This is a genomic window from Salmonella sp. SSDFZ69 (genome assembly GCF_004010755.1).
GTDB lineage: Bacteria > Pseudomonadota > Gammaproteobacteria > Enterobacterales > Enterobacteriaceae > Salmonella > Salmonella enterica.
In genome coordinates this window covers 976,729-1,089,793 of the sequence record NZ_CP034831.1, presented here as the reverse complement: position 1 = coordinate 1,089,793, position 113,065 = coordinate 976,729, and the positions used below count along the sequence as shown (strand labels likewise).

Annotated in this window: 119 protein-coding genes, 5 tRNA genes, 2 pseudogenes and 1 CRISPR repeat array (2 of these 127 running past the window's edge); of the genes and pseudogenes, 38 read left to right on the top strand and 88 right to left on the bottom strand. The window is 51.3% G+C overall.

Annotated elements, in window-relative coordinates; all coding sequences use genetic code 11:
- The 14 genes from luxS to pncC form a co-directional block, all read right to left on the bottom strand.
- Window positions 1-285, bottom strand: partial view of an S-ribosylhomocysteine lyase gene (luxS, locus tag EOS98_RS05430; RefSeq protein ID WP_001130193.1) — the 5' portion only. It extends 231 nt beyond the left edge of the window; 285 of the gene's 516 nt are visible here — the first part of the coding sequence; its start codon is at window positions 283-285; its stop codon lies off the left edge, out of view.
- Window positions 286-434: 149 nt separating this feature from the next.
- Entirely contained in the window at window positions 435-1,991 is a 1,557-nt protein-coding gene (gene gshA, locus EOS98_RS05425) for a glutamate--cysteine ligase (RefSeq protein WP_126523888.1), read from the bottom strand.
- 76 nt (window positions 1,992-2,067) lie between these two features.
- Window positions 2,068-2,493 carry a YqaA family protein gene (locus EOS98_RS05420; protein WP_001279499.1) on the bottom strand — a complete coding sequence of 142 codons (426 nt, stop codon included), beginning with the start codon at window positions 2,491-2,493 and terminating at the stop codon, window positions 2,068-2,070.
- Window positions 2,490-3,056: a fructose-1-phosphate/6-phosphogluconate phosphatase gene (yqaB, locus tag EOS98_RS05415; protein ID WP_000271296.1), complete on the bottom strand. Its 567-nt coding sequence runs from the start codon at window positions 3,054-3,056 to the stop codon at window positions 2,490-2,492. The genes EOS98_RS05420 and yqaB overlap by 4 nt, the downstream gene beginning before the upstream one ends.
- A 229-nt stretch (window positions 3,057-3,285) precedes the next feature.
- A tRNA-Arg gene (locus tag EOS98_RS05410) sits at window positions 3,286-3,362 on the bottom strand.
- A 193-nt stretch (window positions 3,363-3,555) separates the two neighbouring features.
- A tRNA-Arg gene (locus tag EOS98_RS05405) sits at window positions 3,556-3,632 on the bottom strand.
- A gap of 62 nt (window positions 3,633-3,694) precedes the next feature.
- Window positions 3,695-3,771: transfer RNA gene (locus tag EOS98_RS05400), tRNA-Arg, on the bottom strand.
- 61 nt (window positions 3,772-3,832) lie between these two features.
- Window positions 3,833-3,909: transfer RNA gene (locus tag EOS98_RS05395), tRNA-Arg, on the bottom strand.
- 3 nt (window positions 3,910-3,912) lie between these two features.
- Window positions 3,913-4,005: transfer RNA gene (locus EOS98_RS05390), tRNA-Ser, on the bottom strand.
- Window positions 4,006-4,308: 303 nt separating this feature from the next.
- Window positions 4,309-4,494 carry a carbon storage regulator CsrA gene (csrA, locus tag EOS98_RS05385; RefSeq protein WP_000906486.1) on the bottom strand — a complete coding sequence of 62 codons (186 nt, stop codon included), beginning with the start codon at window positions 4,492-4,494 and terminating at the stop codon, window positions 4,309-4,311.
- A 234-nt stretch (window positions 4,495-4,728) separates the two neighbouring features.
- Window positions 4,729-7,359: an alanine--tRNA ligase gene (alaS, locus tag EOS98_RS05380; protein WP_126523887.1), complete on the bottom strand. Its 2,631-nt coding sequence runs from the start codon at window positions 7,357-7,359 to the stop codon at window positions 4,729-4,731.
- A gap of 235 nt (window positions 7,360-7,594) precedes the next feature.
- Window positions 7,595-8,095, bottom strand: coding sequence for a recombination regulator RecX (gene recX / locus EOS98_RS05370; RefSeq protein WP_001294863.1), 501 nt, complete (start codon window positions 8,093-8,095; stop codon window positions 7,595-7,597).
- Window positions 8,096-8,211: 116 nt separating this feature from the next.
- A complete protein-coding gene (gene recA / locus EOS98_RS05365) occupies window positions 8,212-9,273 on the bottom strand; it encodes a recombinase RecA (protein ID WP_000963150.1) in 1,062 nt (353 codons plus the stop codon).
- 84 nt (window positions 9,274-9,357) lie between these two features.
- A complete protein-coding gene (gene pncC, locus EOS98_RS05360; RefSeq protein WP_010835022.1) occupies window positions 9,358-9,855 on the bottom strand; it encodes a nicotinamide-nucleotide amidase in 498 nt (165 codons plus the stop codon).
- A 195-nt stretch (window positions 9,856-10,050) separates the two neighbouring features.
- Here pncC and EOS98_RS24780 point away from each other — a divergent pair, with 195 nt between their 5' ends.
- Window positions 10,051-10,296 carry a hypothetical protein gene (locus EOS98_RS24780; RefSeq protein WP_126523886.1) on the top strand — a complete coding sequence of 82 codons (246 nt, stop codon included), beginning with the start codon at window positions 10,051-10,053 and terminating at the stop codon, window positions 10,294-10,296.
- A 37-nt stretch (window positions 10,297-10,333) separates the two neighbouring features.
- On the opposite strand, the gene mltB is transcribed toward EOS98_RS24780, so the two are convergent.
- The gene (gene mltB, locus EOS98_RS05350; RefSeq protein WP_000476831.1) at window positions 10,334-11,413 is read right to left on the bottom strand and encodes a lytic murein transglycosylase B; all 1,080 of its coding nucleotides are present in this window, start codon (window positions 11,411-11,413) and stop codon (window positions 10,334-10,336) included.
- Window positions 11,414-11,665: 252 nt separating this feature from the next.
- On the opposite strand from mltB, the gene srlA reads away from it, so the two are divergent.
- The 7 genes from srlA (at window position 11,666) to gutQ (ending at window position 16,727) form a co-directional block, all read left to right on the top strand.
- Window positions 11,666-12,229, top strand: coding sequence for a PTS glucitol/sorbitol transporter subunit IIC (srlA, locus tag EOS98_RS05345; RefSeq protein ID WP_000573335.1), 564 nt, complete (start codon window positions 11,666-11,668; stop codon window positions 12,227-12,229).
- Window positions 12,226-13,197 carry a PTS glucitol/sorbitol transporter subunit IIB gene (locus EOS98_RS05340; protein WP_000199039.1) on the top strand — a complete coding sequence of 324 codons (972 nt, stop codon included), beginning with the start codon at window positions 12,226-12,228 and terminating at the stop codon, window positions 13,195-13,197. The genes srlA and EOS98_RS05340 overlap by 4 nt, the downstream gene beginning before the upstream one ends.
- Before the next feature lie 11 nt (window positions 13,198-13,208).
- Window positions 13,209-13,571, top strand: coding sequence for a PTS glucitol/sorbitol transporter subunit IIA (srlB, locus tag EOS98_RS05335; RefSeq protein ID WP_001645799.1), 363 nt, complete (start codon window positions 13,209-13,211; stop codon window positions 13,569-13,571).
- A gap of 11 nt (window positions 13,572-13,582) precedes the next feature.
- Window positions 13,583-14,362 carry a sorbitol-6-phosphate dehydrogenase gene (gene srlD / locus EOS98_RS05330; protein ID WP_010835023.1) on the top strand — a complete coding sequence of 260 codons (780 nt, stop codon included), beginning with the start codon at window positions 13,583-13,585 and terminating at the stop codon, window positions 14,360-14,362.
- A gap of 76 nt (window positions 14,363-14,438) precedes the next feature.
- On the top strand, window positions 14,439-14,798 hold the full coding sequence (gene gutM, locus EOS98_RS05325; RefSeq protein WP_000255198.1) for a transcriptional regulator GutM: 360 nt from the start codon (window positions 14,439-14,441) through the stop codon (window positions 14,796-14,798).
- A 197-nt stretch (window positions 14,799-14,995) separates the two neighbouring features.
- Complete coding sequence (gene srlR, locus EOS98_RS05320) at window positions 14,996-15,769, top strand: glucitol operon DNA-binding transcriptional repressor SrlR (RefSeq protein ID WP_000804536.1); 774 nt, start codon at window positions 14,996-14,998, stop codon at window positions 15,767-15,769.
- Window positions 15,762-16,727 (top strand): arabinose-5-phosphate isomerase GutQ, encoded by a 966-nt coding sequence (gutQ, locus tag EOS98_RS05315; protein WP_001278201.1) that lies wholly within the window; start codon window positions 15,762-15,764, stop codon window positions 16,725-16,727. Before srlR ends, gutQ begins: the two co-directional genes overlap by 8 nt.
- On the opposite strand, the gene norR is transcribed toward gutQ, so the two are convergent.
- Window positions 16,724-18,244 carry a nitric oxide reductase transcriptional regulator NorR gene (norR, locus tag EOS98_RS05310; RefSeq protein ID WP_126523885.1) on the bottom strand — a complete coding sequence of 507 codons (1,521 nt, stop codon included), beginning with the start codon at window positions 18,242-18,244 and terminating at the stop codon, window positions 16,724-16,726. The two genes, gutQ and norR, sit on opposite strands and share 4 nt — an antisense overlap.
- A gap of 185 nt (window positions 18,245-18,429) precedes the next feature.
- Between norR and norV the strand changes: the two genes are divergently transcribed.
- Entirely contained in the window at window positions 18,430-19,869 is a 1,440-nt protein-coding gene (gene norV / locus EOS98_RS05305) for an anaerobic nitric oxide reductase flavorubredoxin (protein ID WP_000026011.1), read from the top strand.
- Window positions 19,866-20,999, top strand: a complete 1,134-nt coding sequence (gene norW / locus EOS98_RS05300) for an NADH:flavorubredoxin reductase NorW (RefSeq protein ID WP_127821145.1) — start codon at window positions 19,866-19,868, stop codon at window positions 20,997-20,999. The genes norV and norW overlap by 4 nt, the downstream gene beginning before the upstream one ends.
- 96 nt (window positions 21,000-21,095) lie before the next feature.
- On the opposite strand, the gene hypF is transcribed toward norW, so the two are convergent.
- The 12 genes from hypF to hycA all read right to left on the bottom strand — a co-directional run bounded on the left by hypF (window position 21,096) and on the right by hycA (window position 32,947).
- Window positions 21,096-23,336, bottom strand: a complete 2,241-nt coding sequence (hypF, locus tag EOS98_RS05295) for a carbamoyltransferase HypF (protein ID WP_127821144.1) — start codon at window positions 23,334-23,336, stop codon at window positions 21,096-21,098.
- Window positions 23,337-23,481: 145 nt separating this feature from the next.
- Window positions 23,482-24,027, bottom strand: a complete 546-nt coding sequence (gene hydN / locus EOS98_RS05290) for an electron transport protein HydN (RefSeq protein ID WP_001078791.1) — start codon at window positions 24,025-24,027, stop codon at window positions 23,482-23,484.
- 200 nt (window positions 24,028-24,227) lie between these two features.
- Window positions 24,228-25,037 (bottom strand): hypothetical protein, encoded by an 810-nt coding sequence (locus tag EOS98_RS05285; RefSeq protein ID WP_000936681.1) that lies wholly within the window; start codon window positions 25,035-25,037, stop codon window positions 24,228-24,230.
- Between the two features lie 26 nt (window positions 25,038-25,063).
- On the bottom strand, window positions 25,064-25,534 hold the full coding sequence (gene hycI / locus EOS98_RS05280; protein ID WP_023181870.1) for a hydrogenase maturation peptidase HycI: 471 nt from the start codon (window positions 25,532-25,534) through the stop codon (window positions 25,064-25,066).
- Window positions 25,527-25,937: a formate hydrogenlyase maturation HycH family protein gene (locus tag EOS98_RS05275; protein WP_000003725.1), complete on the bottom strand. Its 411-nt coding sequence runs from the start codon at window positions 25,935-25,937 to the stop codon at window positions 25,527-25,529. Before EOS98_RS05275 ends, hycI begins: the two co-directional genes overlap by 8 nt.
- Window positions 25,934-26,701 carry a formate hydrogenlyase subunit HycG gene (gene hycG / locus EOS98_RS05270; protein WP_000067419.1) on the bottom strand — a complete coding sequence of 256 codons (768 nt, stop codon included), beginning with the start codon at window positions 26,699-26,701 and terminating at the stop codon, window positions 25,934-25,936. Before hycG ends, EOS98_RS05275 begins: the two co-directional genes overlap by 4 nt.
- Window positions 26,701-27,243 (bottom strand): formate hydrogenlyase subunit HycF, encoded by a 543-nt coding sequence (hycF, locus tag EOS98_RS05265; RefSeq protein WP_000493773.1) that lies wholly within the window; start codon window positions 27,241-27,243, stop codon window positions 26,701-26,703. Before hycF ends, hycG begins: the two co-directional genes overlap by 1 nt.
- 9 nt (window positions 27,244-27,252) lie before the next feature.
- Window positions 27,253-28,962 carry a formate hydrogenlyase subunit HycE gene (gene hycE / locus EOS98_RS05260; RefSeq protein WP_001288155.1) on the bottom strand — a complete coding sequence of 570 codons (1,710 nt, stop codon included), beginning with the start codon at window positions 28,960-28,962 and terminating at the stop codon, window positions 27,253-27,255.
- 17 nt (window positions 28,963-28,979) lie between these two features.
- Window positions 28,980-29,903 (bottom strand): respiratory chain complex I subunit 1 family protein, encoded by a 924-nt coding sequence (locus EOS98_RS05255; RefSeq protein WP_000110563.1) that lies wholly within the window; start codon window positions 29,901-29,903, stop codon window positions 28,980-28,982.
- A gap of 2 nt (window positions 29,904-29,905) precedes the next feature.
- On the bottom strand, window positions 29,906-31,732 hold the full coding sequence (hycC, locus tag EOS98_RS05250) for a formate hydrogenlyase subunit 3 (protein ID WP_126523884.1): 1,827 nt from the start codon (window positions 31,730-31,732) through the stop codon (window positions 29,906-29,908).
- Window positions 31,732-32,340, bottom strand: coding sequence for a formate hydrogenlyase subunit HycB (hycB, locus tag EOS98_RS05245; protein WP_001079164.1), 609 nt, complete (start codon window positions 32,338-32,340; stop codon window positions 31,732-31,734). The genes hycC and hycB overlap by 1 nt, the downstream gene beginning before the upstream one ends.
- Before the next feature lie 145 nt (window positions 32,341-32,485).
- Window positions 32,486-32,947, bottom strand: coding sequence for a formate hydrogenlyase regulator HycA (hycA, locus tag EOS98_RS05240; RefSeq protein WP_061372486.1), 462 nt, complete (start codon window positions 32,945-32,947; stop codon window positions 32,486-32,488).
- Window positions 32,948-33,156: 209 nt separating this feature from the next.
- Here hycA and hypA point away from each other — a divergent pair, with 209 nt between their 5' ends.
- The 6 genes from hypA to flhA all read left to right on the top strand — a co-directional run bounded on the left by hypA (window position 33,157) and on the right by flhA (window position 39,142).
- The gene (gene hypA, locus EOS98_RS05230) at window positions 33,157-33,513 is read left to right on the top strand and encodes a hydrogenase maturation nickel metallochaperone HypA (protein WP_000544461.1); all 357 of its coding nucleotides are present in this window, start codon (window positions 33,157-33,159) and stop codon (window positions 33,511-33,513) included.
- A 68-nt stretch (window positions 33,514-33,581) separates the two neighbouring features.
- Window positions 33,582-34,454 carry a hydrogenase nickel incorporation protein HypB gene (gene hypB / locus EOS98_RS05225; protein ID WP_080110651.1) on the top strand — a complete coding sequence of 291 codons (873 nt, stop codon included), beginning with the start codon at window positions 33,582-33,584 and terminating at the stop codon, window positions 34,452-34,454.
- Entirely contained in the window at window positions 34,445-34,717 is a 273-nt protein-coding gene (gene hypC, locus EOS98_RS05220; RefSeq protein ID WP_000334871.1) for a hydrogenase 3 maturation protein HypC, read from the top strand. Before hypB ends, hypC begins: the two co-directional genes overlap by 10 nt.
- Window positions 34,717-35,838: a hydrogenase formation protein HypD gene (gene hypD / locus EOS98_RS05215; RefSeq protein WP_001212962.1), complete on the top strand. Its 1,122-nt coding sequence runs from the start codon at window positions 34,717-34,719 to the stop codon at window positions 35,836-35,838. The genes hypC and hypD overlap by 1 nt, the downstream gene beginning before the upstream one ends.
- Complete coding sequence (gene hypE / locus EOS98_RS05210; RefSeq protein WP_042948888.1) at window positions 35,835-36,845, top strand: hydrogenase expression/formation protein HypE; 1,011 nt, start codon at window positions 35,835-35,837, stop codon at window positions 36,843-36,845. The genes hypD and hypE overlap by 4 nt, the downstream gene beginning before the upstream one ends.
- Window positions 36,846-37,063: 218 nt before the next feature.
- The gene (flhA, locus tag EOS98_RS05205) at window positions 37,064-39,142 is read left to right on the top strand and encodes a formate hydrogenlyase transcriptional activator FlhA (RefSeq protein ID WP_000122694.1); all 2,079 of its coding nucleotides are present in this window, start codon (window positions 37,064-37,066) and stop codon (window positions 39,140-39,142) included.
- Between the two features lie 61 nt (window positions 39,143-39,203).
- Here flhA and EOS98_RS05200 read toward each other — a convergent pair whose 3' ends face one another.
- Window positions 39,204-39,548, bottom strand: a complete 345-nt coding sequence (locus tag EOS98_RS05200; protein WP_001117945.1) for a nitrous oxide-stimulated promoter family protein — start codon at window positions 39,546-39,548, stop codon at window positions 39,204-39,206.
- A gap of 181 nt (window positions 39,549-39,729) precedes the next feature.
- On the opposite strand from EOS98_RS05200, the gene sitA reads away from it, so the two are divergent.
- From sitA to sitD, 4 genes are read left to right on the top strand one after another with little or no spacing between them, the layout of a single operon-like run.
- Window positions 39,730-40,647 (top strand): iron/manganese ABC transporter substrate-binding protein SitA, encoded by a 918-nt coding sequence (gene sitA, locus EOS98_RS05195; protein WP_000182931.1) that lies wholly within the window; start codon window positions 39,730-39,732, stop codon window positions 40,645-40,647.
- The gene (sitB, locus tag EOS98_RS05190; protein ID WP_000083153.1) at window positions 40,644-41,465 is read left to right on the top strand and encodes an iron/manganese ABC transporter ATP-binding protein SitB; all 822 of its coding nucleotides are present in this window, start codon (window positions 40,644-40,646) and stop codon (window positions 41,463-41,465) included. The genes sitA and sitB overlap by 4 nt, the downstream gene beginning before the upstream one ends.
- A complete protein-coding gene (sitC, locus tag EOS98_RS05185; protein ID WP_001104333.1) occupies window positions 41,462-42,322 on the top strand; it encodes an iron/manganese ABC transporter permease subunit SitC in 861 nt (286 codons plus the stop codon). The genes sitB and sitC overlap by 4 nt, the downstream gene beginning before the upstream one ends.
- A complete protein-coding gene (sitD, locus tag EOS98_RS05180) occupies window positions 42,313-43,161 on the top strand; it encodes an iron/manganese ABC transporter permease subunit SitD (protein WP_000480209.1) in 849 nt (282 codons plus the stop codon). Before sitC ends, sitD begins: the two co-directional genes overlap by 10 nt.
- Window positions 43,162-43,259: 98 nt before the next feature.
- Here sitD and avrA read toward each other — a convergent pair whose 3' ends face one another.
- The 10 genes from avrA to prgH all read right to left on the bottom strand — a co-directional run bounded on the left by avrA (window position 43,260) and on the right by prgH (window position 50,893).
- The gene (gene avrA / locus EOS98_RS05175) at window positions 43,260-44,168 is read right to left on the bottom strand and encodes a type III secretion system YopJ family effector AvrA (protein ID WP_077684052.1); all 909 of its coding nucleotides are present in this window, start codon (window positions 44,166-44,168) and stop codon (window positions 43,260-43,262) included.
- A 160-nt stretch (window positions 44,169-44,328) separates the two neighbouring features.
- On the bottom strand, window positions 44,329-45,084 hold the full coding sequence (sprB, locus tag EOS98_RS05170; protein ID WP_126523881.1) for a transcriptional regulator SprB: 756 nt from the start codon (window positions 45,082-45,084) through the stop codon (window positions 44,329-44,331).
- A gap of 384 nt (window positions 45,085-45,468) precedes the next feature.
- The gene (gene hilC, locus EOS98_RS05165; RefSeq protein WP_000243998.1) at window positions 45,469-46,356 is read right to left on the bottom strand and encodes an invasion transcriptional regulator HilC; all 888 of its coding nucleotides are present in this window, start codon (window positions 46,354-46,356) and stop codon (window positions 45,469-45,471) included.
- A gap of 345 nt (window positions 46,357-46,701) precedes the next feature.
- Complete coding sequence (locus EOS98_RS05160; RefSeq protein WP_000612177.1) at window positions 46,702-47,154, bottom strand: type III secretion system effector protein OrgC; 453 nt, start codon at window positions 47,152-47,154, stop codon at window positions 46,702-46,704.
- A gap of 15 nt (window positions 47,155-47,169) precedes the next feature.
- Window positions 47,170-47,841 (bottom strand): type III secretion system linker protein OrgB, encoded by a 672-nt coding sequence (orgB, locus tag EOS98_RS05155; protein ID WP_000916655.1) that lies wholly within the window; start codon window positions 47,839-47,841, stop codon window positions 47,170-47,172.
- Complete coding sequence (gene orgA, locus EOS98_RS05150) at window positions 47,798-48,397, bottom strand: oxygen-regulated invasion protein OrgA (protein ID WP_001591231.1); 600 nt, start codon at window positions 48,395-48,397, stop codon at window positions 47,798-47,800. Before orgA ends, orgB begins: the two co-directional genes overlap by 44 nt.
- Window positions 48,369-49,127: a type III secretion system inner membrane ring lipoprotein PrgK gene (gene prgK / locus EOS98_RS05145; RefSeq protein ID WP_000621238.1), complete on the bottom strand. Its 759-nt coding sequence runs from the start codon at window positions 49,125-49,127 to the stop codon at window positions 48,369-48,371. The genes orgA and prgK overlap by 29 nt, the downstream gene beginning before the upstream one ends.
- The gene (gene prgJ, locus EOS98_RS05140) at window positions 49,124-49,429 is read right to left on the bottom strand and encodes a type III secretion system inner rod protein PrgJ (RefSeq protein WP_000020431.1); all 306 of its coding nucleotides are present in this window, start codon (window positions 49,427-49,429) and stop codon (window positions 49,124-49,126) included. The genes prgK and prgJ overlap by 4 nt, the downstream gene beginning before the upstream one ends.
- 18 nt (window positions 49,430-49,447) lie before the next feature.
- Window positions 49,448-49,690 (bottom strand): type III secretion system needle filament protein PrgI, encoded by a 243-nt coding sequence (gene prgI / locus EOS98_RS05135; protein ID WP_001143113.1) that lies wholly within the window; start codon window positions 49,688-49,690, stop codon window positions 49,448-49,450.
- Between the two features lie 24 nt (window positions 49,691-49,714).
- Window positions 49,715-50,893: a type III secretion system inner membrane ring protein PrgH gene (gene prgH / locus EOS98_RS05130; protein WP_000450196.1), complete on the bottom strand. Its 1,179-nt coding sequence runs from the start codon at window positions 50,891-50,893 to the stop codon at window positions 49,715-49,717.
- A gap of 315 nt (window positions 50,894-51,208) precedes the next feature.
- Between prgH and hilD the strand changes: the two genes are divergently transcribed.
- The 3 genes from hilD to iagB all read left to right on the top strand — a co-directional run bounded on the left by hilD (window position 51,209) and on the right by iagB (window position 55,380).
- Window positions 51,209-52,138, top strand: coding sequence for a transcriptional regulator HilD (gene hilD / locus EOS98_RS05125; protein WP_000432699.1), 930 nt, complete (start codon window positions 51,209-51,211; stop codon window positions 52,136-52,138).
- Between the two features lie 1,080 nt (window positions 52,139-53,218).
- Window positions 53,219-54,880 (top strand): transcriptional regulator HilA, encoded by a 1,662-nt coding sequence (gene hilA, locus EOS98_RS05120; protein WP_001728894.1) that lies wholly within the window; start codon window positions 53,219-53,221, stop codon window positions 54,878-54,880.
- A 17-nt stretch (window positions 54,881-54,897) separates the two neighbouring features.
- Window positions 54,898-55,380, top strand: coding sequence for an SPI-1 type III secretion system invasion protein IagB (gene iagB, locus EOS98_RS05115; protein WP_000558928.1), 483 nt, complete (start codon window positions 54,898-54,900; stop codon window positions 55,378-55,380).
- Between the two features lie 53 nt (window positions 55,381-55,433).
- On the opposite strand, the gene sptP is transcribed toward iagB, so the two are convergent.
- The 22 genes from sptP to invF all read right to left on the bottom strand — a co-directional run bounded on the left by sptP (window position 55,434) and on the right by invF (window position 77,295).
- Window positions 55,434-57,065 carry an SPI-1 type III secretion system effector GTPase-activating protein SptP gene (gene sptP / locus EOS98_RS05110; RefSeq protein ID WP_079841195.1) on the bottom strand — a complete coding sequence of 544 codons (1,632 nt, stop codon included), beginning with the start codon at window positions 57,063-57,065 and terminating at the stop codon, window positions 55,434-55,436.
- The gene (gene sicP / locus EOS98_RS05105) at window positions 57,052-57,444 is read right to left on the bottom strand and encodes a chaperone SicP (RefSeq protein ID WP_001147852.1); all 393 of its coding nucleotides are present in this window, start codon (window positions 57,442-57,444) and stop codon (window positions 57,052-57,054) included. The genes sptP and sicP overlap by 14 nt, the downstream gene beginning before the upstream one ends.
- Window positions 57,445-57,470: 26 nt before the next feature.
- A complete protein-coding gene (locus tag EOS98_RS05100; RefSeq protein ID WP_000692251.1) occupies window positions 57,471-57,731 on the bottom strand; it encodes a hypothetical protein in 261 nt (86 codons plus the stop codon).
- A gap of 43 nt (window positions 57,732-57,774) precedes the next feature.
- Window positions 57,775-58,023, bottom strand: a complete 249-nt coding sequence (locus tag EOS98_RS05095; RefSeq protein ID WP_001055579.1) for an acyl carrier protein — start codon at window positions 58,021-58,023, stop codon at window positions 57,775-57,777.
- A gap of 18 nt (window positions 58,024-58,041) precedes the next feature.
- Window positions 58,042-60,099 carry an SPI-1 type III secretion system effector SipA gene (sipA, locus tag EOS98_RS05090; RefSeq protein WP_126523880.1) on the bottom strand — a complete coding sequence of 686 codons (2,058 nt, stop codon included), beginning with the start codon at window positions 60,097-60,099 and terminating at the stop codon, window positions 58,042-58,044.
- 18 nt (window positions 60,100-60,117) lie between these two features.
- Window positions 60,118-61,149 carry an SPI-1 type III secretion system needle tip complex protein SipD gene (gene sipD, locus EOS98_RS05085; protein WP_023231968.1) on the bottom strand — a complete coding sequence of 344 codons (1,032 nt, stop codon included), beginning with the start codon at window positions 61,147-61,149 and terminating at the stop codon, window positions 60,118-60,120.
- Window positions 61,150-61,219: 70 nt separating this feature from the next.
- Entirely contained in the window at window positions 61,220-62,449 is a 1,230-nt protein-coding gene (sipC, locus tag EOS98_RS05080) for an SPI-1 type III secretion system needle tip complex protein SipC (protein ID WP_000909028.1), read from the bottom strand.
- Between the two features lie 27 nt (window positions 62,450-62,476).
- Window positions 62,477-64,258 (bottom strand): SPI-1 type III secretion system needle tip complex protein SipB, encoded by a 1,782-nt coding sequence (gene sipB, locus EOS98_RS05075; RefSeq protein WP_000245782.1) that lies wholly within the window; start codon window positions 64,256-64,258, stop codon window positions 62,477-62,479.
- 2 nt (window positions 64,259-64,260) lie between these two features.
- Entirely contained in the window at window positions 64,261-64,758 is a 498-nt protein-coding gene (gene sicA / locus EOS98_RS05070) for a SycD/LcrH family type III secretion system chaperone SicA (protein ID WP_000386309.1), read from the bottom strand.
- Window positions 64,759-64,895: 137 nt separating this feature from the next.
- Complete coding sequence (spaS, locus tag EOS98_RS05065) at window positions 64,896-65,966, bottom strand: SPI-1 type III secretion system export apparatus protein SpaS (protein ID WP_000097721.1); 1,071 nt, start codon at window positions 65,964-65,966, stop codon at window positions 64,896-64,898.
- A complete protein-coding gene (gene spaR / locus EOS98_RS05060) occupies window positions 65,953-66,744 on the bottom strand; it encodes an SPI-1 type III secretion system export apparatus protein SpaR (protein WP_000498965.1) in 792 nt (263 codons plus the stop codon). The genes spaS and spaR overlap by 14 nt, the downstream gene beginning before the upstream one ends.
- A gap of 3 nt (window positions 66,745-66,747) precedes the next feature.
- Complete coding sequence (spaQ, locus tag EOS98_RS05055; RefSeq protein ID WP_000342503.1) at window positions 66,748-67,008, bottom strand: SPI-1 type III secretion system export apparatus protein SpaQ; 261 nt, start codon at window positions 67,006-67,008, stop codon at window positions 66,748-66,750.
- Window positions 67,009-67,033: 25 nt separating this feature from the next.
- Complete coding sequence (gene spaP, locus EOS98_RS05050) at window positions 67,034-67,708, bottom strand: SPI-1 type III secretion system export apparatus protein SpaP (protein WP_000526016.1); 675 nt, start codon at window positions 67,706-67,708, stop codon at window positions 67,034-67,036.
- Entirely contained in the window at window positions 67,698-68,609 is a 912-nt protein-coding gene (gene spaO / locus EOS98_RS05045) for an SPI-1 type III secretion system protein SpaO (RefSeq protein ID WP_000058734.1), read from the bottom strand. Before spaO ends, spaP begins: the two co-directional genes overlap by 11 nt.
- Complete coding sequence (gene spaN / locus EOS98_RS05040; RefSeq protein ID WP_023137851.1) at window positions 68,609-69,619, bottom strand: SPI-1 type III secretion system protein SpaN; 1,011 nt, start codon at window positions 69,617-69,619, stop codon at window positions 68,609-68,611. The genes spaO and spaN overlap by 1 nt, the downstream gene beginning before the upstream one ends.
- Window positions 69,619-70,062, bottom strand: a complete 444-nt coding sequence (gene spaM / locus EOS98_RS05035; protein WP_000555884.1) for an SPI-1 type III secretion system protein SpaM — start codon at window positions 70,060-70,062, stop codon at window positions 69,619-69,621. Before spaM ends, spaN begins: the two co-directional genes overlap by 1 nt.
- A complete protein-coding gene (invC, locus tag EOS98_RS05030; RefSeq protein ID WP_000856766.1) occupies window positions 70,040-71,335 on the bottom strand; it encodes a SctN family type III secretion system ATPase InvC in 1,296 nt (431 codons plus the stop codon). Before invC ends, spaM begins: the two co-directional genes overlap by 23 nt.
- The gene (gene spaK / locus EOS98_RS05025) at window positions 71,332-71,739 is read right to left on the bottom strand and encodes an SPI-1 type III secretion system chaperone SpaK (RefSeq protein WP_001164066.1); all 408 of its coding nucleotides are present in this window, start codon (window positions 71,737-71,739) and stop codon (window positions 71,332-71,334) included. Before spaK ends, invC begins: the two co-directional genes overlap by 4 nt.
- A 23-nt stretch (window positions 71,740-71,762) precedes the next feature.
- Window positions 71,763-73,820, bottom strand: coding sequence for a type III secretion system export apparatus protein InvA (invA, locus tag EOS98_RS05020; RefSeq protein WP_126523879.1), 2,058 nt, complete (start codon window positions 73,818-73,820; stop codon window positions 71,763-71,765).
- 24 nt (window positions 73,821-73,844) lie between these two features.
- On the bottom strand, window positions 73,845-74,963 hold the full coding sequence (gene invE / locus EOS98_RS05015) for a type III secretion system gatekeeper InvE (protein ID WP_000612166.1): 1,119 nt from the start codon (window positions 74,961-74,963) through the stop codon (window positions 73,845-73,847).
- Window positions 74,960-76,648, bottom strand: coding sequence for a type III secretion system outer membrane ring protein InvG (invG, locus tag EOS98_RS05010; protein WP_000848102.1), 1,689 nt, complete (start codon window positions 76,646-76,648; stop codon window positions 74,960-74,962). The genes invE and invG overlap by 4 nt, the downstream gene beginning before the upstream one ends.
- Complete coding sequence (invF, locus tag EOS98_RS05005) at window positions 76,645-77,295, bottom strand: type III secretion system transcriptional activator InvF (RefSeq protein WP_001674874.1); 651 nt, start codon at window positions 77,293-77,295, stop codon at window positions 76,645-76,647. Before invF ends, invG begins: the two co-directional genes overlap by 4 nt.
- Window positions 77,296-77,751: 456 nt before the next feature.
- On the opposite strand from invF, the gene invH reads away from it, so the two are divergent.
- From invH to EOS98_RS04990, 3 genes are all read left to right on the top strand, one after another.
- Window positions 77,752-78,195, top strand: coding sequence for an SPI-1 type III secretion system invasion lipoprotein InvH (invH, locus tag EOS98_RS05000; protein WP_126523878.1), 444 nt, complete (start codon window positions 77,752-77,754; stop codon window positions 78,193-78,195).
- A gap of 430 nt (window positions 78,196-78,625) precedes the next feature.
- Window positions 78,626-79,075, top strand: coding sequence for an STM2901 family protein (locus tag EOS98_RS04995; protein WP_023261375.1), 450 nt, complete (start codon window positions 78,626-78,628; stop codon window positions 79,073-79,075).
- Window positions 79,060-79,407, top strand: coding sequence for a DUF1493 family protein (locus EOS98_RS04990; RefSeq protein ID WP_001669174.1), 348 nt, complete (start codon window positions 79,060-79,062; stop codon window positions 79,405-79,407). Before EOS98_RS04995 ends, EOS98_RS04990 begins: the two co-directional genes overlap by 16 nt.
- 272 nt (window positions 79,408-79,679) lie before the next feature.
- On the opposite strand, the gene EOS98_RS04985 is transcribed toward EOS98_RS04990, so the two are convergent.
- Window positions 79,680-80,006 carry a hypothetical protein gene (locus EOS98_RS04985; RefSeq protein ID WP_000393302.1) on the bottom strand — a complete coding sequence of 109 codons (327 nt, stop codon included), beginning with the start codon at window positions 80,004-80,006 and terminating at the stop codon, window positions 79,680-79,682.
- A gap of 245 nt (window positions 80,007-80,251) precedes the next feature.
- Here EOS98_RS04985 and EOS98_RS04980 point away from each other — a divergent pair.
- The 3 genes and pseudogenes from EOS98_RS04980 to EOS98_RS04970 form a co-directional block, all read left to right on the top strand.
- Window positions 80,252-80,449: pseudogene (locus EOS98_RS04980) on the top strand (transposase); the annotation flags it as partial.
- Window positions 80,450-80,715: 266 nt separating this feature from the next.
- Window positions 80,716-81,006, top strand: coding sequence for a DUF1778 domain-containing protein (locus EOS98_RS04975; protein ID WP_000855694.1), 291 nt, complete (start codon window positions 80,716-80,718; stop codon window positions 81,004-81,006).
- Window positions 81,003-81,530, top strand: coding sequence for a GNAT family N-acetyltransferase (locus EOS98_RS04970; RefSeq protein WP_126523877.1), 528 nt, complete (start codon window positions 81,003-81,005; stop codon window positions 81,528-81,530). Before EOS98_RS04975 ends, EOS98_RS04970 begins: the two co-directional genes overlap by 4 nt.
- Before the next feature lie 72 nt (window positions 81,531-81,602).
- Here the strand turns inward: EOS98_RS04970 and EOS98_RS04965 are convergent.
- A pseudogene (locus EOS98_RS04965) lies at window positions 81,603-81,820 on the bottom strand (IS5/IS1182 family transposase); the annotation flags it as partial.
- A 334-nt stretch (window positions 81,821-82,154) separates the two neighbouring features.
- Here EOS98_RS04965 and pphB point away from each other — a divergent pair.
- On the top strand, window positions 82,155-82,811 hold the full coding sequence (gene pphB, locus EOS98_RS04960; protein WP_058821376.1) for a protein-serine/threonine phosphatase: 657 nt from the start codon (window positions 82,155-82,157) through the stop codon (window positions 82,809-82,811).
- A gap of 171 nt (window positions 82,812-82,982) precedes the next feature.
- Here the strand turns inward: pphB and EOS98_RS04955 are convergent, their stop codons facing one another.
- A complete protein-coding gene (locus tag EOS98_RS04955) occupies window positions 82,983-83,504 on the bottom strand; it encodes a hypothetical protein (RefSeq protein ID WP_061383865.1) in 522 nt (173 codons plus the stop codon).
- Window positions 83,505-83,662: 158 nt separating this feature from the next.
- Here EOS98_RS04955 and mutS point away from each other — a divergent pair, with 158 nt between their 5' ends.
- Window positions 83,663-86,230 (top strand): DNA mismatch repair protein MutS, encoded by a 2,568-nt coding sequence (mutS, locus tag EOS98_RS04950; protein WP_001005802.1) that lies wholly within the window; start codon window positions 83,663-83,665, stop codon window positions 86,228-86,230.
- Window positions 86,231-86,285: 55 nt separating this feature from the next.
- Here mutS and EOS98_RS04945 read toward each other — a convergent pair whose 3' ends face one another.
- Both EOS98_RS04945 and EOS98_RS04940 read right to left on the bottom strand, forming a co-directional pair.
- On the bottom strand, window positions 86,286-86,666 hold the full coding sequence (locus EOS98_RS04945; RefSeq protein WP_126523876.1) for a DUF4440 domain-containing protein: 381 nt from the start codon (window positions 86,664-86,666) through the stop codon (window positions 86,286-86,288).
- Window positions 86,663-87,871, bottom strand: coding sequence for an MFS transporter (locus EOS98_RS04940; RefSeq protein WP_001660827.1), 1,209 nt, complete (start codon window positions 87,869-87,871; stop codon window positions 86,663-86,665). The genes EOS98_RS04945 and EOS98_RS04940 overlap by 4 nt, the downstream gene beginning before the upstream one ends.
- An 87-nt stretch (window positions 87,872-87,958) precedes the next feature.
- Between EOS98_RS04940 and EOS98_RS04935 the strand changes: the two genes are divergently transcribed.
- On the top strand, window positions 87,959-88,891 hold the full coding sequence (locus EOS98_RS04935) for a LysR family transcriptional regulator (RefSeq protein WP_072103492.1): 933 nt from the start codon (window positions 87,959-87,961) through the stop codon (window positions 88,889-88,891).
- A gap of 41 nt (window positions 88,892-88,932) precedes the next feature.
- Here EOS98_RS04935 and EOS98_RS04930 read toward each other — a convergent pair whose 3' ends face one another.
- Genes EOS98_RS04930 through ltnD form a run of 6 tightly spaced genes read right to left on the bottom strand, consistent with a single transcriptional unit; the run spans window position 88,933 to window position 95,011 of the window.
- Window positions 88,933-90,429 carry a GntP family permease gene (locus tag EOS98_RS04930; RefSeq protein ID WP_000202725.1) on the bottom strand — a complete coding sequence of 499 codons (1,497 nt, stop codon included), beginning with the start codon at window positions 90,427-90,429 and terminating at the stop codon, window positions 88,933-88,935.
- Window positions 90,426-91,376 (bottom strand): D-erythronate dehydrogenase, encoded by a 951-nt coding sequence (denD, locus tag EOS98_RS04925; RefSeq protein ID WP_126523875.1) that lies wholly within the window; start codon window positions 91,374-91,376, stop codon window positions 90,426-90,428. Before denD ends, EOS98_RS04930 begins: the two co-directional genes overlap by 4 nt.
- A 39-nt stretch (window positions 91,377-91,415) precedes the next feature.
- Window positions 91,416-92,192, bottom strand: a complete 777-nt coding sequence (locus EOS98_RS04920; protein ID WP_001136888.1) for an HPr family phosphocarrier protein — start codon at window positions 92,190-92,192, stop codon at window positions 91,416-91,418.
- A gap of 4 nt (window positions 92,193-92,196) precedes the next feature.
- A complete protein-coding gene (locus EOS98_RS04915) occupies window positions 92,197-92,835 on the bottom strand; it encodes an aldolase (RefSeq protein WP_000153636.1) in 639 nt (212 codons plus the stop codon).
- Entirely contained in the window at window positions 92,832-94,094 is a 1,263-nt protein-coding gene (gene otnK, locus EOS98_RS04910; protein WP_126523874.1) for a 3-oxo-tetronate kinase, read from the bottom strand. The genes EOS98_RS04915 and otnK overlap by 4 nt, the downstream gene beginning before the upstream one ends.
- Window positions 94,088-95,011 (bottom strand): L-threonate dehydrogenase, encoded by a 924-nt coding sequence (ltnD, locus tag EOS98_RS04905; RefSeq protein ID WP_000206958.1) that lies wholly within the window; start codon window positions 95,009-95,011, stop codon window positions 94,088-94,090. The genes otnK and ltnD overlap by 7 nt, the downstream gene beginning before the upstream one ends.
- Window positions 95,012-95,207: 196 nt before the next feature.
- Here ltnD and ygbI point away from each other — a divergent pair, with 196 nt between their 5' ends.
- Window positions 95,208-95,972 carry a DNA-binding transcriptional repressor YgbI gene (gene ygbI, locus EOS98_RS04900; protein WP_000613178.1) on the top strand — a complete coding sequence of 255 codons (765 nt, stop codon included), beginning with the start codon at window positions 95,208-95,210 and terminating at the stop codon, window positions 95,970-95,972.
- An 18-nt stretch (window positions 95,973-95,990) separates the two neighbouring features.
- Here the strand turns inward: ygbI and EOS98_RS04895 are convergent, their stop codons facing one another.
- The gene (locus EOS98_RS04895) at window positions 95,991-96,395 is read right to left on the bottom strand and encodes a MarR family winged helix-turn-helix transcriptional regulator (protein ID WP_000423338.1); all 405 of its coding nucleotides are present in this window, start codon (window positions 96,393-96,395) and stop codon (window positions 95,991-95,993) included.
- A 170-nt stretch (window positions 96,396-96,565) separates the two neighbouring features.
- Here EOS98_RS04895 and EOS98_RS04890 point away from each other — a divergent pair, with 170 nt between their 5' ends.
- The 3 genes from EOS98_RS04890 to EOS98_RS04880 are packed head-to-tail and all read left to right on the top strand — an operon-like array spanning window position 96,566 to window position 98,833.
- Window positions 96,566-97,159, top strand: coding sequence for a non-oxidative hydroxyarylic acid decarboxylases subunit B (locus EOS98_RS04890; protein ID WP_001237180.1), 594 nt, complete (start codon window positions 96,566-96,568; stop codon window positions 97,157-97,159).
- Window positions 97,159-98,586: a non-oxidative hydroxyarylic acid decarboxylases subunit C gene (locus EOS98_RS04885; RefSeq protein ID WP_000863168.1), complete on the top strand. Its 1,428-nt coding sequence runs from the start codon at window positions 97,159-97,161 to the stop codon at window positions 98,584-98,586. Before EOS98_RS04890 ends, EOS98_RS04885 begins: the two co-directional genes overlap by 1 nt.
- A 10-nt stretch (window positions 98,587-98,596) precedes the next feature.
- A complete protein-coding gene (locus EOS98_RS04880; protein ID WP_126523873.1) occupies window positions 98,597-98,833 on the top strand; it encodes a non-oxidative hydroxyarylic acid decarboxylases subunit D in 237 nt (78 codons plus the stop codon).
- A 44-nt stretch (window positions 98,834-98,877) separates the two neighbouring features.
- Here EOS98_RS04880 and rpoS read toward each other — a convergent pair whose 3' ends face one another.
- Together rpoS and nlpD are read right to left on the bottom strand one after the other, a co-directional pair.
- Window positions 98,878-99,870: an RNA polymerase sigma factor RpoS gene (gene rpoS, locus EOS98_RS04875; protein ID WP_000081498.1), complete on the bottom strand. Its 993-nt coding sequence runs from the start codon at window positions 99,868-99,870 to the stop codon at window positions 98,878-98,880.
- Window positions 99,871-99,932: 62 nt separating this feature from the next.
- A complete protein-coding gene (nlpD, locus tag EOS98_RS04870; protein ID WP_223151197.1) occupies window positions 99,933-101,015 on the bottom strand; it encodes a murein hydrolase activator NlpD in 1,083 nt (360 codons plus the stop codon).
- Here nlpD and EOS98_RS24775 point away from each other — a divergent pair.
- Complete coding sequence (locus EOS98_RS24775) at window positions 100,945-101,103, top strand: peptidase (RefSeq protein ID WP_223148970.1); 159 nt, start codon at window positions 100,945-100,947, stop codon at window positions 101,101-101,103. The two genes, nlpD and EOS98_RS24775, sit on opposite strands and share 71 nt — an antisense overlap.
- A gap of 138 nt (window positions 101,104-101,241) precedes the next feature.
- Here the strand turns inward: EOS98_RS24775 and EOS98_RS04865 are convergent, their stop codons facing one another.
- The 10 genes from EOS98_RS04865 to cysD all read right to left on the bottom strand — a co-directional run bounded on the left by EOS98_RS04865 (window position 101,242) and on the right by cysD (window position 108,683).
- Entirely contained in the window at window positions 101,242-101,868 is a 627-nt protein-coding gene (locus EOS98_RS04865; protein ID WP_000253545.1) for a protein-L-isoaspartate(D-aspartate) O-methyltransferase, read from the bottom strand.
- Window positions 101,862-102,623, bottom strand: coding sequence for a 5'/3'-nucleotidase SurE (gene surE / locus EOS98_RS04860; protein WP_001221538.1), 762 nt, complete (start codon window positions 102,621-102,623; stop codon window positions 101,862-101,864). Before surE ends, EOS98_RS04865 begins: the two co-directional genes overlap by 7 nt.
- Window positions 102,604-103,653 carry a tRNA pseudouridine(13) synthase TruD gene (gene truD, locus EOS98_RS04855; RefSeq protein WP_000134246.1) on the bottom strand — a complete coding sequence of 350 codons (1,050 nt, stop codon included), beginning with the start codon at window positions 103,651-103,653 and terminating at the stop codon, window positions 102,604-102,606. The genes surE and truD overlap by 20 nt, the downstream gene beginning before the upstream one ends.
- Complete coding sequence (ispF, locus tag EOS98_RS04850; RefSeq protein ID WP_001219244.1) at window positions 103,650-104,129, bottom strand: 2-C-methyl-D-erythritol 2,4-cyclodiphosphate synthase; 480 nt, start codon at window positions 104,127-104,129, stop codon at window positions 103,650-103,652. The genes truD and ispF overlap by 4 nt, the downstream gene beginning before the upstream one ends.
- Complete coding sequence (gene ispD / locus EOS98_RS04845; protein WP_000741649.1) at window positions 104,129-104,839, bottom strand: 2-C-methyl-D-erythritol 4-phosphate cytidylyltransferase; 711 nt, start codon at window positions 104,837-104,839, stop codon at window positions 104,129-104,131. Before ispD ends, ispF begins: the two co-directional genes overlap by 1 nt.
- A gap of 18 nt (window positions 104,840-104,857) precedes the next feature.
- Entirely contained in the window at window positions 104,858-105,169 is a 312-nt protein-coding gene (ftsB, locus tag EOS98_RS04840; protein ID WP_000517480.1) for a cell division protein FtsB, read from the bottom strand.
- A 190-nt stretch (window positions 105,170-105,359) separates the two neighbouring features.
- On the bottom strand, window positions 105,360-105,683 hold the full coding sequence (locus tag EOS98_RS04835) for a DUF3561 family protein (RefSeq protein WP_001537530.1): 324 nt from the start codon (window positions 105,681-105,683) through the stop codon (window positions 105,360-105,362).
- Window positions 105,684-105,733: 50 nt separating this feature from the next.
- Entirely contained in the window at window positions 105,734-106,339 is a 606-nt protein-coding gene (cysC, locus tag EOS98_RS04830; protein WP_001173659.1) for an adenylyl-sulfate kinase, read from the bottom strand.
- Entirely contained in the window at window positions 106,326-107,765 is a 1,440-nt protein-coding gene (cysN, locus tag EOS98_RS04825) for a sulfate adenylyltransferase subunit CysN (protein WP_001092256.1), read from the bottom strand. Before cysN ends, cysC begins: the two co-directional genes overlap by 14 nt.
- A 9-nt stretch (window positions 107,766-107,774) precedes the next feature.
- Complete coding sequence (gene cysD, locus EOS98_RS04820) at window positions 107,775-108,683, bottom strand: sulfate adenylyltransferase subunit CysD (RefSeq protein ID WP_000372384.1); 909 nt, start codon at window positions 108,681-108,683, stop codon at window positions 107,775-107,777.
- Window positions 108,684-108,933: 250 nt separating this feature from the next.
- Between cysD and EOS98_RS04815 the strand changes: the two genes are divergently transcribed.
- A complete protein-coding gene (locus EOS98_RS04815; protein WP_000490481.1) occupies window positions 108,934-109,980 on the top strand; it encodes an aminopeptidase in 1,047 nt (348 codons plus the stop codon).
- A 14-nt stretch (window positions 109,981-109,994) separates the two neighbouring features.
- Window positions 109,995-111,548: a CRISPR direct-repeat array (repeat unit 29 nt; unit sequence CGGTTTATCCCCGCTGGCGCGGGGAACAC).
- An 84-nt stretch (window positions 111,549-111,632) separates the two neighbouring features.
- Here EOS98_RS04815 and cas2e read toward each other — a convergent pair.
- The 3 genes in view from cas2e to cas6e are tightly spaced (at most 2 nt apart) and all read right to left on the bottom strand, a layout consistent with a single transcriptional unit that may run on beyond the window.
- Window positions 111,633-111,926 carry a type I-E CRISPR-associated endoribonuclease Cas2e gene (gene cas2e / locus EOS98_RS04810; protein WP_079942321.1) on the bottom strand — a complete coding sequence of 98 codons (294 nt, stop codon included), beginning with the start codon at window positions 111,924-111,926 and terminating at the stop codon, window positions 111,633-111,635.
- Window positions 111,927-111,928: 2 nt separating this feature from the next.
- Window positions 111,929-112,846, bottom strand: coding sequence for a type I-E CRISPR-associated endonuclease Cas1e (cas1e, locus tag EOS98_RS04805; RefSeq protein ID WP_000118674.1), 918 nt, complete (start codon window positions 112,844-112,846; stop codon window positions 111,929-111,931).
- On the bottom strand, window positions 112,846-113,065 hold the final stretch of the coding sequence (gene cas6e / locus EOS98_RS04800; protein WP_000281412.1) for a type I-E CRISPR-associated protein Cas6/Cse3/CasE. The gene runs 485 nt beyond the window's last position; 220 of the gene's 705 nt are visible here — the last part of the coding sequence; the start codon falls outside the window, past its right edge; the stop codon is at window positions 112,846-112,848. The genes cas1e and cas6e overlap by 1 nt, the downstream gene beginning before the upstream one ends.

Here is a 113,065-nt window from a genome sequence, read left to right as displayed (position 1 = left end):
CGGCGTGCCAATCAGGCTCATGTAAAAGCCGGTGCGGCAGCCCATCGGCGAGATATCGATAATCTCAACGCCGTTACCGTTGAGGTGGTCGCGCATAAAGCCAGCAAACAGATGCTCAAGCGTATGAATCCCTTTTTCCGGCATCACTTCTTTGTTCGGAATGCAAAAACGCAGATCAAACACGGTGATTGCGTCGCCATGCGGGGTGTTCATCGTTTTTGCAACCCGGACCGCCGGCGCTTGCATCCGGGTATGATCGACTGCGAAGCTATCTAATAATGGCATTTAGTCACCTCCGATAATTTTTTAAAAATAAACTGAACTCTTTGTTCCGGGGCGAGTCTGAGTATATGAAAGACGCGCATTTGTTATCATCATCCCTGTTTTCAGCGATGAAATTTTGGCCACTCCGTGAGTGGCCTTTTTCTTTTGGGTCAGGCGTGTTTTGCAAGCCATGCGGCAAACGGCTCGGTATCCGCCGCCTCAATCTCCTGCTGACGACGTACTGAAGCGTCACGTTCAGCAATAAACTCTTCTTCCTGTAAAATCTCCAGCGGCTCTTCGCGTAACAGATTACGGTAAGCCTCACCGAACGCTTTCCCGGTGCCGCCAATGCCTTCATCAATCATAGACCGTAGGATCCGGGCGGAGAATGTCAGTTCAGGATTATCAAAGCAGGCGACCAACTCGTCACACACCTTTTGATACTCCTCTCCCCCGTGGATACTGTCCAGCGTTTGCGCCACGCGTTTCAGATCGCGGAAAAGATCTTTCCCGACTTTGGGCAGCGGGAACTGCGCAGTTTCACAGCCAATGCCTAACGTCAGGCCCGGCTTACGCCCTTCCAGAATAACGCGATTCCAGTTAGTACGCGTACATAACAGCTCATCGCTACTCATTTCCGGCGCATCGGCCAATACGCACCAGACCATAAACAGATCGAGGAAGCGCACCTGTTGCTCGTCTACGCCGATCGGTGAGAACGGATTAATATCGAGAGAACGAACTTCAATATACTCAATACCACCACGCAGAAGCGCGTCAGAAGGCGATTCGCCGCTGCGCGTCACGCGCTTGGGACGAATGGGCGCGTACAGCTCATTTTCAATTTGCAGAACGTTGCTGTTAATCTGTAGCCGCTTACCGTCTTTTTCCACACCAATCCGCGCGTACTCCTCGGAAGGGGTTTTAATCGCGCGCTTCAGACCTGCCACATACTCATGCAAATCGTTAAACGTAATACCCAGATTGCTTTGCGACTTATTGGTATAGCCCAAATCACTCAAACGCAGCGACGTCGCATACGGCAGGTAGTACATGCCGCAGTCCGTTTTTTCAAACGGTAATGTGGTTGGCTTTCCTTGCAGGAAAGAGGAACAAATGGCCGGAGACGCGCCAAACAGATAGGGGATGACCCAGCCAAAACGGTAATAGTTGCGAATCAGACGAAAATAGCCGGCAGAAATTTTTTCTTTTGCCGCTTCGCCTTCCGTAACGCCGCATTTCGCCTGCCAGAACGCCATCGGTAATGAAAAATTGTAATGCACGCCGGAGATGGTTTGCATCAAAGCGCCATAACGATTTTTCAGCCCTTCGCGATAGAGCGTCTTAAAACGCCCGGTATTGGATGTGCCGTACTGCGCCAGCTCTATGTCCTGCCCTTCCGCAATATAGCAGGGCATACTTAATGGCCACATCCGCTCATCGCCCAGTTTCCTGGCCGTATACCGATGGAGATCGCGCATAAAGGTGAGCATATGCTGGATATCGCCATCGACTGGCGTAATAAACTCCAGTAGGACTTCCGCAAAATCCGTGGTAATCCATTTATGGGTCAGCGCTGAACCTAACGCTTCAGGATGACCTGTTGTCGCCAGCGTGCCATCAGCATTGACACGCAGCGTTTCGCGCTCTAACCCGCGCTGTATCCCCTTTAACGCCTGAGGATGTTTTTCCAGCCAGGCCAGAGCCTGTGATACGTCCGGGATCAAATTGACCTCCCGCCTGTCCAAATCGTTTTAATAAGCATAACTGTAATGGCGGCCATACATGCCAAACCTACAATTATTACCACCACATCATGCCCTGAACCGTCGCCGCTGCGAGCGCAACATAGCGCAGCGCCTTACCAAGACACAAAAAAAAGATCGTCCGCCCCCACGGGATGCGCATCCATCCCGCTAACAGGCACAACAAATCACCGATGACCGGCATCCAGCTTAATAATAGTGTGGCTGCGCCATAACGCTTTAGCCAGCCAGTCGCTTTTTCCTGCCAGCGCGACGTTTTGCGCAGCGGAAAGAAACGCCCAAGAATAACGTTAGTTACCCCTCCAAGGCTATTACCCATTGTTGCTGTTAAGACTAAGACCCAGGGATGGCTGACGCCGGAGACCAGCATAGCAACCAAAACCACCTCAGAATTACCGGGTAACAGCGTCGCGCTGAGAAAACTACTGGCAAACAGAGACAGGAGCGACAGTCCGTCACTCACAATAGTCGAACATCCACGGCATCCATTCCCGCCGCCCGCGCCGCCTGTAAACCAAAATCGGCATCTTCAAATACCACGCACTGCGTCGGCATGACGCCCATCCGCTGGGCGCACAGTAGGAAGGTGTCAGGCGCAGGTTTGTGATGCTGTACGTGATCTGCCGCCACAACCGCATCAAAATAACGACGCAGCCCCAGATGCGCTAACAAGGCTTCCGCGATAGCGCTTTCGCTACCGGTACCGACCGACATGGGACGCCGCCCATGCCACGCTTTGACCACCTCAACCAGCGGCAGCGGTTCTACGCAGTCCAGCAGGATGCTTTTTACCGCGTCGGTTTTCTCACGCGCCAGTGACAGGGGATCAAGATCGGCATGGTTAAGCTCAATGATTGACTGGGCGATAAGCCAGGTTGGCGAACCGTTAAGCGCGACCATTGCCTGTTCATCAAAACGAAGACCATAGCGCCCCAAAACCTCACGCCACGCTTTGCGATGCGTGGGTTCGGTATCCAGGAGAGTACCGTCCATATCAAAAATCAAACCAGCATAACGTGCGTACATCGTGTTCTCGCAAACCGAATAACCAGACAGTACTTTATCGCAATTGGTTGATTTTGTCGCTAATAGAGATGAAGAGGTATATTCAGGATAAGGGGAAAAGCGATTGCAGGGCAGTGACGTATCCGGGAGGATCATTCACCTTATGGGCCGTTGCTGACGCAACGTTATCCTTCTGATGCCAGCGGTGATTACCGCTATCTTATCTGCATTGCTGAAAGTACGGAGAATATGGTGCATCCGGGAGGATTCGAACCTCCGACCGCTCGGTTCGTAGCCGAGTACTCTATCCAGCTGAGCTACGGATGCATTGGAAATGATGTTTACTACAAGATTTGATGTCGCATTTACTGCCACACTAAATAAGATGGTGCATCCGGGAGGATTACTCGCCTTAAGGCTCGCCCTTCGGGCCGTTGCTGATGCAACGTTATCCTTCCTGGTGCCAGCGGTGATTACCGCTATCTTATCCGTATCTTCATCACTGAAAGTACGGAGAATATGGTGCATCCGGGAGGATTCGAACCTCCGACCGCTCGGTTCGTAGCCGAGTACTCTATCCAGCTGAGCTACGGATGCATCGGAAAACTTGCTTTACTGCCGATATTGATACCGCGGTGAAAGCCGTATCAAGTAAGAGATGGTGCATCCGGGAGGATTCGAACCTCCGACCGCTCGGTTCGTAGCCGAGTACTCTATCCAGCTGAGCTACGGATGCATCGGGAAACTTACTTTACTGCAGATTTTGATACCGCGGGAAAGCCGTATCAAGTAAGAGATGGTGCATCCGGGAGGATTCGAACCTCCGACCGCTCGGTTCGTAGCCGAGTACTCTATCCAGCTGAGCTACGGATGCAAATGGCGGTGAGGCGGGGATTCGAACCCCGGATGCAGCTTTTGACCGCATACTCCCTTAGCAGGGGAGCGCCTTCAGCCTCTCGGCCACCTCACCACACGCCTCTTACGAGTGCTTCGAAGAACTTGTTCTGCTCATCGTCGCTGCGTGGCGCACATATTACTTTCTGGGACTTATAAGTCAAACAATTTTTCCAGAGCTTTTATCGTTTGCACACTTCACGCTCAATTAGTCTGTAAAAAAGCCAAAAAGAGTGTTTTATCAACAGATAATTTGATGACACGCTGGCCGCCAAAAGCGCACCATATCAACAGTGAGGTTGAAAAAAGTCATGAAGGGACAACGCGGGCGAGCGAGAAGAGAGGCTGCGTCTCACCCGAAAAGTGAGACGCGAAAACCTTAGTAACTGGACTGCTGGGATTTTTCAGCCTGGATACGCTGGTAGATCTCTTCACGATGGACAGAAACTTCTTTCGGGGCGTTCACGCCAATACGCACCTGGTTGCCCTTCACCCCTAAAACTGTCACGGTGACCTCATCGCCAATCATGAGGGTCTCACCAACTCGACGAGTCAGAATCAGCATTCTTTGCTCCTTGAAAGATTAAAAGAGTCGGGTCTCTCTGTATCCCGGCATTATCCATCATATAACGCCAAAAAGTAAGCGATGACAAACACCTTAGGTGTAAGCAGTCATGGCATTACATTCTGTTAAACCTAAGTTTAGCCGATATACAAAACTTCAACCTGACTTTATCGTTGTCGATAGCGTTGACGTAAACGCCGCAGCACGAGCTGCGGCGCCAACGAACGCTTATAATTATTGCAATTTTGCGCTGACCCAGCCTTGTACACTGGCTAACGCTGCAGGCAGAGCTGCCGCATCCGTACCACCGGCTTGCGCCATGTCCGGACGACCGCCACCCTTACCGCCCACCTGCTGAGCGACCATACCAATCAATTCCCCTGCTTTAACCCGGTCGGTCACATCCTTCGACACGCCCGCAATCAGAGAAACCTTACCTTCAACAACCGTTGCCAGTACGATAACGGTAGACCCCAGTTGATTTTTCAGATCATCAACCATGGTTCGCAGCATTTTCGGCTCAATACCAGCAAGCTCGCTGACCAGGAGCTTCACGCCGTTGAGATCGACCGCTTTACTGGAAAGATTTACACTCTCCTGCGCTGCGGCCTGGTCCTTCAACTGCTGCAACTCTTTTTCCAGCTGACGTGTACGTTCCAGCACGGCACGCACTTTGTCGCCCAGATTCTGGCTGTCGCCCTTCAGCAGATGCGCAATATCGTTTAAGCGATCGCTTTGCGCATGAACGGTGGCCATAGCGCCTTCACCGGTTACCGCCTCAATACGACGAATGCCCGCTGCGGTGCCGGACTCAGAGATAATACGGAATAGACCGATATCACCGGTACGACTGGCGTGAGTACCGCCGCACAGTTCGGTAGAAAAATCGCCCATGCTCAGAACGCGTACACGTTCGTCGTATTTCTCGCCAAACAGCGCCATGGCCCCTTTCGCCTTCGCCGCGTCGAGATCCATGATGTTCGTTTCAATCGGCAGGTTGCGGCGAATTTGCGCATTCACCAAATCTTCAACCTCACGAATCTCCGACGGCTTCATCGCTTCATTGTGCGAGAAGTCGAAGCGCAGCACTTTATCGCTAACCAGCGAACCTTTCTGCGCAACGTGTGTCCCAAGCACCTGGCGCAACGCCGCGTGCATCAGGTGCGTGGCGGAGTGGTTCAGACGGATACGTGCGCGGCGCGCTTCATCTACGTCAGCCTGTACCGCATCGCCCACTTTCAGAGCGCCCGCAGACAATTTGCCGAGGTGACCAATCGCCTGACCATATTTTTGCGTGTCGTCCACAGCGAAAGTAAATCCAGCGCCTTTCAGCTCGCCTTTATCGCCAACCTGACCGCCTGATTCCGCATAGAATGGGGTCTGATCCAGCACGACAACCGCTTCCTGTCCCGCGTTAATCGCTTCAACCGCTTTACCATCGACAAACAGCGCAGTCACTTTGCCGTTCAGTTCCAGATGGTCATAACCTTTAAATTCAGAAGCGCTATCAACGCGGATCATCGCGTTGTAGTCCGCGCCAAAACCGCTAGCTTCGCGCGCGCGACGGCGTTGCTCTTCCATGGCGGCTTCAAAACCGGCTTCGTCGACTTTGATGTTGCGCTCACGGCAGACGTCCGCCGTTAGATCGACCGGGAAACCATAAGTATCATACAGACGGAAAGCGGTTTCGCCGTCCAGGGTGTCGCCCTGCAATTTCGCCAGTTCTTCATCCAGCAGCGCCAGACCGCGCTCCAGCGTACGAGCGAACTGCTCTTCTTCCGTTTTCAGAACCTGCTCGACCTGCGCCTGCTGACGTTTCAACTCTTCGCCTGCGGAGCCCATTACCTCAATCAGCGGCCCAACCAGCTTGTAGAAGAAGGTCTCTTTCGCGCCCAGCATGTTGCCGTGACGAACCGCGCGACGAATAATGCGACGCAGCACATAACCACGGTTTTCATTCGACGGCAGCACGCCATCGGCAACCAGGAATGCGCAAGAACGGATGTGGTCGGCGATAACGCGCAGCGATTTATTACCCAGATCGGTAGCGCCGGTGACTTTCGCTACCGCTTCAATCAACGTGCGGAACAGGTCGATGTCATAGTTAGAGTTAACGTGCTGCAGTACCGCGGCAATACGCTCCAGCCCCATACCGGTATCTACAGACGGTTTCGGCAATGGTTCCATAGCCCCGTCAGCCTGACGGTTGAACTGCATAAAGACGATGTTCCAGATCTCAATATAGCGATCGCCGTCTTCTTCCGGGCTTCCCGGAGGGCCGCCCCAGATGTGGTCGCCATGATCGTAGAAGATTTCGGTGCACGGACCGCAGGGACCGGTATCGCCCATCTGCCAGAAGTTATCCGATGCGTATGGCGCGCCTTTATTGTCGCCGATACGGATGATACGCTCGCGCGGGATGCCGACTTCTTTTTCCCAGATCTCATAGGCTTCGTCGTCGGTTTCATAAACGGTGACCCATAAACGCTCTTTTGGCAGAGCAAACCAGTTTTCACCGGTCAGTAATTCCCATGCGAACTGAATGGCGTCGTGTTTGAAGTAATCGCCGAAGCTGAAGTTGCCCAGCATTTCGAAGAAAGTATGGTGACGTGCAGTGTATCCGACGTTTTCCAGATCGTTGTGTTTACCCCCCGCGCGTACGCAACGCTGGGAAGTGGTTGCACGGGAATAATTACGTTTATCGAGCCCAAGGAAAACATCCTTGAACTGGTTCATCCCGGCATTGGTAAACAAAAGAGTGGGGTCATTGTTAGGCACCAGGGAACTGCTGGCAACTACCTGATGCCCTTTACTATGGAAAAAGTCGAGAAACGCCTGACGGATCTCAGCGGTGCTCTTGCTCATAATTATCCTGAAATCAAGCTACACTTCATCCTTCAGGCCGCCTCTGCGTTGGCTGCGAGTTTCCCGGTCACGCGTTCCCGAGGCTCACTTGCCGCTTTGATGCGGCTTGAATGATTTTGTGTATTTAAGGAATATTCGTCGCAGACGCTGTTCGCCGTTAAGCAACCCGCGTCCAGACGGAAAAAGTGGGAATAAGATAAGTTTTCTTTACCGGGAAGTAAAATCCCGTATGCGCTCAATCTGCAAAATTTCGCCATATTTGCTGGATATCGTCCATCAGATACCCGCGATAGAGCAAAAAGCGCTGTACCTTAACCTTTTCTGAAAAGTTTGAAGGGAGCGGCTCGCCATATTTGCGAACGGCCTGTTCACGTGCCATTTCACTCCAGTCAATTTCACATTCTCGCATCGCTTTTTCAGTCGATTCACGGGAAATGCCTTTCTGATTCAACTCCTGGCGAATACGCGCCGGGCCATAGCCTTTGCGGCTACGACTGGCGATAAAGCGCATCACGAAGCGCTCGTCATCAAGATAGTGATGTTCGTGGCACCAGGCGATCACGCGTTCATAATCGTCTGCCGTCGCATCAATCTCTTCCGGCCCATTTTTGCCCATCACCGGCGCGGAGAGTTTACGCCGTAATTCCTGCTCGCTGTGATCGCGGACAGCAAGAATACGTACCGCACGATCAAGGAGACGAGCATAAGCGGGACGGCGCGATGTGGGTTCACTCATAAAAAACCTTAACAGGGAGAAATGCCAAAAGGGCCGCATAAATGCAGCCCTTGATGGTAATTTAACGTTTTGCTGAATGGCGGCTTCGTTTTGTCCGACCCACCATCACCTGATGATTAAAAATCTTCGTTGGTTTCTGCAACGCCTTCGCTATCGTCAACGGCGAAATCGGGCGTGGCATTCTGATTACTCAACAGTAATTCACGAACCCTTTTCTCGATCTCTTTCGCTGTCGCCGGGTTCTCTTTCAGCCAGGTAGTCGCGTTCGCTTTGCCCTGGCCAATCTTCTCGCCGTTGTAGCTGTACCATGCGCCCGCTTTCTCGATCAGCTTCTCTTTCACGCCCAGGTCAACCAGTTCGCCATAGAAGTTGATGCCTTCACCGTAGAGGATCTGGAACTCGGCCTGCTTAAACGGCGCGGCGATTTTGTTTTTCACCACTTTCACACGCGTTTCGCTACCCACGACATTATCGCCCTCTTTCACCGCGCCAATACGACGGATATCAAGACGAACAGAGGCGTAGAATTTCAGCGCGTTACCGCCGGTGGTGGTTTCCGGGTTACCGAACATCACGCCAATCTTCATACGGATCTGGTTGATGAAAATCAACAGCGTGTTGGACTGTTTCAGGTTCCCCGCCAGCTTACGCATCGCCTGGCTCATCATACGCGCCGCGAGGCCCATGTGAGAGTCGCCGATTTCGCCTTCGATTTCCGCTTTCGGCGTTAGCGCCGCTACGGAGTCGACCACAATGACGTCCACCGCGCCTGAACGCGCCAGCGCGTCACAGATTTCCAGCGCCTGCTCGCCGGTATCCGGCTGAGAGCAGAGCAGGTTATCGATATCGACGCCCAGCTTGCGTGCGTAAACAGGGTCAAGCGCGTGTTCCGCATCGATAAACGCACAGGTTTTACCTTCACGCTGCGCAGCGGCAATCACCTGCAGCGTCAGGGTCGTTTTACCGGAAGATTCCGGCCCGTAAATTTCGACGATACGCCCCATCGGCAGACCGCCCGCACCGAGTGCGATGTCCAGTGAAAGCGAACCGGTGGAGATAGTTTCCACATCCATAGAACGGTCTTCACCCAGACGCATGATGGAGCCTTTACCAAATTGCTTTTCAATTTGGCCCAGTGCTGCCGCCAACGCTTTCTGTTTATTTTCGTCGATAGCCATTATTACTCCTGTCATGCAACTTGGTATTGAACCGGATAGTGAATTCGTACTGTTGAAGCAATTATACTGTATGCTCATACAGTATCAAGTGTTTTGTAGAAATTGTTGCCACAGGGTTTGTAGCGCGTACGTCGTCGCCTGTCGACGCACCGATTCACGGTCGCCGCTGAAGCATTCCCGACGCGTAATCCCTTCTCCGCTGACGCTGGCGAAAGCAAACCACACCGTACCAACCGGCTTTTCTTCACTGCCGCCATCCGGCCCGGCAATCCCGCTAATAGCGACAGCAAAATCGGCGCGAGCGGCCTTCAGCGCCCCGATCGCCATTTCGACCACTACGGGTTCGCTGACCGCGCCATGCTGCGCCAGAGTCTCTTCACGCACGCCAATCATCTGCGCTTTGGCTTCATTACTATAGGTGACAAAGCCGCGTTCAAACCAGGCGGAGCTTCCGGCGGTGTCGGTAATGGCTTTCGCCAGCCAGCCGCCGGTACAGGACTCTGCTGTCGTTACGGTCGCCCCGCGCGCTTTTAACGCCAGCCCGACCTGCTCGCTAAGCCGCATCAGTTCACTGTCAGTCATCATGACCTCTGTCAGTTAGAAATCCTGCCGCACAAGATAGCACTTTCTCACCAGAGATGGGGACGAGCAGTCGATTTTACGAGTCGGATTCCGAAAAAATGCCAGCAGGTTATTTATGCAGAATGAAATGAGGTAGCACATGACTAAATAGCAGTACCATGTCGCTAAATTTACACGCACGGAGAGAAAGCAAGGATGTCACTCAAAAAAACGGAAAGCACACAGCACAAACTGAAACAAACCTGTCAACTACGGCTGTGGTTAATTGTGGGTGGAGTATGTTCATTAGGAATGGGAGTACTGAATATATTGTCGTCAGGCTATTTTGAACCGTATGATGGCGGTCAAATTATCTTAGGCCTGGGATGTCTGGGATATAGTCTGGCACTATCAAAGACGATATCCCACTTGCAGGCAGAGAATCAGCCCAAAAAGCCATAATAATAGCGGAGGGGGGGCTCCCCTCCCTAAGCGTAAATTAGCGCACCCGCGCCAGCGCTACCGCCTGGCCCAGTTGCCAAACCGCCATCGCATAATGCGTGCTGTGGTTATATCGGGTAATGGTGTAGAAGTTCGGCAGGCCGTACCAGTACTGGTAGCCCGTACCGATATCCAGACGCAGCAGGCTGGCTTCCTGATGATTGCCCAACGATTGCTGCGGCGTTAAGCCTGCGGCGGCAAGCTGAGAGAGGCTGTATTTTGTTTTGAAACCATTCGCCAGTCCCGGCGCCTGACCATTCGCTGGCACCGCAACCGTATCGCCTTTCACCCAACCATGCGCCTTGAAGTAGTTCGCCACACTGCCGATGGCATCTACCGGATCCCACAAGTTAATGTGCCCATCGCCATTGAAATCGACCGCATATTCTTTATAGGAAGACGGCATAAACTGGCCGTAGCCCATCGCGCCCGCAAAGGAACCTTTCAGATTGAGCGGATCGTCTTGCTCATCGCGCGCCATGAGCAGGAAGGTTTCCAGCTCGCCGGAGAAATATTCCGCCCGGCGCGGATAGTTAAATGACAGCGTCGCCAGCGCGTCCAGAATCCGCGTTTTCCCCATGATACGTCCCCAGCGGGTTTCCACGCCGATGATGCCCACGATGATCTCCGGCGGTACGCCGTATACCTGCCAGGCGCGGTTCAGCGCGTCTTCATACTGATTCCAGAACGCGACGCCGTTTTGCACGTTATCCGGCGTAATAAATTGTTTGCGGTAGCGCAGCCAGGCGCCATTTGGTCCGGCGGGCGGCTGAGTGGTCGGCGCTTGTCTGTCCATCAGACGCAGGACGTAATCCAGTCTTTTAGACTGCGAGAGGATCTCCTGCAGCTGCTGACGGTCGAAACCGTGTTTACTGACCATTTTATCAATGAACTGCTGCGCATTAGGGTTGTTGGCGAAGTCGCCGCCCATTTGCATGACGTTATGCTGCGGCTCAAGCAGGAAGCCGCCGGAAGACGTGCCCGTCGTCGCTTGAGTCCCGGAAGATTTTGGCGTGCTGCTACAGGCAGCAAGCAATACGCAAAGTGGAAGTAACGCTACATAACGACGCTTGAACATGAGACATCCATTAAACAAATTCAGCCAGGGAGAAGTATGGTAAAGCATCCCCCGCCGCACAAGGAAGCGGCACAAGAGAATAAATCACCTTTCTCCTCTTTTCAGTTTGTATCCGCTCCCCCACCCCGCAATCTTTCAACTTAAAATATTTTTCTTTTATTTTGCGATCACAATAACACTTTTGAATCTTTCAACATGATTACAATGAACAGGAAATTAGCAAGAAAACTAAAAACCCTACAGGAGAGAACAATGATCGAAACCATTACACATGGTGCGGAGTGGTTCATCGGGTTATTCCAGAAAGGCGGAGAGGTGTTTACCGGTATGGTGACAGGTATTCTTCCGCTACTGATAAGCCTGCTGGTTATCATGAATGCGCTCATCAATTTTATCGGCCAGCAGCGTATTGAGCGTTTTGCCCAACGTTGTGCCGGAAATCCGCTATCCCGTTACCTGCTTTTACCGTTTATCGGGACATTTGTCTTTTGTAATCCGATGACCCTGAGCCTGGGACGCTTTATGCCGGAGAAGTACAAGCCGAGCTATTACGCGGCGGCCTCCTATAGCTGTCACTCCATGAACGGTCTGTTTCCGCATATCAATCCCGGCGAACTGTTTGTTTATCTGGGTATCGCCAGCGGACTCACCACGTTAGGGCTTCCTCTCGGCCCGCTCGCGGTGAGCTATCTGCTGGTAGGTCTGGTGACGAACTTCTTCCGCGGTTGGGTAACCGATCTCACCACCGCTATTTTTGAGAAAAAAATGGGGATTCAACTTGAGCAGAAAGTTCATCTGACAGGAGCGGTATCATGACACGGGTTCGTATTGAGAAAGGCGCCGGCGGCTGGGGCGGCCCGCTTGAACTGGACGTTACGCCAGGCAAAAAGATCGTCTATATCACAGCCGGTACGCGCCCGGCGATCGTCGACAAACTGGCGCAACTAACAGGCTGGCAAGCGGTGGACGGCTTTAAAGAAGGCGAACCGCCGGAAGCGGAAATCGGCGCGGCCATTATCGACTGCGGCGGTACGCTGCGCTGCGGTATCTATCCGAAACGCCGGATTCCAACCATTAATATTCACTCGACGGGTAAGTCCGGCCCACTGGCGCAGTATATTGTTGAGGATATTTATGTCTCCGGCGTAAAAGAAGAAAACATTACTCTTGTCGGCGAAACGCCTGCCAGTCCCCAGCCTGCCAAAACGACATTAGGACGTGACTACGACACCAGCAAAAAAATCACCGAGCAGAGCGACGGGCTGCTGGCAAAAGTCGGTATGGGAATGGGCTCCGCCGTGGCGGTACTGTTCCAGTCCGGTCGCGACACCATTGATACGGTCCTGAAAACAATCCTGCCGTTTATGGCGTTCGTTTCGGCGCTGATCGGCATCATTATGGCCTCAGGTCTTGGCGACTGGATCGCCCACGGCCTGGCGCCATTAGCCAGCCATCCACTGGGGCTGGTGACGCTGGCATTGATCTGCTCTTTCCCGCTGCTGTCGCCCTTTCTCGGCCCTGGCGCGGTTATCGCTCAGGTCATTGGCGTCCTGATCGGCGTTCAGATAGGCCTGGGCAATATCCCCCCGCATCTGGCGCTTCCCGCCCTGTTCGCGATTAACGCGCAGGCGGCCTGCGACTTTATCCCGGTCGGCCTGTCACTGGCGGAAGCGAAACAAGACACCGTTCGCGTCGGCGTACCTTCTGTGCTGGTCGGACGCTTCCTGACTGGCGCGCCCACGGTACTTATCGCCTGGTTTGTTTCCGGCTTTATCTATCAATAAGAGGTTCAGACATGAGCGTGATTTATCAAACCACCATCACCCGTATCGGCCAGAACGCGAAGGAGGCGCTCGGCGAACAGATGCTGATTACGTTTCGGGAAGGCGCGCCGGCGGATATCGAAGAATTTTGCTTCATCCATTGTCATGGCGAACTGACCGGCGCGCTGCAGCCTGGCGCGCGGTGTGAATTGGGCCAACATTGCTATCCGGTCACGGCGGTCGGCAGCGTAGCCGAGCAAAACCTGCGTGAACTGGGGCATATCACTTTGCGCTTCGATGGTCTGCGTGAAGCGGAATTTCCCGGCACCGTACACGTTGCGGGGCCTGTACCGGACGATATCGCGCCGGGCTGTATTTTGACGTTTGTCGCTTAAGGAGAAAAAACATGAATCAAGTTGCCGTTGTCATTGGCGGAGGCCAGACCCTGGGGGCATTCCTTTGCCGTGGGCTTGCAGAAGAAGGATACCGCGTGGCGGTCGTTGATATTCAAAGCGATAAAGCCGCGAATGTCGCCCAGGAAATTAACGCCGATTTTGGCGAAGGTATGGCGTACGGTTTTGGCGCCGACGCTACCAGCGAGCAGAGCGTGCTGGCGCTGTCCCGCGGCGTAGACGAGATTTTCGGGCGCGTCGATCTGCTGGTTTACAGCGCGGGTATCGCCAAAGCGGCGTTTATCAGCGATTTCCAGTTGGGCGATTTTGACCGCTCGCTACAGGTGAATCTGGTGGGCTATTTCCTCTGCGCCCGTGAGTTTTCCCGCCTGATGATCCGCGACAGCATTCAGGGGCGCATTATTCAGATTAACTCTAAATCCGGCAAAGTGGGCAGTAAACACAACTCCGGCTACAGCGCGGCGAAATTCGGCGGCGTGGGGTTAACCCAGTCTCTGGCGCTGGATCTGGCGGAATACGGCATTACCGTACACTCGTTGATGCTCGGCAACCTGTTGAAATCGCCAATGTTCCAGTCACTGCTGCCGCAATACGCCACTAAACTGGGCATTAAGCCCGACGAGGTGGAACAGTATTACATTGATAAGGTACCGCTCAAACGCGGGTGTGATTATCAGGATGTGCTGAACATGCTGCTATTTTATGCCAGCCCGAAAGCGTCTTATTGCACCGGGCAGTCGATCAACGTAACCGGCGGTCAAGTGATGTTCTGACCGTGAATTGTCGGATGGCGCCGTAGGCCGGATAAGACGGTTACGCCGCCATCAGGCAAACCAACAGGAGCACATTATGGTTTCCACTCTGATTACCGTCGCCGTTATCGCCTGGTGTGCGCAGCTGGCGCTGGGCGGCTGGCAGATTTCCCGCTTTAATCGGGCTTTCGATAAACTTAGCCAACAGGGGCGGGTCGGCGTCGGGCGCTCCGGCGGGCGTTTTAAGCCCCGGGTGGTGGTTGCCGTGGCGCTGGACGAACAGCAGCGGGTGACGGACACTTTATTGATGAAAGGCCTTACGGTATTCGCCAGACCGGTTAAAATTGCCGCAATGCAAGGAAAACATTTGCATGAATTACAGCCTGATGTGATCTTTCCCCATGATTCGCTCGCGCAGAATGCACTATCATTGGCGCTTAAACTGAAACATGGGTAATTTCGTTGTGAATGCGTATAGCTTGCGAAATTATCATTTTGCAACCAATACCCTAAATAATTCGAGTTGCAGGAAGGCGGCGACGCAGTGAATCCCAGGAGCGTACATCAGTACGTGACCGGGGTAAGCGAGGAAAGCCAACGCACATGCAGCGTGAAGTATGACGGGTAAATACATAAGTCAGGGTAATCACGCCTATGAAACCTCGTCAGCGTCAGGCCGCGATTCTGGAGCACCTGCAAAAACAGGGAAAATGCTCGGTTGAAGAACTGGCCCAGTACTTTGACACGACAGGCACCACTATCCGTAAAGATCTGGTCATTCTGGAAAATGCCGGAACCGTCATCCGCACCTATGGCGGCGTGGTGTTGAATAAAGAAGAGTCCGATCCGCCTATTGATCACAAAACGCTTATCAACACCCACAAAAAAGCGCTGATAGCCGCAGCCGCTGTGAAATATATCCATGATGGCGATTCCATTATTCTGGACGCCGGAAGTACCGTGTTACAGATGGTGCCGTTGCTTTCGCGTTTTAGCAACATCACGGTGATGACCAACAGCCTCCATATTGTTAACGCGCTATCGGAACTGGACAACGAACAAACTATCCTGATGCCCGGCGGCACCTTCCGTAAAAAATCGGCGTCGTTTCACGGTCAACTGGCGGAAAACGCCTTTGAGCAATTCAGCTTTGATAAACTTTTCATGGGAACTGACGGTATTGACCTGAATGTCGGTGTGACCACGTTCAATGAGGTTTACACCGTCAGTAACGCAATGTGCAATGCAGCACGCGAGGTGATTCTGATGGCGGACTCCTCAAAATTTGGTCGTAAAAGCCCCAATGTGGTGTGCAGTCTGGAAACCGTCGACAAACTGATCACGGACGCGGGGATCGATCCGGCATTTCGTCAGGCGCTGGAAGCAAAAGGGATTGAAGTAATCATAACCGGAGAAAGCAATGAGTGATGCACTACTAAACGCGGGCCGTCAGACCTTAATGCTGGAGCTACAGGAAGCCAGCCGTCTGCCGGAGCGTCTGGGCGATGATTTTGTCCGCGCCGCCAATATCATTATTCACTGTGAAGGCAAAGTGATCGTTTCCGGTATTGGTAAATCAGGTCATATTGGTAAAAAAATCGCCGCGACGCTTGCCAGTACCGGTACTCCCGCTTTTTTTGTTCATCCGGCGGAAGCACTGCATGGCGATCTGGGGATGATTGAAAGCCGCGACGTGATGTTATTTATCTCCTATTCCGGCGGCGCAAAAGAACTCGACCTCATCATCCCGCGTCTGGAAGATAAATCCGTCGCGCTGCTGGCGATGACCGGTAAACTTCACTCTCCGCTGGGGCGAGCGGCAAAAGCCGTTCTGGATATTTCCGTCGAGCGTGAAGCCTGCCCGATGCATCTGGCACCAACGTCCAGTACCGTCAATACGCTGATGATGGGCGATGCGCTGGCGATGGCGGTCATGCAGGCGCGCGGTTTTAACGAAGAAGATTTCGCCCGTTCGCATCCGGCTGGCGCACTGGGCGCGCGTTTGCTCAATAATGTGCATCACCTGATGCGCCAGGGCGATGCAATACCGCAGGTGATGCTTGCCACCAGCGTGATGGATGCCATGCTGGAACTTAGCCGTACCGGGCTGGGGCTGGTGGCGGTTTGCGATGAGCAACATGTTGTGAAAGGCGTCTTTACCGACGGCGACCTGCGTCGCTGGCTGGTGGGCGGCGGCGCGCTCACCACGCCGGTAAGCGAAGCCATGACGCCCAACGGTATTACGCTCCAGGCGCAAAGCCGCGCCATTGACGCCAAAGAGCTCCTGATGAAACGCAAAATTACCGCCGCGCCAGTGGTCGATGAAAACGGCAAACTCACCGGCGCCATTAACCTACAGGATTTCTACCAGGCGGGGATTATCTAATCCTTCAGTCCCAGACGCTTCGCCAGCCGATGCAGGTTGGCGACGTCGGTTTCCAGCGCCCGCGCGCTGGCCGCCCAGTTATGATTATTTTGCGCCAGCGCCTGGCGAATCATCTCTCGCTGGAAGTTCTCCGTCGATTCGCGCAAATTGCGGCAAGTCGGCAGCGCCAGAAAGCTTTCCGCAGGCGGCGCGGGTAAAACGTCCTCTGGCAAAGCAAAATGCTGCGCCTCCAGTATCACCTCATCCCCTGCCCGGGTCGCTCTCGCCAGTACAACCGCACGGTGAATGGCATGTTCCAGCTCCCGGACGTTGCCCGGCCAGCCATAGTTGAGCAAATGGCGGCGCGCGTCGGGACTCAGCACCACGCGGGACAGCCCCAGCCGCAGTCGGCACTGCTCGCAAAAATAGCCCGCCAGCAGCACCACATCATCGCCGCGCTCGCGCAGCGGCGGCACAAAGAGCGGGAAAACGCTCAGGCGATGGAACAGATCGGCGCGAAAACGCCCTGCCAGCACCTCTTCACGCAGGTCACGGTTGGTCGCCGCCAACACCCGCACATCCACGCGCAGGCTACGATCGTCGCCGACGCGCTGAATATCGCCATACTGCAACACGCGAAGTAGCTTGGCCTGTAGCGCCAGCGACAGTTCGCCAATCTCATCCAGAAACAGCGTACCGTTATCTGCCATTTCGAACTTACCGCTACGATTACTGATAGCCCCGGTAAAAGCCCCTTTTACATGACCAAACAACTCGCTCTCCGCCACGCTTTCCGGCAGCGCGGCGCAGTTGAGATAGACCAGCGGATTGACCGCTCTGGGGGAGCCCTGGTGAATAGCTTTCGCCACCAGCTCTTTACCGGTCCCCGTTTCACCGCCGATCAGCACGTTAAGATCGGAGCCCGCCACAATCTCGATCTCTTTTTTCAACTGCGTCATCGCCGGCGACAGGCCGATCATGTGCGTCTCTTTTACCGGTTCAAACACGCCTGACGACCCCGGCAGTATGTTCTGGCTTTCCAGTTGTTCAATTAACAGCGCATTACTCAATGCCCCGGCGGCCAGCGCGGCGACAAGCCGTAGCTCTTCATCGCTAAATACCTCGAACTGCTCCGGCGTCATAGCATCAAGGGTCAGCGCACCGATGAGGTTCTGCCCGGCAAACAGCGGCAGACCAACACAAGCGTGGACTTTCAGGCTTTCCTGTCCGGGAATTAATCCGTCATACGGATCGGGTAAATCGCTATCAGCCGGAAAACGCACCACGTCCCCCGCGCGGGCGATGGCTTCCAGGCGCGGATGCCCTTCCAGGGTAAAACGTCTGCCGAGAACGTCCTGCGCCAGGCCATCAATCGCCAGTGGAATAAATTGTCGTGATTCATAGCGCAGCAGCGCCGAGGCGTCGCACGCCAGCACCTGACGCAGCGTAGTAATCAGCCGCTGAAAACGATCCTGATGCCCAATGCCGCGTTGTAACTCAATGGCGATGCCCGCCAATACCTCCACGGAAAAACTCATGGTTACCTCATTGTCATTTTGACAACCTATAGTGTCATATTGACAACATCATTTATAGTCTTTTTGACTACACCAAAAATAAAAAACCAATATAACTTCATACAAATCAACAAGATGAAAAGTTGGCACACTACCTGCAATAAGCAAAACAACTTTTTGTAAACGTTGAATGAATTGAGGTGGTTATGTCTATTCTGGTTAAAAATAATATTCATTGGGTTGGTCAACGCGACTGGGAAGTACGTGATTTTCACGGCACTGAATACAAAACGCTGCGTGGCAGCAGCTATAACAGCTATCTCATTCGTGAAGAAAAGAATGTGCTGATCGATACCGTCGATCATAAGTTTAGCCGTGAGTTTGTGCAAAATCTGCGCAGTGAAATCGACCTCGCGGACATCGACTACATCATCATTAACCATGCCGAAGAAGACCATGCAGGCGCGCTGACCGAACTGATGGCGCAGATCCCGGACACGCCTATCTACTGTACCGCCAACGCCATTGACTCTATCAACGGCCATCACCATCACCCGGAATGGAATTTTAAGGTGGTGAAAACCGGCGATACGCTGGATATCGGCAACGGCAAGCAGTTGATCTTCGTGGAAACGCCGATGCTGCACTGGCCGGACAGCATGATGACCTATATGACCGGCGACGCGGTGTTATTCAGCAACGACGCCTTTGGTCAGCACTACTGCGACGAGCGCCTGTTCAATGATGAAGTGGACCAAACTGAACTGTTTGAACAATGCCAGCGCTACTACGCCAATATCCTGACGCCGTTCAGCCGTCTGGTAACGCCAAAAATTACCGAAATCCTCGGCTTCAACCTGCCGGTGGATATGATTGCCACCTCACACGGCGTGGTATGGCGCGACAACCCAACGCAAATCGTGGAACTGTATCTGAAATGGGCGGCAGATTATCAGGAAGATCGTATCACTATTTTCTACGATACCATGTCGAACAATACTCGCATGATGGCGGATGCCATCGCGCAGGGTATCAACGAAGTGGACCCCAACGTGGCGGTCAAAATCTTTAACGTCGCCCGCAGCGATAAAAATGAAATATTGACCAACGTCTTCCGTTCGAAAGGCGTGCTGGTCGGCACTTCTACCATGAACAACGTGATGATGCCGAAAATCGCTGGTCTGGTGGAAGAGATGACCGGCCTGCGCTTTCGCAACAAACGCGCCAGCGCCTTCGGTTCTCATGGCTGGAGCGGCGGCGCGGTGGATCGACTGTCCACGCGCTTACAGGATGCCGGTTTTGAAATGTCCCTGAGTCTGAAAGCGAAATGGCGTCCGGATCTGGATGCGCTGGAGTTGTGCCGTCAGCACGGTCGCGACATCGCGCGTCAGTGGGCGCTTGCTCCGCTGCCGGAAACCACACAGAAAACCGCGCCAGTCGAAGAAACCACAACCTGCGCCGCCGCAGACCTCGGCCCCAAAATGCAATGCAGCGTATGCCAGTGGATTTACGACCCTGCGCTGGGCGAGCCGTTGCAGGATGTCGCGCCGGGTACGCCGTGGAACGACGTGCCGGATAACTTCCTGTGCCCGGAATGTTCATTAGGTAAAGACGTGTTCGACGTACTGGCGACGGAGGCAAAATGAGTCGGGGAATCATCATTATTGGGTCGGGCTTCGCCGCCCGCCAGCTCGTCAAAAATATCCGTAAACAAGATGCGCATGTGCCGTTAACCCTGATTGCGGCGGACAGCATGGATGAGTATAACAAGCCCGATCTCAGCCACGTTATCAGCCAGTCGCAGCGCGCCGATGATCTCACCCGCCAGTTAGCGGGGGAATTTGCTGAACAGTTTAATCTGCGACTGTTCCCGCATACCAGGGTTGCTGACATTGATGCCGATGCCCATGTGGTGAAAAGTCAGGATAAGCAGTGGCAGTACGACAAGCTGGTACTGGCGACCGGGGCGACAGCCTTTGTGCCGCCGATTGCAGGACGTGAGTTAATGCTTACTTTGAATAGCCAGCAAGAGTACCGCGCCTGTGAGACACAACTGCGCGACGCGCAGCGAGTGCTGATTGTCGGCGGCGGTCTCATTGGCAGTGAATTAGCGATGGATTTCTGCCGCGCCGGGAAAACGGTAACGCTGATGGATAACGCCGCCAGCCTTCTCGCCTCACTGATGCCACCGGAAGTGAGCAGTCGCTTACAGCATCACCTGACCGATATGGGGGTGCATCTGCTGCTGAAATCGCAGTTGCAAAAACTGGAGAAAACCGAAGCCGGTATCCGCGCTACGCTGGTAAGCCAGCATAGTATTGAGGTCGATGCGGTGATTGCCGCCACCGGCTTACGCCCGGAAACCGCTCTGGCGCGCCGCGCCGGAGTAGCCGTCAACCGCGGCGTCTGCGTGGATAGCTATCTACAGACCAGTCACCCGGATATTTATGCGATCGGCGACTGCGCGGAGATCAACGGTCAGGTGCTGCCCTTCCTGCAACCGATCCAGTTAAGCGCGATGTACCTGGCGAAAAATCTGCTCGGCGGCAACGCGCCGCTGAAGCTACCGGCGATGCTGGTCAAAGTCAAAACGCCGGAACTGCCGCTGCATCTGGCGGGAGAAACTCAGCGCCGCGATTTGAGCTGGCAGATTACCGCAGAATCTGACGGTATGATTGCCAAAGGCATGAGTGGAGAAGGCCAGCTACGCGCCTTTGTGGTGAGTGAAGACCGCATGAAAGAGGCCTTTGCACTGCTGAAAACGTTGTCCGTATAAGCCTGTGATGCCGGATAGCGCCGCTTCGCGTCTTATCCGGCCTAAGAATGAGCATCTGTTTACACGCCGGATAAGGCGCAGCCGCCATCCGGTGCCCTACACTTCCCTTAATGCTCGCGCTGCGGCAATCACGCCCTGTCCAAACGACAGCCCGCCGTCGCCCGCTGGTAACCGCTGCGGAAATAACAATTTAAAATCAGAAAGATAAAAGGCAAGACGCGCGCGCAGTAAGCGGTTGTGTATCACCCCGCCGCTGAAGACCAGAGTGGTTATCCCCCGCGCCATAGCCTGTTGGCGCATTAGCGTGGCAAACCCGCACGCCAGCGCATCATGAAAAGCCCAGGCGCGTTGCGCGGGCGTGGCCTGCCAGTTCAACCATTGCCGCCAGAAAACAGCGACGTCCAGTTGAGCGCCGTTAAGCGGCATCGTTACCGGATGCTCAACGTTAGCGCATTGAGAGGCCAGCGCCTCCAGCGCGCAGGCGGCCTCGCCCTCATAGCTAAGCGATGCTGGCGCGCAGGGAAGCGCGGCGGCCACCGCGTCAAACAACCGCCCGCAGGAAGAGGCCAATGGGGCATTGACGCCGCGCTCAATGGCGCGCGCCAGGACATTCCAGTTTTGCTGTTGCAGCCCCGCTGTCTCCGGGTAATCCTGCCAGTCCGGCACAAAGCGCAAGCACTGCGCTAACAGATTACGCCACGGCTGTTTGGCAGCCAGATCGCCTCCCGGCAGCGCCACGGCGGGTAAACCGCCTAAATGTTCGCATTCGCGATAATTGACCCGCAAACATTCTCCGCCCCATAGCGCGCCATTCTCACCCATGCCGATACCGTCTACCGTCAGGGCAATCACCTCTCCGCCGTCCAGCGGCCAACCATGCTCGGCCAGGCAAGCCGCCGCATGGGCATGATGGTGTAACACCGTCTCTGTCGGCAGACGCATCTCACTGGCCCACTGACTGGAAACATAGCCCGGATGCGCATCACAGACGATACGCTCTGGCGTAAAATCGTAGATTGACTGGATCAAACGCAATGCCTCGCGCCACTGCGCCTGGATACCGTCATCGCTGAGATCGCCTAAATGTTGGCTGACAACCGCCTGTTCGCCGCGTACCAGACAGAACGTGTTTTTCAGATCCGCGCCCAGACAAAGTATCGGCGGCACATCGCGAAATCCGGGCGGCAACGCAATCGCGTCCGGCACGTATCCCCGCGAACGACGCAGCATTTCGCCGCTGTCGCGTACGACAGAGTCGTCCATGCGCTGTACAATGTCGCGATTGTGCAACAGAAAACCATCGGCAATATCGTGTAAATCGTCCAGCGCCTGTTCGTTGGTGATGGCGGGCGGTTTGCCGCTCAGGTTGCCGGATGTCATCACCAGCGGGTAATTGAGCTCCTGCAACAAGAGGTGTTGCAATGGGTTGGCTGGCAGCATCACACCCACCTCCGTAAGTCCTGGCGCGATGCCCTCACTCAGCGAAGGTACATACTGCTTATCCACCAGTACAATCGGGGCCGCTGGCGTGGTCAGCAGCGAACGCGCCGCGGTCGGCAGCGTTTGCGCCGTGGGCAACATCACCGCCAATGGTTTCGCCGGACGATGTTTACGCGCCCGCAGCATCGCCACTGCGTTAGCGTTGCGCGCATCGCAGGCCAGATGAAAACCACCCAGCCCTTTAACGGCAATAATGCCTCCGGCGTTCAGTTGGGCGACCGCCGCCTGCAAAGCCGCCTCTTTTTCCGCTCGTTCATGTTGGCTCCGCCACTCAAGATGCGGCCCGCATGACGGACAGGCAACGGGCTGGGCATGAAAACGGCGATCGTACGGATCGCGGTATTCGCTGTCGCATTCCGGACACAAGGGAAACGCCGCCATCACCGTAAATGGCCGGTCATAGGGCATAGCGCGAATAATGGTGAAGCGTGGTCCGCAGTGGGTGCAATTGATGAAAGGATAACGGTAGCGCCGCTCGCCTGGGGTATTCATCTCGGCAAGACATGCCGGGCAGGTCGCCGCATCCGGCACGATTTGCGTGTTCATCGAACCGCCTGCGCTCTGACGAATGGTGAAATCCGTCGGTGCGCGCTCCCATACCAACGACGCGTGTTCAACGCTGTCAATGCGCGCCAGCGGCGGGCAATCCTGATAGAGCGCGGCAATAAATTGCGACGGATCTTCCAGCAGCCGAACGACGACGCCGTCGCCGTCATTACACACGTCGCCGTGTAATTGCAACTGCTGCGCCAGCTGCCAGACAAAAGGACGAAAACCGACGCCCTGTACTTTGCCCCGAATGCGTAGCTGTACGCCGGAAGGTGTGTCTATCGCCATCTTATTTTCCCGCCATCATCGAACCCGGATGCCTGATGGCGCGACGCTTATCAGGCCTACAACCGCACGGACCGTAGACCGGATAAAGCATTGATGCCGCCATCCGGCAATGCTTTGTGGCGTATTCTACGCGCAATCGCAGAAATCAGAAAAGCAGCGATGCCGTTGAATCCAGCGCCGCACGACGGCGTTTTTCCGCGCTTAGCTGTTCAAGCTTATTGCGGTCCACGCAGATGAGGGCGTGCGTTGGGCAAGCGGCCATACAGGCCGGACCGGCTTCACGGTGGTGACACAGATCGCACTTGTTGGCTTCGGCTTTTTCGGCACGCACGTTCAGCCCCGCGCCGCTATTGCGAACCACCGGACGTACCACCACTTCCATGGCGCCGTAAGGACATGCCACTACGCAAGTTTTACAGCCAATGCAGCGTTCCTGCATCACATGAACAAAGCCTTTGTCACGGCTGATGGCGCCATTCGGGCAAACGTTGGCGCACGGCGCGTCTTCACACTGGCGACACAGCGTTGCCGTGGAAACATTCACGCCTTTGATGACATGGATACGAGGTAAAAAGGTTTCAGGGGTAAGCGATGCGCAATCCTGATTTTCCTGATGGGATACGACGCAAGCCACTTCACAGGTACGGCAACCAATGCACTTACTCGCGTCTGCAATGATGAAACGGTTCATCAAATTCTCCAGCAATAACAGATGATGTGCCGATATATACACGAATCGTGCCAATTTTTATTTCATTGTTATTTAAGAATATTATTTCTATTTTCGTGAGCATTTACGTGTCATCGTCACAAGTGTCGATGACACGTAATGTCGCCAGTGGTGGTCAAGATTTGCAGTGATAGCCAGCCAACTCTGCACCGCAACTGGCATCAATCCTGATTAACGCCTGGCAATACGTTACCGCGTATTAAACAGCGCTGCGTAAGGGAAAGATCGTCCGTTTGCGGATTCCTTCCGGCAATAGGTTTGATAATTAATTTACGGCCAGGATAGTGATTAAAACGGGTCAGCGCCGGATAACTCAACCGGCCAAACCAGCCGTGTACGCGCTGCCAGCGGGCGTCCTTCACCTGATATAAATTGGTTATCCAGTAGCCTGAGTCAAACTGCATATCCAACAGTTGCGTGCGCCCATTGCCCTGTAAATCAAGCAAATCATCGACGCCAGTATCGGTGGCGGTATAAAACCCCCACGGTTCAAAGACGCAGGGGCGGCCATTCTTGAGAAAGGTGAAAATGATGTATTGCGCGCTCGGCGCCAGGCCCAACCCAGGATTGCCCAACCAGATAACCAGGTCCTGAATGCCGTTACGATCGAGGTCAGCGCGATAAAATTGCGCATTACCCGCCAAATTAATCAGCATTCCCACCGGGACAACCCACGAATTACCGGCTCTGTCTTTTCCGCTAATCCGCCATTCGTTATCTTTTTTCGGCTCCGGCAGTAGCGTCACCCCACTGACTCCGACCTGGCGAAAATGCCAGGTCTGGTCGGGCGATACAGAATAAGGCAGGGTCAACAGCGGCTTCAGCGCACGCTTTTGCGCATATTCACCGTCGCTCATCGGCAGGTAACCGACAAAACCGGTGGCCAGTGCGCGCGCGGCGATGCAGAAAAATAGCAGTCCGCTCCATACGATAATCTTCACGTCCTTCTTACCGCCTATGCCGGGTAACACAAATTCTCCCTAAATATGTGCGCATTTTACGCCTCCGGCGCTTCCAGCGCGGCAAATCCGCCGTTTCCCTGCCAGCCTTCCAGGCGCTGGTAGACGATATTTACCGCGTCCTTAATCGGTTGAGTCATCGGATAATAAAACCCGACGATATCCGGCTGGATACCAACAAAAATCACCTCGCCGACATCCTCTTTGAGCTGATCGACCAGGTAGTTGAGCGGCATATTGTGGGTGGTCATCATAAACATTTCGGCGATATCATCCGGATCGATAATGCGGATCTCGCCCGGATTAAGTCCCATGTCGGTGGCGTCGACAATCAACAGACGCTGCGGGCGCAGTTCGCGAATCGCCACAATGTCGTTTTCCGGCGCGCTGCCGCCATCAATCACCACCCAATTACCCTTCGGCTGCGCCGCACACATTTCTGCCAGTAACGGGCCTGCGCCGTCGTCGCCCATCATGCTGTTGCCGACACAGAGTAAAACGTCAGTCACGAAGCCTCCTCACCATCAGGTAGATGGCGCTTTCCTGATGAATGTCATGCAGCATACTGAGCATCAGTTTGCTCCATTCTTGCTGCTGCGGGGTCTGCGCGGCGCGCGCCTCATCAAACGCGCGCGCCAGCATTTGCACATGGTTGAAATCGATGACGATCTCGCCATACTTCGGCACGCCTTCCATTTTACGCCGGGCATCGCTACCGGCTTCCAGGGTGGCGATCCACGCCAGATACTCATCCCATGGGCAGGTGAGCGCGGCCTCCAGACAATCGATAACCCCCAGGTGGTGACCAATCGCCAGGCTGTAATAGACAACCTGCTGCGCCTCGGCAGGCGTCGCATCGTTCTCATCAATAAACTTACGGCTCAGTTGACTGAACACCACCTGTTCGCTCATCGGATACGCGCCTCTTCAACAACATGATTGAGATGGGTGACAATTTCGGTTAAACGCGGATCGTTTTCCGCTTCCAGCCAACGCGCCACTTGCTGCTCGCCCTGCCCCAACTGTGTCAGGTAATCATCGGCGATCTGACGACCATAGCGATAACCCGCCAGCCGGCGCGCCGCGCGATCCACCTTCACGCGCAGCGGCTGCACCATATCCGGATGCAGGATCTCTGCGGGCTGATCGTCCAGCTCACCCGGCGCGCGGGCGTGGATTTTCTGCTCCAGCAGGCCAAGCGCCATCGCAAAGCCATACAGCGTCGCCGCAGGCGTTGGCGGGCAGCCTGGAATATACACATCCACCGGGACGATTTTGTCGGTACCGCCCCACACGCAGTAGAGATCGTGGAAGATGCCGCCGCTGTTGCCGCAGGCGCCGTAAGAGATACAAATTTTCGGATCCGGCGCCGACTGCCAGGCGCGCAGCGCCGGAGAGCGCATGGCGCGGGTCACCGCGCCGGTAAACAGCAGAATATCGGCATGACGCGGCGACGGTACTACTTTGATGCCGAAACGCTCGGCATCAAACAGCGGCGACAGCGTCGCAAAGATTTCGATTTCACAGCCGTTACAGCCGCCGCAGTCCACGCGGTAAACGTATGCCGAACGCTTAATATTTTTCAGTAGAGACGCCTTCATGCTGGCGATGGATTCATCCACCGTCATCGGTACCGGAATGCCGTTGGCGTCACGCGGGCCTAATAAATTGCTCATTAGCTGACCTCTTTCATATGGCGAGTCAGTTCAATACGGTCGGACGGCACCAGGCATTTCTGACGCTTACAGTCCGGGCAGGTCTCAAAGCTTTCGCGGTGGTTTTCCGCGCGGCTGTCGCCGTTGTGCGCAAGCAGCGCAATGGCGTAGTCAATCTCTTTCTGTACGGCGAAAGGACGATTACACACGCGGCAGTTGCACAGCGCAAAGCGGGACTGTTGCAGGAAGTCTTCTTTCTTCCACACTGCCAGTTCGTACTCTTGCGACAGTTTGATCGCCGCCGTCGGGCAAACTTCTTCGCAGCGACCGCAGAAGATGCAGCGGCCAAGATTGAACTGCCACGCCAGCTCATTGGTTGCCAGTAAGGTTTCCACCGTCAGCGCGTTCGACGGGCAGGCATTAACGCAGGCGGCGCAGCCGATACACTGCTGCGGATTATGTTCCGGCTTGCCGCGGAAGTTTTTATCAACCGCAATCGGCTCCAGCGGATAAGACGAGGTCGCCGTGCCGGTTTTGATAACTTTTTTGATAAAGGTAAACATGGCGATTCCTTATTTCAGCGGCGAGTTTTTACGCTCAATGCTGTAGCGCTCAAGTTCTTTGTACGGCACGACTTTGCTCTTCTTCTTACGCACATCGACCACGGTCATCCGGTCGGTACAGGAGTAGCACGGGTCGAGGCTGCCGATAATCAGCGGCGCGTCGGAGACGGTGTTGCCGCGCAGCATATAGCGCAGCGTCGGCCAGTTGGCGTAGGTCGCCGCACGGCAGCGCCAGCGGTACAGCTTCTGGTTGTCGCCGGTCATGCTCCAGTGGATATCGTCACCACGCGGCGCTTCAGCGAAGCCGAGCGCAAAACGGTGCGGAATATAGGTGAACCCTTCCACCATCAGCGGGCCGCCCGGCAGATTATCCAGACCGAAATCGATCATATTCAGAGAGGTGTAGACTTCGTTGATACGGACTTTCAGACGAGAAATCACATCGCAGCCCTGCTCGCTATGTACTTCCATCGGCAGCAGACCGTAACCGACAAACGGGTGATCGGCGCGGGTGTCGCGGGCGTGGCCACTGGCGCGCACCATCGGGCCGACATTACTGAAGTCGCGGGCAATTTCCGGGTCCAGACGGCCGATACCCACGGTACGCTGTTCCATATTCGGCGTGCTCAGCAGCATGTCCACCAGCTCCTGCACGTCACGACGCATCTGCTGCGCCAGTTGACGGGTCTGGATCATGTCCTCTTTGAGCAGATCGCGGCGAATCCCGCCGATCAGGTTCAGACCGTAAGTTTTGCGCGCCCCGGTCAGTATCTCCGCCATCTTCATGGAGGTTTCACGCACGCGGAAGAACTGCATAAAGCCGGAGTCAAAGCCGGTAAAGTGGCAGGCCAGGCCGAGGTTGAGCAGATGCGAGTGCAGGCGTTCCACTTCCAGCAGAATAGCGCGGATCATCTGCGCACGTTCCGGCACCTGAATGCCCATCGCGTTTTCCACGGAAGTGGTGTAGGCGGTGCTGTGGGCGAAGCCGCAGATACCACACACGCGATCCGACAGGAAGGTGACTTCGTTATAACCCATGCGGGTTTCCGCCAGTTTTTCCATACCACGGTGGACGTAGAACAGGCGGTAGTCGGCGTCGATAATGTTTTCGCCATCGACGAACAGACGGAAGTGGCCCGGTTCATCGGAGGTGACATGCAGCGGGCCAATCGGCACCACGTTATTTTTCTTGTCACCCAGCTCGTTAATGAACTCGTAGGTTTCCGCATCGGTGGTCGGCGCCGGGCGCTGACGATAATCCATGCTGTCTTTACGCAGCGGATAGAGTTCATCCGGCCAGTCGTCCGGCAGCACCAGACGGCGCTCGTCCGGCAGACCGACCGGGATTAAACCGTACATGTCGCGTACTTCGCGCTCACCCCACACGGCAGCCGGCACGCGCGGCGTAACGGATGGGAATTCCAGCTTATTGGCATCTACTTCAACGCGAACGGTAATCCAGCACTTCGTGCCCTGCTCCATCGACAGCACGTAATAAACGGCATAGTGGCCGCACAACTGGCGTTCGTCATTACCGAACAGCACCGACAACCACCCACCCTGCTGGTAGTAAAGAAACTCCACCACTTCCGGCAGATAGTTCACTTTTACCGTAATAGTCAGCTGATCTTTGGTCTGCCAGGCTTCGTCCAGCACGACGCCCGGAAACGCCTGGTGCAGCGCCGCAAGGTATTGTTGACCTAATTTTTCTTCAGACATGCTCAAACTCTCTTAAATCACGCCGCCAGCAAGGAGACGAAGGCTAAAAACGCAAACCCAAAACCGGCCCAGGTCACGCGTGAAGTGGCGCAAAAACGCAGTCGCGCCATGCTGTTTTCAAACAGGGCGATCACCAGTACGCCGACAATCAGCTTGACGACGGCAATCACCAGCGCCAGCAACAGTCCGCCTGCGCTGAAGGTTTCCATCTGTCCCCACGGCAGAAACACGCCGACGAACATTTGCAGCACCACCAGTTGCTTAAGGCTGATGCCCCATTTCAGCACCGCAAAGCCGCTACCGCTGTATTCGGTCAACGGCCCTTCCTGCAACTCCTGCTCCGCTTCCGCCAGGTCGAACGGCAGCTTGCCCATTTCGATAAAGGTGGCGAAGGCGCAGGCGCACAGCGCCAGAATCAGCGGAATACTGCGCGCGACAGGCCAGTGATAAATGGTATCGGCGATATTGCTGATATGAGTTGAACCCGCCACCTGCGCGGCGACCCACAGACCCAGCAGCAGAATCGGCTCCACCAGCACGCCGAGCATCGCTTCACGGCTGGCGCCGATCGCGGTGAACGGACTGCCGGTATCCAGGCCTGCAATAGAGAAGAAGAAGCGCGCAATCGCGAACAGGTAAATCAGAGTGATTAAATCACCCAGTTGCGGCAACGGAGATCCAACGGTGACAACCGGCAGCGCGGTGGCGATAGTCAGCATCACGCCGACCATCACAAACGGCGTCAGGCGAAAAACCCAGCCGGAATCAGCGGGCGCAATACTCTGGCGACCGAGCAGTTTGATAATGTCGCGGTACTCCTGCAACACGCCCGGCCCTCGGCGATTGTGTAGACGGGCGCGCGCCACGCGAGTAATACCGGACAGCAATGGCGCAACGGCAAATAGCACCAGCGCCTGAATTAACGGATAAAACACACTCATTTTCAGGCTCCTCGTGAAACCACAATCACCACCAGCACCGCCAGCTCAATCAGCGCCAGACGACGGAACAGCACCGCGGCCGCCGCGTTCTGCCAGCCCGGCACCAGCGATACCGGGTTCAGCCATTTACGCAGTTTAAGTACCGGGGCAAAGACCTCTTTCACCGGCATGGCGAAACCGTGCGCGGTAATCACCATCGACTGCTCATGGTCGTAGCCGCACACCCAGGCCGCGCCGCGAGAACGCGACGGCAGACGGTTGCCTTTGAATATCGCCATAATGATGAACGGCAGTAGCGGACAGGCGACCAACAGCAGCGTAATCATCGGCTGCGATACGGTGGTGTGCGCGGTTTCCAGCGGCAACGGTACCGCAGTGGAAATCATCGGCAGCAGCCACGGCGCGGCAACCCCGCCCAGTACGCAGCAAATCGCCAATGCCACCACGCTGACGCCCATCAGGATCGGCGCGCAGCTGGCATTTTCAGCTTCCTTCGTGCGCGGCGCGCCAAGGAACGTAACGCCATACACTTTCGCCATACACATCACCGCCAACGCGCCGGTAATCGCCAGGCCAACCGCCAGCAGCGGTCCTAACAGACGACCAACAAACGCGCCGCTGTTGCCCAGTTTGAAGAAGGACTGGTAAATCACCCACTCGCCGGCAAAGCCGTTCAGCGGCGGCAACGCCGCCATCGCCATCAGACCGACCAGCATGGCGATAGAAATAACCGGCATCCGTTTACCAATACCGCCCAGTTTTTCGATATCGCGATGACCGGTACGGAACCAGATGCTGCCCGCGCCCAGAAACAGCACGCTTTTGAACAGGCTATGGTTCAGCAGGTGATAGAGCCCGCCGGTCAGACCCAGCGCGATCAGTACCGGCTGATTGAGAGCAATCCCGGTAACGCCTGCGCCCAGACCGAGCAAAATGATGCCGATATTTTCCAGCGTGTGATAGGCCAGCAGGCGCTGAATGTTATGCTCCATCAGCGCGTACAAACCACCGACAAAGGCGGTGATCATCCCAAGCACCAACAGCGCCACGCCCCACCACAGCGGCGCATTGCCGCCAAGCAGAGATAGCGTGAGAATGCCCAGCAGCCCGATTTTCATCACCACGGTCGAGAACAGCGCGGCGGCGGGAGCGCTGGCGTTGGCGTGCGCCTGCGGCACCCAACCGTGTAGCGGGATAATCCCGGCCAGCAGACCAAAGCCGATAACGCCGAGCAGCCAGATATCGGAGCCCAGCGGCAGTTGCTGAGCACGTTGATCCAGCAGCCCCAGATCCAGCGTGCCGTAGCGCTGCCACACCAACCAGCAGGCGATTGCCAGCAGCAGCGTACCGAGACGGCCCAGCGCAAACCACAGTTTGCCCTCTTTGCTACCGCCGGTGAGGAACACGGCGCAGAGCGCCATGATTTCCGCCATCACCACCATCGTCCCCAGATTACTGGCGACCACGGCGCAGACGGCTGCCGCCATCAGCAGGTTGATCAATAGTCCGTTGGCTTTTACCTGTGGATGGCGATGCCAGTCGATATTGAACAGGCTGACGAACAGACCGCACAGCCCCAGCGTAATCAGCCAGATAGCATTCAGCGGCGTTATTTGCAGCATGTGACCGGTAAACGGCATCACGCCGCTCACCGTAACGGCGCTGGTCAGTGCGGTGAACCCCGCGCCAGCCGTACACAGGCTGCCGACCGCGCCGCCGATACCGGCAATCCAGCCGCTCAGCGCTTTATGAAACGAAAACAGAAACGCCAGAACGGCGGCGGCGGCAAACCACGCGACGCCGCTAGTAATCAGTGAAAGTGAACTCATTATGCATCCCCACTCTGAGCCTGCTGAAACAAGGTGAGATCGCCAAAATCGGTATTAAACGTCAGCTCACGTTTACGTTTGCTGGCGCGGGCGATATCCGTGTTCTCCACCAGGTGTAGCGCTTTAGTCGGGCACATCCGCACACAGGCCGGGCCTTGCTCGTCAAAGCTGCACAGGTCACATTTCACCGCGATAGCGCGTACGCCCGGCACCCAGTCGAGCAACGTACTGACGCGCGCAGGCGCTGGCGGCGCGGGCGGCGCTTTCGGCGTATTGGCGTTCGCTGGAATATGCAGCGGACGGCTGCCGGAAAACTCAATAGCGCCAAACGGACAGGCAATACCACACAGTTTGCAGCTCACGCACAGGCTTTCATTAAGCTGGACAGCGCCGTCAACGCGATTAATCGCGTTAACCGGGCATACCGTGGCGCATGGCGCATCTTCACAGTGGTGACAAAGCTGCGGCGCAGATTCTTTTTCATTCAGCATCACTTTCAGGCGCGGCATTGACTGCAGGCCATGCTGGCGATGCGTCTCTGAACAGGCGGCCTCACAGGTGTGGCAGCCGATACAGAGAGTGGAGTCAGCAATTACAAAACGATTCACCAGGCATTCCTCAGGTGATTGTCATTTTTGACGAAAACATGCCGTTGAAATGTCATTTTCGACACTTATCGACACGCCCATCCCCAAAACATTCATGACATGGCGCAACGCCACATCGCGAATCAAAGCGGGCAACGCCTCAGGCTTATACCGCCGGGCTGTTTCCCTTTACCAATTGACGCAAATTAACCGGCGAGTTGGTTTCTACAGCGGTATAGAGGCTGTCGTAAACGCTGGCGATTTTTTCCAGATAGTGCTCCAGCACCTGCTCGCGATCGCGGTTGTTAACCTGTTCATCAACCTTGCCGTCGATATCGAGCTGCGCCTGTGCAATCAATTGCTTATCTTCGCCATCTTTGGTTTCAACGTAGTACTCAATGGTGTGGCTGTTAAAACCATCCGCCAACGCGACGTAAATACGAAAGTGCTCAAACAGGACAAAGCAAAGATCCCTTTCCGGCGCGCAGCTCATTGCGTGATGCAGGCGCGCTTTCGAGAGGGTGATCCCCTGAACCAGCGAGTTGCAGTAAATATGCCACTGGTCCTGTAGGCGACGATGCCGTTGCGCGATGTAATCGGCCTTTTCGCTTATTTCCCAAATAGTCATGTCAGGTTACCCGTTTAACAGAGATGCCTGCGTTAAGCATTTTCCATGCCAATTTTTAACTTATTGTTTTTAATAGCAGACGAGCGCAGTTACTGCCGTTTCGACGCGGTGACGACATGTCATTTCGTCATCGTCGACATTAACCTGCCAGGGGATAAAAATATTGGCATAAATATTGCTTTACAGGGGCAACCACTACAGGAGGCGATATGCACGAAATCACCCTCTGCCAACGGGCACTGGAATTGATTGAACAACAGGCTTCAGCATACGGTGCAAAACGTGTGACAGCCGTCTGGATCAAAATTGGCGCATTTTCTTGCGTGGAAACCAGCGCTCTTTCCTTTTGTTTTGATCTGGTATGCCGCGGCACGATAGCAGAAGGTTGTAAACTGCACCTCGAAGAACAGGAAGCCGAATGCTGGTGTGAGCATTGTCAACAATATGTCACGTTGTTAACCCACCGTGTACGTCGTTGTCCGCAATGTCATAGCGATACGCTGCGAATTGTGGCCGATGACGGCTTACAAATTCGGCGCATAGAGATTGATGAAACTGAAGATTAATGCCGGATAGACGCTCGCGTCGCCATTCGGCAGAAAGCCTGTAACAAGAAAAAGATCAGGAGTAAGCGATGTGTACGACTTGCGGTTGCGCTGAAGGCAACCTTTATATAGAAGGCGATGAACATAATCCGCACTCAGCGTTTCGTAGCGCGCCCTTTGCCCCAGCGGCTCGCCCGGCGCTGAATATTACCGGCATTAAAAAGCCTGACTTTACCCCAAGTCAGACCGCAGAAGGCGATCTGCATTACGGCCACGGCGAAGCCGGAACCCACGCGCCTGGTATGAGTCAGCGGCGGATGCTGGAGGTTGAAATCGACGTGCTGGACAAAAATAATCGTCTGGCTGAGCGCAACCGCGCCCGTTTCGCCGCCCGCCAGCAACTGGTGCTCAACCTGGTGTCCAGCCCCGGGTCCGGTAAAACCACCCTGCTGACCGAAACGCTGATGAAATTGAAAGACCGTGTACCGTGCGCGGTGATTGAAGGCGACCAGCAGACAGTGAACGACGCCGCCCGCATCCGCGCTACCGGCACGCCCGCCATTCAGGTCAACACCGGTAAAGGCTGCCATCTTGACGCGCAAATGATCGCCGACGCCGCGCCGCGCCTGCCGCTGGATGACCGCGGTATTCTGTTTATCGAAAACGTCGGTAACCTTGTCTGCCCGGCCAGCTTCGATCTGGGCGAAAAGCATAAAGTCGCAGTGCTTTCCGTGACCGAAGGTGAAGATAAGCCGCTGAAATATCCCCATATGTTTGCCGCTGCGTCGCTCATGCTGCTCAATAAAGTCGATCTGCTGCCCTACCTCAATTTTGACGTTGAGAAGTGCATCGCCAGCGCGCGTGAAGTGAACCCGGAGATTGAAATTATCCTGATTTCCGCCACCAGCGGCGAAGGCATGGATCAGTGGCTGGCCTGGCTGGAGGCGCAGCGATGTGCATAGGCGTGCCGGGTCAAATCCGCGCCATTGACGGCAATCAGGCAAAAGTTGACGTCTGCGGCATTCAGCGCGACGTCGATCTCACATTAGTCGGCAGTTGTGATGAAAACGGTCAGCCGCGTCTGGGTCAGTGGGTGCTGGTTCATGTCGGATTCGCCATGAGCGTCATTAACGAAGCGGAAGCGCGCGACACGCTCGACGCGCTACAAAATATGTTTGATGTTGAGCCGGACGTCGGCGCACTGCTGTATGGTGAGGAGAGATAATGCGTTTTGTTGACGAGTACCGTGCGCCGGAACAGGTAATGCAGCTCATTGAACACCTGCGTGAACGCGCCGCCCTTCTTCCTTACACTGCCGAACGTCCGTTGCGCATTATGGAAGTCTGCGGGGGTCATACCCACGCAATTTTTAAATTTGGTCTCGATCAGTTACTGCCCGAAAACGTGGAATTTATTCACGGCCCCGGTTGTCCGGTCTGCGTGCTGCCGATGGGACGCATCGACAGTTGCGTGGAAATCGCCAGCCATCCGGAGGTGATTTTCTGCACCTTTGGCGATGCCATGCGCGTGCCGGGGAAACAGGGTTCTCTGTTGCAGGCTAAAGCGCGCGGCGCGGATGTCCGTATTGTTTACTCTCCGATGGACGCGCTGAAGCTGGCGCAGGATAACCCGACCCGCAAAGTGGTATTTTTCGGGCTGGGCTTTGAAACCACCATGCCGACCACAGCCATCACGCTACAGCAGGCAAAACAGCGTGACGTGCGAAACTTCTACTTTTTCTGCCAGCACATTACGCTGATCCCGACGCTGCGTAGCCTACTGGAGCAGCCGGACAACGGCATTGACGCCTTTCTTGCGCCAGGCCACGTCAGCATGGTCATCGGCACCGAGGCGTACCAGTTTATCGCCGCCGATTTTAATCGCCCGCTGGTGGTGGCTGGATTCGAACCGCTTGATCTACTGCAAGGCGTGGTCATGCTGGTTGAGCAGAAAATAGCGGCCCTAAGCCAGGTTGAAAACCAATACCGTCGCGTGGTGCCGGATGCCGGAAACATGCTAGCGCAGCAGGCCATCGCCGATGTGTTCTGCGTTAATGGCGACAGCGAGTGGCGCGGTCTGGGCGTAATTGAATCCTCCGGCGTCCACCTGACGCCAGAGTATCAGCGCTTTGACGCCGAAGCGCATTTCCGCCCAGCGCCACAGCAGGTCTATGACGATCCGCGCGCCCGCTGCGGCGAAGTGCTGACCGGCAGATGCAAGCCGCATCAGTGCCCGCTATTTGGTAAAACATGTAATCCAGAGACCGCGTTCGGCGCGCTGATGGTCTCTTCCGAAGGCGCATGCGCCGCCTGGTATCAGTATCGTCAGCAGGAGTGTGAAGTTTGAACAATATACAACTCGCCCACGGCAGCGGCGGCCAGGCTATGCAACAGTTGATTAATAGCCTGTTTATGGAGGCCTTTGCCAACCCGTGGCTGGCGGAACAAGAAGATCAGGCGCGTCTGGAGCTGGCGCAGCTGACGGCGGAGGGCGACCGTCTGGCGTTTTCTACCGATAGCTATGTGATCGATCCGCTCTTTTTCCCCGGCGGCAATATCGGCAAACTGGCGATTTGCGGTACGGCGAACGACGTTGCGGTGAGCGGCGCGATCCCCCGCTATCTCTCCTGCGGCTTTATCCTTGAAGAAGGGCTGCCGATGGAGACGTTAAAAAGCGTGGTCAATAGCATGGCGGCGACCGCGCGGGAAGCGGGTATCGCCATTGTAACTGGCGACACCAAAGTTGTGCAGCGCGGCGCGGCGGATAAATTGTTTATCAACACTGCCGGCATGGGGGCGATTCCCGCCGATCTTCGCTGGGGCGCGCAAACGCTGAGCGTTGGCGATGTGCTGTTAGTCAGCGGTACGCTTGGCGATCACGGCGCCACTATCCTCAACCTGCGTGAGCAACTGGGACTGGATGGCGAGCTGGCGAGCGACTGCGCAGTATTAACGCCGCTAATTCAGACGCTGCGTCATATTGACGGAGTGAAGGCATTGCGTGACGCCACGCGCGGCGGCGTGAATGCGGTCGCCCATGAGTTTGCGGCGTCCTGCGGTTACGGTATTGAATTGTCCGAATCCGCACTGCCGCTCAAACCTGCCGTGCGCGGCGTCTGCGAGCTGTTGGGGCTGGATGCCCTGAACTTTGCCAACGAAGGAAAACTGGTGATTGCCGTTGAACGGCAGGCCGCAGATCGGGCGTTGGCGGCATTACGCGCGCATCCGCTGGGACGTGATGCGGCGCTGATTGGCGAAGTCGTGGAACGCAAAGGCGTTCGCTTAGCCGGACTCTATGGCGTGAAGCGAACCCTTGATTTGCCACACGCCGAACCATTACCTCGTATATGCTAGCAGCCTGTTGGCAGCATACTGTAGGCCGGATAAGACGCATTTGCGTCGACATCCGGCATTAACGCTGCATTCACGCCTGATGGCGCTTTGCTTATCAGGCCTACGGAGTGTGTGACCAGCGAGTTTGCGGTCAGCCATCCGGCAATAACTTACGACTTATACCTATAATTCATTTACCGTTTTCGCACCGTTTTGCGGTATTTTCCTGGAAAAGCAACATGTCGTATACACCCATGAGCGATCTTGGACAGCAAGGCTTGTTCGATATCACTCGTACCTTATTGCAGCAGCCCGATTTGGCGTCGCTCAGTGAAGCGCTTTCGCAACTGGTAAAGCGTTCAGCGCTCGCCGACAGCGCCGGCATTGTGCTATGGCAGGCGCAGTCGCAACGCGCACAATATTATGCGACGCGAGAAAATGGCCGTCCTGTTGAATATGAAGATGAAACCGTACTGGCGCACGGCCCGGTACGTCGCATCCTTTCTCGCCCCGATGCATTGCACTGTAATTTCCATGAGTTTACCGAAACCTGGCCGCAGCTTGCCGCGAGCGGCCTCTACCCTGAATTTGGTCATTACTGTCTGCTTCCTTTAGCCGCGGAGGGCCGTATTTTCGGCGGCTGCGAATTCATCCGTCAGGAAGATCGCCCCTGGAGTGAAAAGGAATATGACCGTCTGCATACGTTTACCCAAATTGTCGGCGTGGTCGCCGAGCAAATTCAAAACCGGGTAAACAATAATGTCGATTATGATCTATTGTGCCGCGAACGCGATAACTTCCGTATTCTGGTTGCGATTACCAACGCCGTCCTGTCGCGTCTGGATATTGATGAGCTGGTAAGCGAAGTCGCAAAAGAGATCCACCACTATTTCAATATCGACGCAATCAGCATCGTGTTGCGCAGCCATCGCAAAAATAAGCTGAATATCTACTCCACCCACTACCTTGATGAGCATCATCCGGCGCACGAACAGAGCGAAGTCGACGAAGCCGGCACGCTCACGGAGCGCGTCTTTAAAAGTAAAGAGATGCTGCTTATCAACCTCAACGAACGCGATCCGCTTGCCCCCTACGAACGCATGCTGTTCGATACCTGGGGCAATCAGATCCAGACGCTTTGCCTGCTGCCGTTGATGTCCGGCAAGACGATGCTTGGCGTGCTCAAACTGGCCCAGTGCGAAGAAAAAGTGTTTACCACCGCCAACCTCAAGCTGCTGCGTCAGATTGCCGAACGGGTAGCCATTGCCGTGGATAATGCGCTGGCCTATCAGGAAATCCACCGACTGAAGGAACGCCTGGTCGACGAAAACCTGGCGCTCACAGAGCAGCTTAATAACGTCGACAGCGAGTTTGGCGAGATCATCGGACGCAGCGAAGCGATGTACAACGTGCTAAAGCAGGTTGAGATGGTGGCGCAAAGCGACAGTACCGTGCTAATTCTGGGCGAAACGGGAACCGGTAAAGAGTTGATTGCCCGCGCCATTCACAACCTGAGCGGACGTAGCGGGCGCAGGATGGTAAAGATGAACTGCGCCGCGATGCCGGCGGGGCTGCTGGAAAGCGATTTGTTTGGTCATGAGCGCGGCGCGTTTACCGGCGCCAGCGCGCAGCGGATTGGCCGTTTCGAGCTGGCGGATAAAAGCTCGCTGTTTCTGGATGAAGTGGGCGACATGCCGCTGGAGCTACAGCCTAAGCTGCTGCGCGTCCTTCAGGAGCAAGAGTTTGAACGTCTCGGCAGCAATAAACTGATCCAGACCGACGTGCGGCTGATCGCCGCGACTAACCGCGATCTGAAAAAAATGGTCGCCGATCGCGAATTCCGTAACGATCTCTACTATCGGCTGAATGTTTTTCCGATCCAACTTCCTCCGTTACGCGAACGTCCGGAAGATATTCCACTACTGGTCAAAGCGTTCACTTTCAAAATCGCCCGCCGAATGGGGCGTAATATCGACAGCATTCCCGCCGAAACGCTGCGCACGCTCAGCAGCATGGAATGGCCGGGGAACGTTCGCGAACTGGAGAATGTCGTCGAGCGCGCCGTGCTGCTGACGCGCGGCAATGTGCTACAACTGTCGCTGCCGGATATGACTGCCGTAACGCCCGATACCTCGCCTGTTGCGACTGAAAGCGCCAAAGAAGGCGAAGATGAATATCAGCTTATTATACGCGTGCTGAAAGAGACCAATGGCGTAGTGGCTGGACCAAAAGGCGCGGCGCAACGTCTGGGGCTTAAACGAACCACCCTGCTGTCGCGTATGAAGCGATTGGGTATTGATAAAGACGCGTTAGCGTAACGGGTTGCCGGATCTGATCCGGCCAGGAGATGATGCGCGCCGTAGGCCTGGCGCTTCCCCTTCACTTCTTGCGCTGATATTTTTCCGGCAATTCCGGAACGGGGCGCTGATCGTCGATAAGGTGCCGCACGGTCAGGACAGGATGCCGCCAAAGCATTCGCGGACCTGCCCAACGCATAATCTGCTTCATCTCCTCGCGTTTAGCCGGCTGATAGCAGTGCACCGGGCACTGCTTACAGGCGGGTTTTTCCTCGCCAAATACGCATTTATCAAGACGTTTTTGCGCGTAGGCGAACAGCGCCTCGTAATGCCCCTGCACCGCTGACGCCTGTGGGCACTGGCTTTCATACAGCGCGATCATTTTTTTGATCGTCAGTTTTTCACGAGCGATACGTTTACCAGGCATCGTGCTCTCTCCGAACATTAAGGTGTATTTATTTTACACCTTAACCCTCTTTAGCACTATCACTGCATATCGTCGCCATTACGCAAATAAGAATTATTTTCATTTATTCATGCCTTGTGCTATATAACATAGCAAAGGCTATATTCGATGATTAATTAACCACATTGTTGCGAGGGATACTATGACGAATCTACATCGTCTGAAAACACTCCTGCTTGCCGGTATTGTCGCGATACTCGCGCTATCGCCAGCCTATGCAAAAGAGAAATTTAAAGTCATCACCACGTTTACCGTTATTGCCGACATGGCGAAAAACGTGGCGGGCGACGCAGCGGAAGTCAGCTCAATTACCAAGCCCGGCGCTGAAATCCATGAGTATCAGCCAACGCCCGGCGATATTAAACGAGCGCAGGGGGCACAGCTTATCCTCGCGAATGGTCTGAACCTGGAGCGATGGTTCGCCCGATTTTATCAGCACCTTTCCGGCGTACCGGAAGTCGTCGTCTCTACCGGCGTCAAACCGATGGGCATTACCGAAGGCCCGTATAACGGTAAACCGAACCCGCACGCCTGGATGTCGGCAGAAAACGCGCTGATTTATGTCGATAACATTCGCGACGCCCTGGTGAAGTACGATCCGGATAATGCGCAGATCTATAAGCAAAACGCCGAGCGCTATAAAGCGAAAATTCGCCAGATGGCCGATCCGTTGCGTGCCGAACTGGAAAAAATTCCCGCCGATCAGCGCTGGCTGGTCACCAGTGAAGGCGCGTTCTCTTACCTGGCGCGCGATAACGACATGAAAGAGCTTTATCTCTGGCCAATTAACGCCGATCAACAGGGGACGCCAAAACAGGTGCGTAAAGTGATTGATACCATTAAAAAGCACCATATTCCCGCCATCTTTAGCGAGAGTACGGTTTCCGATAAACCCGCCCGCCAGGTCGCGCGTGAATCCGGCGCGCATTATGGCGGCGTACTGTATGTCGATTCTCTGAGCGCCGCTGACGGCCCTGTGCCAACCTATCTGGATCTGCTGCGCGTCACGACCGAAACCATCGTCAACGGCATTAACGACGGACTGAGGAGTCAACAATGAGTCAATCTGCGATTACCGTTGATCAGGTCACGGTGACGTATCGCAACGGTCATACCGCCCTACGGGACGCCACTTTTCAGGTGCCTGGCGGTTCAATCGCCGCGCTGGTAGGCGTAAATGGTTCCGGTAAGTCTACGTTATTTAAAGCGTTAATGGGCTTTGTGCATCTTGCGCAGGGCGATATCACTATCCTGCAACAGTCAGTCAACAAGGCGCTGAAAAAAAACCTCATTGCTTATGTTCCGCAATCGGAAGAAGTGGACTGGTCATTTCCGGTACTGGTAGAAGATGTGGTGATGATGGGACGCTACGGCCATATGGGCTGGCTACGCCGTCCCACTGCGCATGATCACGCCTGTGTTGACGCCGCGCTGGCGCGGGTGGATATGCAGGAATATCGTCACAGGCAGATTGGCGAGCTGTCCGGCGGGCAGAAAAAACGTGTGTTTCTTGCCAGGGCCATCGCTCAGGATGGACAGGTAATCCTGCTGGATGAACCTTTTACCGGCGTGGATGTAAAAACCGAAGCGCGAATCATCGATCTACTGCGAGAACTGCGCGATGAAGGCCGCACGATGCTGGTCTCAACGCATAATCTCGGCTCCGTCACCGAGTTTTGCGACTATACGGTAATGATTAAAGGAACCGTACTGGCCAGCGGCCCTACCGAAACCACGTTTACCGCCGCGAATCTGGAACAGGCGTTTAGCGGCGTTCTACGTCATATCGCGTTAAGCGGAGGTGAAGAGCACATCATCACCGATGACGAGCGCCCCTTTATTTCCCGGCGCGTGGCCAGCGGAGGAAAATCGTCATGAACTGGCTTGTTGAGCCGTTTGGCTACCAGTATATGCTCAACGCGATGTGGGTCTCCGCGATGGTGGGCGGTCTGTGCGCGTTTCTCTCCTGCTATTTGATGCTCAAAGGCTGGTCGCTCATTGGCGATGCGCTATCTCACTCTATTGTGCCTGGCGTCGCTGGCGCCTGGATGTTAGGGCTGCCCTTCTCGCTCGGCGCGTTTCTTTCCGGCGGACTGGCTGCAGGCAGTATGCTCTTTCTTAACCAACGCTCACGCCTGAAAGAAGACGCGATTATCGGGCTTATCTTCTCCTCTTTTTTTGGCGTCGGCCTTTTTATGGTGTCGCTCAATCCGATGTCGGTGAATATCCAGACGATTATTCTCGGCAACGTGCTGGCGATCGCGCCAGCGGATATTGCGCAACTGGCGATTATCGGCGCAGCCTCGCTGACGATTCTGCTGTTAAAGTGGAAAGATCTGATGGTCGTCTTTTTCGATGAGACCCATGCGCGTTCTATCGGGCTTAATCCGGGTCGATTAAAGCTGTTGTTTTTCACTCTATTGTCCGTCTCTACCGTGGCGGCCCTGCAAACCGTTGGGGCGTTCCTGGTGATCTGTCTCGTCGTCACGCCGGGCGCGACGGCCTGGTTACTCACCGACCGTTTTCCACGTCTGCTCATGATTGCCGTCGTGATTGGCAGCCTGACCAGTTTTCTGGGCGCATGGCTTAGCTACTGGCTGGATGGCGCCACTGGCGGAATTATTGTCGTCATGCAAACCTTACTGTTCATCACGGCCTTTATTTTCGCCCCGAAACACGGTCTGTTAGCCAACCGTCGACGCGCCCGCCTGCAGAAGGAGCCGACATGTTCTTAACAACGTTACTGGAACCCTTTCAGTTTGATTTTATGGTGAACGCCCTTATGGTTTCGGTCATTGTGGCGATTCCCTGCGCCTTGCTGTCCGTGTTTTTAGTGTTAAAAGGCTGGGCGTTAATGGGCGACGCAATGAGTCATGCGGTATTCCCCGGGGTCGTGCTGGCATATATTGTGGGGATCCCCCTGGCGATTGGCGCTTTCATTGCCGGATTATTTTGCGCTATCGCCACCGGCTATCTGGACGATAACAGCCGCATCAAACGTGATACGGTGATGGGCATCGTCTTTTCCGGGATGTTTGGCGCAGGTTTGGTGCTCTATGTTTCTATTCAATCGGAAGTGCATCTGGATCACATCCTGTTTGGGGATATGCTGGGCGTATCGCTGGGGGATATCGTACAAACGTCAGTTATTGCACTGGGTATTGCGTTAATCATAGGGCTGAAATGGAAAGATCTCCTGCTACACGCTTTTGACCCGCACCAGGCGAAAGCCAGCGGGCTGAATACCACGCTACTGCATTATGGCCTGCTATGTATGATTGCGCTGACTATCGTCGCCACGCTGAAATCGGTGGGCATTATTCTGTCAATCTCACTGCTTATCGCCCCCGGCGCAATTGCCATTTTGCTGACGCGACGCTTTGCGCGCGCGCTGGGATTAGCGGTGAGTCTGTCAGTTATTACCGCTTTTGCGGGCGTCTATCTGTCTTTTTATCTTGATAGCGCGCCAGCGCCGACCATCGTGGTATTATTTGCCATCGTGTTTATTGCGGTATTTATTTACGCAACATGGCGCGACAGGCGTAATGAAATCGTACCAGAGGCGCAAGGTTAACACTTTTTTGCCTGCTATTCAGGAAACATACGGTCATAATATAGAGTAGTTTTATGGCGCTGGAAGAATTTCCTCTGGCAGGCAACCTTATAATTTCATTACGGTTTAAGTAAAGACTTATATTCAGCTATCCTTTTTTTATGAGCGGATATAGAGAGTTTTTTATCGTTTAGCATAACGGCATTGTTATCGAATCGCTCATAAAGCGTTTCATTCTTTTTGTTTACTATACTGCTTCCCGCCGCCGGATTGGCCTGCACATATTCATTTAATCGTTGTACGCCTTGAGTATGTTTGTAAAAACTCACCGGCAGATAACGGTCTGCTTTATCAGACGGGAGAAAAGGTTCCTCACCACACAGACGTTCACAAATATTATCTTCATGAATTTTTACTAAGTTCATAAATTCAAGATGAAGTTTTTTGGCGAGCGCCAGGCTAAAAATACCGCATTCAGAAGAGCTTCGTTGAATGTCCAGCTCGACCATAGCAAAATAACAATCAGGCAGTTGTTCACGTTCAAGAGCTGCTTTGGTCCTCAACGCCAGTAAAGCAGGTCCAAAAGCGCTACACGCTGCTGGTTCGAACAAAATCACCGATGTCTTTCCGTCCATAACTCTAAAATCGACGACTGAAATATGGATACCTGAACTTCCCATATTTACGAGAAATCGGGCAGATTCAACGCCTTCCATTCTGGTCTCCTTTATAGAGGAAACAAGCTCATGGACTGACATAACAAATTTAAGATTTAACTCTGGATACTTCTTATTGGCCTGTGCAACAAGAAAAGGCATCATTTCGAGATCGGTTTCCTCGTAACTGATATGAATCCAGCTGCCATCTATAATTTCACTTTCCAGACGCTCAACAATACAGGTCAATGCTTCGGTGTTTAGCTCCCCGCTGACGTCAGGCTGAGGCGATAAACTCGCCCCCATATTACGAGTCGTAGGACTTAGCATACTTTTCCCTCCACATGATAGCTCCTGCACCGAAAATATCATCTTTAACTTTTCAGATTCAATATATTGCCCGCAAAAATATGCCTCAATGATTGAGCCAGGCTACCAACCACCTCCGGATGATTATATATAAGAATTACTACTCAAAAAATCTTTTTTATAATAAAAGCTCAACACATGGTCATAAATGATAAAAAATAGTTTAATTTATTCCTACCGCAATCGGTAACGCGCAATTATCGTCAGGTACACCAGGGTTATGTGCAAAAGCAGTGCGCTGTAAATGCGCGTCTAGTTTCAGCCCCCGGAACAGCGATAGCGGTGAAGAGTCCATCCCCAAACGATACATAACCTTCTTACGATAAATACTGACGGTTTTTGTTCCCAGACCAAATTTTTTCGCCAGTTCAATTGCCGGATGTCCGGAGGATAATAATATCAGCAGCGCATATTTCGCCTGAGTGACGCCGGGAGGTAGATTCCACCAGGCGTATTGATTGATATTAAACAATACCTCTTCCGGCGTCTCGCCGGCATTAAAAGCATACGTAGCAGCCACGGTTTTCTTTTGTGGCCTGTGGCAGAAACGCAGCCAGGCTTCCGGAAGACGGAGCTTCTCTCGATCCGAGCGGATAGCGCAGGATAGTTCGTCTTTTAAAACATAATCCATAACGCCAAAATATTGCAGCACACAGCGATCGATATAATACAAGCGATCTGCCACTACCAAAACTTTACGGTTCTGCAACCGCGTCTGCAACGCATGAAAAAGGTAAACATGCTCATGCGGGTTCAAAGCTAAAATCAGCCCGGCGTCCGGCATATCGGATAGAGAATGCAAAAGTGCGGTTAATGAGTTACACGTTTTAACGCACTTTTCCGGATATTTTTGCTTAAAAATAGACTGAAGGGCATAACAATTAGTCCAGTTAATACCGTATATAATTACATTTCTCATTTATTTATCCTTTTTTGAAAACTGACCACAGCTTCGGTAATTATTTTTCTTCCTGGGCGACTACTGCGCAAGTAGATAACGCCTTCTTACTACAAAGGTAATAAGACCAGATACGTTATTACATGCGCAATGTCGTTACCGAAATGAATTCCTTTTACAAATCTGATAATGATTAAATTTGCTGTTTTACTTTACTGTAATCTCTTAGAGTACAACGATTGCCCGGCGCCTGGTGGCCATGTATGTCTGACAATGAACGCTTTCGATTCCCTTTCATTAACTATATATCACTGGTGTAGCGATACTGAAATATACACTACGATTAAAAAAATATTTGGTATCTGTAACGCAAACAGATAGTAACGTTTAAAATAATTTCACAAATCAATGGTTCATCGTACGCATAAAGCTAAGCGGTGTAATCTTAAAATGCCGTTTAAAAATAGCGATAAAATAAGAAGGCGTATCATAGCCACACATCGTCGCGACTTGTGAAATATTTCCAGCCCCCATACGTAATAATTTTATAGCCTGATTCATACGAGCATCCAGGTATATTTTGCTAAAACTCACCTCTTCAGCGGCCAGTTTTCGCTTCAGACTTGATACGCTCATAAACAGCTTTCCTGCCACCTCAGCCTGTGACCATTTGCGGGTGAGATCGCTGATAATAATGTTATAAACTTTCTCTTTTGTCGTAATTTTTATTGCTCGCTCAAGGAAATCAAACCCACCGGGCTTACGTACAAATGCCGATATAAGATACATCAATGAGAAATATGAATAATCATGATCATCAATACTCACATTACTACAAACCCGTGGACATGCCACACCATGCAAAATAGAGTCAAAAGTATCACTCATCCCTGGCAACAAGTCCGCATGAAAAAAATACTTTGGTTTCGTTTTTAATGATAGCTCTCGATCATTATAGTTTCTTGTACTGTAAAAAACTTTGTAGAATTTTTGCATTAAGTCATAGGAAACTTCCAGTGAAGAAAAATCAATATGCCCTTCTATTTCGCTCATACTAAGAGTGATTGTTTGATCTTTTTCCAATAAAAATAAACACGGCGCAGATTGTTCGATGAACTCCCCAAATTCGTTTTCAATTCGCAAACTGCCTTTATTAAGTTTAAATAATAAGCAGTTTGCGACATAATAGTCTCTTACGTCAGCTAATCCATTTATTAATGGAAATTTGTTCGGCTGTTGAAGGTGATTATTGCTAATGGCCTCAACTGATTTATTCATTGAAGGCAATACCATATTTTATCCTGTGTGCTATAAGGAACTCAAAATCGTTATATTCTTATAAACAAATAATTAAAACTCACAGAGATGATTTAAATCCGATTTTTTTATTATTATAGCCAATAATTACATTCCTACGCGCGTTCATTTCGTCACAAAAAGATACTCTTACAAACTTTATGCACAATTTTGTAATGGAAGCTTACAATATTAATATAATCATTTCAGAATAAAACGCCTGGTAGATACCTTAATAATCCATATACATCAATAAGATAGATACACTGGCATGGTGCATTTTCTGCATTATTTGCTAATATATACACCATACCTTATCACAAATCGCCAGCAATGGGGGGTTCACCAGTCAATTGCCTCTTTGTTTTCCCCGCCCGATAAAATAATCTCCTGCATCCAGGAGGTCATTTGTGACTGCGCATTCATTGTACCAACTAATACCCCGTTTAAAGCCTCATATAAATGAGTGCCCGGTTCAACTTTTGCTAACATGTTTTGTAGCATAGCCGTTTGCTGCTCAAAAGAAACAAAAGCCGAATCACCACTTTTCGGATCTTTGAAGGCATTCATCTCCTGATAAATGCTATCTTTAAGCGTTTCAGAAGAGGCTGACTCAGGAAGCGCCAAAAGTCGTTGGTAGAATGCATCATAAAGATCAACGTCGCCGCCATTGCTTAAAGGCGCGCTATCCACATTATTCAGCATAGCGGCCCTGGCACTCAACGAAACCACACCCGTCGCTTCAGTATCCGCTGTCGGGACCAAATAAGAAGTCGGAATCGTACCCGGTATCACCTTATAACCTCCATTTTACAATGCTTGCGTTTTTGTCTTCCATTCATCAATAAGTGCGTTAATGGCGTTATCAGAAATCGTCCGGCAGTCTTGTGGAAGTTCATCAAGATGATGCTTAATGACGCCTACTGCCGTTTCAACAAATTGTTCAGGTGAAAATTCTGCGATCTGATCGCCGCAACTCATGATAAAGCGCTGTTCCTGATGATATTTAAGATTAAAAGTGCCAGGCCAGTTCTCCATAAGCAACACCATCAGTTTTTGGTGATCTTTTTTCGCATTAACTGGCAGTGTTAAAAAAAGTTGCCCCTCCGGCTTATCGAAATCCCTCAGCCACTCATCCAGGACGGTTAAAAGCGTTTCGGGATGGTCGACCGCAGCTGAAAATAACTCGCGGGCATAAATCTGTATTTTCTCCATCCACTTCCAGGCCATTGTCTGATTATCAGTCAGATAAGCGGCGACCTGCTGTAACGCGTCTATCATTCCCTGCTCGTAACCTTCCTGATAGGCGTACATCCGCAAGGTCTTTGCCTCTTCTTCCGCCTCTCGCAAAATACGCTTAGCCCGTTGATGCGCCTGCTGTTCTAATCTTTCAATAGAGAAATAACGTTCCAGCGTTTTACGCTTTATCAGTATCCCCTCAACAGGCGAAAGCGGGGACGGAATTGGGATATTTTTGAGCATATTGTAAGGCCAGTAGCAAAATTGACATTTCTACAGCATCCTGCTTCGATGCCTCCTCAATAAATGGAGGAAAAAGCAAAGGAAAACGCTGTGCTAAAGATTCAGGTAAAAATTCATTCAGGGCATTTAACTGTGCATACCCGACGCTAAGTAAAAACCGGTGATTCGGCGCCTTATTGCAGACAGATAAACTTGTTCCCTGATGCATTGCCAAAAATGCTTGCGCCCAATCCGGCAGGCCAAGCAAGGCTCCCTGCCTTGCCAGATCGGCTCTCAGTTTATGGCAACCGAGTAAATACGCTACCTGCGGCAGTCGGCGCCACTGACGCAGCCACAGCTGCGTCAGTGAGTTTTGAATACACTCCTTTTCTCCGTTCTTAAGCCGCCATGCCGCCAGTATTAACTCATTTGCCGCCGCCCTGGCGGCGGGTCTGACAATCATTTCCGGCGCTATCTGCAACCGCTGAGGATGGATATACGATAACGGATCAAAAATGATTCTTTGCCAGATAATGGGTAATGGCTGCCTATTCATTTGACGATTTCGCCTTATCATCAGCCGTTATGCCTTTCTTATTGCGGGCATAATGGTTTTTGTAATACCAGACGCCAAAGCCTGCTGACATCACGGATAACAAAATAATCAACACAATCCAACTGGTTGCAAAAGAATTACGTTTTACTGGTGTGCCGGGAGCCTGTAATTGGGCATCAGAACGTTCTGACAACACAACAGAAATGTTGTCATAATCCACATCGGCAAAACTATTCTTTAAGAAACGCTTGATATCGCTGATCTGATGCGCAAGCGGCGAACCTCGTTCATATACGGCTAATGCCGACAGATGAACAGGTTTTGGCGGACGGCCATTTTCACCAGCATCAATATCATAACTAATATGGACCCTGGCGGAGAGCACGCCCTCCATCGTCTGTAATGACTGTTCCAGTCGCTGTTCAATAGCCGAATATAACCTGGCCTTTTCAGCTCGCGGAGACGATACCAGCGAATCCGCCGGGAACATCTGCGCTATTTCCACCCGTGGCCGGGGAGGAAGCTGATAAGTTTTAATCCAGTACACCGCAGCGGTAAAATCAGGCTCAGCAACGGTAATGCTATAGCCCAATTTTCCGCTATCAATTTTATTCGCCTCTATATTGTGCATTTGCAGAACGGCAATGACCTCATTAGCCTGTTCCTGGTCCAGTCCTTTTAAAAGATCCTTATCCTTACAGCCGGCAAGGGTCATTACCAGCAGAAAGGTATATAGATATCGACGAATCATGAGCGTAATAGCGTTTCAACAGCCCCGACTCCTTTACGAGTAAGGGTACTTACCATAGAAACATACAGGTTATAATCTGAAATCATCTCTTGCGAAATAGCCAGCTCTTTAGGATCCGTCACCAGATTAGGGTCCTCAATCCTGTTGGTAATCGTCTGTTTATCCACAGCCGTGGCAATCGCCGAACCAGAAAAAGCCTGGAGTAGCCGGTCATCCAGCGAGACAATGTCCGTCTCCATAGACCTGATATTGACCGCCTGCCCTATAACGGCATTCTCAGGGACAATAGTTGCAATCGACATAATCCACCTTATAACTGATTAACGGAAGTTCTGAATAATGGCAGCATCAATATCCTTAAAGACTTTTACCGTGTTCGATTGCGCGTTACGGTACAAGTTATATTCCGAGAGCTTACTCTGATACGCCGCCAGTAGCGCCGGATCGGAGGGTTTTGCTGCTAATTTATCCAGCGCCTCTGTTACCTGCGTTTGTAGATTATCAACGCCTGTATCAAATTTTGCTGAAACTTCATCCAGATAGCCTGACCAAGGTGTTGGCATAATGACTTCCTTATTTGCGTTAAATTAAAGTGGGCTTGGGAAATACCAATGGCCTGGGCTCATTTTGATATAACCTTCCGCCCCGTACTGAAATGAGCGTCCCTTGAGCCAGTCATCTTTTAATTCGATCGCAAACTGCACATAGCGTCCTCCCCATGTGCGGTAATAGCTATCGACAAATTGACGGGCTCTGAGTATTTCTACATCATCGAGCGCCCCCTGAATAACAAACGTTACGCCCCCCTTATGATTCCTGCGGGAATAAGGTAACGCCTGCTGTTTTAGCCCCGCTTCCGCCTGGCCTGCGGCGGTAACATCGTCCATCAACGTGATGTTAACCGAATCCGCGTAAGGCATTAGCGCTCTCAGCTTTTGACTTAACACCTCGAGCTCTTTCTTGCTCATCGTGTTTCGCTGGCGGCTTAGCCAGAAAACGGGTTTACGCGGCTCATCGAAATGAAGCCGATAATAAGCCAGCTGCGGATAATAGGTATCCAGCCAGGTAGAGATACGCTTATTTTCTTCGTTTTCGTTAATCACTCGCGCATTTTTATCATAATCGCCCCTCGCTAAAACCTGACGAGCCCACAGCGTATCTCTTTCATTTTGCGCAGCGACATAGAGCATTTTGTCCCGTCCTGGCAACACCTGAAAGCGCTCCTTCTCCTGCCCCAATAACGAATCGAGCTCTGCGGCCTGCCGCTGCGGCGAGTTAAGTATCCATAACGTCCCCACCGTCCCAATTCCCAATATAAAAAACCCGGCCAGTGCGGCTACAATTCCGTTTTTAAAACGCGGCTCGTTCTTTTTTGCAGACGTTTCTAACTTCTCAGGCTGCTCGGGCACCCACGGCTCGCTTTCCGGGCGAATCAGGATAAGCAATTCACCGACCTGTATTGGCGTATTTAATTGCACCGAACGAGATTCAGAATTTCCTTCTTTCAGCTCATGGAGTATAATTTCGGTCGCATCCGTATCCACCTGGATTTCAAAATTTACTCCGCCATGGTCCAGCGGGATAAAAAAGCTATCGGCAGGTATATCAGGGAGTTGGCCTGAAGCAGTGAGCGCATCACTCTGACCTACCACAAAGAGTGTTCGGCCTGTCAGCAATGGAAACTCACAGCCGTTCAGTGAGCTGTTAAGTAATCGAACTATGTATGGCCCTGGGCTTGTTATCGTCTTCTCTTTTGATGTTTCCATATATACTGTTAGCGATGTCTGTCGTTCTCGATAGCAGCAGATTACCGCACAGGACACAGGGATTCCTGATGAAAATAGAATGAAAAGTGAGAAATAAAATCAATTTATTCTGTATAATGCGTCTCAACACATATTAAAAGAACCATCATCCCCATTGGGGCTTAAACTACTGTAGATAAATTACCCAAATTTGGGTTCTTTTGGTGTAACAATCAGACCATTGCCAACACACGCTAATAAAGAGCATTTACAACTCAGATTTTTTCAGTAGGATACCAGTAAGGAACATTAAAATAACATCAACAAAGGGATAATATGGAAAATGTAACCTTTGTAAGTAATAGTCATCAGCGTCCTGCCGCAGATAACTTACAGAAATTAAAATCACTTTTGACAAATACCCGGCAGCAAATTAAAAGTCAGACTCAGCAGGTTACCATCAAAAATCTTTATGTAAGCAGTTTCACTTTAGTTTGCTTTCGGAGCGGTAAACTGACGATTAGCAATAATCACGATACGATTTACTGTGACGAACCTGGGATGTTGGTGCTCAAAAAAGAGCAGGTAGTTAACGTGACGCTTGAAGAGGTCAATGGCCACATGGATTTCGATATACTCGAGATACCGACGCAACGACTTGGCGCTCTCTATGCACTTATCCCAAACGAGCAGCAAACAAAAATGGCGGTACCCACAGAGAAAGCGCAGAAAATCTTCTATACGCCTGACTTTCCTGCCAGAAGAGAGGTATTTGAACATCTGAAAACGGCGTTCTCCTGTACGAAGGATACAAGCAAAGGTTGCAGTAACTGTAACAACAAAAGTTGTATTGAAAATGAAGAGTTAATTCCTTATTTTCTGCTGTTCCTGCTTACTGCTTTTCTCCGACTCCCGGAGAGTTATGAGATCATCCTTAGCTCGGCTCAGATAACGTTAAAGGAGCGCGTTTACAACATTATATCTTCGTCACCCAGTAGACAGTGGAAGCTTACGGATGTTGCCGATCATATATTTATGAGTACGTCAACGCTCAAACGGAAACTTGCAGAAGAAGGTACCAGCTTTAGCGACATCTACTTATCGGCAAGAATGAATCAGGCAGCAAAACTTTTACGCATAGGCAACCATAATGTTAATGCTGTAGCATTAAAATGTGGTTATGACAGCACGTCCTACTTCATTCAATGTTTCAAAAAATATTTTAAAACTACGCCATCGACATTCATAAAAATGGCGAACCATTAACATTTTTTGTATCTGTCACTCAAGTAAAGATTTTTATTAAAATTGTAATAATTTAAAATTCAGACTGCGCATTAACACGCTCTATCAGGATGGGAGGCTATTCAATATCATTGTTCTGTCCGGAAGACAGCTTATACTGATATCTCTGGTAATTTAAAGTAAGGCTGATTATATAACACGATTTTTGTGAACTTGTCATCGCTATGATGGCTGGTAAACCGATATTGCCTTATTCACAGCGTAAGAATCCGTCCACTCCTTCCGGCTTTAACCCTGTGGATTAAGGCCGGCATTTTATTCATATTTATACATCATCCGTTCTCACTGGGAACTATTTGCCTGAACGGTCTACACCGAAACAGTCACGCTTGTTAGCTTTCTGCCAGGCATACCTCTTCTCTTCCTCCTGATATCGATATAATGCCTGGGGGCCAGCCTGAGGATGATACTGCTCATAACCCCCCTGCCTTTTTGACGCTATAGCTGAAGGGAGTAAAGAAAAGACGATATCATTATTTTGCAAAAAAATATAAAAATAAGCGCACCATTAAAAACAGTCTTTCATTTATATTTTGACACCTAAGACAAATTACACTCTTAAACTTTCAACGAATGGTCATTTAGTGGAAATCTTCGAGAAAAATGGTTCTGATGGTGTAATTATCAGACCATTAACCATGAAGATATAATAAGCAGCATTTACACTCAAAAAAAATGCAGTAAGATAGCTACAAAACTAATCTCTATTGCAATGAGGCCAAGTTAAATATGTAAATATTTAGATGCCCGGCGCTGACCCTCTCTGCACCAGGATATACGACGGCATCCATTCGATAATCACGGTTAGTTATAACAATATTATTACCAACATGTCAGTTATTTAAAGCACAGGCATAAGCTAAATAATCAAATGTTAAAAATATATAAACCCGAGCCCGTACAATATGAAATTAAGCTCATAATAAAAGCTCAACCTGACCGTTAGTACTAACAGCAGAATTACTGAAACAGTAGATTCTATCCTAACGACTTGTATTAGCTATTATAACTTTTCACCCTGTAAGAGAATACACTATTATCATGCCACATTTTAATCCTGTTCCTGTATCGAATAAAAAATTCGTCTTTGATGATTTCATACTCAACATGGACGGCTCCCTGCTACGCTCAGAAAAGAAAGTCAATATTCCGCCAAAAGAATATGCCGTTCTGGTCATCCTGCTCGAAGCCGCCGGCGAGATTGTGAGTAAAAACACCTTACTGGACCAGGTATGGGGCGACGCGGAAGTTAACGAAGAATCTCTTACCCGCTGTATTTATGCCTTACGACGTATTCTGTCGGAAGATAAAGAGCATCGTTACATTGAAACACTGTACGGACAGGGCTATCGGTTTAATCGTCCGGTCGTAGTGGTGTCTCCGCCAGCGCCGCTACCTACGACTCATACATTGGCGATACTTCCTTTTCAGATGCAGGATCAGGTTCAATCCGAGAGTCTGCATTACTCTATCGTGAAGGGATTATCGCAGTATGCGCCCTTTGGCCTGAGCGTGCTGCCGGTGACCATTACGAAGAACTGCCGTAGTGTTAAGGATATTCTTGAGCTCATGGATCAATTACGCCCCGATTATTATATCTCCGGGCAGATGATACCCGATGGCAATGATAATATTGTACAGATCGAGATAGTTCGGGTTAAAGGTTATCACCTGCTGCACCAGGAAAGCATTAAGTTGATAGAACACCAACCCGCTTCTCTCTTGCAAAACAAAATTGCGAATCTTTTGCTCAGATGTATTCCCGGGCTTCGCTGGGACACAAAGCAGATTAGCGAGCTAAATTCGATTGACAGTACTATGGTTTACTTACGCGGTAAGCATGAGTTAAATCAATACACCCCCTATAGCTTACAGCAAGCGCTTAAATTGCTGACTCAATGCGTTAACATGTCGCCAAACAGCATTGCGCCTTACTGTGCGCTGGCAGAATGCTACCTCAGCATGGCGCAAATGGGGATTTTTGATAAACAAAACGCCATGATCAAAGCTAAAGAACATGCGATTAAGGCGACAGAGCTGGACCACAATAATCCACAAGCTTTAGGATTACTGGGACTAATTAATACGATTCATTCAGAATACATCGTCGGGAGTTTGCTATTCAAACAAGCTAACTTACTTTCGCCCATCTCTGCAGATATTAAATATTATTATGGCTGGAATCTTTTCATGGCTGGTCAGTTGGAGGAGGCCTTACAAACGATTAACGAGTGTTTAAAATTGGACCCAACGCGTGCAGCCGCAGGGATCACTAAGCTGTGGATTACCTATTATCATACCGGTATTGATGATGCTATACGTTTAGGCGATGAATTACGCTCACAACACCTGCAGGATAATCCAATATTATTAAGTATGCAGGTTATGTTTCTTTCGCTTAAAGGTAAACATGAACTGGCACGAAAATTAACTAAAGAAATATCCACGCAGGAAATTACAGGGCTTATTGCTGTTAATCTTCTTTATGCTGAATACTGTCAGAATAGCGAGCGTGCCTTACCGACGATAAGAGAATTTCTGGAAAGTGAACAGCGTATTGATAATAATCCGGGATTATTACCGTTAGTGCTGGTTGCCCACGGCGAAGCTATTGCCGAGAAAATGTGGAATAAATTTAAAAACGAAGACAATATTTGGTTCAAAAGATGGAAACAGGATCCCCGCTTGATTAAATTACGGTAAAATCTGAGAGAGGAGATATGCATTATTTTTTTATCATCGTAATCTGGTTGCTTAGCATAAATACAGCATGGGCTGATTGCTGGCTTCAGGCTGAAAAAATGTTCAATATTGAATCCGAACTACTTTACGCTATCGCCCAGCAGGAATCGGCGATGAAACCTGGCGCCATTGGTCATAACCGAGATGGTTCAACCGATCTTGGCCTGATGCAAATTAACAGCTTCCATATGAAAAGGCTGAAAAAAATGGGGATTAGTGAAAAACAGTTGTTACAGGACCCCTGCATTTCTGTCATTGTGGGCGCCTCCATTTTATCAGATATGATGAAAATCTACGGTTATAGCTGGGAGGCCGTTGGCGCTTATAATGCCGGGACGTCGCCGAAACGATCGGATATAAGGAAACGTTATGCTAAAAAAATTTGGGAGAATTACAGAAAATTAAAAGGAATGTCAGCAGAAGAGAAAAACAAAAGACTTTCTATCGCGGCAAACAAATAATTATACAGAAATAGCTTACTTTCAGATAGTTCTAAAAGTAAGCTATGTTTTTATCAGCTTGCCGTCGTCATAAGCAACTGGGCTTGCATTGCTTTTAGTTGTACAAACTGTGAGGCGTCTTCCAGCATTCTATTGTTCCGTGAATTCCGGAAATCTGCACGTACCTGCTCCAGATTACTATGAGGATTATCCTTAAGTACAAGGGCCGCCGCCATCGTTCCGGTTCTCCCCACTCCGCCCAGACAATGAATCATCGGTAAATGCTTATCTGATGAACTACGCCCCGGCGCGCCATTTTGGTTACTATTTTTCACCCTATCCGCCAGATATTCTAACTGATCCGTAGACGGTAACGGCTGGTGATCTGGCCAATTTTTCACATGCAATACCGGGATTGTATACCGCTTTTCCCCGCAGGACAGTTGCATATTGTATTGGTCTATCGCTTCTCCCTGACTGGCTGAGCTCACTTTTTGGCTGTTGGTATGCACCTCGCCAAAGGTGTAGCTCCCTCTGAAATAGGGTGGTAATTGTTTTGCCTGCATCTGATCTTCCGACGTTAACACCACCAGGCATGAGCATTCTTTTTCAAGAAGCATTTTCATATGCGCTTCCAGCGCATCCGGCGTATTTTTTGGGTACGAACCGGCTAATGCCACAGGCTTACCGTCAAAAGTTAACGTATTCACTGGCACAGGCATTCCATCGCTCAGTTTCACCTGGGTTTGCTGATTAATTGGAATGCTGCTGACCGCAAACCGTGCCAGGCCCAGTGTCGGTCCGCTCATCGTCTGTGGCATTGGCGCGCCGGCTTCTATTTTCTCAAGTTCAGCTGTAACATTTTTCAGTTCTTTAGCAATAACGTGAATTTTTTTTACAGCCTGGGTTAATTCATGAGTAGAGGCTTTATCAACCCACCTCTCAACCTCTCCTCCACAGGTTCCCCATTGTGAGAACCGGGCTACACCGACCTGAATATTTGTTAACGTTGTAACATAATCATTAAGTTGTTTAGCCTCTGGAATTTTATTTAAATTCTGTAAATTCGTCATTAATGAACGCAGCGGGCCGTTACCTGAAGCCATCTCCTGGAAGTTTTCTCGCAGGCTATTTCCATCCATTTGTTCCAGTTGCGGTAATGTTCTTTTAAGTCCCTTTAGCGCGATATCGAGTAAAGGTTGCTTACTTTCTGCTCCAACATCGTTATTTTTTTCTACCACTTTTGTATCGCCGCCTTTTATGACTAAAGCGGCATTCCTGACACCAACATTATCCTTGATATTAATAAGGTTTATAAACCCTTCGTCAGCAGCTTTTACACACTCCGTGATCTGCACTGCTAAACGTTGGGTAAGGGGTTTGTTCATATTTATACGGGACATTAACAATGCGTCATTAACCGCTGTTTCCCCATATTTTTCCGTTAGTGCATGGAGAAATGTCTGTAAAATCTTTTGGTCCTGTACTCTGATATTTTCCGTATGTTTTTGCACCACTTCAGTGTTTTTAAATAACGGCATTTTTCCAAGCCAGGTTAATACTTTTGACGAAAATTTTTCAGGCGCAACATATGCCTTATCAGTATTTTCCTTAGCAATATAAAGTCGGGCATCATTCGACACACCAACTTTTGAAAACGAAGACAACGTTAAATTATTCAATTTTCTCTCCTCATACTTTAGCATATTCCTGCAGTATGTTTTTGAGCGCTTCCTGCTGATTCACAAATGACTCAAGCTGCGATATAATATGGTAAGTATTTGTCAGATCGGTAATTGCATGTATAAGCAACAACGTCTCTGCGGCATCAATGTACGCTAACGTACCTTCATTATTCGCAGCCAGTTCACCATTAATCACCATAATCTGCCGCCAGATAGAATCGCCACAAACAGGCGATAACGGTATAATCATACCGTTCAATAACCAGATATCATCTTTAGCTTCAATAGACGTAAAAATATCGCTATCGAGTAGTAATAAGCACTGATTGTTGTCGTCAAAAGTGAGCGGTAAACCCAATTTCTCACCAATATTAGCGATAATATCCTGGTGTGCTTGCAATTTACTTTCCTCTTGAATTATATCTTTTATAAGATTGCTTCTTCAAATTTAATCTGGTTACACAATGTCTTGATACTTTTTCGCGCCCATCGCCGGGCGCAATATTTCTCTCCTTTAATCCAGTAGAATAGCCATTCACTACGCATCGGAACACATATCAGCAGTTCCTTCGGATCATTTTCAACATGACGTAACTTGCCTTTAATAACAAAACGCGGACTGTCAGCAATATCATCATATATTGCAGCCATACCTGAACCGGGTACTACATGTGTGATGATTTTCATAACAATTAATCTTGTTCAATTGTTGTCGAGCGAGAGAAAAATACTACACCCTGGACTCAAGACTTTTTTTAACAACACGGCATATATCCGCAAAGGTCGTCATATCAGGAAGATCGTTTTCATTGCAACTAATGTCAAACTCCTCACTAAGACCAAATACAATATCAATTAAATCCAATGAGTCAGCGTAAAGATCCTCAACCAGATGGGTCTGACCATTGATACTATCAACATCAACGGCAATACAGGAAGTGATCACTTTTTTGACTCTTGCTTCAATATCCATATTCATCGCATCTTTCCCGGTTAATTAACGCTGCATGTGCAAGCCATCAACGGTAGTAATAACCCGATCCACGCCAGGTTTATTCAGGTATGACTCGTAAGCCGGGCCAGCTCGCCAGCTACCGTCTCCGATAAGGCCGTCCAGCACATTACTTAACACATAGTCAGTTTCCCCTTTTAGCTTGGTCAGCCCCGCCTCTCTGGCAAACTGCAGTGCAATCTCAGCCAGTTTTTCTTTTTGTGGATGATGAGTAATGACCTCTTTAAGCGTATCCATTTTCGCTTTCAATTCTGGGTGCTTGTCAATATCGCTACATTGCGCTTTCAACGCTGCACTCTTTATCGTGTCATTGGGTAATATTTCCGCACGCAAGCCGTCAAACGCTCTGCGTACAGGGAACGGTGTGGAGGTATCCGGCTCCAGGGCTTTACGTATCACCCCCAAAAACGCCTCACGGGCGTTGAAATGCATTGAATGCATATTCGTAACGCTCGGTACTGTTGAGAGGAAACTATTTTGCTTAAACTTCAAACCAGAAAATGGGCCAGTCTTATCTGTCTGGCTATTATCATTATCGGTCGTACCGGCTTTATTACCTGTAATTACCGTCGAGTCTGATTGTAAGGTATCGATTTTAACATTCTCGACGCCAGCCAGTTGACTGGCAAGCGGCTTCACATTCACAATCTCTGCCGTCTGGCTTTGCTGTTTATTATCATCAACGCCGTGCACCGTGGCCTGTACCGGCTTGCCGATAATGCTCTTGCTGGTTACGCCATCGACTTCATCAAAAGAGGGTGTTTCACCCGTAGTGCCCTTTTCTGGCGTGACCACCTTTCCATTTTTACTTTCGGATGAAGCGTTGGTCACAGCCTCTGCCGTCGCATGAGCCGTGACGTCAATTTTATCCGCGATGCCATGGTCAATTGCCCCTGTGCTGGCGCTGTGTGCCGTCTCCGTTTGATGCGTAGTCGAATCCACACGCGAATGACTATGACTTACGTTGCTGCTGTTAGTCGAATGGTGTGACTCGCCATGGCGTTGGCTGTTATCAATAAATGTTCGGCTATTATCAATCGTCTTCCGGCTATTATCATGGTTGCTATTATCGATATGGCGCTGGCTATTATCGACATGGCTTCGGCTATTGTTAATATGCTTACTGTTATCCACGCTATGGTTACTGCTATCAATATTAATATTGATATTAATACCCGTAGGTTCTGCTTTTTTCCCACCATCAGGTACTGGTCCAGCCGCAGGCTCCGGAATTTTAGGGTCAGGCAGTTTATCTGCAGGAATTTGTGCAAAAACATTACGTAGCAGCAGGGGTATCAACGTTTGCATTTCAAGGTGCCGGGCTTCCCGTCCTACGCTGGTACCCTGCTCTTGCGTTAATTTTTGGTGGCACATATCAAGCGCCTCAACCGCCTTCGCCGCCGCTTTGTCAACAAGGTGCGTAAGATTGCTGCGGGTTAACGGATCTAACGTACAGCCAAAGTTATGTTCAATGCAGCTGGCAATATAGGGCATCACCTCCTGCATAACAAAATTCGTCGATAATTTACTTAATTCACCGCCAGTGTTATTTTTGATGATATCTAACAGCTGCTTTTCCAGGTTTTCCAGCTTCGCTTCCGCTTTCTTTGTTTCTGGCATCCATGGTCCAAAAGCTGACTTTTCTTTCAGGCCATCTTTTATGATTTGCGCGGTATACTCTGCCCCCACCTTCATCAGTAGCGTCTTCGCCTCAGGAGAATCACTGGTGGCGTTGAGCGCTGAACGAAAGAGCCCGGCAAACTCCATTATCGCTTTCTTACCGGCGACATTATTTGAATTGGTAAAAACTTCTTTTAACGCCTCAGCGTCTTTCCCGCATTTAAACAACGCATCCAGACTCGCCTGTTTGATCAGCGCGGGAAAATCTTCCAGTTGCGGGCCTCTAATTTCCCCTGACAGCGTCGCTGTGGCACTTTCTCTGACTGCGGAAAGATTCGCCGCAAGATTCGTGGCCTGCGTTTTGATCTCGGTCTGCATACCTGGCATTATGACGGGGGGCTGAGTCCTTACACTTGTAACCATTATTAATATCCTCTTCTGTTATCCTTGCAGGAAGCTTTTGGCGGTTTCCAGGCTGCTACTTATCGTACTGCTCAGCACTTTTACCAGGTTGTCGTACAATGAATTGGCATTGCTATATTTTTGCGTCAGCGTCTGTAATGTGGTTTTCAAATTTTCTTCCTGCGCTTTAAAACCCGACTGCCAGGCTTGATATTTGGCGTTATCCATTTCGAGTTTTGAATCTTTTCCCGGCGCGCCTAAACCATCAATATCCTGAACCATTTTTTGTAATGGCGTCAGATCAACGGTGACGACATAACCGGATCCATAAGATTTCAGGCAGCTATTCGGCAAATTCAATTCACTGAGCCACTGTCTCGCTTCCGCTTCAGTAGCTACTTTAACGCCGCTGCCTGACTGCGCTGGGAATAAAACGGTATTACTGTTTATTTGATTATATTTATTGACTAAACTGTTTAAATCATTTTTGAGTGAGGTAACATCTAGCTTAACGGTATTACCGTCCTTACCTGGTAATAACCAGCCTCCCATTTTGGACAGAATGTCACTGAAGGCCTGATAAAAATCGGTATAGACTGCGACAACGTTTTCATAAACGCCCAGATAGCTGTCACCTATCGCCGATATATTTTGGGAAACCATATCCCAAATCTCAGCATCAGAAATGGTTGTTCTCGGCTGCGCCATAGGCGAAGCGCTAAATAAGGCCGACGTCGGCGCAGAAAACGCGCTCCGCAGGTTCTCATTTTGTTCTGCGGATAATGACACGCCAGACTTCGCCAACGCATTCAGGCTGCTGGTCAACTGTTGGCGCGCCAGCGTGCGCTCGTCATTATTCTCTTCAGAGATCGGTGGCGTTGACTGCAGCGTCTGCTGTGCCTGCTGGATTTTAGTAGCCGCCTGCGATAATGAAATGATATCTGTACCGCGATGTTCTGTGGTAGACGGTACCACGGCAGTCTCGACGTGCTCGCTCGCCGAGGGAGTCTGCGGCCGTTCGGCAACGATCCCCGGATGAGGAGAAGCGGAATAATTTTGAATATTAAGCATAATATCCCCAGTTCGCCATCAGGAGCGCGATTAAATCACACCCATGATGGCGTATAGATGACCTTTCAGATTAAGCGCGAATATTGCCTGCGATAGCAGCAAGTGCGGATGCTTTCGACTGGTTAATGCTCTCCATTGTTTTCAGCATTTCCTGAATCAGGCTGGTCGATTTACGTGAACTTTCACGGGCTTCGTCCGATGCGGTGCTGGCAACACGGTTATTCACCTGGCTAATTTGCTGCTCGGAACGTTCCTGAGTAGCGGCGTACTGCCCGGACGCCCCTGCAATACCACCGACCGTGACCGAGTTCTTCATAATCAGATCGCCCGTCATCTGCATCTTGCGCGCATCGATTCGGGTCATATCCATGGTATTCTGCTCAAGACGAATATCGGATTCGACAGACTCAAGACGTTTCGACAGAATAGCCTGATGTTCAGGGGAGATTTGTTTATTACTGTCTTTAATACCCAGACTTTCCGTGGCGCTGGTTCCGGCATTAGATTTAAGCGTCGCATCATTAAGATTTTTCGTCGCATCGGTACCGGTTTTCTTCATATTTAACGATTTCAGAGAATCGACGCCTTCAGCACCGAGTTTGACGCTATTCTGCCCGTTCAGCACGTTTTTAATACTGTGGCTTTCAGTGGTCAGTTTATCGATCTTCGCGGCATTATGTTTAAGCGCGCCTCTTTCATTCTGCAGCCCCTTATATTCCAGTTTGGCGCCCACGCCAGTGATCCCCAACTGAAGCGCGCTCTGGGAAATACTACCGGACAACGCATTCATCCCTTCGCGCATCATGGAGCTTGCCGTCGTTTTAGCTGCATCAAAGCTGACTAATGACAACTTACCAGACAGTTTGCTATCAGCCTGGTTCAACGTCAGCATTAACGTATTCGCGGCAGCCAACAGCGCAACGGCACTGGAAGACATTCCGCTAATATCAAAAAACTTTCCGACTTCTGCCTGCTGCTCGCGTAACTGGGTTTGCACAACCTCATTCGCTTTAGTCGTGACATTATTTGCCAGGGCATTCAAATCCTGATTCATGTCGGTATTTTGAATACTGGCTTTTAAAAAGGACGTGATCGTTCCGGGGGTTTGCGTTAATACCCCTGGCGCAGGCGCGCTCAGTGTAGGACTCAACCCCAGGTCACTGACTTTACTGCTGCTAATACCAATACTATTCAGAATATCTTTAGCGCTAACGGATTGCGAAGCTGTCTGTGAACTATTCTCAACAGAATGATTATTTAAATAAGCGGCGGGATTTACTCCCACATTACTAATTAACATATTTTTCTCCCTTTATTTTGGCAGTTTTTATGCGCGACTCTGGCGCAGAATAAAACGCGAAGCATCCGCATTTTGCTGTACCGCAGAAGACATGGCTTTTTGCAGTTCCGCCGTTACCTTCTGGTTTTCACCAAATATTTCTACGGATTGTTTAAGCCACTGCTGAATCTGATCCATGGCAAAACGGGCGAGCATAAAATCAGCAAGCGCCTCGCTGGCATTTTTAATAAATACGCCCTCGGCAACACCACCGGCTGACTGGGCTGCGGTATTCGTGACTTCCATGCCCAACGCCACTTTATTTAGGGTATTACCTACCAGCTCTTTACTTAAGGCATTCGTTTGCAGGCCCATCTTGCTACCCACATTACCCAGGCCGCTAGTAATACGTTGCATCCCCTGGGTAAAGAGTTTGCTGCCGTTTTGCGCCAACTGTTTCAGCACGTTAGGCACCAACTTCTTAATCGTTTCGCCCATCATTTTGCTCAGCGCGTTACCCAGTTTCGCCGCCGCGCCTTTCCCGACAACTGCGACCACCACAATGACCGCTACCATCGCAATAGCGGCAACAATCGCACCAACAATGCTGCCGGCCATCTCTGCCGTTTTCTTATCGACGCCTAATCCTTCCAGCGCTTTGGTAATCGCCTTGCCAATCAGCTCCATTAACGGCTTCAGCACATGCTCCATAATCGGGTTTAGCGCCTGCTGAATAAACGACACCCCCGTCGCCGCCTTCACAATTTCATCGGCAACCATTACCGCAAGTCCCACCGCAGCCAGCGCCAGACTCGCCCCACCGGTAAAAACAGCGGCCACAACGCTGACAATGGTTAGCAGCGCGCCGAGGACTTTCCCGATACATCCCATAATGCGGTTCGTTTCCTCGGCTTTGCGCGTCTCTTCCTGGAATTCAGCCGATTTCTTTTCCATCTCCGCCTGACGCCCTTCCTGCAAGGCGTTGAAAAGCGCAAGATCGTTTTGCAGGCTTTCTTCCGTATTTTTGCCCACAATCTCAATAAACATGGCCATGAGCATAGTGAGGCGGGCGACATTTGACAGATTATCCTGCTCACCCTGGGAAACCTGATTCTGAGAGGCGGCATTAGCCGTTCCCTGGAATTTGGTCAGAATGTTATCCGCTTTCTCGGCTTTCGCTTTAGCGTCTGTGCCTGCTTTAACCGTCGCATCCGTGGCCTTATCTAAGGCCTCTTTCGCCTCTGTCGCTTCTTTTCCGGCCTGTTCTACCGCGGCTTCAGCTTGTGCATAGCCGGGGTCAGCCGGGTCCAGCGATTGCAATTTATTTTGCGCCTGCGTCAGTTTTTTGGCCGCAGCGTCATAAACACTCTTGGCGGTATCCGTCTTTTTGATGCTGGCTTCATAGAGATCCGTCGCCTCCTGAGCCTCTCCCAGAGCCGTCTGGAATTCTTTCGATACCTGAATCCCCATCTCTTTTTGTGACTCAATCATCGCCTGCCATACCGCCAGACGAGACTCCAGTTGAGACAGCGAAACATCGCCCAGTAGTGTCATTAACTTGCCAAGCAGTAATGTCAATTGCCCTTCGCTGGAGAGTTTTTCCCGGGCGGCGTCCGTAGGCGGCTTTAGACCCACCGTATTAATAGCGCTCTCGCCGGACTTTGTTCCGGCTTTAAGGTCGCCCGCTTTCGTTGCCACCACATCTTTAAAAGCTTTATCCGCCGCTTTTAAAAAGTCCGTGTTCTTACGAACGCCTTCAAAAGCCGCCTCAGCGAGGCGCGGATTTTGGGTATATCCGCTACGGCTAATGCTACTTGCGTCATTTACCATAATTATTCCTTTTCTTGTTCACTGTGCTGCTCTGTCTCCGCCGTTTTTAGCGCCTCCAGATAGACCAACGCTTTTGCCCGCAGAGACTCATCTTCAGTACGTTCATTGACAAGTTCAAAACACTGTCTGGCTTTTGCCGCCTTACGCATTAATAATTGACACTGCCCGGTAAAAAAAACGGGGCGATAATCATTTTTAAGTAACGTAAACGCTACTGCATAAAGGTCACATGCTTTCTGAAATTGTTTTTTCAGTTGGCATACTGCCGCCAGTCCCATGGTGTAATCGGGATTGTAAAAATCATAAATGCATAAGAAACGAAAGAACGTCTCAGCTTCATCCAGTCGTCCCTGGTTATAAAACTCATAAGCATGAGCATATAAACCGTCCATCATATCTTGAGGGATCCCATGAACGTCTTTTAGCGTGGCGCCTTCACTAACGGCATCCCAAATCATTTCCGCAACACGTTCTTCGCTGACATTATTTTGATAATCCATTACTTACTCCTGTTATCTGTCACCGACTTTGTAGAACTTAACGACTGCGTTTATCTGATGCAGTTATTAAACCCCGACGGTGGTTAGTGAACATTCAAAAAACGCCCAATGAATACATCGCTACTGCTTTACGCGGCTCAATGCCGTACCTCGTTTTCTTGTGGCTGAATAACGTCTTTGCCCGCGTTTTCTACCTCTTCCAGCCAAACCAGAAGACGTAAAACTTCATCAATTTCTTCCAGACTCACCAGATCATAACGGCGATGGGTTTTGAAAAGACTGCGCGCCAGTTTGATATCGACGATCACAGGTACGCCAACCTTCTCCGCATAGGCGCGGACGGCCAGTGCGCGCTGATTCGTTTCATACACCGAGATCATCGGAATCGGCATCAGTTCGGGTTTAAAATAAATCCCGATCGTAATATGCGTGGGGTTGGCAACAATCAGGCGTGAGTTTTCAATATCGGATTTCACCTGTTCAGACAGAATTTCCATATGAACTTCACGTCTTTTAGATTTAACCTCTGGGTTCCCTTCCTGCTCCTTCATTTCACGCTTCACTTCTTCCTTATCCATTTTCATATCTTTCATGGTCAGGAAATATTCCGCAATAGCATCCAATAATAAGACAATCAATGCGCAAGCAAGGCAAGTTAATACCAATGCGAGGAGAAGTTCACGCCAAATGACGGCAATATCCACAACATTGCCATTTAACTGAGAAAAGATTTCAACCTTATATTTCTTCCAGCAAATGATGGCGGCCACCACAAAGGATGAGAGATACAGTAGGGTTTTGACCGTATCTTTAACCGTGCGCATACTAAAAAGTTTTTTCGCCCCTTCTACCGGGTTTAACGCCGATAAATTAGGTTTTAATGCTTCTGTCGCCAGCACGAAACCGGCCTGTAATAACGCCGGTAATGCGGAACACACTAAGCAGAGCAGCATAAATGGAATCAGATATTTTAACCCTATCCCAAAAACGGCCAAACTGTAGTCAGCCATGCTCTGATCAAAATTATCCGCAATAATGATCTTAATTATCCCCATAAACTCATTAAATGAGCCATACGACACCAGATAGGCAATTCCTCCCAGCGTCAGGCAGGCGATAATGAGATCTTTACTTTTAAATGACTGGCCTTTTTTAGCGGAGTCTTCCAGCCGTTTTTTAGTCGGTTTTTCTGTTTTATTCGAGGACATGCGTCGCCCCTCGCTCGTAAAACCAACTGCTTAATCCTGTGGCCTGGAAAGAGAGTCGCAGTACATTGTCCGGTAGTACCGGAGAGAAATAAAGCAGCATAATTAAAACGGCAATACCGCTTTTTACCGTCAGTGAAATCGCAAAAGCGTTCATTTGCGGAGCAAAGCGCGACAATAAACCCAGGAATACTTCTGACAGCAACAGCACTAATACCACCGGACTGGCCAGAACCAAGGCGTTTTGAGCCACCTGATTAATAAACGTTAATAGCGGCGGTAATGAAGGCGTGCACTCGTTCATCGGATCGCATAGCTGATAGCTTTTATTTAACACGTCAACCATCGTGACCAGACCGCCGTTTTGTAAATAAACGACAGCGGCAAACATATTCAGGAAATTAGCCATTTCCGAGGTATCAATACCGTTTGCCGGATCGATACTGCTACTTAGCGTTGCCCCTCGCTGGTTATCGATAATACAACCCAGCGCATGCATAACCCAAAAAGGCCATGACAGCAGACAGCCCAGCATGACGCCTACCGCCGCTTCTTGCAGAACTAACGGGATCATCGCCACCGATAAAAACGGCGGCGCCTCGTTCAATGCATGCGGCCATACTCCCAATGCCACCAGGATGATAATGGCGTTTCTCGGCGCGCCGCTTAATACCCCGCTATTCAAAAACGGCAGGAAGAAAAAAATCGGCGCCACGCGAGCAAACCCTAGCGCCGCAGACGCAACCAGGTGATGAATTTCAAAGTACAACGCGTAAAACATTTTTTACCCCTTAGCCAACGCCAGGAATATCACCTGACGCCCGTAAGAGAGTAAAACTTCGCCATACCAGCCAGACAGTAAAAACAAGCACAAACACACGCCAAGTAATTTAATGCCAAAAGGCAGCGTCTGTTCCTGTAATTGCGTTACCGTCTGGAATAACCCTACCAGGAGGCCGATAATCGTTGCGACAATCGTCGGCCACCCTGACAGGATCAAAACAAGATAGAGCGCCTTATTACCTGCAAACACTAAATCATCCATTTAACTATCCCGTCTCGTAATGATGTCATGTTGCAATGTCCATATACTGTAATATCAATCCCTTAGACAGTAAGGTCCAGCCATCAAGCGCGACAAAAAGCACCAGCTTAATAGGTGTAGATATCGTCACCGGACTCATCATCATCATCCCCAGCGCCAGTAGCACGCTGGATACCACCAGGTCGACGACGACAAAGGGTAAATAAAGATAAAAACCAATTTTAAACGCGCTTTTTATTTCGCTCAGCGCATAAGCAGGTAATAACGCAAATATTGATGGTTTTTCAATTTCATCTTTGTCACGCTTTACCGTCTCGGTCTCTTCTCCATACTGACGCTTCAGTTGCGCGTTTTCAAAAAACTGAACTAACTCGCGATCTGAATATTTGATCAGATAATCGCGATAACCATCCAGACCTTCATCAACGTGTTTACTTAATGACGAAATATCATTAAAGGTGACATCTTCGTCCTCAAAATAGACGTAGGCATCATGCATTATGGGCCACATAACAAACATAGAAAGCAGCAATGCGACGCCGTTAAGCGTCATATTTGAAGGTATCTGCTGCAATCCCAGGGCGTTACGCACCATGACAAATACAATAGAAAATTTAACGAAACAGGTTCCTGACGCAATAATAAATGGCAACAGGGTGGAAAATGCCAGTAAGGCAATTAATGAGATATCATTCCCCATTACCAGACTCGCTCAGCCATTCATGGATCTCAACGCCTAAGGTGTCATTCATCTGTACCAGTTCGCCATTACCCAGCAAAACACCATTCGCCATAATTTCAACGTTAAGTTCAGCATTGGTCGGCAGTGATAATAGCTGTTGCTGCCCCATGGCTTCGAGTTCGGCGAGGGTAACGTTCTTACGATACAAAACAAATTCCAGTTTGACGGGCAATTGGTTCAAGCCAGGCAGAGTTTCTGCAGTTTCAGTTGTATTATTTTCTTCTTCGATATGTTGAATATCTAACGTTTCCACAATAATTCCCCCTTCAACACGGTTGAAATGACCTAACTTTTTCGCGTAGCAATAAACTTCCGCACGGGAAGTACGAATCAGGAGTACATCTCCGATCCCGATTCGGCCCAGCAACGAACGCTGCGTATCACTGCTACCGATTACAAAGCGCAACGGCCAACGCAGCATTTTCGGCCTGCCGCCCCCGACTGCAGGCAGTTCAGGAAGATGCTCAAACCACAGGCCGCCCCGATCGCTCATAATGTGCAACAATTTCCCTTCCGGCAGCGCGCTTCCCGGCACGGGGTTCTCTACGCATAAACGCCGACAGGACAAATGCGGCACGGGCAACTCAAACGGTCGCTCTGTTGCAGCAAGCCAGGGAACGACCAGGTGCTCAGCGCCAGCAGAAACCGCCGCCCCCGCCAGAGCGGGAGAGACATGCTCAAGCCAGTCCCCAGGTTTAATCCAGGCCGACCACCGTTTTTCTGCATCGCTCAACCGAACCCACATTCCCTGTCGCGTCGGATATTCCAGCGTAGCTTCCCGGCCATGGCGCTGGCATTCTGTCGCGGTTTGCGCCAATAGCCATTCGCGACGATCAATCTGTCTCACACGCAATGACATCAGGCGTCATCCTCCTCGCCAGATTGCTGTCTGTGCTGTTGCTGCTGCGGATTTTGTTGATCGTCTCGCGTCAGGTGCCAGCGCTGGGGATTACCGTTTTGCCATTGATCATGCAAACGATGTTCAACCTGCGTATTTGACGGTATTAACGAAAACTCCCCTGCTTGCCGCGCCTGAATATTGACGGAATAGTCATTTCCCCAGCGCTGAAAACGGTAAGTCAGCGAGCTATCCTCTCCTTTCACGCCATCGGCAGTGGGAAAAATAGTCATCATCGGCTTTGATTGCGCCGCTAAAGGCATTTTTTCATCGCCGCCGGTTAATTGGCTAAGATCGGCGATAGTGGTTGGTTGCAGCGGAAGCTGAGAAACATCTTTAACCTTTTTATGATCTTTATCGTCAGGCTTACCGGTATTGGCTGCGGCCATTCGGGCAGGTGCGACATCCCGCGCCAGCGGCGCGCCCTCTTTACGAACGCCTTCGCCCGCGATGGCTTTATTATCCCCAGGCAATGCCTTGATATTATCGTCAGAGATTCCCGTGGCGTTATCGGCTACTTCACTAGCGGATTCCACGGCTTTTAAATCAGCAGATAATTTTTTACCGCTTACGCTTTCTAACGGCCTATTTTTAGACGATAGCAACGCTGCGGATTTATCTACTTTGGCCTCCGCAGAAATCAAACCGACAGATTTTTCAGCAGTGACTTTCAACAGTTTTTCAGCAATCCTGAGTTCGCCTTTTCCGTTATGATGCAGACCAGAAACGTTGCCATTGTGATGTTCTGATTTCGCTGGCGCGCCATGTCGCCATGCCGCCAGTAATACCGGTAAAGCCGTTTCTTTATGCATTACGAAAGCATCGCCATAGTCGCGATCTTTTTTATCACCGGAATATTCTGTCTTATGTTTTTCCACCGCTTTTTTTAATGCTTCTGATAAACCGCCAACCTCATCCTGCTGCGGCAGTAAAATGTTCCCGGATGAACTGACAGCTGACACATCGCCCATTAAATTATCTCCTCTGACTCGGCCTCTTCCTGCTGTATCTCTCGCTGGATATAGTGTCTTTTCTGACGGATTATCCAGCGTTGATAGTTCCCTTCTTTGCGCAACCAATATTTACTTTTTTTCTGAAACTCTTCCCTTTTCTTTTCCAGCTCGCTCCGTTTTTCCTGAATTTGTATAATCTGGAGTTCTAAATCTTTTATCTGCCGGCGAACAATAGACTGCTTACGTAATAACGTATAAATTTCCTCACGACTGAGCTGTCTGTTTTCTGCACGCAGCGTATCTAATAACAATTTCAGACCCGCTATTTGTTCAAGGATCGCCTCCTCCTCGGCCTGCAGCCCGCGGTCCTCATCCTGATAGCGAAGTAATATCGACTCACACTGTGAATGAAATACCGTACAGCGCCGCTGCAATACTTTAATTCTGGTCAGCGAATGCATTCATACCGCTCAACGTGTCATCAAAGGATGAATATTGTGCTACCGGCTGGCATAACCAGGCTTTCAGGCTATCCCGCATCTGCATCGCCCGATCGTTATCGATATTTTCGCCAGGACGATATTCTCCCAAGTCAATGAAAAGCTGGAGCTCTTCCAGACGCGTCATTAATTTACGCACGGCAGATGCCTGTTCAGCATGTGTCGGCGTCGTGACTTGTCCAAAAACGCGGCTTACGCTTTTCAGTACATCGATTGCCGGGTAATGTCCCTGCCCGGCCAGCTTTCTGCTCAGATACAGGTGACCGTCAAGGATAGAGCGAATTTCATCCGCCATCGGGTCCGCCTCTTCCTCGCTTTCCAGCAGTACTGTATAAAAGGCAGTAATGCTTCCCTCGCTGGTCGCCCCGGGGCGTTCCAGCAAGCGGGGCAAATTATCGAATACGGAGGCGGGATAACCTCGACGGGCCGGACGCTCGCCCGACGCCAGTGCCACGTCTCGCAAAGCACGCGCATAACGGGTCATGGAATCGATAAAAAGCACGACCCGTTTTCCCTGGTCGCGAAAATATTCCGCTACGGTTGTCGCCAGTTGCGCCGCATTGCAGCGATCGACCGAGGGGAAATCGGAAGTGGCAAAAACCAGCACGCATTTTTCTTTCTTATGCGAAGCGCGCAACATATCCACGAATTCAGTGACCTCACGGCCTCGTTCACCGATAAGACCAATAACAAAGACATCCGCCTCCGTTTGCTCGATCAGCATATGCATCAGCATGGTCTTACCGCATCCTGCGGAGGCAAAAATGCCCATTCGCTGGCCTACGCCACAGGTCAATAACCCGTCAATCGCGCGCACACCGGTAATCAGCGGTTCACGGACGCCAACGCGCGAAGCGTAAGAAGGCGGTGCGACATCAATAACGCGTTCTTCGCTAATCGGCGCCACTTCAGGGGTAAAACGCTCAACGATTTTCCCCGTCGGATCCAACACCGCGCCTAATACCGAGTATCCCACCCACGCCGATAACGCACGTCCAGTGGGATAAAGCACGACATCGCGGCTCAGCCCCTGGGCATTGCCGATAAGGCTCAGCACGGTGCGTTCCCGCTGTAAGCCAACCACCTGCGCACGTGCAACAACCTGTTTTTGGTGCCAGCCACGGCGTATTTCACACAGTTCGCCAATGGCCACATCGCGCAATTCCGCCTCAATAATTGGGCCGGTTATTTTTTGTGGGTAGGCCAGATATTGCAGTAAACGAGGTGTTTTCATCTCATTAGCGACCGACTAAAAACTTCCAGATAGTTGTAAAACCCATTCAAGGCAGTAGAGAACTTTTCACCGTCAGATAAAAAATCCGGATGCACTAAGGCTTTAAGCGTTAGCTCCCCATTCTGCTCCCCCAGTAGTAATTGCCCGCCGCGGGCAAAATGGCATCCTTCCATTATGGTCATTAAGATTTCATAAGCCCGCTGTTGTAATACCACCATGCTGTCAGCACCCAATTGCGCCCAGATCCATACATCATCGTCCTTGACGCTGATACAGATACTTGGCAATGCAAATAAATCCAGAACAATTGTTGAATGGCTATCTATTCCTCCAATTAATGAAGGATCGCAACCACTTACTTCCAGTGCGGAACGAACTAATTCAGCGATATCCAAATGTTGCATAGATCTTTTCCTTAATTAAGCCCTTATATTGTTTTTATAACATTCACTGACTTGCTATCTGCTATCTCACCGAAAGATAAAACCTCCAGATCCGGAAAACGACCTTCAATCATTTTCTTAATAAATCGACGGACATCGACAGACGTAAGGAGGACAAGATCTTTATGTGCAATCAATAAATCATCCAACTTAAGTGTAATGAGATCCATCAAATTAGCGGAGGCTTCCGGGTCAAGGCTGAGGAAGGTACTGCCAGAGGTCTGACGGATCCCTTTGCGAATAACATCCTCAACTTCAGCAGATACCATTACTGCTCGTAATTCGCCGCCATTGGCGAATTTATGACAAATATAACGCGCCATTGCCCCACGAATATGCTCCACAAGGTTAATGACATCTTTTTCTCTTGGCGCCCACAATGCGAGCGCTTCCATAATTAATTTCATATTACGCACGGAAACACGTTCGCTTAACAAACGCTGCAAAACTTCAGATATACGTTGTACCGTGGCATGTCTGAGCACTTCTTTAAGTAAATCAGGAAATTTCGCTTCCAGTTGGTCCAGCATATGTTTTGTTTCCTGAATACCGAAATATTCATTGACGTTGCGCGCCAGCGTCACCGCCAGACAGTGGTAAAGCTCATCAAGCGCGTTCCGCAACACATAGCCAAGCTCCCGGAGTTTCTCCCCCTCTTCATGCGTTACCCAGAAATACTGACTGCTACCTTGCTGATGGATTGTTGGATTAATACCAAAGGACACGACTTCATCGGAATAATTTACCACTCGCATCAAATCAAAATAGACCGTAAATTGTTCAACACGGATCTCATTAATCAACAATACGATGCTGTTATCGTCCAGGCCCTCGCCATCGCGTAACAATACTTCCGGCAGGCGCACGCCATAATCAATAAAGAACTGACTACGTAGACGCTCCGCAAGTTGAGCTTTTTCCAGATCTTCACGCCGGCCCTTCGGCACAAGTAATATCAACGGTACAGTCTCTGTAGAGACTTTATCGAGATCGCCAATCAGTCCTAACGACGACCCTTCTTTTTCCTCAATACTGAGCGGCTGCTCGCCTTTGCTGGTTTTAGGTTTGGCGGCGCTACGTTTTGCTTCACGGAATTTAAAATAGAAGAGTACGCTTAAAACCACCGATAAAATAACAAAAACCGGCAGTGGGAATCCCGGCAGAGTTCCCATTGAAATGGTCAAAATAGCCGTAACAACCAATACAAATGGGTTGTTCAACAGCTGCGTCATGATATTCCGCCCCATATTATCGCTATCGCCATTTACGCGGGTCACGATAAAACCGGCACTAATCGCAATCAACAATGCGGGGATCTGGGCGACAAGACCATCACCAATGGTCAGCATGGTATAAGTAGACAGAGCGGAGGACAAATCCATACCATGGCGAGTCATCCCCACCGAAATACCGCCAATAAAGTTCACAAAGATAATAATGATGCCGGCAATAGCGTCACCTTTGATAAACTTCATCGCACCGTCAAAGGAACCGTAAAGCTGGCTTTCCCTTTCCAGTACGCTTCGCCGTTCGCGCGCGGCATCCGCATCAATAATACCGGCCTTCAAATCGGCATCAATACTCATCTGTTTACCGGGCATACCATCCAGAGAAAATCGGGCCGCGACTTCCGCGACGCGTTCTGAACCTTTGGTAATAACGATAAACTGGACCACGGTGACAATAGAGAAGACAACAAAACCCACCGCCAGGCTATCGCCAATAACGAATTGCCCGAACGTGGCGATAATTTCACCGGCATCGGCTTCAATCAAGATAAGACGGCTGGTACTGATTGATAATGCCAGACGAAAGAGCGTGGTAATTAACAGTACCGCAGGAAACGTTGAAAAACTGAGGATTCTGTCAATGTAGAACGACCCCATAAACACCAATATCGCCAGTACGATATTCAGTGCGATCAGGAAATCAACCAGATAGGTAGGTAATGGAATGACGAACATAGAAATGATCATCACCATTAGTACCAGAATCAGTAATTCAGGTCGTAAACGAGCACTGTTAAGTAGAGAAAGCAGCACTATAGGTATCCTGTTAATATTAAATTAAGACAGCTTTTCAATAGTACGACGCTGTTCTGCCATTTCATGCTTGTAGGCAATATCGGTCATACTACGTAACGCCATTAACAATTCTTCCTGCCAATATTCTTCATAAAAGAGTGAAGAGGGTATGGCTTTACATACTTGATAAAATATCTGCAAAAAGGATGCATGTTCTTTATGACTAAGCAATAACGCATTCAAACCTATAATATCGGCTAACAGCGAATCCACTTCATGTGGCTGTTGCAATAGCGAAAGCATCAGTAGTAGCCACGACGACTCCTCCGCATTAAACGCTTTGGTAAACGAATACGACAACAATGTACTCACAAACAGTAGGTCAGCGGAGCGCAACATTTTGAGTTGCGTCAGGCGTCGTAAAAGCTGGCCAAACTCCAGACGCGAACAGCTGGCGTCATTCGCGTCAATATCGGTTAATAGCGAACCCTCGATAAAATCCAGTACCACCAGTCGACGTTGATAGCCATAACTGGCTATCCAGTCAGAGTAAATCTCCACTTCATGTGATTCACTCTGGATAAATTGCCGATAGCTGGCGCGCAATAAGCCTGGTTTTAACGATAATGTTTTCCCAAAAAGCCGGGCCTTCAACGCACAATTAATCCCTGCCTTGAGGGTCTTCGGATCGGTTTGCTCTTCAACGTGCTTAAGTAACGACTCCAGCTTTTTCCGCACGATCTCTTCCAGGTCTTTACGACGAAGCAATTCGCGTAACACAAGGACTAAATCACTGGGGTCAGGAAATAAGCTACGCGCCTGACGTAAAAAATCTTCTAACGCGCCGCCATGTACGCTAATTAGCTTTAATATTTGCTTCGCCTTCGGTAAAGCCTCATCCTCCAGCACGCGTTCAAAACTGTTAGATAAATTACTGGATTTTTTTTCATAATCGCGACGGTTACGAAATTGCGCCAGCGCCGCTGACATTTCGTCCGTCGACTGGACAAATTTTTGTACTTCCGCCCCTGGAGACGAATCCTCTGCGGCCTGTTGTATTTCCGCCTGTTGCGCATCAGTATGCTGGGTCGCATCCTGATGAGATGCCTGCCGGGACAATATTCTGGAAAATGAAATACCAGAGGTTGAGCCAGGAATCATTTAATTACCTCCTGACCTCTATCCAGATAAACACGAACCCATTTCTGTAACTTATCGTCCCCACTCCAGGCACCGCTTTGCTTCAGAATATTGTTTACCGATTCGCTGGCATCCGGCGTTAACGGGTCGACAATTTCTTTTGGTTCAATCATGAACACACGAACAACATTACTTTTATTCTTACTGGAATAACGGAACAGGCTACCAATAAGCGGTAATTTGCCTAAAAACGGAATACTTTGGACAGTATCGGTATTTGCATCCCGTGTATAACCACCGACCAGCAAACTTTTTCCGTGCGGAACTCTTGCAATAGTGCTAATTAACGTTCGCCCGACTTCGGGTAACGCATCTACGGAGGTGGTAGTATCGGATTGCGGCGTCTTATCGTTGCCATCTTCAATGTCCAGCGACATTTCTATCTGACCATCTGCGGAAAAACGGGGCAGCACTCGGATCATTGTTCCGTATGTTACATGCTCAAGCGCCACATTACGTTCCCCAATCAGCTTGGTGTAAAACGTTCTGTTGTTATCAAAAATAGCGGGAACATTTTCCTGAGTCAGTAATACCGGGCGCGAAACCACCGTCGCCTGTTTCTTCTCTTCTAACGCATTGACCGCGGCGATGAATCGACTGCCATCGAGGGTACTTATTGAAGACTGGTTTAATGACACGCCAAGTTTGTCCCCAATAGTTATGCTGCCGCTCCATGAAGTGCCCAAACGCTCCAGATCGCTTTTATTAAGATCGACAATCCACAGGGATAATTCTACGTGACGTTTGGCGACATCCAGCGCTTTAACCAGCATTTCGATAAAATGCACCTGCTCAGCCGTTCCCTTTACTAACAAACTGTTGGTATCCGGATAGGCCACGATTTTAATATTGCCCGCCGCGGCATTTTGCTTTAAAGCTTCCTGCAGACTCATGCCACCGGCATAATTTGCTGCTTTACCTTTCTCTCCATTCGCTGAAAACGCTGGCATCGCCGGGGGTTCGCTACTGACAATATTACCTAAAGGCTGCTCTTCTCCCTGCAATAACCTTTCAATGGCCGTAGCAATACCGGGAATAACCATTTTCTGATCGCGCAGATTGTAGGTACGATCGCCCACGAAGGTATTATTCAGACGCATCACCCCTATTTTCTGGCGTCCCAGCTCAATACCATCGTTTTGCTTGTCCATCATGGTGGCGGCGTTGACCACCATATCAACATAAACGGGTGGCCCTGAAACATAGAATGTTCCTTTACGGTTATCGCCACGTAGCGGATAATTTTTGTTATATAAGCCTGAGCGTTTTAGAAAATTGTTGAACTCATTGAGTGAGACGTTGCGTAAAGAAACCACGGCATTGCGCATTTCACTGGCGTCATAAATATAGATAGCCTGCCCATCGAAATACCAAATCAGCCCCAGTTGTAGGGAAAGCTTCTCCAGTAATGCGTTAGGATCGTGAAACTCAAAGTTGCCCGTAATTTTTTTTCGTGCCGCCATTTTGCTAACAATGACAGGCTCCTTTAGCTGTAGCGCCATGGCATCGAAAAATGTCCGCAGGCTATCGTCTTTCGCAACAAACCCACTTCCCGTTACAGGTATTTTTTCACTAGAATAACCAGGTGCAACCAGAACAAGCGCGGCACATGCCAGCACTCTGGCCAAAAGAATATGTGTCTTCATTTGTCTGCCAATTGAATAATATTTGATAATTTCCGCGGCGAAACGCCGATCAGCTCTTTGATCTCACTAGAAAAATGTGAAGGCGATGAGTAACCATGATTAACGGCTAATTGGGTGATGTTCTCGTGGCCTTCTACACTATTCAGCAGCGATTGCGCCATACGCCAGTTTCGTAATTCACTCTTCGCTTTTCCGCCCAACGCTCTGCTGCACAAACGACGAAAATGGGTATAAGAAACGCCATAGTCTTCTCCCAGCATTCTCATCGTGTTGCCGCTGGTTGACTGAGCGAGTAAATAGCCAACCAACCAGTAACTCTCGCTTTTTCGTAACAGCGCCAGTACCTTATTGAAGGCCGGAGAAGGCGTAATAATTTGCTGCAAAAACCAGTACTCGCAGCGTTTACGATCTTGCCAAATAGCGCGAAACTCAGGACTCAGCAAAACCCATTTATCGGATTCAGCATATGTCGTGTCCACTAATCCTGCGCCATCGATAAATGCCAGTAATTTGCTGAGTACTTCAATTTTTAACGGTCGAAAAACCAGGTCTCCTGATACTGGTGCGACAACGGCCTGCTCGCAAAAAAGCAGCGCGCCTTCCTGAATCAGGCAATTTTCATTGTGTCGGCTTTCAGAAAATGACATATGCAGCTTTTGCGCGGAACACGTCTGTATAAACCATGCTTCCGGGCTGCGGATTTTCCGCTTCTCTCCTTCTTTAAGTACTTCCTGCGTATTTAGCATAGTTGTCAGCACCAGTTAAAAATCATTTTAATATGTAAACAATACCGGGAGCGGGTGGCAAAATCCTGATGCAATCATTATGAAACTGATGCCGCCCGCTAATTAAATTGGCCAACTTGCACAGTGCTTGCTGATTTAAAATAGAAAATTAGCTCATAGTGTATAAATTCTGGCTTATTGTTCTGCAGCAGCAAAAATTCAGATATTGTCATCGGGTTGGATGAATTAATTATTTATATCAGGAGTTTTTTTTGCTAGCATTCCTGAAACGCATTCGCCTCTTATCACTATTGTCAGATAACATTCTGACGGTTGTGTAAAAACATTGCGCCTCATTCTTCTGTAGTTGGAGTTAATATGAAAAAATTTTATAGCTGTCTTCCTGTCTTTTTACTGATCGGCTGTGCCCAGGTGCCCCTCCCTTCCTCCGTGAGCAAACCGGTACAGCAACCTGGCGCTCAGAAAGAGCAACTGGCCAACGCAAATAGTATTGATGAGTGTCAGTCTCTTCCGTATGTGCCGTCAGACCTTGCGAAGAATAAATCATTATCAAACCAGAACGCTGATAATTCCGCATCAAAAAATAGCGCAATCAGCTCAAGCATTTTTTGCGAAAAATATAAACAAACCAAAGAGCAGGCGCTCACCTTCTTCCAGGAACATCCACAATACATGCGTTCGAAAGAAAATGAAGAGCAACTCATGACCGAATTTAAAAAAGTTCTTCTTGAACCCGGAAGTAAGAATTTAAGCATATATCAGACGTTACTTGCTGCCCATGAAAGACTGCAAGCCTTATAAGGCCATATCACCGTTGGCTGAACTCATCATGATATAATTAAGACCATATTTTGCATTGCCACTTAATATCAATATAATTATTATAGCTATGGTCACTTTTACGGTTGGCCATTTGTCTCTTACGTTGCATTTATCAATCTGCTTTTTGATACAGCAGCACCTCGCTGCTGCTTTTTTTATTTGTGATAAAGAACGGCCTCCCAGACTTGGGAAATAGCCGAAATTTATACTGACAAACTATCGTCTCGTATATCGCGATAAACTGACATCCCCCTCTTGCCCCACATGCTGGCATTCTTACGATACCCCATCCACTTTTCGCGGATAACGTTCTTTTTACCCGTGACAGCGTATTGACGACCAGGCTAGTATAGCGGCAGAAACGTCCCGATGCCTGGAATGAATGGCAAACAGTCTATAAGGTGATTGAATGGATACGACAGAAGAACTAAACGGAACCTACTTCTACCACGGACAATCGAACCTGTCAGCAGGTGAACTATTTGATGTAATTTTCCTTGAGCAATTTTGTGATGAACTTGGGATTGGCATTGAGTCAGGTGCTGCTATCCTCGCCGGGCAACCGTGGTTAAAAACCAGAACGAAACCGGGAGAGGCAATCAAAGGGACAAGTGTTATCTCCAAGTATGGGAGAATGCTTTTACGAAATGCACGAACTCCTTTTGGTATTAGAGTTCCTACACCCGTTGGTATAAGAATGCGAAAAACAAATAATCTTGCCGCAGTCATAGCACGATATGTTCCATGGTTAGGTTGGGTTGGTCTTGTGAATTCAATTTACCAGGTATCAAGGAGAACTCAGGCAAAATACAACCTAATAGCACGCCCTAAAGATCGTATACAATGGACATCCTTTTGATGGACACAATTCAGCAAGAGGTGTTAGCACTCTTCCGTGAAGAGATTCCCGGATATTTAGACAGCAATTGGAAAGAAATCCCATTAGAACTTGATTCTGATTTATTTGAAGCTCCAGGCGATGACCTGCATGAAGCTTTGGATAAATTTGAAAAAAAATTTAATGTAGATTTATCACAAGTTAAATGGTCGTGTTATTTCCCTTGGGAGAATACTCCACTGCTTACACGATGGTTTAAATTAAAACGGGAAGATGTAGAACGAACTCGTAAGCCTTTAACAATCAGAATGTTTTCTGAATCAGCGAAAGCTGGGAAATGGCTTTATGATTAATGAAAAATATGTCGAATTAATCAGGAGATAATTACTATGAATTTTGTTAATCGATTAAAATTAAAAGTAGTAAATTTCATATACTTTTCAAATTAAAATAATGTGTTGTATCTACCTTTCGACCACCAGTAACTCTGACGCCATCCGTTTTAAATTGACCATTTGGTTCTGGTGGTATATCGCGAGTAGATATTTCTGAAGTGCTTGACTATTCACTCTTTTTTAGCCTGCATGTATGGTGGCGACGATGCTGTTACATAGGTACCGGTATATTACCAAATTGATTCTGCCAGATATCCCGCCTCACGTAGAGCATTCATAATTTTATTCGCTAATTCATACTGATATTCATACGAGGTATTCTCCATGGAAAATACCGTTAATTCATATTTATAATACAGCCAACCATCATTCTCATTTATCAACTTAGGATTACAGTCATAATTTCTTTCTATTGTAATCATTGTATTTTCGTATCTTAAATATAATAAGTTCACTTTTATTATGTCTGGAATCCCTTGGGATAAAAAATCAATTAACTCATATTTATCCAGATCAGACTCAACAACGATTGTGAATTCAGAGTTAACTTCTTCCATTATGGAACCTCAATATATGGGCCTCTATTAAACGGTGATGATTGTTTCATTACCGATACCTGTATTTTTGTTACATCATCCGGATGAAAGTGTAGGATATACATCCTCCCATATGCCACCTTCATCACCAGGGCCTAATGCACGCCGTTGAGCCTTTGTTGATTTTTAACCTTCTGATCTTACTCAGCAATAGTGGACACGCAACTAAGTGAGTAAACGCTCAAGCAAGAGGTGACTCACATGACAAACCAGCATCAACCACCAAAAAGCTACGCAAGCAGCACACGCCTGAATTTCGTCAGGAAGCCCTGAAACTGGCGGAACGCATTGGGGTGGCCGCTGCCACCCGCGAGCTTAACCTGTATGAATCATAGCTCTACAGCTGGCGAAGCAAACAGCAAACTCAGCTCTCTTCTTCTGAACGTGAGCAGAAGATGTCCGCCGCTTAGGGTTGTGTCCCTATTACGCGGGTAGGATCAATCAAGCAGTTACGGCAAAAAAGAGAATCATGAATATATTTAGCAAACTCCCTGATGATACGTAATCAGTGAGATTAAAGTAATGCAATCGCGATAAACCGAAGTTAATCCCCTGTTTAAAGACAGTGAACGACCTTCTTGCCATGCCTGGACTATATCAGCCTCATATGTACGCCTTGAAAGCGTACATATATGTATTATAATTGTACATATTGTTCATAAACAGGAGGATGAAAACCATGCCTCAGATAGCTATAGAATCTAACGAAAGGCTGTCGTTGCGTGTATCGACGGATGCCAAAAAGTTGATAGTCCGCGCTGCGGCAATCCAGCAAACCAACCTGACGGATTTTGTGGTCAGTAACGTACTACCTGTCGCACAGAAGATTGTTGATGCCGCCGAACGGGTATATCTGACGGAGCGCGATACTCAAATGATCATGGAAATTTTAGATAACCCGCCAGCGCCGAATGAAAAGCTTCTTGCTGCTGCTTTCGCCCTGCCGGACATGAAGAAATGATGTTTACAGACTGGCATGAGGCCGCGATAGGGAAAACCCACAATCGAATGAATTTTGATTGTGGGGATGCCGATCTGAACCAATTCCTGCAACGCCATGTACGACAAAATCATGAGAAAGGGACAACGAAAACCTATGTTGCGCTTGATAATTCGGATGTTACACGTATCCACGGCTTTTACTCAGTCAGTCCTGCATCACTGATATATGCACAGGTTCCCGGCGCAATCAGCAAAGGATTAGGGAGATACGATGTGCCAGTGTTTCGTCTGGGTCGTTTAGCCGTAGACAAATCTATGCAGGGGCAAGGGCTGGGAGCACAACTTTTGTTATCTGCCGGAAAGCGTTGCATACAGGCGGCTTTGCAGGTCGGTGGCGTAGCCCTACTTATTGATGCCAAAAATAAACAGGTCTGCGACTGGTACAAAGGATTTGGCGCAGTACCATTAAACGATCAACCTCTTTCCTTGTTGCTGTCGTTTAAAACGCTTTATGCTGCTTTATCTGCATCTGGTAGGTTATGACAACATGAGGCTTTGTTGAATAATTCAGAATCGGCCAACGATAAGGATACAGGACTCCCACCGGAGCACTCGTTATACGAGCCTGACGCTGGTCGGCATTGCCAACAACGTCATCCGGTTCAGCGCTTTGACCATCGCCATCACTTCACCCACCTGCGCGTCATGGTTCCGCAGGCTCAGATGGCCGCCCAGCAAGGTTTTGATACGGAACATGACCGTTTCCGCCACTGAACGACGGTGATAGCCCACTTTCTTTTCCAGACCTCATTGCTGCCGCTCAGATGTTGATTTTAAACTTTTGCTTTGCCATGGGAACCCGATGCTGAAACGACAGTAACGATCAGATCCGCCAATCTCTTTATTCAACAAAGCCCCTTCGGGATAGAGCTTTCGCTGAGCGGGAAAGTATGCCTTTGCAATTAATCAGTAAAGTGTTGCGCGAGAAATCGTGCATCTTTCAAGCACATCGTCTACTTTAATTAACCGATTCATAAAATATATATTATCTGTTGATTTCTAGCTTGTAGGTTATTTTAATAACTGTGTATTTTAAAGAATAAAAATTAATATCACCCTACTTCTTTGTTATAATACCAGCCTCCAAAATTGTGCTATAGGAACATCATGGAATTAATTCGTTATGCTGACATCAACAGCGATCTCTATCGCCACATTTGGGTCGTTGGTGATATTCATGGATGTTACTCCTTATTGTTAACCAGACTGGCTCAATTAAATTTCTCTCCTGATACCGATCTCTTGATCTCCACTGGAGATAACATTGATCGAGGAAAAGAAAACCTTGAAACACTGAGACTGTTAAATACCCCATGGTTTATTTCTGTAGTGGGTAATCATGAAGCTATGGCGCTTGACGCTTTTGAAACACAGGATGGCAATTTCTGGTATGTAAACGGTGGTTACTGGTACGACTCGGTCACCGAAAAAGACAGGCAAGAAGCCACTGAGCTATTACTAACTTTTAAGCAGCGTCCTCACATCATAGAAGTTGAAACGTCCTCAAAGAAGTACGTGATTGCCCATGCCGATTATCCAGATGACAGCTACGATTATGGGAAGCAAGTTGATATTGATAGCGTTCTATGGTCACGCGATCGTCTGCTTGGTTCGTTACAGGGGAATATCTATCCAATACGCGGTGCGGATACTTTTATCTTCGGCCATATGATTGTTGACTACACAACAACATTCGCCAATCAAATCTACATTGACACAGGTTCTTTCTGTTCAGGCAATCTGTCTTTTTTTAAAATAAAGTAATCTGGAAATAGAATTATATAATATCAACCCTCCCTGCATTATGGGCAATGATATAGCCTTCAATAAGTACCATTGCCCATTCGTAATAGCGTCTAAATTTCGCGTTTTTCTGCCCATTTCAGCATTAAGATCGCAGGCCAAAAAAACGAAGCCGTAATCCGACGCAGGTAGTTACCCGATCGCCTGAGACGAGTAAAGATCGCACAGCTCCAGATACCTATCGGAAGAAAGCGCAATAACCGTGGTGGCGAAATGGATCGGCTTGCCTTCATGCAACACAATCTTGATTACAGTCTCGAGTTTGGAAGCATCCGCTCCCCTCTTAATTTTGTTGGGATTTCTCTTTGTTGCGAGCATGGTCTGAACTAATTGCCTGGCTACTTGCCTTGTTTCGTCAATATTTGGAAAATCGAACACATTTCCAACTTTTACTTTCAAGACAGAACTTGGCTTCCTACCCTCACTGACATTACGATCTGACGAGGCTACTCTTCGCTGGATTACGTAGGTTTTTTTCGTCAAACTGGCTTTTACCCCGAAACCAGCAGGAGCTTGTCTGTGGTCATCGAAAACAATGTAGAGTTTTTGAGCTGGGTTAGCTTCGAAAACGATTTTTCCAGAGCGACTGAGTGCAGACTTAACATTGATACTTAACTTGTTGATAATGAAAGGCTGGCTGAGAGTTGTTTTCAAAGTATCACCCCTGTTGTAGTCCAGGAATGATGAGAATGTAACCTGTCACATTTTAGGCTACAGGTGAGCTACAAATTTATGGGTTTATGTGAGTTTATAAGGGTTTTACCCGGGGCCACATGAGCACTTGAAAGAATAAAAAAACGAGTAAAATCAATATGAATGAGTCATTTGATAAGGACTTCTCCAACCACACCCCCATGATGCAGCAGTATCTCAAGCTGAAAGCCCAGCATCCGGAGATCCTGCTCTTTTATCGTATGGGAGACTTTTACGAGCTGTTTTATGACGACGCAAAGCGTGCGTCGCAGCTGCTCGATATTTCGCTGACCAAACGCGGCGCATCGGCTGGCGAACCTATCCCTATGGCGGGTATCCCGCACCACGCCGTAGAAAACTACCTCGCGAAACTGGTCAATCAGGGCGAATCCGTCGCTATTTGCGAACAGATTGGCGATCCGGCCACCAGCAAAGGTCCCGTTGAACGTAAGGTCGTGCGTATCGTTACGCCTGGCACCATCAGCGATGAAGCCCTGTTACAGGAGCGACAGGATAACCTGCTGGCGGCTATCTGGCAGGATGGTAAAGGCTACGGTTACGCCACGCTGGATATCAGCTCCGGCCGCTTTCGTCTGAGCGAACCCGCCGACCGTGAAACGATGGCCGCAGAGCTGCAGCGCACCAATCCCGCCGAACTGTTGTATGCCGAAGATTTTGCTGAAATGGCGTTAATAGAGGGACGCCGGGGTCTGCGCCGTCGCCCGTTGTGGGAGTTTGAGATTGATACCGCCCGCCAGCAGTTAAATCTGCAATTCGGTACGCGGGATCTGGTCGGTTTCGGCGTCGAAAATGCCTCGCGTGGATTATGTGCGGCAGGCTGCCTGTTACAGTACGCAAAAGATACCCAGCGCACCTCCCTGCCGCATATTCGTTCCATTACGATGGAACGCCAGCAGGACAGCATCATTATGGATGCCGCGACCCGCCGCAATCTGGAAATTACCCAAAACCTGGCCGGTGGTGTCGAAAATACCCTCGCCGCGGTGCTTGACTGTACCGTGACGCCAATGGGTAGCCGAATGCTTAAACGCTGGCTGCATATGCCGGTACGAAATACCGACATATTACGTGAACGCCAGCAGACCATCGGCGCCTTGCAGGACACCGTCAGCGAACTGCAACCGGTGCTGCGTCAGGTCGGCGATTTGGAGCGTATCCTTGCGCGTCTGGCGCTGCGCACCGCGCGTCCGCGCGATCTCGCCCGAATGCGTCACGCCTTCCAGCAGTTGCCGGAATTGCACGCTCAGCTTGAAACCGTTGACAGCGCGCCGGTACAGGCGTTGCGTAAAAAAATGGGCGATTTCGCCGAACTGCGCGACCTCCTGGAACGCGCCATTATTGACGCGCCGCCGGTACTGGTCCGCGACGGCGGCGTTATTGCGCCCGGCTACCATGAAGAGCTGGACGAATGGCGCGCGCTGGCGGACGGCGCCACCGATTATCTCGATCGTCTGGAAATTCGCGAACGCGAGCGTACCGGGCTGGATACGCTGAAAGTCGGCTATAACGCGGTACATGGTTATTACATTCAGATTAGCCGTGGTCAAAGCCATCTGGCGCCCATCAATTATGTGCGTCGCCAGACGCTGAAAAATGCCGAACGCTACATTATTCCTGAGCTAAAAGAGTACGAAGATAAAGTTCTGACCTCGAAAGGCAAAGCGCTGGCGCTGGAAAAACAGCTATATGACGAATTGTTTGATCTGCTGTTGCCGCATCTGGCCGATTTACAGCAGAGCGCCAACGCGCTGGCGGAGCTGGATGTGCTGGTTAACCTGGCCGAACGCGCCTGGACGCTGAATTACACCTGCCCGACATTTACCGATAAACCCGGTATCCGTATTACCGAAGGTCGCCACCCGGTGGTTGAACAGGTACTGAATGAGCCGTTTATCGCTAACCCGCTCAACCTGTCGCCGCAGCGCCGGATGTTGATCATTACCGGCCCCAATATGGGCGGTAAAAGTACCTATATGCGGCAAACGGCATTGATCGCCCTGCTGGCCTATATCGGCAGTTACGTTCCGGCGCAAAACGTGGAAATCGGCCCCATCGACCGTATTTTTACCCGCGTCGGCGCAGCGGATGACCTGGCCTCCGGGCGTTCGACCTTTATGGTGGAGATGACCGAAACCGCGAACATTCTGCATAATGCCACGGAAAACAGTCTGGTATTGATGGATGAAATCGGGCGCGGTACCTCCACGTATGACGGGCTGTCGTTGGCCTGGGCCTGCGCGGAGAATCTCGCGAATAAGATTAAAGCGTTAACGCTGTTCGCTACCCACTACTTCGAGCTGACCCAATTACCGGAGAAAATGGAAGGCGTGGCGAACGTCCACCTGGATGCGCTGGAACACGGCGATACTATCGCGTTTATGCACAGCGTGCAGGACGGCGCGGCAAGTAAGAGCTATGGCCTGGCGGTCGCGGCGCTTGCGGGCGTCCCTAAAGAAGTCATCAAACGCGCGCGCCAGAAACTCCGCGAGCTGGAAAGCATCTCGCCCAATGCGGCGGCAACGCAGGTGGACGGCACGCAAATGTCGTTGCTTGCCGCCCCGGAGGAGACATCGCCTGCCGTTGAAGCGCTGGAGAATCTCGATCCGGACTCCCTGACGCCACGCCAGGCGCTGGAGTGGATCTATCGGCTGAAAAGTCTGGTGTAAACGTGTCGGGCCTGATAGCGCCGCGTTATCGGGCCCACGCGCCGGCACAGGCTTTTCAGGCTGTGGCTGTCGTTTCGTGTAAATGACGCCAGACTATCCGTCCTCTTTCCCTTTTTAAAATGACCGTCGACCAGCGTACCGTCTCAGCCTGGCCCGGCAGTTGCTGTCGCTCACGATAACGCAGCGCGGCGCCTTCCGGCCACTCCGCCACAAGGTTAATATGCTCAACCACGATAACCAGCCCCGGGCGACACCCGCGCTGCGCCTGGAAAAAAGCGCCAAGCGCCGGATAATCCAGACAAACACCGCCTGGCGTTATCATCGTAAAATCAGCAGCGAAACGCGCTATCAACGCCTCCAGGCTCCCCATCCCCTTGCTAAGCCAGTTCTCAATCGCCGCATGGGCGTGAATAATTTCATCTTTATATGGATTCATGGTCTTTCCTTTTTCAGGCACAGAAGTGCTTGTCTATTGTTTAGACAGACAGCGTAAATAAGGGGCAGCAGGGTGATACCGGCGGCGGCAATAAAGGTCCAGCGATAAGCAACCTCAAGCGACATAACGCGCTGGAGCGCATTTAACAGCAGCGTCAACAGCGTCGCGCCAAGGAAAAAGCTGATCTGACGATTAAGATTCCATAGCGCGCTGGCGTCAGGCATGTCCCGGCGAGCAATAGTCAGGAAAGCGCCACTCTGCGCGGTACTGCTGCACAAACTGCCGCCAGCGCCCATTAAGGCGAATATCATCATCAGTACACGGTGCGATGTCGCAGGCGTAACGTTAGTTAAAAGCAGTATCCCTGCGGCCTGAAGAAGACAGCCGACGATAATCAGCGGACGCGGCCCAAGCCGATTGAAGTAACGTCCGGTAAGCATAATGGCGACAAATGAAGCGATCGACCAGGGGATCATCAGCGACCCCGCCGCCGCAGGCGATAGCTGCGCGACGTTCTGTAGATAAAACATCCCGACCACGCTGATACCAATGAACATACCCGGTACGCACAGATAGACGATCATGGCAAAACGCAGCAGCCTGTCCGTCAACAGCGGCAGATGGAGCAATCTTGCTGACGCCATTGTCGTCGACGCGACGTTCAACCAACGATAAGCGAGCAATAAGGTGAGAACGGCCACCGGCAGCGTGGCAAAGAATATCCAGCGCCAGCCGCACGTTTCCACCAGAAGCCCACCAATCGCAGGCGAACATGCCGGCGCCAGTAGCGCCACCATCATGACAACCGATGACACGCCAGCGCGTTCATGCGGTTTAAACTGTTGCCAGGTTAACGCCTGACCAACCGGGATCAATAAGCCACCGCCCGCCCCCTGCACAATACGCCAGAAAACAAGGCTGTGTAAGGAATCGGCAAAACCTGCGGCAGCGGCGGCAACGCTAAACAGAATGAGCGAAAATATGATCAACCGTCGTGCGCCGAGATAACGCGAAAGAAACGCGCTAAACGGAACGATCAGCGTTAATCCTGCGATATAACCATTACTCACCCATGCCAGCGCCGATATGGACGTATGCAGATCCACGGACATCGCAGGAAAAGCCACGCTGGCAATAAACAGATTAATCAGATCAAGAAAGAAGCCGAGCAGGTAAACCACTGCCACTTTACTGCGATACGTCATTATGCATCCTCCGTCAGAGGCGCTAATGTAGCCGTCCGGAGAAAGCCAGATAAGTCCGCGCTTCAACGATATACTGTCAAAATAATTTTGACAGTAAAGGAGCTCGCCATGCTCAATTTGCAGCGTATGTCGCTGTTTATCGCCGTGGTAGATAGCGGCAGCTTCACGGCGGCGGCGGCCGCATCGGGCCAAACAAAAGCGGTAGTGAGTTTTAATATTCGGCAGCTTGAAAAAGAGCTTGGCGTAACGTTACTGCTACGTTCCACCCGACGACTGACGCTCACAGACGCCGGCGTCCTCTTTTACCAAAAAGGCGTGAATTTACTCAATGCAGCGAAAAATTTGCAGGATGAAGTGCGTGCCAGCCATAGTGGGCTGGGCGGCGAGTTACGTATTACCACTACGCCCGAGTTTGGCGAACAGGTGGTCATTCCGGTACTGGCGCAGTTTAGTCAGCGCCATCCCGATCTCCGTATTCGGCATATGTCCTCATCACATCATGCCGATTTAATTGCCGAGCGCTTTGATGTGGCGATTCGGCTTGGCTCGCTGGCGGACTCCCGCTATCGCGCCGCGCTGATATCCCGCTTTACCATTCTGCCGGTCGCCGCGCCGCAGTGGCTCGCCCGCCACCCCGTGTCGTCGCTGGAGTCGTTGGCTCAGGCGGAATGGATTATTCATGAGCGATTACCTACGCCGCTACGGTGGACAGTAACGAATAATCATGGCCAACACTCACGCCTGGAGATAAGCAAAGCCGGCAAAATTTCTGTCGACAGCGCGCGCTCGCTGATGGCCTTCGCTCTCGCGGGAAGCGGCGTCGCATTACTGCCGCAATGGTTAGTCAACACCGCACTGGAGGAGGGAACGTTAATTCACCTGTTACCCGACTATCATTTTCCCCGTCAGGGCATTTATGCCGTTTACCCGGACGCCCGCCATGTATCGACAAAAGTACGCGCATTTATTGATTTTTTACGTTCGCAATGGGATTGCGGGGAGCACGCCCCATCATTGTAGCCAGTCCGGGAGCATTGCGCTCCCGGACGGATAATACCGTCTTAATCCTTAACTACCAGCTTGTCTTTGATCCCCTGCGCCTGCCAACGCACCCACAGCATAATTGCCGCCAGAACGACGATCGGCAGTAACGGATCGAGCCAACTGCCGCCGGAACCGAACAGCAGGTTAATCAGCGCCACGCCGGTGCCGCCAATCGCCCAGGCAATGGTCGTCGGTACAGACCAAACCACCATCTGCTGTTTGACATCAGAGACGCCCATCATGCGGTTAACCACCCAGAACAGGCTATCGTTGAAGTAGCCGAAGAACAGCGACCCCATCGTTGCGGCCTGAGCGGCAAGCAACATATTGATGCCGGGGATCTGCGCCAGGATCGGCGCGGAAATCGAGGCGGCAGTGATCATCGCCACCGTCCCCGATCCCTGAATCAGGCGTACCAGCGTCGCCACGATAAACGGGATCAGGATCGGCGAGATCGGCAGGTTGGCAACCTGCTCCGCCAGCTGTTGCCCCGCGCCGCTGTCGCGCAGGATCGCGCCCAACGCGCCGCCAGCGCCCGTGACCAGTAAAATAATCCCGGCGCTTTGCAAGCCCTCTTCCAGACGCTCTGCGGTGGTATGTTTATCCATACGCGGCACCAGCGTATACACCGCCAGCAGAACGCTGATGGCCAACGCGATCACTGGACTTCCCACAAAGTTGATTGCCTGTACCACCGGATGCGTCGCCAGGCCGGACCATCCTTCTACAGTGGCGAGGGTGGAACAGATAGCCTTCAGGAAGATCAGCACGATCGGCACCACAATAGGCAGCAGAGAGAGCGTCAGGCTCGGCAGATCCTTTTGCTCTTTCTCTTTATTGTACTGCTCCAGCGCGGCATTAACTTCATCGGCGTTCAGCGTGCGCGGCACGAAATCAGGGTAGCGTTTATCCAGCCACTGCGCATAGAACACAATGCCGATCACACAGGGCACCGCCAGCGCCATCCCGGTCAATAACATTGCGCCGATGTCGACGTTAAAAATCCCGGCTACCCCCAGCGGACCGGGCGTGGGAGGTACCGTATGGTGAGTGACCACCAGCCCGCCCGCCAGCGCGACGCCCAGCGTCAGTAGCGAACGTTTACCGCTTTTCGCCAGCGCTTTCGCCACCGGATAAAGAATGACAAAAGCGGAATCGACGAAAATGGGGATGCTGACAATATAACCCGTGATTGCCAGCGCCCACTCTTCACGGCGTTTCCCCAGCCATTTGATAAAGCTCCAGGCGATACGCTCCGCCGCGCCGGAAACCTCCAGCAAGCGCCCCATCATTACGCCGAGACCAATCACCAGGCCAATGCTGCCCAGCGTCGTACCGAATCCGCTGGTGATGACAGAGAGCGTTTTATCAATGCCCATTCCCCCCAACAGACCGGCGATGCAGGCCGCCGCCAGCATCGCGATCAGCGCATGAACACGGGTGCGTAACACCAGCCATACCAGCACGAAAACGGCAACGATCAGGCCGATAATTGGGGTCGGTAAACTTGTCATGACCTCCCCTCCATATCATCTTGTCGAAAGCGTTCAATAATGTCATCGAAGCGTTTATCGGCGACAAAACCTAACGCCAGCGCACGCTGGTTATCGATACGTCCCGGCCAGGAGGCGACAATTTTCTCGACGCCTTCATCGCGCTGATGCGTAACCCGATCGCGCGCCGCCTGGCCGCCCGCCTGACGCAACGTTTCCAGCATCTCGCCCACGGTTACGCTGATCCCAGGTAAGTTGATGCTGCTCGCCTCGCCAGGCGCGGGTAACGTTGCGGCCAGCGACAGGTTATGGATCACCGTCGCCGGGCTGGAAATCCACAGCCGCAAACTTTCCGATACCGGGCAGATGGTCGTCTCGCCCTGCAACGGTTCACGAATAATCGCGCTGACAAAAGAAGAAGCGGCGCGGTTTGGTTTACCCGGGCGAACACAGATCGTCGGCAAACGCAGCGCCAGCCCATCCACATAGCCTTTGCGGGTATAGTCGTTGACCAACAGTTCACAGGCGGCCTTCTGCGCGCCATAAGACGAGCGCGGCGTGAGCGCGGTGGTATCGGTGACGCATTCCGGCAGCGTACCGCCATAAACGGCAAGCGAGCTGGAGAAGACAAAACGAATTTTCTGCGGTTTTCGACGACACGCCTCAAGTAACTGGCGGGTAAGATCCAGGTTAACTTTCCATCCCAGATCGAAATCGTCTTCCGCATGACTGCTGACAATCGCAGCGAGATGATAAACAACAGAGGTATTAGCGGTAATCACATTCTCCAGCACGCCCGGCTGGGTTAAGTCAGCCTCCAGACAGCGTAAACGAGGGGAATCTGATAACCGTGCAGGCATTTTTAAATCAACAAGAAGCAGTTCGTTAAACGCCAGCGATGAGTTTAATAAGGCGCTTGCGAGTTTCTGGCCTAAAAAGCCGCCCCCGCCGGTAATGATAATCTGCATCCGGATGTCCTCTTTATTGTTGTGTAGGGTAGTTCAGGGTTAGCGCCAGGCGTTAAACCAGCCAAGCCCGTCCTGAGTGGTATTCCGTGGTTGGTATTCGCAGCCTATCCAGCCGCGATAACCTACGTCATCGAACAGCCGGAACAGCCACGGGTAGTTGATCTCGCCATCATCCGGTTCATGTCTGTCCGGTAGCGAGGCGATTTGTACATGGGCATAGCGGCCCGCGTACTCGCGAATCAGGTGACTCAAATTGCCATCCACTTTTTGCGCATGGAAAGTGTCGAGCTGGATGAACACATTCGGGCGGTCAACCTCTTCTGCGATGCCCAGCGCCTGATATTGGCTGGAAAAGAGGTAGCCGGGTTTAACGCCGGGACTCAGCGCTTCGATCAAAATACGTTTATCGTGGGCGGCAAACCGGTCGGCGGCATAACGCAAATTATCGATAAACGTGGCGCGATAACGTGCGCCATCAGCGCCATCCGGCACTACACCCGCCATGATGTGAACCTGCTCGCATTCCAGCGCCAGAGCGTATTCCAGAGCCAGATCGATATCGGCGCGCGCGTCGTGTTCGCGCCCCGGTAGCGCGGCACGTCCCCATTCGCCCGCCGCGGTATCGCCCGCCGAAGTATTAAACAGCGCCAGCGTCAGATTATGACGCGATAGCTGGGCTTTAATCTCGCTGGCGGCAAAGTCATAGGGGAACAGAAACTCAACGGCCTGAAAACCGGCTTCGGCAGCGGCGGCAAAACGCTCGATAAACGGCGCTTCGGTAAACATCATCGACAAATTGGCGGCAAAACGCGGCATCGGGTTATCTCCTTAACTGCGCAATTTCTTCGGTGGTTAAATAACGAATCGGGCGTTCGCCAAGGATAAAAATCAGCTTTGCCGTCTCTTCCAGCTCCTCGGTATTATTAGCGGCTTCCTGCAAATTCTCCCCGCACACGACCGGCCCATGATTAGCCAGTAAAAAGGCCTGATGCCGGGCCGCCAGCGCAGCCAAATCGCGGGCAATTCGGTCATCCCCCGGACGATAGTAGGGAACCAGCGGAATGTCTCCCATCCGCATCACCACATAGGGGGTAAACGGGCGAATCACATTTTGCGGGTCCAGCCCTTCGAGACAGGAAAGCGCCGTTGACCAGGTGCTGTGCAGATGTACCACGGCCTTGCAGCAAGGGTTATTGCGATACAACGCCAGATGAAAACGCACCTCTTTAGACGGTTTATCGCCGCTGAGCCATTCGCCTTGCGGGTCCACTTTGGATAGCCGCTGCGGGTCGAGATTACCCAGACACGAACCGGTGGGCGTCGCCAGAATATTGCCGTCCGGCAGTAACAGCGAGAGGTTGCCTGCCGAGCCGGTGGCATAGCCGCGCTGGAAAAACGAGGCGGCTATCCTGACCATCTCTTCTCGCAAAGCGTGCTCTTCTTTTGCCAGTATCGTCATACCTGAAACTCCCTTTGAGCGCGGATGAAAAAGGATTCATCGCCAAAATTACCTGACTTTAGCGCCAGCGAGACTGGCGCATGGAGCGCGTTGACCCACGGCACGCCGGGTGAAATGCACGGTCCGATGTGAAAACCGGTAATACCGAGGCTTTGCGTCACCACGCCCGAGGTTTCGCCGCCCGCCACAATAAACCGGGTGATACCGCCTTCCGCTAAGCGAGCGGCCAGCAGGGAAAAGAGCGCCTCTACCGCATGGCTGGCTTCGGTAGCGCCATATTGCTGCTGGATGGCGGCCAGCGCCTGCGTGGAGGCGGTGGCGCTAATCATTGGCGCCAGTTCGCTGTCCTGACTGAGCACCCACTGCGCCAGCGCTTCAGCGTAGGCCTCGCGCGTCTCGGATGACAGGCAGCGCGCCACATCAACGTCGCGTGTGGGAGCATGTTGTCGATAGAAAGCCACCTGCTGATTCGTCATTTGCGAACAGGAACCGGAAAGCACCACCGCGCGGCCGCTCAGCGGATAGCCTGCGGAACGGGCCTGAGAAACGCCGTGCTTCGCCCACTGACGCGCCAGCCCCATTGCCAGCCCGGAACCGCCGGTCACCAGCGGGGCATCACGCAAAACCTCGCCCTGGATTTCCAGGTGCCGCTCATTGAGCGCGTCAAGTACCGCGTAGCGATATCCTTCCTGCTGTAAGCGCGACAGCGCCGCACGGGTCGCGGCAACGCCTTCATCAAGCGTCTGAGCCGGAATAACGCCGCAGCGCCCTTGCGCCTGCGCTTCCATCAGACGCGGCAGGTAGCTGTCGGTCATCGGATTGATAGGGTGGTGGCGCATACCGGACTCCGCCAGCAAGTGGTTCATGACAAACAGATAGCCCTGATAGACCGTGCGTCCGTTAACCGGCAGCGCGGGAGAAATCACGGTAAATGAGGTATCCAGCGCCACCATCAGCGCATCGGTGACCGGGCCGATATTGCCTTCGGCGGTACTATCGAAAGTCGAGCAATATTTGAAATAGACTTGCTGGCAGCCCTGTTTTTTCAGCCATACCAGCGCCGCCAGCGATTGTTTTATCGCCTCTTGCGCCGGGCATGAGCGGGTTTTCAGGCTGATAACCACCGCGTCGCACCCTTCCGGTTGCGTCCCGGTTGGGACATCATTGATCTGCACTGTCGGCAACCCGTTTTCGACCAGAAAACTGGCGATGTCGGTCGCGCCGGTAAAATCATCGGCAATGACGCCAATTTTTAACATGACGGCTCCTCAGGCGTGACGCCAGGCAGAGTAATCCCCGAGAAAATTTTGATCACAGCGCTGTCATCCTCTTTGCCATAACCGGCGTTACTGGCGCTGGTGAACATATTTAACGCCGTAGAGGCCAGCGGTAAGGGGAAGCGCAGCGCTTTCGCCGTGTCGGCAACCAGCCCCAAATCTTTGACAAAAATGTCGACGGCCGAACGCGGGGTATAGTCGCCGTCAACGACATGCTGCATACGGTTTTCAAACATCCAGGAGTTGCCGGCGGCATGGGTCACAACGTCATACATCACGTCCAGAGGAATACCGGCCCGCGCGGCCAGCGCCATCGCTTCGGCCGCCGCCGCAATATGCACGCCAGCCAGCAGTTGATGAATGATTTTGACGGTTGAACCTGCGCCCGGCGTATCGCTGATGCGATAAACGTTGCTGGCAACGGCGTCCAGCACAGGCTTCAGGCGGGTAAACGCCGCCTCGCTCCCGGAGGCCATCACCGTCATTTCGCCCTGCGCCGCTTTTACCGCGCCGCCGGAAACCGGCGCATCCAGCATGTTAAGATTCAATGCCGTCAACGCCGCGGCGATCTCTTGCGCGTCGGCGCTTGAGATCGTGGACGAAACCATCACCGCGCTTCCGGGTTTCATCAGATGGGCGACGCCATCCTCACCGAATAACACCTGTCTGACCTGGGCGGCATTGACGACCAGAATGACTAACGCATCCACGACGCCGGCGAACTCCCTGGCGCTGGCGGCAGCCCCACAAGCCCCTTCAGCGAGAAGATTCGCGCACGCTTGCGGGTTAAGATCGGCCCCCCATGTGGAAAGCCCGGCGCGCAGGCATGAACGCGCAGCGCCCATTCCCATTGAGCCAAGTCCCACAATGCCGACATGAAAATCAGTTCCTGTTGTCATTATCACTCCATGTTAATTTACGTGATATTATGTTTTGTTATGTGAATATAGGCGTTTTTGTAAACAATTGCGGTGAGTTATTTCACAAAAAATAACAAAATGTGTTATTTTTTGTGAAGGAAATCCTCATAGAACTTCACACGCTGTGACGAGAAATCGCGTAAAATCGCGACAGGACTAAAGAAAGGAGCAGACGTTGATACCTACTGAGCGTCGACAAATCATTCTTGATATGGTAGCGGAGAAAGGCATCGTCAGTATCGCTGAACTGACCGAGCGCATGCATGTATCCCACATGACTATCCGCCGTGATTTACAAAAACTGGAGCAGCAAGGCGCGGTAATCCAGGTCTCTGGCGGCGTGCAATCATCGACTCGCGTGGCGCACGAACCCTCGCATCAGATCAAAACCGAACTGGCGACGCCGCAGAAAGCGGCGATTGGCAAACTGGCCGCCAGCCTGGTACAGCCAGAAAGCTGTATCTACCTTGATGCAGGTACGACCACGCTGGCGATCGCCAGGCAGCTGGTTACGATGAATAAACTTACGGTGGTGACCAATGATTTCGTTATCGCCGATTACCTGATGGACAATAGCGATTGCACAATTATTCACACTGGCGGGGCGGTATGCCGGGAAAACCGGTCGTGCGTCGGTGAAGCCGCGGCGACGCTTTTGCGCGGGCTGATGATTGACCAGGCCTTTATTTCCGCCTCTTCCTGGAGCGTGCGCGGTATTTCAACGCCGGCAGAAGATAAAGTCACGGTGAAACGGGCCGTCGCCAGCGCCAGCCGCCAAAAAATTCTGGTGTGCGACGCGACCAAATACGGCCAGGTCGCGACGTGGCTGGCGTTACCGCTGGCGGAATTCAACCAAATCGTCACCGATGACGGCCTGCCGGAAAGCGCAATTCGGGCGCTGGCCAAAGTGGATATCTCACTGCTGATGGCCAAAAAATAGCAAAGCGGCGCAAGCCGCTTACGTCATCATCTTGCGTACCAGTTGCGTAAACTGTTCGCGTTCTTCAGCGCTCAGTCGCCCCAAAAACTCATCGTCAACGCGATCCCCCAGTGGTATCGCGGCGGCGAGCAACGTTTGGCCCTGAACGGTGAGATAGACAAAACGCCGACGTTTATCCAGCGGATCGTTTTCTCGCTTCACCAGCCCACGATTTTCCATCCGGCTTAACATCTCCGCCAGCGTCGCTTTAGTGCTGACCGCCGCTTCGGTCAGATCGACCTGTTCAATACCCGGATGTTCAGCAATAACGCGCATCACCGCATATTGAGGTTTGGTGAGCTCCGGTAGTTCATGCTGCCAGCGTGCGGTATGTTGCTGAAAAAGTTGGCGTAACAGATGAAACGCGGTGTTTCGTAACTCCATGAGCGCTCCGGATAAATTAACTTTTTCTATCATAACGACTTATGCGCGGTTTTTTAATGAGGAATGCTTTAGCTAAACGTGCGCAGGCGTCGGGAGCGATCTTGTCGCAAAGGCCGTGTGGGCGTATTTTGATCAAAATGTTCGTATACGAACGATATTTGAGGTAAGAAATGAGATTGATTGTGGGGATGACCGGTGCGACCGGCGCGCCGCTTGGCGTCGAGCTACTCCAGGCATTGCGGGCGATACCTGATGTTGAAACGCATCTGGTAATGTCAAAGTGGGCGAAAACCACTATTGAACTGGAGACGCCCTACACGCCCGCTGAGGTAGCCGCCCTGGCAGATTATTGTCATAGCCCGGCCGATCAGGCGGCGACCATTTCCTCCGGCTCATTTCGTACCGACGGCATGATTATTATCCCCTGCAGTATGAAAACACTGGCTGGGGTTCGCGCCGGCTATGCCGAGGGGCTGGTGGGACGCGCTGCCGATGTCGTGTTGAAAGAGGGTCGCAAGCTGGTGCTTGTGCCGCGGGAAATGCCGCTCAGCACGATTCATCTGGAAAACATGCTTGCGCTTTCTCGTATGGGGGTGGCGATAGTGCCGCCCATGCCCGCGTTCTACAACCTGCCGCAAACCGTTGACGATATTATCCAGCACATCGTAGCGCGCGTTCTCGACCAGTTTGGTCTGGAGCATACGCGCGCGCGCCGCTGGCAAGGACTGCGACAGGCAGCAAATTTTTCACAGGAGAATGGATAATGGCATTTGATGATTTGCGCAGTTTTTTACATGCGCTGGATCAGCAGGGACAACTGCTGAAAATCAGCGAGGAAGTGAATGCGGAGCCGGATCTCGCCGCCGCTGCCAATGCAACGGGACGCATCGGCGATGGCGCGCCCGCGCTGTGGTTTGACAATATTCGTGGTTTTACCGACGCCCGCGTGGCGATGAATACCATCGGTTCCTGGCAGAACCATGCCATCTCACTGGGTTTGCCGCCTAACACGCCGGTTAAAAAACAGATCGATGAATTTATTCGCCGCTGGGACAATTTTCCGGTAGCGCCGGAACGACGGGCGAATCCGGGCTGGGCGGAAAATACCGTCGACGGCGACGCAATCAACCTGTTTGATATCCTGCCGCTGTTTCGTCTGAACGACGGCGACGGCGGATTCTATCTGGATAAAGCCTGTGTGGTATCACGCGATCCGCTCGATCCCGATAACTTCGGCAAGCAGAATGTCGGCATCTACCGCATGGAAGTTAAAGGCAAGCGTAAGCTGGGTCTGCAACCAGTGCCGATGCATGATATCGCATTGCACCTGCACAAAGCTGAAGAGCGCGGGGAAGATCTGCCGATTGCGATCACGCTGGGTAACGATCCGATCATTACCCTGATGGGCGCAACGCCGCTGAAATACGATCAGTCAGAGTATGAAATGGCAGGCGCGCTGCGTGAAAGCCCCTATCCTATCGCCACCGCGCCGTTGACCGGTTTTGATGTGCCGTGGGGATCTGAAGTCATTCTTGAAGGGGTCATCGAAAGCCGTAAACGTGAAATTGAAGGGCCGTTCGGCGAATTTACCGGCCACTATTCCGGTGGTCGCAACATGACCGTGGTGCGTATCGATAAGGTCTCTTACCGCAGCAAACCCATTTTTGAATCGCTCTATTTGGGGATGCCGTGGACGGAAATCGACTACCTGATGGGGCCGGCGACCTGCGTGCCACTGTATCAACAGCTGAAAGCCGAATTTCCGGAAGTGCAGGCGGTAAACGCCATGTACACCCACGGCCTGCTGGCCATCATCTCGACCAAAAAACGCTACGGCGGCTTTGCCCGCGCGGTGGGCCTGCGAGCGATGACAACGCCGCACGGTCTGGGATATGTGAAGATGGTGATCATGGTCGATGAAGATGTCGATCCATTCAATCTGCCACAGGTGATGTGGGCGTTGTCGTCGAAAGTGAATCCGGCAGGCGATCTGGTACAGCTACCGAATATGTCCGTCCTGGAACTGGATCCGGGCTCAAGCCCGGCGGGGATTACCGACAAGCTGATCATTGACGCCACCACGCCGGTTGCGCCAGATAACCGTGGTCACTATAGCCAGCCGGTTGTTGATTTACCGGAAACTAAAGCCTGGGCTGAAAAGCTGACCGCCATGCTGGCCAACCGTAAATAAGGAGTAACCGATGATTTGTCCACGCTGTGCCGATGCACATATTGAACTCATGGCGACTTCGCCGGCAAAAGGAGTCTGGACGGTATATCAGTGTCAGCATTGTCTGTATACCTGGCGCGATACCGAACCGTTACGCCGTACCAGCCGCGAACACTATCCACAAGCGTTTCGCATGACGCAAAAAGATATTGATGACGCGCCAATGGTGCCGAGTATCCCGCCGTTGCTGGCAGAAGACAAACGGTAAAAAAAAGGCCAGTCTGTCGACTGGCCTTTTTTTGACAAGGGTACTTACTCGCGGAACAGCGCTTCGATATTCAGCCCCTGCGTCTGCAGTATTTCGCGCAGACGGCGCAGGCCTTCAACCTGAATCTGACGAACACGTTCACGCGTAAGACCGATTTCACGGCCTACATCTTCCAGTGTCGCAGCTTCATATCCCAGCAGACCGAAACGGCGCGCCAGCACTTCACGCTGTTTGGCGTTCAGTTCGAACAACCATTTGACGATGCTCTGTTTCATATCGTCATCTTGCGTGGTGTCTTCCGGACCGTTCTCTTTTTCATCGGCCAGGATGTCCAGCAACGCTTTTTCGGAGTCACCGCCCAGCGGGGTGTCTACCGAGGTAATGCGCTCGTTGAGACGAAGCATACGGCTGACGTCATCAACCGGTTTATCCAGTTGCTCTGCAATTTCTTCCGCACTCGGTTCGTGGTCCAGTTTATGCGACAACTCACGTGCGGTGCGCAGGTATACGTTCAGCTCTTTAACAATGTGAATCGGCAAGCGAATCGTACGGGTTTGGTTCATAATCGCCCGTTCGATTGTCTGGCGAATCCACCAGGTTGCGTATGTTGAGAAGCGGAACCCGCGTTCCGGGTCAAACTTCTCGACTGCACGGATAAGCCCCAGATTGCCCTCTTCAATCAGGTCCAGCAACGCCAGTCCACGATTGCCATAACGGCGGGCAATTTTTACCACCAGACGCAGGTTACTCTCAATCATGCGACGGCGAGAAGCGACATCTCCACGCAGTGCGCGACGCGCAAAATAGACTTCTTCTTCGGCTGTTAACAGTGGTGAATACCCAATCTCACCAAGGTAAAGCTGAGTCGCGTCCAACACACGCTGTGTGGCCCCTTGCGATAACAGCTCTTCTTCAGCCAGGTCGTTATCACTGGGTTCCTCTTCACTCAAGGCTTTTTCGTCAAAAGCCTCTACTCCGTTCTCATCAAATTCCGCGTCTTCATTTAAATCATGAACTTTCAGCGTATTCTGACTCATAAGGTGGCTCCTACCCGTGATCCCTTGACGGAACTAGCAAGTCAAAGCCTGGTTCCGCCGCTTTATCGCTGCGGTAAATAACGCAGCGGGTTTACGGATTTCCCCTTGTAACGAATTTCAAAATGCAAGCGTGTAGAGCTGGTGCCGGTGCTACCCATAGTAGCGATTTTTTGCCCCGCCTTAACTTCCTGTTGTTCCCGGACCAGCATCGTATCATTATGGGCGTAGGCACTCAGGTAATCATCGTTATGTTTGATGATAATAAGATTACCGTAACCACGCAGTGCATTACCGGCATATACGACGCGCCCATCAGCGGTTGCGACGATAGCCTGTCCCTTACTGCCTGCAATGTCGATCCCTTTATTGCCCCCTTCGGAAGCGCCAAAGTTTTCGATCACTTTGCCATCCGTCGGCCAGCGCCATGCGGAAATCGGCGCGCTGGTTGACGTACTGCTTGCATTTGGTTCGGTCGTGCTTACCGTTGGTGCCGTTACAGGCGCTGTGACAACCGTCCCAGCAGGCTTGTTGTTTGGCAACATTTTGTTAGCACTTTGTTCACCTGAGCCCTCAGAATACGTAATTGTTGGTTGAGACGCAACTGCAACGGTGGAATTTTGTGCAGACCTGGTCACAACTCCTTGCTGTGCTGCATCCGCCTGGGTGATCGCATTTCCGCCAGTAATTGGCGTGCCGGATGCGTTACCAACTTGCAAAGTTTGCCCTACATTCAGGCTATACGGGGCAGAAATACTGTTTCTCTGGGCCAGATCGCGGAAATCGTTCCCGGTAATCCAGGCGATGTAAAAAAGCGTATCACCCTTTTTCACGGTGTAAGTACTGCCACCCGTATAGCTACCTTTCGGAATATTCCCATACTGGCGATTGTATACGATTCGCCCATTTTCCATCTGCACGGGCTGTTCCGCGACCGGTTGAGTTTGCATGGGCTGCGTTACAGGACGCTGAACGGGTTGAATTTGCGGCGCTTGTTGCGGCGTTTGTTGCGTCGTCGCGCCCATTTTTGGCGGCGGTGTGATCAACATCCCGGAATTGGTATTTGATGACGACCCACTGTCCACAGACGTGACCGGCGCCGGAGGGTTTGACGAACTGGTACAACCTGCCAGCCATAGTGAAACCAGTGATAGTGCCGCAATGCGACTAACGGTGAATTTTGGGCTTCCCGCGCTCATTTATCCCCCAGGAAAAAATTTGGTTAACAACCAGTGACGTAAGAACCGTGCAACGCATTAAGTGAACACGGGAAAATGTGTTCACGATACGCTTAACCCACCGGGAATAACCAGGAAAACTCCAGGTATTCGTTTCGGCTTTATCAGGCGTAAGAGTGGGTGTTTGCAGGGCAAACTAGGCCAGCTCTCCCTTGACTAACGGGACGAAGCGAACGGCCTCCACGGTATCGATAATAAATTCGCCGCCCCGGCGACGCACGCGTTTCAAAAACTGCTGCTCATCGCCCACAGGCAGAACAAGAATGCCGCCTTCATCCAACTGTGCCATGAGCGCGGTAGGAATTTCCGGCGGCGCGGCCGTCACAATGATAGCGTCAAACGGCGCACGCGCCTGCCAGCCTTGCCAGCCATCGCCATGACGGGTAGAAACATTATGTAAATCGAGCTGCTTCAGGCGGCGGCGCGCCTGCCATTGCAGCCCCTTAATCCGCTCAACGGAGCAAACGTGATGTACCAGATGCGCCAGAATCGCCGTCTGATAGCCGGAACCGGTGCCAATTTCCAACACCCTGGATTGCGGCGTCAGTTCGAGCAGCTCCGTCATTCGCGCCACCATATAGGGCTGCGAAATCGTCTGACCCTGGCCTATCGGCAAAGCGATATTTTCCCAGGCCTTATGTTCAAACGCTTCATCAATAAATTTCTCACGCGGCACTGCGGCAAGCGCATTAAGCACCTGCTCATCTCTGATGCCCTGCGCGCGCAATTGTTCAAGAAGAGCCTGTACACGTCCACTTACCATTGCGTGCCAACTCCCACGCTGTCTAACCAGTCTGAAACCACATCATGCGCGCTGTGCGCGGTTAAATCCACATGCAACGGCGTGACGGAGACGTAGCCTTCATCCACCGCCGCGAAATCGGTATCCGGCCCGGCATCGTATTTATCACCCGGCGGGCCAATCCAGTACAATGTATTACCGCGTGGATCTTCCTGCGGGATCACTTTATCCGCTGGATGGCGGCTACCGCAGCGAGTCACGCGGATGCCTTTAACCTGCGCTAACGGTAGATCCGGGACATTCACGTTGAGAATACGCCCGGTACGCAACGGCTCCCGGCTTAACCCTCGCAAAAGCGCGCAAGTCACGGCTGCAGCCGTATCATAATGCTGATAGCCGTTAAGGGAGACCGCTAATGCCGGAAAGCCGAGATGACGACCTTCCATCGCCGCGGCGACTGTACCGGAATAGATCACATCATCGCCCAGATTCGGACCCGCGTTAATACCGGAAACGACAATATCCGGACGCGGACGCATTAAGGCATTAACGCCCAGATAGACGCAATCGGTCGGCGTCCCCATCTGTACGGCGATATCGCCATTATCAAAGGTAAAAGTACGAAGCGAAGATTCCAGCGTGAGGGAATTAGACGCGCCGCTGCGGTTACGATCCGGGGCTACGACCTGTACATCAGCAAACTCACGCAGCGCTTTCGCCAGCGTTTGTATACCGGGCGCGTGAACCCCGTCATCGTTACTCAGCAATATGCGCATAATCACCCATTGTGTTGATCAGTTCCCTTACTACGCTGGTGGCAAAACTGCCTGCGGGCAGCCAGAAACGTAACTCGACGGTAACGTCATCCCACCAGTTCCAGCTTAATTGTTGCGGATAAAGCAGCATCGCTCTGCGCGACGCCTCTACTTTTTCGCGCAGCAACAGCGATTGCAACACCGTTTCCTGGGCAATGGCATCTTGCTCAAACGCCAGCGCCGCACGCTGTGTTCCCCACTCTCCGCTGCCCGGCAACGATGCTGTAATCATCAGCTCTTTTTCGTCTACCCGGCGCTGCAATTCAGGCAGTTCTTCAGATGTCGCGACGAACCAGCTTCCACGCCCCGCTAATTGTAGCGCATCGCCGTCAACAACTTGATTAAAGTCTGGTTTCTTCAGCCGCTGGTGAACAATTTGATTAAACAACGCGCTACGTGCCGCCGACAACCAAAAACTGCGTTTATTGCGATCGCGCACCGGCGCGTTACTTTGCGCCCAGCGCAGCGCGCCCTGCAAGTTGCTGCCGCCAATGCCGAATCGCTGTGCGCCGAAATAGTTCGGTACGCCGCCATCGCGAATCGCCTGCAATCGTGTTTCGACATCGCGGCGATCGCTTATTTCACGCAACACCAGCGTAAAGGCATTGCCTTTCAGCGCGCCTAAACGCAGCTTACGCTTGTGACGCGCGTATTCCAGCACTTTACAACCTTCCAGCTGAAAGGCGCTGAAATCGGGCATCTCTTTCCCCGGCACGCGCGCGCACAGCCACTGCTCGGTAACGGCGTGTTTATCTTTTTGCCCGGCAAAGCTCACTTCGCGAGCGTGAATTTTCAGGAATTTCGCCAGCGCGTCAGCGACAAAACGGGTATTGCAACCGTTTTTCAAAATACGCAGCAGAATGTGCTCGCCTTCACCATCCGGCGTAAAGCCTAAATCTTCAACCACCACAAAATCTTCCGGATTCGCTTTCAGCAATCCGCTACCTTGTGGTTTTCCGTGCAGCCAGGTGAGATTGTCAAACTCTGTCATTTCGCCGCCTTCATCAGCAACGCGACCGCTTCGCAGGCAATGCCTTCTCCGCGTCCGGTAAATCCGAGCTTTTCCGTCGTCGTCGCCTTCACGTTAACGTCATCCATATGGCAGCCGAGATCTTCGGCGATAAAGACGCGCATTTGCGGAATATGCGGCAGCATTTTCGGCGCCTGCGCAATAATGGTGACATCTACGTTGCCGAGGGTGTACCCCTTCGCCTGAATACGACGCCAGGCTTCACGCAGTAGTTCGCGGCTATCCGCTCCCTTAAATGCCGGATCGGTATCCGGGAAGAGCTTGCCGATATCGCCAAGCGCCGCCGCGCCCAGCAGCGCATCGGTCAGCGCATGTAACGCCACATCGCCATCGGAATGCGCCAATAGCCCTTTTTCATAAGGGATACGCACGCCGCCAATAATAATCGGCCCTTCTCCGCCAAACGCGTGTACGTCAAAACCGTGTCCAATTCGCATTATGCTTTCTCCTGGTGGATGGTTCGGGTCAGATAAAATTCCGCCAGCGCCAGATCTTCCGGACGGGTGACCTTGATGTTATCCGCGCGACCTTCTACCAGCGCCGGATGAAAACCACAATACTCCAGCGCTGACGCTTCGTCGGTGATGGTCGCGCCTTCATTCAGCGCACGCGTCAGACAATCGTGCAAGAGTTCGCGGGGGAAAAACTGCGGGGTGAGCGCGTGCCATAAATCGGCGCGCTCTACGGTATGGGCAATAGCGTTTTTCCCTGGTTCGCCGCGTTTCATGGTGTCGCGCACCGGACTGGCGAGGATACCGCCGACCCGGCTGTTTTCGCTGATGGCCAGTAACCGCGCAAGGTCATCCTGATGCAAACAGGGTCTTGCCGCGTCGTGCACCAGCACCCACTGCGCCTTTGCAACGGCCTGTAACCCGGCCAAAACGGAATCAGCGCGTTCGTTGCCGCCATCCACAACGGTGATTTGCGGATGATTCGCCAGCGGAAGTTGGGCAAAGCGATGATCGCCAGGGCTGATAGCAATAACAACGCGTGTCACCCGAGGATGCGCCAGCAGCGCATGAACTGAGTGCTCCAGAATGGTTTTATTACCGATTGAGAGATACTGCTTAGGACATTCTGTTTGCATTCGGCGGCCAAATCCGGCAGCCGGCACCACGGCGCAAACGTCCAATAAAGTGGCTGCCATGTTAAATCCCTGGATGGTTTATCGATGAGTTTGCCCCGCCGTTGCCGCGCGTTTTGAGGCGTCAGGCACCAGACGATAGAAGGTTTCGCCCGGTTTGGTCATGCTAAGTTCGTTGCGCGCGCGCTCCTCAATCGCTTCCTGGCCGCCATTGAGATCGTCAATTTCGGCAAAAAGCTGATCGTTACGCGCTTTAAGTTTGGCGTTTGTCGCCTGCTGCGCGACCACATCATCGTTGACGCGGCTATAGTCATGTATGCCGTTCTTACCGAACCACAGCGAGTACTGTAGCCAGACCAGTAAAGCCAGCAACAGCAGCGTTAGTTTACCCATCCTGCCCCCTGAAAAACGGCATCATCATCCCATAACGTCCTCTGTGACTCCACATTCAGGACGGGATTGCCGCGACAACGCCGGCAAATGTACCACATTTGCCGGATGTTACGTATACCCGAGTAAGGAGAACATAATCTCATTGTTGGTTACGGTTTGAATTATGACCGGAGGCGCAGTGATAACCCGTCTACCCTAATAGCCATATGAATAACGCGCCGAACAGCGCGCCTACGGCCAGTAGAGTAAACATGATGCTAAAAAGTATTTTGCCCTTTACCAACAGATGCAACGCAATGCCGATAATCACCGATACCGGCATTAACGCGAGGAAAAAGGGCCAGGTATAGAGGAAAAAAAACAGCGTGTTAGGGCCATAAAGCAGAAAAGGGATCCCCAACGCCAGCAGCCATGACACAAAGCCGACCACCGCCCCCGGAAATGCACTGGTGGCGTCATCGTCGACCATGAAGGCGTCTGACCTTGTGAAAGTAATGTTATGGCTATTACGCATATTAAATCCTGTAACCTTGACCATACCGGGCATACAAGCCCGGTGGTGTCTCAGGATCTGATAATATCGCGCCGTCTCAGCAGGTCTAATAATTGGGAAACCAAATTTGTTACTAATTGTTCACCATTAAGATGAACCTGGGGCGAGTCAGGCGCTTCGTAAATGGCGTCGATACCGGTAAAGTTACGCAACTCGCCCGCGCGCGCTTTTTTATACAATCCTTTAGGATCGCGCTGTTCACAGATAGCCAGCGGCGTATTGACATAAATCTCGATAAAACGATCGTGGCCGACGCGCTCTTTTACCAGTTGCCGCTCGGCGCGGTGCGGAGAAATAAATGCCGTCAAAACAATCAGACCGGCGTCCGCCATCAGACTGGCCACTTCGCCTACCCGCCGGATATTTTCCTGGCGATCGGCATCGCTAAAGCCTAAATCACGGCACAAACCGTGGCGCACATTATCGCCATCCAACAGGTAGGTACTGACGCCACGGTGATGTAACGCCTCTTCCAGCGCGCCGGCCACCGTTGATTTTCCCGAACCGGAGAGTCCGGTAAACCACAGCACCACGCCACGGTGGCCGTGGAGCTGTTCACGGGCGGCGACAGTAACGGGATGAGAATGCCAGACCACGTTCTCATCATGCAGCGCCATGTTTATCTCCCAGCAAATCGCGGGCGTCCCAGTGCGGAAAATGACGGCGTACCAGCGCATTCAGCTCCAGCTCAAACGCACTGTATTCCACGGGCGGCGTCGCTCCGCGTTCGTCCAGTTCCCGCACCATGCCAGCGCCCACGGTAACGTTAGAAAGCCGGTCGATAAAAATCAGTCCGCCCGTCACCGGATTTTGCTGATAAATATCCAGCGCGAGCGGCTCATCGAATGTCATCTCTACCAGACCAATACCGTTTAACGGCAGGCTCTCGACGTCTCGTTGGGTCAGATTGTTGATATCAATCTGATAGCGAATAGCCTCGATACGCGCGCGGGTTTTCTTACCCGCGAGTTTAACGTCGTAGCTTTGGCCCGGCGCCAGCGGCTGTTCCGCCATCCATACCACGTCGATCGCGGCGTGCCGCGCAGGTGCCAGCGTCTCGTTTGCCGCCAGCAGCAGATCGCCGCGGCTAATATCAATGTCGTCGTTGAGTACCAGGGTAATGGCTTCGCCCGCACAGGCTTCTTCTTTATCGCCATCAAAAGTGACGATACGCGCCACGCTGGATTCCACGCCAGACGGCAGCACTTTAATGCGCTCTCCGACTTTGACGCTACCAGACGCCAGAGTGCCGGCATACCCCCGAAAATCAAGGTTCGGGCGATTGACGTATTGTACCGGAAAGCGCATCGGCTGACGGTCTACCGCACGCTGTATGTCTACCGTTTCCAGGACTTCCAGCAGCGTCGGACCGCTGTACCAGCGCATATTCGCGCTCTGCGCGGCGACATTATCCCCTTCCAGCGCCGAAAGCGGGACAAAGCGAATATCCAGATCGCCCGGCAACTGCTCAGCAAAGGTCAGGTAATCTTCACGAATACGGGCGAAGGTCTCTTCGCGGTAGTCAACGAGATCCATTTTGTTGATTGCCACCACCAGATGTTTGATCCCCAACAGAGTGGAAATAAAGCTATGGCGACGCGTCTGATCCAGCACGCCTTTACGCGCGTCGATCAGTAGGATCGCCAGATCGCAGGTGGACGCCCCGGTCGCCATATTACGGGTATATTGTTCATGGCCCGGCGTGTCGGCGATAATAAATTTTCGTTTTTCCGTGGAGAAATAGCGGTACGCGACGTCAATAGTAATGCCCTGCTCACGCTCGGCCTGCAGCCCATCTACCAGCAGCGCCAGATCGAGTTTTTCTCCCTGCGTGCCATGACGTTTACTGTCATTATGCAGAGAAGAGAGCTGATCTTCATAAATTTGCAGGGTATCGTGCAGCAAACGACCTATCAGCGTACTTTTACCGTCATCAACGCTGCCACAGGTTAAAAAACGCAGCAGGCTTTTGTGCTGTTGGGCAATCATCCAGGCTTCGACGCCGCCTTCATTGGCGATTTGTTGTGCAAGTATGGTGTTCATGGCGGCTCCTTAGAAATACCCCTGACGTTTTTTAAGCTCCATTGACCCCGCCTGATCGCGGTCAATCATCCTCCCCTGGCGCTCACTGGTGGTAGAAACCAGCATCTCTTCGATAATTTCCGGCAGCGTTTGCGCGTGGGATTCCACCGCCCCGGTGAGCGGCCAACAGCCAAGTGTACGGAAGCGCACCATCCTTTTTTTGATGACTTCGCCAGGCTGGAGATCGATACGATCGTCATCCACCATCATCAACATGCCGTCACGTTCCAGAACCGGGCGTTCAGCAGCCAAATACAGCGGCACGATGTCGATGTTTTCCAGCCAGATGTATTGCCAGATATCCTGCTCTGTCCAGTTGGAGAGCGGGAAGACGCGTATACTTTCGCCTTTATTAATCTGACCGTTATAGTTACGCCACAACTCTGGCCGCTGATTTTTCGGGTCCCAGCGATGGAAACGGTCACGAAAGGAGTAAATACGTTCTTTCGCGCGGGATTTTTCCTCATCGCGCCGTGCGCCGCCGAACGCGGCATCAAAACCGTACTTATTCAGCGCCTGCTTTAACCCTTCGGTTTTCATAATGTCGGTGTGTTTAGCGCTACCGTGAACGAACGGATTGATGCCCATCGCCACGCCTTCCGGATTTTTATGTACCAGCAACTCGCAGCCATATGCGTTGGCGGTACGATCGCGAAAGGCGTACATCTCACGGAATTTCCAACCGGTATCAACGTGCAATAGCGGGAACGGTAACGTACCCGGATAAAACGCCTTACGCGCCAGATGCAGCATAACGCTGGAGTCTTTACCAATGGAGTACAGCATGACCGGGTTAGCGAATTCCGCTGCCACTTCACGGATAATGTGGATACTTTCCGCCTCCAGTTGCCGCAGGTGGGTGAGTCGTTTTTGATCCATAACCGTTCCTTTGCAATACCGTTTTTTGCTAAACATTTCGATTACACGACTATAGGGAGCGCAGGAGAGTGAATGAAATGACGAATTGGAATGAGTAGTTCCTCAAAGGAATAACGCGGCCCAAAAACCAATATCAAAAAATGCTTAACGTACCGGATTGCCAGCATTTAGGAGCAAATGAAATTGTATTAACACGATCGCGGTTTCATACTAGCCACGTAAAATTTTGTTCTGTATTTAAGGACTCATTATGTTTTCCGCAACGCGCCGCTTTGCCGTCATTCTGGCGCTCGGCGTAGGCTTTATCCTTCCTGCACAAGCAGCATCACCAGGGCCTGGTGAAATAGCGAATACTCAGGCACGACATATCGCCACCTTTTTTCCCGGGAGAATGACGGGCTCCCCCGCCGAGATGTTGTCTGCCGATTATTTACGCCAACAATTTACCCAGATGGGATACCAAAGCGATATTCGAACGTTTAATAGCCGATTTATTTATACCACGAAGGATAATCGCAAAAACTGGCATAACGTGACGGGCAGCACGGTCATCGCCGCCCATGAAGGGCGCGTGCCGCAGCAGATCATCATTATGGCGCATCTGGATACCTACGCTCCGCAGAGCGACGCTGATGTCGATGCCAATCTGGGCGGTTTAACGTTACAGGGAATGGATGATAATGCCGCGGGATTAGGCGTTATGCTGGAACTGGCGGCGCGTCTGAAAGATATACCGACCCATTACGGGATTCGTTTTATCGCCACCAGCGGGGAAGAAGAGGGAAAGCTAGGCGCGGAAAATTTACTCAAACGAATGAGTGACGCTGAGAAGAAAAATACGCTGCTGGTGATTAATCTCGATAACCTGATTGTTGGCGACAAGCTCTATTTTAATAGCGGGAAAAATACGCCGGAAGCGGTGCGTACACTGACCCGCGATCGGGCATTAGCGATTGCGCGCCGTTATGGTATCGCCGCCAACACCAATCCGGGACGCAATCCATCCTACCCCAAAGGAACGGGTTGCTGTAATGACGCGGAGGTTTTCGATAAAGCGGGAATATCTGTGCTTTCTGTTGAGGCGACGAACTGGAATCTGGGTAAAAAAGACGGATACCAGCAACGCGTGAAAAATGCATCCTTCCCGAACGGCAATAGCTGGCACGACGTACGGCTTGATAATCAACAGCATATTGACAAGGCGCTGCCAGGGCGAATTGAGCGCCGTAGCCGCGATGTAGTGCGGATAATGCTGCCGTTGGTAAAAGAGCTGGCGAAGGCGGAAAAAACGTCCTGATAAGCTGGTGAAACGTGTTTATCCCCGCTGACGCGGGGAACACTTACGAGCTTTCCGGCAGTGGGATTAACCCAACGGTTTATCCCCGCTGGCGCGGGGAACACGTTCCTGATTCAATTTGCCCAATTAACCCCAACGGTTTATCCCCGCTGGCGCGGGGAACACACTGCCGTATAGGTGGCGACCTCTCTGGGCGGCGGTTTATCCCCGCTGGCGCGGGGAACACGCTTCCTGACTATTACGCCAGTTCTGCGCGATCGGTTTATCCCCGCTGGCGCGGGGAACACGTAATTTTTAGCCACAAATAATCTCCTCTTAACGGTTTATCCCCGCTGGCGCGGGGAACACTGTCGTGATTGTCCAGCCTGTTAAATCGAAGGCGGTTTATCCCCGCTGGCGCGGGGAACACTTGTCATATTCTTTAGAGATCTGATGCCAGCCCGGTTTATCCCCGCTGGCGCGGGGAACACATGCGCAGGCAACATTTAAAACTGCGATTAAACGGTTTATCCCCGCTGGCGCGGGGAACACGTAGACACTTTCACGTTCCCTTTGGCGTCAGGCGGTTTATCCCCGCTGGCGCGGGGAACACTTTAAATTATTCTGTCGGGAAAATGGTATTCACGGTTTATCCCCGCTGGCGCGGGGAACACCGCACATAATGATTACTCCACTACCCAGCCATCGGTTTATCCCCGCTGGCGCGGGGAACACTTTCACCCTTCAAACTCAACAAGATATACAATCGGTTTATCCCCGCTGGCGCGGGGAACACTTCTACGATTTTTGGTACAGCCTCCGGGGGGACGGTTTATCCCCGCTGGCGCGGGGAACACACGGCACGCAAGAGGTTATACGCCAGTGCGCCCGGTTTATCCCCGCTGGCGCGGGGAACACGCGCTTTATCTATTTCCGGAGCAAATTCATTGCGGTTTATCCCCGCTGGCGCGGGGAACACTGTAAAATATAGTATTTATTTAATATCAGTGACGGTTTATCCCCGCTGGCGCGGGGAACACTAATAACGATTCATGGCCGAGACTAAAAGAGGCGGTTTATCCCCGCTGGCGCGGGGAACACGTTTTACCCCTGACGACAATGGCATAATTACCCGGTTTATCCCCGCTGGCGCGGGGAACACAAATCGACGCGCTGGCCCGGTCCGCGCAGTCACGGTTTATCCCCGCTGGCGCGGGGAACACGCTGGTACCGTCAAATCCGGTCCCGGTAATATCGGTTTATCCCCGCTGGCGCGGGGAACACGCCGCGCAACCCTCGTAAGCCTCCGGGTCATCCGGTTTATCCCCGCTGGCGCGGGGAACACCGTTTTAGGAAAGGTTTTATCAAGGTTTTTCTCGGTTTATCCCCGCTGGCGCGGGGAACACTATCACGGTATTCATCGCATGTCATGCGGTGCCGGTTTATCCCCGCTGGCGCGGGGAACACTATTTTGGTATTGTCTCCGGGGCGAAAACACGCGGTTTATCCCCGCTGGCGCGGGGAACACGTGGAACGCGGCTTCATCAATGACGACGTTGCCGGTTTATCCCCGCTGGCGCGGGGAACACTCTAAATCTACCCAATTGAATTTAAATACTTTTTTAGCGCACAAAAAACCCACCAACTTTTCCTAATTTTTAAAGATCTCTAACTTATTGATTTTCAACAGGTAGAAACGACACCAATCGCAGTCCATCAAGATCTACCGGAATACGTCGATTTACACCAAAAGTCTGAAACTCAAAACCTGATTCTGTATTTGTCGCCCACGCCATAACAACATTTCCCTCATCTGCCAGAATGGAAACCTGTTGCCATATCATCTCGCGGATCTTTGCGGAAACATCACCAACATACACACCAGCTCGAATTTCCAGTAACCAGACGGCCAGCCTCCCCCGCAGACGAGGAGGAACATTTTCGGTAACGACAACCAGCATACTCATCGTTAGGTACTCCGATGACCGGAATCTCCCAACGCAACAGGAAGAGGGATCGCTATGGGTTGTGAATCTTCAGGAGGTAACGGCGGTTGAATTTCCCCTGCCGCGAGAACATCTTCAATAAGAGGAATCAATTTCGCCAATGTTTTTCCACTGCGGAAGATATCCCGGCAGGCAATACGGACATCACGATCAGGCTCGGCAGGATTACGTCGCGCAATTTCAAATGCTTTCGGTACAACGGTCTCAAATTTAATGATATCGGCAATATCATAGACAAAAGAAAGCGGCTTGCCGGTGTGCACAAATCCAATCGCGGGCGCATATCCGGCAGCCAGTATTGCCGCCTCCGTTACGCCATAGAGGCAGGAGGTTGCCGAGCTGATACACTGATTAATGACATCGCCTTTCTCCCAGTCTTTCGGATCGTAGCGACGTCCCTGCCATTTCACGCCATACTGCTTAGCAAGTAGTGCATAGGTTGCCCGCACACGGCTCCCCTCAATACCACGCAATTGATCTACAGAACGACGGCTCGGCGCGGGTTCGCCAAAACGTAATTCAAACATTTTACGCACGACCTTCAGCCGCAAATCTTCATCCAGTGCAAGTTTCGCCTGATAAAGCAATTTGTCGGAACGGGCACCACCTGGCTGCCCCGAAGCGTAAACGCGTACGCCCGCTTCCCCCACCCACACCAGTAACGTACCCACCGTTGCCGCAAGTCGCACGGCGGCATGGGAAACCCGCGTCCCCGGTTCCAGCATGATGCAGGCCACCGATCCAACAGGAATATGGGTACGTACACCCGTTTTATCGATAAGCACAAACGCACCGTCGATCACATCTATTTGTCCGTACTGGAGAAATATCATCGAAACACGGTCTTTCAACGGGATGGGATTCAGCGGCAGCCAGCTCATCAGCGTTTCCTTTTTACCATCAGCATTCCGCAGCCCAGCGCTTTACTTTTACCTAATCCGGAAAATAAAGCCTGTTTAAACAGTGCTGCATCGGTGATACAGAGCGCACCGCTAAAATCAACGCTACTGAAAGTGATTGGGGTTTCCTGGTCTTTACGGACAAAACGATGCTGCTGATACGCTTGCACGCATCCACAATGTGCCTGCAATTCACTGTAC

Excerpts from the sequence above, each read along its gene's own strand:
- cas2e (WP_079942321.1), bottom strand. The coding sequence starts at position 111,926 with ATGAGTATGCTGGTTGTCGTTACCGAAAATGTTCCTCCTCGTCTGCGG.
- invG (WP_000848102.1), bottom strand. The coding sequence starts at position 76,648 with ATGAAGACACATATTCTTTTGGCCAGAGTGCTGGCATGTGCCGCGCTT.
- sprB (WP_126523881.1), bottom strand. The coding sequence starts at position 45,084 with ATGAGAAATGTAATTATATACGGTATTAACTGGACTAATTGTTATGCC.
- EOS98_RS05255 (WP_000110563.1), bottom strand. The coding sequence starts at position 29,903 with ATGAGTGTGTTTTATCCGTTAATTCAGGCGCTGGTGCTATTTGCCGTT.
- EOS98_RS04990 (WP_001669174.1), top strand. The coding sequence starts at position 79,060 with ATGGACATCCTTTTGATGGACACAATTCAGCAAGAGGTGTTAGCACTC.
- hypC (WP_000334871.1), top strand. The coding sequence starts at position 34,445 with ATGTGCATAGGCGTGCCGGGTCAAATCCGCGCCATTGACGGCAATCAG.
- sitB (WP_000083153.1), top strand. The coding sequence starts at position 40,644 with ATGAGTCAATCTGCGATTACCGTTGATCAGGTCACGGTGACGTATCGC.
- norV (WP_000026011.1), top strand. The coding sequence starts at position 18,430 with ATGTCTATTCTGGTTAAAAATAATATTCATTGGGTTGGTCAACGCGAC.
- srlR (WP_000804536.1), top strand. The coding sequence starts at position 14,996 with ATGAAACCTCGTCAGCGTCAGGCCGCGATTCTGGAGCACCTGCAAAAA.
- EOS98_RS04815 (WP_000490481.1), top strand. The coding sequence starts at position 108,934 with ATGTTTTCCGCAACGCGCCGCTTTGCCGTCATTCTGGCGCTCGGCGTA.
- norW (WP_127821145.1), top strand. The coding sequence starts at position 19,866 with ATGAGTCGGGGAATCATCATTATTGGGTCGGGCTTCGCCGCCCGCCAG.
- EOS98_RS04920 (WP_001136888.1), bottom strand. The coding sequence starts at position 92,192 with ATGCCGCGTTTTGCCGCCAATTTGTCGATGATGTTTACCGAAGCGCCG.
- hycG (WP_000067419.1), bottom strand. The coding sequence starts at position 26,701 with ATGAGCAATTTATTAGGCCCGCGTGACGCCAACGGCATTCCGGTACCG.
- spaM (WP_000555884.1), bottom strand. The coding sequence starts at position 70,062 with ATGCATTCGCTGACCAGAATTAAAGTATTGCAGCGGCGCTGTACGGTA.
- sitC (WP_001104333.1), top strand. The coding sequence starts at position 41,462 with ATGAACTGGCTTGTTGAGCCGTTTGGCTACCAGTATATGCTCAACGCG.
- EOS98_RS04880 (WP_126523873.1), top strand. The coding sequence starts at position 98,597 with ATGATTTGTCCACGCTGTGCCGATGCACATATTGAACTCATGGCGACT.
- spaQ (WP_000342503.1), bottom strand. The coding sequence starts at position 67,008 with ATGGATGATTTAGTGTTTGCAGGTAATAAGGCGCTCTATCTTGTTTTG.
- surE (WP_001221538.1), bottom strand. The coding sequence starts at position 102,623 with ATGCGCATATTGCTGAGTAACGATGACGGGGTTCACGCGCCCGGTATA.
- EOS98_RS04865 (WP_000253545.1), bottom strand. The coding sequence starts at position 101,868 with ATGGTAAGTGGACGTGTACAGGCTCTTCTTGAACAATTGCGCGCGCAG.
- EOS98_RS05275 (WP_000003725.1), bottom strand. The coding sequence starts at position 25,937 with ATGAGCGAACAGGTGGTGTTCAGTCAACTGAGCCGTAAGTTTATTGAT.
- hydN (WP_001078791.1), bottom strand. The coding sequence starts at position 24,027 with ATGAACCGTTTCATCATTGCAGACGCGAGTAAGTGCATTGGTTGCCGT.
- EOS98_RS05200 (WP_001117945.1), bottom strand. The coding sequence starts at position 39,548 with ATGCCTGGTAAACGTATCGCTCGTGAAAAACTGACGATCAAAAAAATG.
- spaS (WP_000097721.1), bottom strand. The coding sequence starts at position 65,966 with ATGTCCTCGAATAAAACAGAAAAACCGACTAAAAAACGGCTGGAAGAC.
- EOS98_RS04985 (WP_000393302.1), bottom strand. The coding sequence starts at position 80,006 with ATGGAAGAAGTTAACTCTGAATTCACAATCGTTGTTGAGTCTGATCTG.
- norR (WP_126523885.1), bottom strand. The coding sequence starts at position 18,244 with ATGAGTTTTTCCGTGGAGGTATTGGCGGGCATCGCCATTGAGTTACAA.
- pphB (WP_058821376.1), top strand. The coding sequence starts at position 82,155 with ATGGAATTAATTCGTTATGCTGACATCAACAGCGATCTCTATCGCCAC.
- srlA (WP_000573335.1), top strand. The coding sequence starts at position 11,666 with ATGATCGAAACCATTACACATGGTGCGGAGTGGTTCATCGGGTTATTC.
- otnK (WP_126523874.1), bottom strand. The coding sequence starts at position 94,094 with ATGTTAAAAATTGGCGTCATTGCCGATGATTTTACCGGCGCGACCGAC.
- sicA (WP_000386309.1), bottom strand. The coding sequence starts at position 64,758 with ATGGATTATCAAAATAATGTCAGCGAAGAACGTGTTGCGGAAATGATT.
- sptP (WP_079841195.1), bottom strand. The coding sequence starts at position 57,065 with ATGCTAAAGTATGAGGAGAGAAAATTGAATAATTTAACGTTGTCTTCG.
- truD (WP_000134246.1), bottom strand. The coding sequence starts at position 103,653 with ATGACAGAGTTTGACAATCTCACCTGGCTGCACGGAAAACCACAAGGT.
- cysN (WP_001092256.1), bottom strand. The coding sequence starts at position 107,765 with ATGAACACCATACTTGCACAACAAATCGCCAATGAAGGCGGCGTCGAA.
- sitD (WP_000480209.1), top strand. The coding sequence starts at position 42,313 with ATGTTCTTAACAACGTTACTGGAACCCTTTCAGTTTGATTTTATGGTG.
- cysC (WP_001173659.1), bottom strand. The coding sequence starts at position 106,339 with ATGGCGCTGCATGATGAGAACGTGGTCTGGCATTCTCATCCCGTTACT.
- orgA (WP_001591231.1), bottom strand. The coding sequence starts at position 48,397 with ATGATAAGGCGAAATCGTCAAATGAATAGGCAGCCATTACCCATTATC.
- rpoS (WP_000081498.1), bottom strand. The coding sequence starts at position 99,870 with ATGAGTCAGAATACGCTGAAAGTTCATGATTTAAATGAAGACGCGGAA.
- hycF (WP_000493773.1), bottom strand. The coding sequence starts at position 27,243 with ATGTTTACCTTTATCAAAAAAGTTATCAAAACCGGCACGGCGACCTCG.
- hypA (WP_000544461.1), top strand. The coding sequence starts at position 33,157 with ATGCACGAAATCACCCTCTGCCAACGGGCACTGGAATTGATTGAACAA.
- ftsB (WP_000517480.1), bottom strand. The coding sequence starts at position 105,169 with ATGGGTAAACTAACGCTGCTGTTGCTGGCTTTACTGGTCTGGCTACAG.
- spaP (WP_000526016.1), bottom strand. The coding sequence starts at position 67,708 with ATGGGGAATGATATCTCATTAATTGCCTTACTGGCATTTTCCACCCTG.
- gutQ (WP_001278201.1), top strand. The coding sequence starts at position 15,762 with ATGAGTGATGCACTACTAAACGCGGGCCGTCAGACCTTAATGCTGGAG.
- hypD (WP_001212962.1), top strand. The coding sequence starts at position 34,717 with ATGCGTTTTGTTGACGAGTACCGTGCGCCGGAACAGGTAATGCAGCTC.
- denD (WP_126523875.1), bottom strand. The coding sequence starts at position 91,376 with ATGCAGATTATCATTACCGGCGGGGGCGGCTTTTTAGGCCAGAAACTC.
- sipC (WP_000909028.1), bottom strand. The coding sequence starts at position 62,449 with ATGTTAATTAGTAATGTGGGAGTAAATCCCGCCGCTTATTTAAATAAT.
- flhA (WP_000122694.1), top strand. The coding sequence starts at position 37,064 with ATGTCGTATACACCCATGAGCGATCTTGGACAGCAAGGCTTGTTCGAT.
- prgK (WP_000621238.1), bottom strand. The coding sequence starts at position 49,127 with ATGATTCGTCGATATCTATATACCTTTCTGCTGGTAATGACCCTTGCC.
- mltB (WP_000476831.1), bottom strand. The coding sequence starts at position 11,413 with ATGTTCAAGCGTCGTTATGTAGCGTTACTTCCACTTTGCGTATTGCTT.
- cas1e (WP_000118674.1), bottom strand. The coding sequence starts at position 112,846 with ATGAGCTGGCTGCCGCTGAATCCCATCCCGTTGAAAGACCGTGTTTCG.
- EOS98_RS05100 (WP_000692251.1), bottom strand. The coding sequence starts at position 57,731 with ATGAAAATCATCACACATGTAGTACCCGGTTCAGGTATGGCTGCAATA.
- EOS98_RS04895 (WP_000423338.1), bottom strand. The coding sequence starts at position 96,395 with ATGGAGTTACGAAACACCGCGTTTCATCTGTTACGCCAACTTTTTCAG.
- avrA (WP_077684052.1), bottom strand. The coding sequence starts at position 44,168 with ATGATATTTTCGGTGCAGGAGCTATCATGTGGAGGGAAAAGTATGCTA.
- invH (WP_126523878.1), top strand. The coding sequence starts at position 77,752 with ATGAAAAAATTTTATAGCTGTCTTCCTGTCTTTTTACTGATCGGCTGT.
- EOS98_RS04940 (WP_001660827.1), bottom strand. The coding sequence starts at position 87,871 with ATGACGTATCGCAGTAAAGTGGCAGTGGTTTACCTGCTCGGCTTCTTT.
- sitA (WP_000182931.1), top strand. The coding sequence starts at position 39,730 with ATGACGAATCTACATCGTCTGAAAACACTCCTGCTTGCCGGTATTGTC.
- ltnD (WP_000206958.1), bottom strand. The coding sequence starts at position 95,011 with ATGACAACAGGAACTGATTTTCATGTCGGCATTGTGGGACTTGGCTCA.
- hycA (WP_061372486.1), bottom strand. The coding sequence starts at position 32,947 with ATGACTATTTGGGAAATAAGCGAAAAGGCCGATTACATCGCGCAACGG.
- mutS (WP_001005802.1), top strand. The coding sequence starts at position 83,663 with ATGAATGAGTCATTTGATAAGGACTTCTCCAACCACACCCCCATGATG.
- gutM (WP_000255198.1), top strand. The coding sequence starts at position 14,439 with ATGGTTTCCACTCTGATTACCGTCGCCGTTATCGCCTGGTGTGCGCAG.
- spaK (WP_001164066.1), bottom strand. The coding sequence starts at position 71,739 with ATGCAACATTTGGATATCGCTGAATTAGTTCGTTCCGCACTGGAAGTA.
- EOS98_RS04885 (WP_000863168.1), top strand. The coding sequence starts at position 97,159 with ATGGCATTTGATGATTTGCGCAGTTTTTTACATGCGCTGGATCAGCAG.
- recX (WP_001294863.1), bottom strand. The coding sequence starts at position 8,095 with ATGAGTGAACCCACATCGCGCCGTCCCGCTTATGCTCGTCTCCTTGAT.
- EOS98_RS04995 (WP_023261375.1), top strand. The coding sequence starts at position 78,626 with ATGGATACGACAGAAGAACTAAACGGAACCTACTTCTACCACGGACAA.
- orgB (WP_000916655.1), bottom strand. The coding sequence starts at position 47,841 with ATGCTCAAAAATATCCCAATTCCGTCCCCGCTTTCGCCTGTTGAGGGG.
- hilC (WP_000243998.1), bottom strand. The coding sequence starts at position 46,356 with ATGGTATTGCCTTCAATGAATAAATCAGTTGAGGCCATTAGCAATAAT.
- prgI (WP_001143113.1), bottom strand. The coding sequence starts at position 49,690 with ATGCCAACACCTTGGTCAGGCTATCTGGATGAAGTTTCAGCAAAATTT.
- hycC (WP_126523884.1), bottom strand. The coding sequence starts at position 31,732 with ATGAGTTCACTTTCACTGATTACTAGCGGCGTCGCGTGGTTTGCCGCC.
- EOS98_RS04890 (WP_001237180.1), top strand. The coding sequence starts at position 96,566 with ATGAGATTGATTGTGGGGATGACCGGTGCGACCGGCGCGCCGCTTGGC.
- hilD (WP_000432699.1), top strand. The coding sequence starts at position 51,209 with ATGGAAAATGTAACCTTTGTAAGTAATAGTCATCAGCGTCCTGCCGCA.
- hypF (WP_127821144.1), bottom strand. The coding sequence starts at position 23,336 with ATGGCGATAGACACACCTTCCGGCGTACAGCTACGCATTCGGGGCAAA.
- EOS98_RS24780 (WP_126523886.1), top strand. The coding sequence starts at position 10,051 with ATGTCACTCAAAAAAACGGAAAGCACACAGCACAAACTGAAACAAACC.
- EOS98_RS05340 (WP_000199039.1), top strand. The coding sequence starts at position 12,226 with ATGACACGGGTTCGTATTGAGAAAGGCGCCGGCGGCTGGGGCGGCCCG.
- ispF (WP_001219244.1), bottom strand. The coding sequence starts at position 104,129 with ATGCGAATTGGACACGGTTTTGACGTACACGCGTTTGGCGGAGAAGGG.
- csrA (WP_000906486.1), bottom strand. The coding sequence starts at position 4,494 with ATGCTGATTCTGACTCGTCGAGTTGGTGAGACCCTCATGATTGGCGAT.
- EOS98_RS04835 (WP_001537530.1), bottom strand. The coding sequence starts at position 105,683 with ATGCGTAATAGCCATAACATTACTTTCACAAGGTCAGACGCCTTCATG.
- invE (WP_000612166.1), bottom strand. The coding sequence starts at position 74,963 with ATGATTCCTGGCTCAACCTCTGGTATTTCATTTTCCAGAATATTGTCC.
- hypB (WP_080110651.1), top strand. The coding sequence starts at position 33,582 with ATGTGTACGACTTGCGGTTGCGCTGAAGGCAACCTTTATATAGAAGGC.
- ispD (WP_000741649.1), bottom strand. The coding sequence starts at position 104,839 with ATGGCAGCCACTTTATTGGACGTTTGCGCCGTGGTGCCGGCTGCCGGA.
- EOS98_RS05095 (WP_001055579.1), bottom strand. The coding sequence starts at position 58,023 with ATGAATATGGATATTGAAGCAAGAGTCAAAAAAGTGATCACTTCCTGT.
- spaO (WP_000058734.1), bottom strand. The coding sequence starts at position 68,609 with ATGTCATTGCGTGTGAGACAGATTGATCGTCGCGAATGGCTATTGGCG.
- prgH (WP_000450196.1), bottom strand. The coding sequence starts at position 50,893 with ATGGAAACATCAAAAGAGAAGACGATAACAAGCCCAGGGCCATACATA.
- sipA (WP_126523880.1), bottom strand. The coding sequence starts at position 60,099 with ATGGTTACAAGTGTAAGGACTCAGCCCCCCGTCATAATGCCAGGTATG.
- srlB (WP_001645799.1), top strand. The coding sequence starts at position 13,209 with ATGAGCGTGATTTATCAAACCACCATCACCCGTATCGGCCAGAACGCG.
- EOS98_RS04970 (WP_126523877.1), top strand. The coding sequence starts at position 81,003 with ATGATGTTTACAGACTGGCATGAGGCCGCGATAGGGAAAACCCACAAT.
- EOS98_RS04945 (WP_126523876.1), bottom strand. The coding sequence starts at position 86,666 with ATGAATCCATATAAAGATGAAATTATTCACGCCCATGCGGCGATTGAG.
- srlD (WP_010835023.1), top strand. The coding sequence starts at position 13,583 with ATGAATCAAGTTGCCGTTGTCATTGGCGGAGGCCAGACCCTGGGGGCA.
- hilA (WP_001728894.1), top strand. The coding sequence starts at position 53,219 with ATGCCACATTTTAATCCTGTTCCTGTATCGAATAAAAAATTCGTCTTT.
- sipB (WP_000245782.1), bottom strand. The coding sequence starts at position 64,258 with ATGGTAAATGACGCAAGTAGCATTAGCCGTAGCGGATATACCCAAAAT.
- pncC (WP_010835022.1), bottom strand. The coding sequence starts at position 9,855 with ATGACTGACAGTGAACTGATGCGGCTTAGCGAGCAGGTCGGGCTGGCG.
- invF (WP_001674874.1), bottom strand. The coding sequence starts at position 77,295 with ATGTCATTTTCTGAAAGCCGACACAATGAAAATTGCCTGATTCAGGAA.
- prgJ (WP_000020431.1), bottom strand. The coding sequence starts at position 49,429 with ATGTCGATTGCAACTATTGTCCCTGAGAATGCCGTTATAGGGCAGGCG.
- invC (WP_000856766.1), bottom strand. The coding sequence starts at position 71,335 with ATGAAAACACCTCGTTTACTGCAATATCTGGCCTACCCACAAAAAATA.
- EOS98_RS04930 (WP_000202725.1), bottom strand. The coding sequence starts at position 90,429 with ATGACAAGTTTACCGACCCCAATTATCGGCCTGATCGTTGCCGTTTTC.
- spaN (WP_023137851.1), bottom strand. The coding sequence starts at position 69,619 with ATGGGCGATGTGTCAGCTGTCAGTTCATCCGGGAACATTTTACTGCCG.
- spaR (WP_000498965.1), bottom strand. The coding sequence starts at position 66,744 with ATGTTTTACGCGTTGTACTTTGAAATTCATCACCTGGTTGCGTCTGCG.
- hycE (WP_001288155.1), bottom strand. The coding sequence starts at position 28,962 with ATGTCTGAAGAAAAATTAGGTCAACAATACCTTGCGGCGCTGCACCAG.
- EOS98_RS04975 (WP_000855694.1), top strand. The coding sequence starts at position 80,716 with ATGAAAACCATGCCTCAGATAGCTATAGAATCTAACGAAAGGCTGTCG.
- iagB (WP_000558928.1), top strand. The coding sequence starts at position 54,898 with ATGCATTATTTTTTTATCATCGTAATCTGGTTGCTTAGCATAAATACA.
- recA (WP_000963150.1), bottom strand. The coding sequence starts at position 9,273 with ATGGCTATCGACGAAAATAAACAGAAAGCGTTGGCGGCAGCACTGGGC.
- cysD (WP_000372384.1), bottom strand. The coding sequence starts at position 108,683 with ATGGATCAAAAACGACTCACCCACCTGCGGCAACTGGAGGCGGAAAGT.
- alaS (WP_126523887.1), bottom strand. The coding sequence starts at position 7,359 with ATGAGCAAGAGCACCGCTGAGATCCGTCAGGCGTTTCTCGACTTTTTC.
- sipD (WP_023231968.1), bottom strand. The coding sequence starts at position 61,149 with ATGCTTAATATTCAAAATTATTCCGCTTCTCCTCATCCGGGGATCGTT.
- EOS98_RS04915 (WP_000153636.1), bottom strand. The coding sequence starts at position 92,835 with ATGACGATACTGGCAAAAGAAGAGCACGCTTTGCGAGAAGAGATGGTC.
- yqaB (WP_000271296.1), bottom strand. The coding sequence starts at position 3,056 with ATGTACGCACGTTATGCTGGTTTGATTTTTGATATGGACGGTACTCTC.